At 61.8% G+C, this 112,808-nt stretch carries 110 protein-coding genes, 4 tRNA genes and 1 pseudogene (2 of these 115 running past the window's edge); 44 read left to right on the top strand and 71 right to left on the bottom strand.

What is annotated here, in order from left to right:
- On the top strand, positions 1–594 hold the 3' portion of the coding sequence (locus tag O4H31_RS08980) for a DsbA family protein (protein WP_269344961.1). Its footprint begins 156 nt before the window's first position; the window shows 594 of its 750 coding nt (coding positions 157–750); its start codon lies beyond the left edge, outside the window; its stop codon occupies positions 592–594.
- Between the two features lie 2 nt (positions 595–596).
- The gene (locus tag O4H31_RS08985) at positions 597–1,091 is read left to right on the top strand and encodes a disulfide bond formation protein DsbA (RefSeq protein ID WP_269344962.1); all 495 of its coding nucleotides are present in this window, start codon (positions 597–599) and stop codon (positions 1,089–1,091) included.
- A 154-nt stretch (positions 1,092–1,245) separates the two neighbouring features.
- On the opposite strand, the gene ispG is transcribed toward O4H31_RS08985, so the two are convergent.
- The 3 genes from ispG to hemA all read right to left on the bottom strand — a co-directional run bounded on the left by ispG (position 1,246) and on the right by hemA (position 5,091).
- Positions 1,246–2,370: a flavodoxin-dependent (E)-4-hydroxy-3-methylbut-2-enyl-diphosphate synthase gene (gene ispG, locus O4H31_RS08990; RefSeq protein WP_269344964.1), complete on the bottom strand. Its 1,125-nt coding sequence runs from the start codon at positions 2,368–2,370 to the stop codon at positions 1,246–1,248.
- Between the two features lie 87 nt (positions 2,371–2,457).
- On the bottom strand, positions 2,458–3,747 hold the full coding sequence (locus O4H31_RS08995) for a helix-turn-helix domain-containing protein (protein ID WP_269344966.1): 1,290 nt from the start codon (positions 3,745–3,747) through the stop codon (positions 2,458–2,460).
- Positions 3,748–3,867: 120 nt separating this feature from the next.
- The gene (hemA, locus tag O4H31_RS09000) at positions 3,868–5,091 is read right to left on the bottom strand and encodes a 5-aminolevulinate synthase (protein WP_269344967.1); all 1,224 of its coding nucleotides are present in this window, start codon (positions 5,089–5,091) and stop codon (positions 3,868–3,870) included.
- A gap of 223 nt (positions 5,092–5,314) precedes the next feature.
- Here hemA and O4H31_RS09005 point away from each other — a divergent pair, with 223 nt between their 5' ends.
- Positions 5,315–6,391, top strand: coding sequence for a sensor histidine kinase (locus tag O4H31_RS09005; protein ID WP_269344968.1), 1,077 nt, complete (start codon positions 5,315–5,317; stop codon positions 6,389–6,391).
- 81 nt (positions 6,392–6,472) lie between these two features.
- A complete protein-coding gene (locus O4H31_RS09010) occupies positions 6,473–7,843 on the top strand; it encodes a M20/M25/M40 family metallo-hydrolase (protein ID WP_269344969.1) in 1,371 nt (456 codons plus the stop codon).
- A 164-nt stretch (positions 7,844–8,007) separates the two neighbouring features.
- Here the strand turns inward: O4H31_RS09010 and O4H31_RS09015 are convergent.
- The 9 genes from O4H31_RS09015 to tgt form a co-directional block, all read right to left on the bottom strand.
- Positions 8,008–8,084: transfer RNA gene (locus O4H31_RS09015), tRNA-Asp, on the bottom strand.
- Between the two features lie 150 nt (positions 8,085–8,234).
- Positions 8,235–8,311, bottom strand: a tRNA-Asp gene (locus O4H31_RS09020).
- Between the two features lie 574 nt (positions 8,312–8,885).
- Positions 8,886–8,961: transfer RNA gene (locus O4H31_RS09025), tRNA-Val, on the bottom strand.
- Positions 8,962–9,002: 41 nt separating this feature from the next.
- Positions 9,003–9,572 (bottom strand): histidine phosphatase family protein, encoded by a 570-nt coding sequence (locus tag O4H31_RS09030; protein ID WP_269344971.1) that lies wholly within the window; start codon positions 9,570–9,572, stop codon positions 9,003–9,005.
- Entirely contained in the window at positions 9,569–10,150 is a 582-nt protein-coding gene (locus tag O4H31_RS09035) for a histidine phosphatase family protein (RefSeq protein WP_269344973.1), read from the bottom strand. Before O4H31_RS09035 ends, O4H31_RS09030 begins: the two co-directional genes overlap by 4 nt.
- 158 nt (positions 10,151–10,308) lie before the next feature.
- Positions 10,309–10,383, bottom strand: a tRNA-Val gene (locus O4H31_RS09040).
- A gap of 152 nt (positions 10,384–10,535) precedes the next feature.
- The gene (gene lon, locus O4H31_RS09045; RefSeq protein ID WP_269344975.1) at positions 10,536–12,947 is read right to left on the bottom strand and encodes an endopeptidase La; all 2,412 of its coding nucleotides are present in this window, start codon (positions 12,945–12,947) and stop codon (positions 10,536–10,538) included.
- 243 nt (positions 12,948–13,190) lie between these two features.
- The gene (locus O4H31_RS09050; protein WP_269344977.1) at positions 13,191–14,285 is read right to left on the bottom strand and encodes an alkene reductase; all 1,095 of its coding nucleotides are present in this window, start codon (positions 14,283–14,285) and stop codon (positions 13,191–13,193) included.
- Positions 14,286–14,394: 109 nt separating this feature from the next.
- Positions 14,395–15,522: a tRNA guanosine(34) transglycosylase Tgt gene (gene tgt, locus O4H31_RS09055; RefSeq protein ID WP_269344979.1), complete on the bottom strand. Its 1,128-nt coding sequence runs from the start codon at positions 15,520–15,522 to the stop codon at positions 14,395–14,397.
- Between the two features lie 128 nt (positions 15,523–15,650).
- On the opposite strand from tgt, the gene O4H31_RS09060 reads away from it, so the two are divergent.
- The 10 genes from O4H31_RS09060 (at position 15,651) to tpiA (ending at position 24,681) form a co-directional block, all read left to right on the top strand.
- On the top strand, positions 15,651–16,529 hold the full coding sequence (locus O4H31_RS09060) for an SPFH domain-containing protein (protein ID WP_067626224.1): 879 nt from the start codon (positions 15,651–15,653) through the stop codon (positions 16,527–16,529).
- Positions 16,529–16,804 carry an NfeD family protein gene (locus tag O4H31_RS09065; RefSeq protein ID WP_269344982.1) on the top strand — a complete coding sequence of 92 codons (276 nt, stop codon included), beginning with the start codon at positions 16,529–16,531 and terminating at the stop codon, positions 16,802–16,804. The genes O4H31_RS09060 and O4H31_RS09065 overlap by 1 nt, the downstream gene beginning before the upstream one ends.
- A gap of 72 nt (positions 16,805–16,876) precedes the next feature.
- On the top strand, positions 16,877–18,562 hold the full coding sequence (locus tag O4H31_RS09070; RefSeq protein WP_269344984.1) for a mechanosensitive ion channel family protein: 1,686 nt from the start codon (positions 16,877–16,879) through the stop codon (positions 18,560–18,562).
- 68 nt (positions 18,563–18,630) lie between these two features.
- Positions 18,631–20,013, top strand: coding sequence for a 30S ribosomal protein S6--L-glutamate ligase (gene rimK / locus O4H31_RS09075; protein ID WP_269344986.1), 1,383 nt, complete (start codon positions 18,631–18,633; stop codon positions 20,011–20,013).
- Between the two features lie 93 nt (positions 20,014–20,106).
- Complete coding sequence (locus O4H31_RS09080) at positions 20,107–20,469, top strand: SUF system Fe-S cluster assembly protein (RefSeq protein ID WP_067626181.1); 363 nt, start codon at positions 20,107–20,109, stop codon at positions 20,467–20,469.
- A gap of 188 nt (positions 20,470–20,657) precedes the next feature.
- Complete coding sequence (locus O4H31_RS09085) at positions 20,658–21,869, top strand: glycerophosphodiester phosphodiesterase family protein (protein WP_269344989.1); 1,212 nt, start codon at positions 20,658–20,660, stop codon at positions 21,867–21,869.
- Between the two features lie 116 nt (positions 21,870–21,985).
- Positions 21,986–22,603, top strand: coding sequence for a hypothetical protein (locus O4H31_RS09090; RefSeq protein ID WP_269344990.1), 618 nt, complete (start codon positions 21,986–21,988; stop codon positions 22,601–22,603).
- 114 nt (positions 22,604–22,717) lie between these two features.
- Positions 22,718–23,431, top strand: a complete 714-nt coding sequence (locus O4H31_RS09095; protein WP_269344992.1) for a DUF3307 domain-containing protein — start codon at positions 22,718–22,720, stop codon at positions 23,429–23,431.
- Between the two features lie 54 nt (positions 23,432–23,485).
- Positions 23,486–23,848, top strand: a complete 363-nt coding sequence (locus O4H31_RS09100; RefSeq protein ID WP_067265014.1) for a HesB/IscA family protein — start codon at positions 23,486–23,488, stop codon at positions 23,846–23,848.
- Positions 23,849–23,931: 83 nt separating this feature from the next.
- Positions 23,932–24,681, top strand: coding sequence for a triose-phosphate isomerase (gene tpiA, locus O4H31_RS09105; RefSeq protein ID WP_269344996.1), 750 nt, complete (start codon positions 23,932–23,934; stop codon positions 24,679–24,681).
- 40 nt (positions 24,682–24,721) lie between these two features.
- Here tpiA and O4H31_RS09110 read toward each other — a convergent pair whose 3' ends face one another.
- Positions 24,722–25,183, bottom strand: a complete 462-nt coding sequence (locus tag O4H31_RS09110) for an Lrp/AsnC family transcriptional regulator (protein WP_007120312.1) — start codon at positions 25,181–25,183, stop codon at positions 24,722–24,724.
- 144 nt (positions 25,184–25,327) lie between these two features.
- Here O4H31_RS09110 and cysG point away from each other — a divergent pair, with 144 nt between their 5' ends.
- The 11 genes from cysG (at position 25,328) to O4H31_RS09165 (ending at position 34,816) form a co-directional block, all read left to right on the top strand.
- Positions 25,328–26,722: a siroheme synthase CysG gene (cysG, locus tag O4H31_RS09115; protein ID WP_269344999.1), complete on the top strand. Its 1,395-nt coding sequence runs from the start codon at positions 25,328–25,330 to the stop codon at positions 26,720–26,722.
- A gap of 1 nt (position 26,723) precedes the next feature.
- Complete coding sequence (locus O4H31_RS09120) at positions 26,724–27,020, top strand: DUF2849 domain-containing protein (protein ID WP_269345001.1); 297 nt, start codon at positions 26,724–26,726, stop codon at positions 27,018–27,020.
- A complete protein-coding gene (locus tag O4H31_RS09125; RefSeq protein ID WP_269345003.1) occupies positions 27,020–28,696 on the top strand; it encodes a nitrite/sulfite reductase in 1,677 nt (558 codons plus the stop codon). The genes O4H31_RS09120 and O4H31_RS09125 overlap by 1 nt, the downstream gene beginning before the upstream one ends.
- The gene (locus O4H31_RS09130) at positions 28,686–29,477 is read left to right on the top strand and encodes a phosphoadenylyl-sulfate reductase (protein ID WP_269345004.1); all 792 of its coding nucleotides are present in this window, start codon (positions 28,686–28,688) and stop codon (positions 29,475–29,477) included. The genes O4H31_RS09125 and O4H31_RS09130 overlap by 11 nt, the downstream gene beginning before the upstream one ends.
- A complete protein-coding gene (locus tag O4H31_RS09135) occupies positions 29,474–29,902 on the top strand; it encodes a DUF934 domain-containing protein (protein ID WP_269345006.1) in 429 nt (142 codons plus the stop codon). The genes O4H31_RS09130 and O4H31_RS09135 overlap by 4 nt, the downstream gene beginning before the upstream one ends.
- A 68-nt stretch (positions 29,903–29,970) precedes the next feature.
- Positions 29,971–30,819 carry a ferredoxin--NADP reductase gene (locus tag O4H31_RS09140; RefSeq protein ID WP_269345008.1) on the top strand — a complete coding sequence of 283 codons (849 nt, stop codon included), beginning with the start codon at positions 29,971–29,973 and terminating at the stop codon, positions 30,817–30,819.
- A 189-nt stretch (positions 30,820–31,008) separates the two neighbouring features.
- Complete coding sequence (locus O4H31_RS09145; RefSeq protein ID WP_269345010.1) at positions 31,009–31,269, top strand: pilus assembly protein PilZ; 261 nt, start codon at positions 31,009–31,011, stop codon at positions 31,267–31,269.
- A 65-nt stretch (positions 31,270–31,334) separates the two neighbouring features.
- Complete coding sequence (locus O4H31_RS09150) at positions 31,335–31,988, top strand: SDR family NAD(P)-dependent oxidoreductase (RefSeq protein WP_269345012.1); 654 nt, start codon at positions 31,335–31,337, stop codon at positions 31,986–31,988.
- 72 nt (positions 31,989–32,060) lie between these two features.
- Entirely contained in the window at positions 32,061–32,846 is a 786-nt protein-coding gene (gene surE / locus O4H31_RS09155) for a 5'/3'-nucleotidase SurE (RefSeq protein ID WP_269345014.1), read from the top strand.
- A complete protein-coding gene (locus O4H31_RS09160; protein WP_259984970.1) occupies positions 32,843–33,499 on the top strand; it encodes a protein-L-isoaspartate(D-aspartate) O-methyltransferase in 657 nt (218 codons plus the stop codon). The genes surE and O4H31_RS09160 overlap by 4 nt, the downstream gene beginning before the upstream one ends.
- A gap of 60 nt (positions 33,500–33,559) precedes the next feature.
- On the top strand, positions 33,560–34,816 hold the full coding sequence (locus O4H31_RS09165) for a M23 family metallopeptidase (protein WP_269345019.1): 1,257 nt from the start codon (positions 33,560–33,562) through the stop codon (positions 34,814–34,816).
- Between the two features lie 57 nt (positions 34,817–34,873).
- Here O4H31_RS09165 and O4H31_RS09170 read toward each other — a convergent pair whose 3' ends face one another.
- Genes O4H31_RS09170 through O4H31_RS09185 form a run of 4 tightly spaced genes read right to left on the bottom strand, consistent with a single transcriptional unit; the run spans position 34,874 to position 37,500 of the window.
- Entirely contained in the window at positions 34,874–35,722 is an 849-nt protein-coding gene (locus O4H31_RS09170; RefSeq protein ID WP_269345021.1) for an ATP-binding protein, read from the bottom strand.
- Positions 35,719–36,576 (bottom strand): twin-arginine translocase subunit TatC, encoded by an 858-nt coding sequence (gene tatC / locus O4H31_RS09175; RefSeq protein ID WP_067626153.1) that lies wholly within the window; start codon positions 36,574–36,576, stop codon positions 35,719–35,721. Before tatC ends, O4H31_RS09170 begins: the two co-directional genes overlap by 4 nt.
- 5 nt (positions 36,577–36,581) lie before the next feature.
- The gene (gene tatB / locus O4H31_RS09180) at positions 36,582–37,226 is read right to left on the bottom strand and encodes a Sec-independent protein translocase protein TatB (RefSeq protein WP_269345025.1); all 645 of its coding nucleotides are present in this window, start codon (positions 37,224–37,226) and stop codon (positions 36,582–36,584) included.
- A gap of 4 nt (positions 37,227–37,230) precedes the next feature.
- Positions 37,231–37,500, bottom strand: coding sequence for a twin-arginine translocase TatA/TatE family subunit (locus O4H31_RS09185; RefSeq protein ID WP_067940504.1), 270 nt, complete (start codon positions 37,498–37,500; stop codon positions 37,231–37,233).
- A gap of 183 nt (positions 37,501–37,683) precedes the next feature.
- Between O4H31_RS09185 and O4H31_RS09190 the strand changes: the two genes are divergently transcribed.
- Positions 37,684–38,346: a helix-turn-helix transcriptional regulator gene (locus O4H31_RS09190; RefSeq protein ID WP_269345028.1), complete on the top strand. Its 663-nt coding sequence runs from the start codon at positions 37,684–37,686 to the stop codon at positions 38,344–38,346.
- A 65-nt stretch (positions 38,347–38,411) separates the two neighbouring features.
- Here the strand turns inward: O4H31_RS09190 and O4H31_RS09195 are convergent, their stop codons facing one another.
- The 6 genes from O4H31_RS09195 to O4H31_RS09220 all read right to left on the bottom strand — a co-directional run bounded on the left by O4H31_RS09195 (position 38,412) and on the right by O4H31_RS09220 (position 42,926).
- Entirely contained in the window at positions 38,412–38,768 is a 357-nt protein-coding gene (locus O4H31_RS09195) for a Lin0512 family protein (protein ID WP_269345030.1), read from the bottom strand.
- The gene (locus tag O4H31_RS09200; protein ID WP_269345033.1) at positions 38,761–39,111 is read right to left on the bottom strand and encodes a Lin0512 family protein; all 351 of its coding nucleotides are present in this window, start codon (positions 39,109–39,111) and stop codon (positions 38,761–38,763) included. Before O4H31_RS09200 ends, O4H31_RS09195 begins: the two co-directional genes overlap by 8 nt.
- Positions 39,108–40,196: an ABC transporter ATP-binding protein gene (locus tag O4H31_RS09205; protein WP_269345035.1), complete on the bottom strand. Its 1,089-nt coding sequence runs from the start codon at positions 40,194–40,196 to the stop codon at positions 39,108–39,110. The genes O4H31_RS09200 and O4H31_RS09205 overlap by 4 nt, the downstream gene beginning before the upstream one ends.
- A gap of 42 nt (positions 40,197–40,238) precedes the next feature.
- Positions 40,239–41,597 carry a sodium:proline symporter gene (locus O4H31_RS09210; protein ID WP_269345037.1) on the bottom strand — a complete coding sequence of 453 codons (1,359 nt, stop codon included), beginning with the start codon at positions 41,595–41,597 and terminating at the stop codon, positions 40,239–40,241.
- 147 nt (positions 41,598–41,744) lie between these two features.
- Complete coding sequence (locus O4H31_RS09215; protein ID WP_269345038.1) at positions 41,745–42,128, bottom strand: hypothetical protein; 384 nt, start codon at positions 42,126–42,128, stop codon at positions 41,745–41,747.
- 18 nt (positions 42,129–42,146) lie between these two features.
- The gene (locus tag O4H31_RS09220; protein ID WP_269345041.1) at positions 42,147–42,926 is read right to left on the bottom strand and encodes an SDR family oxidoreductase; all 780 of its coding nucleotides are present in this window, start codon (positions 42,924–42,926) and stop codon (positions 42,147–42,149) included.
- Positions 42,927–43,064: 138 nt separating this feature from the next.
- Here O4H31_RS09220 and O4H31_RS09225 point away from each other — a divergent pair, with 138 nt between their 5' ends.
- A complete protein-coding gene (locus O4H31_RS09225; RefSeq protein WP_269345043.1) occupies positions 43,065–44,078 on the top strand; it encodes a Hint domain-containing protein in 1,014 nt (337 codons plus the stop codon).
- Here the strand turns inward: O4H31_RS09225 and O4H31_RS09230 are convergent.
- Entirely contained in the window at positions 44,075–44,458 is a 384-nt protein-coding gene (locus O4H31_RS09230) for a nuclear transport factor 2 family protein (protein ID WP_259984939.1), read from the bottom strand. The genes O4H31_RS09225 and O4H31_RS09230 overlap by 4 nt on opposite strands.
- Before the next feature lie 104 nt (positions 44,459–44,562).
- On the opposite strand from O4H31_RS09230, the gene O4H31_RS09235 reads away from it, so the two are divergent.
- The 4 genes from O4H31_RS09235 to O4H31_RS09250 all read left to right on the top strand — a co-directional run bounded on the left by O4H31_RS09235 (position 44,563) and on the right by O4H31_RS09250 (position 49,693).
- Positions 44,563–46,182, top strand: a complete 1,620-nt coding sequence (locus O4H31_RS09235) for a peptide chain release factor 3 (RefSeq protein ID WP_269345361.1) — start codon at positions 44,563–44,565, stop codon at positions 46,180–46,182.
- Positions 46,183–46,260: 78 nt separating this feature from the next.
- On the top strand, positions 46,261–47,196 hold the full coding sequence (locus tag O4H31_RS09240; RefSeq protein WP_269345046.1) for a glycosyltransferase family 2 protein: 936 nt from the start codon (positions 46,261–46,263) through the stop codon (positions 47,194–47,196).
- A 149-nt stretch (positions 47,197–47,345) separates the two neighbouring features.
- Complete coding sequence (locus O4H31_RS09245) at positions 47,346–48,929, top strand: DEAD/DEAH box helicase (RefSeq protein ID WP_269345048.1); 1,584 nt, start codon at positions 47,346–47,348, stop codon at positions 48,927–48,929.
- 101 nt (positions 48,930–49,030) lie between these two features.
- Complete coding sequence (locus O4H31_RS09250) at positions 49,031–49,693, top strand: hypothetical protein (protein WP_269345050.1); 663 nt, start codon at positions 49,031–49,033, stop codon at positions 49,691–49,693.
- Here O4H31_RS09250 and O4H31_RS09255 read toward each other — a convergent pair.
- The 34 genes and pseudogenes from O4H31_RS09255 to O4H31_RS09420 all read right to left on the bottom strand — a co-directional run bounded on the left by O4H31_RS09255 (position 49,677) and on the right by O4H31_RS09420 (position 81,941).
- Positions 49,677–51,344: a ribonuclease J gene (locus tag O4H31_RS09255; RefSeq protein WP_269345052.1), complete on the bottom strand. Its 1,668-nt coding sequence runs from the start codon at positions 51,342–51,344 to the stop codon at positions 49,677–49,679. The genes O4H31_RS09250 and O4H31_RS09255 overlap by 17 nt on opposite strands.
- Position 51,345: 1 nt before the next feature.
- Positions 51,346–52,122 (bottom strand): type III pantothenate kinase, encoded by a 777-nt coding sequence (locus tag O4H31_RS09260; protein WP_269345054.1) that lies wholly within the window; start codon positions 52,120–52,122, stop codon positions 51,346–51,348.
- A 22-nt stretch (positions 52,123–52,144) separates the two neighbouring features.
- The gene (locus O4H31_RS09265) at positions 52,145–52,876 is read right to left on the bottom strand and encodes a biotin--[acetyl-CoA-carboxylase] ligase (protein ID WP_269345056.1); all 732 of its coding nucleotides are present in this window, start codon (positions 52,874–52,876) and stop codon (positions 52,145–52,147) included.
- A gap of 32 nt (positions 52,877–52,908) precedes the next feature.
- Complete coding sequence (gene nuoN / locus O4H31_RS09270) at positions 52,909–54,354, bottom strand: NADH-quinone oxidoreductase subunit NuoN (protein WP_269345058.1); 1,446 nt, start codon at positions 54,352–54,354, stop codon at positions 52,909–52,911.
- 14 nt (positions 54,355–54,368) lie between these two features.
- Entirely contained in the window at positions 54,369–55,931 is a 1,563-nt protein-coding gene (locus O4H31_RS09275) for an NADH-quinone oxidoreductase subunit M (protein WP_269345060.1), read from the bottom strand.
- On the bottom strand, positions 55,931–58,063 hold the full coding sequence (gene nuoL / locus O4H31_RS09280) for an NADH-quinone oxidoreductase subunit L (protein WP_269345062.1): 2,133 nt from the start codon (positions 58,061–58,063) through the stop codon (positions 55,931–55,933). The genes O4H31_RS09275 and nuoL overlap by 1 nt, the downstream gene beginning before the upstream one ends.
- A gap of 4 nt (positions 58,064–58,067) precedes the next feature.
- Positions 58,068–58,373, bottom strand: a complete 306-nt coding sequence (nuoK, locus tag O4H31_RS09285) for an NADH-quinone oxidoreductase subunit NuoK (RefSeq protein ID WP_007119508.1) — start codon at positions 58,371–58,373, stop codon at positions 58,068–58,070.
- Positions 58,374–58,634: 261 nt separating this feature from the next.
- Positions 58,635–59,237 carry an NADH-quinone oxidoreductase subunit J gene (locus O4H31_RS09290; RefSeq protein ID WP_093926558.1) on the bottom strand — a complete coding sequence of 201 codons (603 nt, stop codon included), beginning with the start codon at positions 59,235–59,237 and terminating at the stop codon, positions 58,635–58,637.
- The gene (locus tag O4H31_RS09295; protein ID WP_093926559.1) at positions 59,234–59,650 is read right to left on the bottom strand and encodes a carboxymuconolactone decarboxylase family protein; all 417 of its coding nucleotides are present in this window, start codon (positions 59,648–59,650) and stop codon (positions 59,234–59,236) included. Before O4H31_RS09295 ends, O4H31_RS09290 begins: the two co-directional genes overlap by 4 nt.
- Complete coding sequence (gene nuoI / locus O4H31_RS09300) at positions 59,647–60,141, bottom strand: NADH-quinone oxidoreductase subunit NuoI (protein WP_269345070.1); 495 nt, start codon at positions 60,139–60,141, stop codon at positions 59,647–59,649. The genes O4H31_RS09295 and nuoI overlap by 4 nt, the downstream gene beginning before the upstream one ends.
- 1 nt (position 60,142) lies before the next feature.
- Positions 60,143–61,183, bottom strand: coding sequence for an NADH-quinone oxidoreductase subunit NuoH (gene nuoH / locus O4H31_RS09305; RefSeq protein ID WP_269345073.1), 1,041 nt, complete (start codon positions 61,181–61,183; stop codon positions 60,143–60,145).
- 6 nt (positions 61,184–61,189) lie between these two features.
- On the bottom strand, positions 61,190–61,561 hold the full coding sequence (locus tag O4H31_RS09310; protein ID WP_269345363.1) for a hypothetical protein: 372 nt from the start codon (positions 61,559–61,561) through the stop codon (positions 61,190–61,192).
- Positions 61,562–61,569: 8 nt separating this feature from the next.
- Positions 61,570–63,585, bottom strand: a complete 2,016-nt coding sequence (gene nuoG, locus O4H31_RS09315) for an NADH-quinone oxidoreductase subunit NuoG (protein ID WP_269345075.1) — start codon at positions 63,583–63,585, stop codon at positions 61,570–61,572.
- A 4-nt stretch (positions 63,586–63,589) separates the two neighbouring features.
- Complete coding sequence (locus O4H31_RS09320) at positions 63,590–64,000, bottom strand: DUF5333 domain-containing protein (protein WP_269345077.1); 411 nt, start codon at positions 63,998–64,000, stop codon at positions 63,590–63,592.
- Between the two features lie 120 nt (positions 64,001–64,120).
- Complete coding sequence (locus O4H31_RS09325; protein WP_269345079.1) at positions 64,121–64,447, bottom strand: hypothetical protein; 327 nt, start codon at positions 64,445–64,447, stop codon at positions 64,121–64,123.
- A gap of 139 nt (positions 64,448–64,586) precedes the next feature.
- Positions 64,587–65,882 carry an NADH-quinone oxidoreductase subunit NuoF gene (nuoF, locus tag O4H31_RS09330; RefSeq protein ID WP_269345081.1) on the bottom strand — a complete coding sequence of 432 codons (1,296 nt, stop codon included), beginning with the start codon at positions 65,880–65,882 and terminating at the stop codon, positions 64,587–64,589.
- A 5-nt stretch (positions 65,883–65,887) separates the two neighbouring features.
- On the bottom strand, positions 65,888–66,121 hold the full coding sequence (locus O4H31_RS09335) for a DUF5337 domain-containing protein (RefSeq protein ID WP_067263425.1): 234 nt from the start codon (positions 66,119–66,121) through the stop codon (positions 65,888–65,890).
- Positions 66,122–66,139: 18 nt separating this feature from the next.
- Positions 66,140–67,078, bottom strand: a complete 939-nt coding sequence (locus O4H31_RS09340) for a hypothetical protein (RefSeq protein WP_269345085.1) — start codon at positions 67,076–67,078, stop codon at positions 66,140–66,142.
- A 17-nt stretch (positions 67,079–67,095) separates the two neighbouring features.
- A pseudogene (locus O4H31_RS09345) lies at positions 67,096–68,324 on the bottom strand (NADH-quinone oxidoreductase subunit E).
- A 79-nt stretch (positions 68,325–68,403) separates the two neighbouring features.
- Positions 68,404–69,648, bottom strand: coding sequence for an NADH-quinone oxidoreductase subunit D (locus O4H31_RS09350; RefSeq protein ID WP_067939883.1), 1,245 nt, complete (start codon positions 69,646–69,648; stop codon positions 68,404–68,406).
- Positions 69,648–69,821, bottom strand: coding sequence for a hypothetical protein (locus O4H31_RS09355; RefSeq protein ID WP_162931847.1), 174 nt, complete (start codon positions 69,819–69,821; stop codon positions 69,648–69,650). Before O4H31_RS09355 ends, O4H31_RS09350 begins: the two co-directional genes overlap by 1 nt.
- The gene (locus O4H31_RS09360) at positions 69,821–70,450 is read right to left on the bottom strand and encodes an NADH-quinone oxidoreductase subunit C (RefSeq protein WP_269345091.1); all 630 of its coding nucleotides are present in this window, start codon (positions 70,448–70,450) and stop codon (positions 69,821–69,823) included. The genes O4H31_RS09355 and O4H31_RS09360 overlap by 1 nt, the downstream gene beginning before the upstream one ends.
- Before the next feature lie 101 nt (positions 70,451–70,551).
- Positions 70,552–71,166 (bottom strand): NuoB/complex I 20 kDa subunit family protein, encoded by a 615-nt coding sequence (locus tag O4H31_RS09365; RefSeq protein WP_236627345.1) that lies wholly within the window; start codon positions 71,164–71,166, stop codon positions 70,552–70,554.
- Positions 71,157–71,522, bottom strand: coding sequence for an NADH-quinone oxidoreductase subunit A (locus tag O4H31_RS09370; protein WP_067263411.1), 366 nt, complete (start codon positions 71,520–71,522; stop codon positions 71,157–71,159). The genes O4H31_RS09365 and O4H31_RS09370 overlap by 10 nt, the downstream gene beginning before the upstream one ends.
- 162 nt (positions 71,523–71,684) lie before the next feature.
- Complete coding sequence (locus O4H31_RS09375) at positions 71,685–72,467, bottom strand: crotonase/enoyl-CoA hydratase family protein (protein WP_269345095.1); 783 nt, start codon at positions 72,465–72,467, stop codon at positions 71,685–71,687.
- 1 nt (position 72,468) lies between these two features.
- Entirely contained in the window at positions 72,469–73,323 is an 855-nt protein-coding gene (locus O4H31_RS09380; RefSeq protein WP_269345098.1) for a hydroxymethylglutaryl-CoA lyase, read from the bottom strand.
- Positions 73,324–73,354: 31 nt separating this feature from the next.
- Positions 73,355–74,023 carry a glutathione S-transferase family protein gene (locus tag O4H31_RS09385; protein WP_269345100.1) on the bottom strand — a complete coding sequence of 223 codons (669 nt, stop codon included), beginning with the start codon at positions 74,021–74,023 and terminating at the stop codon, positions 73,355–73,357.
- On the bottom strand, positions 74,020–75,960 hold the full coding sequence (locus tag O4H31_RS09390) for an acetyl/propionyl/methylcrotonyl-CoA carboxylase subunit alpha (RefSeq protein WP_269345102.1): 1,941 nt from the start codon (positions 75,958–75,960) through the stop codon (positions 74,020–74,022). Before O4H31_RS09390 ends, O4H31_RS09385 begins: the two co-directional genes overlap by 4 nt.
- Positions 75,961–76,037: 77 nt before the next feature.
- Positions 76,038–77,642, bottom strand: a complete 1,605-nt coding sequence (locus O4H31_RS09395) for a carboxyl transferase domain-containing protein (protein ID WP_067625712.1) — start codon at positions 77,640–77,642, stop codon at positions 76,038–76,040.
- The gene (locus tag O4H31_RS09400; protein ID WP_269345106.1) at positions 77,639–79,141 is read right to left on the bottom strand and encodes an AMP-binding protein; all 1,503 of its coding nucleotides are present in this window, start codon (positions 79,139–79,141) and stop codon (positions 77,639–77,641) included. Before O4H31_RS09400 ends, O4H31_RS09395 begins: the two co-directional genes overlap by 4 nt.
- Position 79,142: 1 nt before the next feature.
- Positions 79,143–79,859: a flavodoxin family protein gene (locus O4H31_RS09405; protein WP_269345108.1), complete on the bottom strand. Its 717-nt coding sequence runs from the start codon at positions 79,857–79,859 to the stop codon at positions 79,143–79,145.
- Positions 79,852–80,253, bottom strand: a complete 402-nt coding sequence (locus tag O4H31_RS09410) for a DUF1622 domain-containing protein (RefSeq protein ID WP_259984879.1) — start codon at positions 80,251–80,253, stop codon at positions 79,852–79,854. The genes O4H31_RS09405 and O4H31_RS09410 overlap by 8 nt, the downstream gene beginning before the upstream one ends.
- Before the next feature lie 42 nt (positions 80,254–80,295).
- Positions 80,296–80,781 carry a lysozyme inhibitor LprI family protein gene (locus tag O4H31_RS09415; protein WP_269345111.1) on the bottom strand — a complete coding sequence of 162 codons (486 nt, stop codon included), beginning with the start codon at positions 80,779–80,781 and terminating at the stop codon, positions 80,296–80,298.
- Complete coding sequence (locus O4H31_RS09420) at positions 80,781–81,941, bottom strand: isovaleryl-CoA dehydrogenase (protein ID WP_269345113.1); 1,161 nt, start codon at positions 81,939–81,941, stop codon at positions 80,781–80,783. The genes O4H31_RS09415 and O4H31_RS09420 overlap by 1 nt, the downstream gene beginning before the upstream one ends.
- A 144-nt stretch (positions 81,942–82,085) precedes the next feature.
- Between O4H31_RS09420 and O4H31_RS09425 the strand changes: the two genes are divergently transcribed.
- Positions 82,086–82,562, top strand: coding sequence for a pyridoxamine 5'-phosphate oxidase family protein (locus O4H31_RS09425; protein WP_269345115.1), 477 nt, complete (start codon positions 82,086–82,088; stop codon positions 82,560–82,562).
- 198 nt (positions 82,563–82,760) lie between these two features.
- Here O4H31_RS09425 and O4H31_RS09435 read toward each other — a convergent pair whose 3' ends face one another.
- On the bottom strand, positions 82,761–83,435 hold the full coding sequence (locus O4H31_RS09435) for an HAD-IIIA family hydrolase (protein WP_269345117.1): 675 nt from the start codon (positions 83,433–83,435) through the stop codon (positions 82,761–82,763).
- Between the two features lie 138 nt (positions 83,436–83,573).
- On the opposite strand from O4H31_RS09435, the gene glmU reads away from it, so the two are divergent.
- Genes glmU through O4H31_RS09450 form a run of 3 tightly spaced genes read left to right on the top strand, consistent with a single transcriptional unit; the run spans position 83,574 to position 87,444 of the window.
- On the top strand, positions 83,574–84,926 hold the full coding sequence (gene glmU / locus O4H31_RS09440) for a bifunctional UDP-N-acetylglucosamine diphosphorylase/glucosamine-1-phosphate N-acetyltransferase GlmU (protein ID WP_269345119.1): 1,353 nt from the start codon (positions 83,574–83,576) through the stop codon (positions 84,924–84,926).
- Between the two features lie 2 nt (positions 84,927–84,928).
- Positions 84,929–86,749, top strand: a complete 1,821-nt coding sequence (gene glmS / locus O4H31_RS09445) for a glutamine--fructose-6-phosphate transaminase (isomerizing) (RefSeq protein ID WP_269345121.1) — start codon at positions 84,929–84,931, stop codon at positions 86,747–86,749.
- Positions 86,746–87,444 (top strand): DNA alkylation repair protein, encoded by a 699-nt coding sequence (locus tag O4H31_RS09450; protein WP_269345123.1) that lies wholly within the window; start codon positions 86,746–86,748, stop codon positions 87,442–87,444. Before glmS ends, O4H31_RS09450 begins: the two co-directional genes overlap by 4 nt.
- Before the next feature lie 9 nt (positions 87,445–87,453).
- Here the strand turns inward: O4H31_RS09450 and O4H31_RS09455 are convergent, their stop codons facing one another.
- Positions 87,454–87,981: a hypothetical protein gene (locus tag O4H31_RS09455; protein ID WP_269345124.1), complete on the bottom strand. Its 528-nt coding sequence runs from the start codon at positions 87,979–87,981 to the stop codon at positions 87,454–87,456.
- Positions 87,982–88,066: 85 nt separating this feature from the next.
- Here O4H31_RS09455 and moaA point away from each other — a divergent pair, with 85 nt between their 5' ends.
- The 3 genes from moaA to O4H31_RS09470 are packed head-to-tail and all read left to right on the top strand — an operon-like array spanning position 88,067 to position 91,411.
- The gene (gene moaA / locus O4H31_RS09460) at positions 88,067–89,074 is read left to right on the top strand and encodes a GTP 3',8-cyclase MoaA (protein WP_269345125.1); all 1,008 of its coding nucleotides are present in this window, start codon (positions 88,067–88,069) and stop codon (positions 89,072–89,074) included.
- Positions 89,075–89,079: 5 nt separating this feature from the next.
- The gene (locus O4H31_RS09465) at positions 89,080–90,375 is read left to right on the top strand and encodes a 3-deoxy-D-manno-octulosonic acid transferase (protein WP_269345126.1); all 1,296 of its coding nucleotides are present in this window, start codon (positions 89,080–89,082) and stop codon (positions 90,373–90,375) included.
- Entirely contained in the window at positions 90,368–91,411 is a 1,044-nt protein-coding gene (locus O4H31_RS09470; protein WP_269345127.1) for a glycosyltransferase family 4 protein, read from the top strand. The genes O4H31_RS09465 and O4H31_RS09470 overlap by 8 nt, the downstream gene beginning before the upstream one ends.
- Positions 91,412–91,472: 61 nt before the next feature.
- Here O4H31_RS09470 and O4H31_RS09475 read toward each other — a convergent pair whose 3' ends face one another.
- From O4H31_RS09475 to O4H31_RS09495, 5 genes are all read right to left on the bottom strand, one after another.
- Positions 91,473–92,636 (bottom strand): M20 aminoacylase family protein, encoded by a 1,164-nt coding sequence (locus O4H31_RS09475; RefSeq protein WP_269345130.1) that lies wholly within the window; start codon positions 92,634–92,636, stop codon positions 91,473–91,475.
- A gap of 67 nt (positions 92,637–92,703) precedes the next feature.
- Positions 92,704–93,870 (bottom strand): M20 aminoacylase family protein, encoded by a 1,167-nt coding sequence (locus O4H31_RS09480; protein WP_269345132.1) that lies wholly within the window; start codon positions 93,868–93,870, stop codon positions 92,704–92,706.
- 26 nt (positions 93,871–93,896) lie between these two features.
- Complete coding sequence (locus O4H31_RS09485) at positions 93,897–95,243, bottom strand: NAD(P)/FAD-dependent oxidoreductase (protein ID WP_269345134.1); 1,347 nt, start codon at positions 95,241–95,243, stop codon at positions 93,897–93,899.
- Positions 95,244–95,341: 98 nt separating this feature from the next.
- Positions 95,342–96,505, bottom strand: a complete 1,164-nt coding sequence (gene argE / locus O4H31_RS09490) for an acetylornithine deacetylase (protein ID WP_269345136.1) — start codon at positions 96,503–96,505, stop codon at positions 95,342–95,344.
- Between the two features lie 10 nt (positions 96,506–96,515).
- Positions 96,516–98,348: an ABC transporter ATP-binding protein gene (locus tag O4H31_RS09495; RefSeq protein WP_269345138.1), complete on the bottom strand. Its 1,833-nt coding sequence runs from the start codon at positions 98,346–98,348 to the stop codon at positions 96,516–96,518.
- Between the two features lie 313 nt (positions 98,349–98,661).
- On the opposite strand from O4H31_RS09495, the gene O4H31_RS09500 reads away from it, so the two are divergent.
- From O4H31_RS09500 to O4H31_RS09515, 4 genes are all read left to right on the top strand, one after another.
- Complete coding sequence (locus tag O4H31_RS09500) at positions 98,662–100,383, top strand: peptide ABC transporter substrate-binding protein (protein ID WP_269345139.1); 1,722 nt, start codon at positions 98,662–98,664, stop codon at positions 100,381–100,383.
- A gap of 120 nt (positions 100,384–100,503) precedes the next feature.
- Positions 100,504–101,541 carry an ABC transporter permease gene (locus O4H31_RS09505; protein WP_067630270.1) on the top strand — a complete coding sequence of 346 codons (1,038 nt, stop codon included), beginning with the start codon at positions 100,504–100,506 and terminating at the stop codon, positions 101,539–101,541.
- The gene (locus O4H31_RS09510) at positions 101,534–102,532 is read left to right on the top strand and encodes an ABC transporter permease (RefSeq protein WP_269345143.1); all 999 of its coding nucleotides are present in this window, start codon (positions 101,534–101,536) and stop codon (positions 102,530–102,532) included. The genes O4H31_RS09505 and O4H31_RS09510 overlap by 8 nt, the downstream gene beginning before the upstream one ends.
- A gap of 207 nt (positions 102,533–102,739) precedes the next feature.
- Entirely contained in the window at positions 102,740–103,813 is a 1,074-nt protein-coding gene (locus tag O4H31_RS09515) for a YeeE/YedE family protein (protein WP_269345145.1), read from the top strand.
- Here the strand turns inward: O4H31_RS09515 and O4H31_RS09520 are convergent.
- From O4H31_RS09520 to O4H31_RS09535, 4 genes are all read right to left on the bottom strand, one after another.
- Positions 103,749–105,017, bottom strand: coding sequence for a DUF3422 family protein (locus O4H31_RS09520; protein ID WP_269345147.1), 1,269 nt, complete (start codon positions 105,015–105,017; stop codon positions 103,749–103,751). The two genes, O4H31_RS09515 and O4H31_RS09520, sit on opposite strands and share 65 nt — an antisense overlap.
- 218 nt (positions 105,018–105,235) lie before the next feature.
- Positions 105,236–106,669 (bottom strand): NAD(P)(+) transhydrogenase (Re/Si-specific) subunit beta, encoded by a 1,434-nt coding sequence (locus tag O4H31_RS09525; RefSeq protein ID WP_269345150.1) that lies wholly within the window; start codon positions 106,667–106,669, stop codon positions 105,236–105,238.
- 13 nt (positions 106,670–106,682) lie between these two features.
- Positions 106,683–108,257 (bottom strand): Re/Si-specific NAD(P)(+) transhydrogenase subunit alpha, encoded by a 1,575-nt coding sequence (locus tag O4H31_RS09530; RefSeq protein WP_269345151.1) that lies wholly within the window; start codon positions 108,255–108,257, stop codon positions 106,683–106,685.
- A 241-nt stretch (positions 108,258–108,498) separates the two neighbouring features.
- Positions 108,499–109,215: a porin gene (locus O4H31_RS09535; RefSeq protein WP_269345152.1), complete on the bottom strand. Its 717-nt coding sequence runs from the start codon at positions 109,213–109,215 to the stop codon at positions 108,499–108,501.
- 233 nt (positions 109,216–109,448) lie between these two features.
- On the opposite strand from O4H31_RS09535, the gene O4H31_RS09540 reads away from it, so the two are divergent.
- Positions 109,449–110,201, top strand: a complete 753-nt coding sequence (locus tag O4H31_RS09540; RefSeq protein ID WP_269345154.1) for an SDR family NAD(P)-dependent oxidoreductase — start codon at positions 109,449–109,451, stop codon at positions 110,199–110,201.
- Positions 110,202–110,245: 44 nt separating this feature from the next.
- A complete protein-coding gene (locus O4H31_RS09545) occupies positions 110,246–110,830 on the top strand; it encodes an REP-associated tyrosine transposase (protein ID WP_269345156.1) in 585 nt (194 codons plus the stop codon).
- Positions 110,831–111,045: 215 nt separating this feature from the next.
- Here the strand turns inward: O4H31_RS09545 and O4H31_RS09550 are convergent, their stop codons facing one another.
- Positions 111,046–111,828, bottom strand: coding sequence for a gamma-glutamyl-gamma-aminobutyrate hydrolase family protein (locus O4H31_RS09550; RefSeq protein WP_269345158.1), 783 nt, complete (start codon positions 111,826–111,828; stop codon positions 111,046–111,048).
- 52 nt (positions 111,829–111,880) lie between these two features.
- A protein-coding gene (locus O4H31_RS09555) for a malate synthase G (RefSeq protein WP_269345160.1) crosses the window boundary here: on the bottom strand, positions 111,881–112,808 show its 3' end. The gene runs 1,238 nt beyond the window's last position; the window shows 928 of its 2,166 coding nt (coding positions 1,239–2,166); the start codon falls outside the window, past its right edge — the gene reads right to left on this strand; the stop codon is at positions 111,881–111,883.

The raw sequence follows: 112,808 nt of genomic DNA on the forward strand, positions 1-112,808 counted from the left end.
CAGGCGGTTGAGCAGATGCAAAACCGTCAGGCCGAAGCGCAGATGCAGGCCGATTTTGATCTGGTCACCGCCAACGCAGATGAAATTTTCGACGACGGTTATTCCTGGGTCGGTGGTAACCCGGATGGCGACATCACGCTGGTCGAATTCCTCGACTACCGCTGCGGCTATTGCAAACGCGCCCATGGCGAAGTGGCCAAGCTGCTGGAAACTGACGGTAATATCAAATTGATCGTCAAAGAATTCCCAATCCTTGGCGATCAATCCATGCTGGCCTCACGCTTTGCCGTGGCGACCAAACAGGTCGCGGGCGGCGATGCCTACAAGCAATTGAACGACGCCCTGATGGCCTTTAACGGTGAGGTCTCCCTGCCCGCGCTGCGCCGCTTGGGCGAAAGCTTTGATCTCGATGTCCCGGCGATTGAAGCCAAGATGGACAGCGATGAAGTCATACAGGAAATCACCCAGACCCGCGCGCTGGCGCAAAAGCTGCAGATCACCGGCACCCCCACCTTTGTCATGCAAGATGAAATGCTGCGCGGCTACCTGCCCTACGATCAGATGATGGCGCTGGTGGACGAAAAACGCGGCTAAAGATGCGCGCCCCGGCAGCCATGGCAGCTCTCGCGCTGGCCCTGCCTGCCGGGGCGGGTGATCTTCAAACGCTTGACCGCACCGCGCGTGCCGCCTTTGACAGTGAATTGCGCGCGGCGATTTTAGCGAATGGCGATGTCATCGCCAAAGCCTTGGCAGCGCCACAGTCCGCGCAATCCGAAATGCGGCAATATATTCAAGACGACCTAACCCTGCTCGAACGCCTCGCCCCCGAGCTTCTGGCAGACCACGCCGTGGCGCTCTTCACCGCGCAAGACTGCGATACCTGCAATACCGCCGTCAAAGAATTAACCGAAATTACAAAGCGCTACGGACTGACATTCATCCAACACGAACTGCACATGCCCCAGGCTGCCCGCTGGGCCGCCGCCCTAGGGCTCGACGCCGCCCCCTTCTACGTACTGCCTGAGATGGTCCTCAATGGCCACATGCCGCCCGTGGTCCTAGAGAAACACCTCACCCCCAAGCCACATTAACCTTCACAACCAACCCGCTGATTAAAAACAGATTCCAAACAGCCAGAAAGCACGCGCCCCTCCCGGTTCACGCGCGCCCCATTGTCTTCATCCTTTTAAAAATACCGAAGCGCTCCCTGTCCGCCGCCACCCGGCCAGCGGCCCAGCCACCGCCCTATTCCGCCGCTTTCACCGCTTCAGCCTCAATCTGCGCCGCGCGTTCCTCGACCTGCTCGACGATATGCTCGATCATGCCCTCATTCCCAAGCTTATGGCTCTGCTTCCCCGCGAGATAGACCATGCCAGACCCGGCCCCACCGCCGGTGAAACCCACATCGGTCATCAGCGCCTCACCGGGGCCATTCACCACACAGCCAATGATGCTAAGGCTCATGGGCGTCTTGATATGCTCCAGCCGTTTTTCCAAAGCCTCGACAGTTTTGATCACGTCAAACCCTTGCCGCGCGCAGGAGGGGCAAGAGATGATGTTCACACCGCGATGCCGCAGGCCAAGGGACTTGAGAATTTCGTAGCCGACTTTCACCTCTTCGACAGGATCGGCAGATAGCGAAACGCGGATGGTGTCGCCGATGCCGCTCCACAGCAGATTGCCCAGACCAATGGCCGATTTAATCGTGCCCGACATCAGCCCGCCCGCCTCGGTAATGCCAAGGTGGATGGGCGCGTCAGTGGCATCGGCAAGCTGTTGGTAGGCGGCGGCGGCCATGAAGACGTCGGACGCCTTGCAGGAAATCTTGAACTCATGGAAATCGTTATCTTGCAGGATCTTAATGTGATCCAGACCGCTTTCGACCATCGCATCGGGGCAAGGCTCGCCGTATTTCTCCAGCAAATGCCGCTCCAGCGAGCCTGCATTCACGCCGATCCGAATGGAGCAATTATGGTCCCGCGCGGCCTTGATGACCTCGCGCACGCGCTTTTCGTCACCGATGTTGCCGGGGTTGATGCGCAGGCAGGCGGCACCGGCCTCGGCGGCCTCGATCCCGCGCTTGTAATGGAAATGAATGTCCGCCACGATGGGCACAGACACCTCGCGCACGATCTCACGCAGGGCTTTTGAAGACGCCTCATCCGGGACCGAGACACGCACGATATCCGCGCCCGCATCGGCGGCGGCCTGCACCTGCTTAATGGTGGCGGCCACATCAGTGGTCAGCGTATTTGTCATGGTCTGCACGGTGATCGGCGCATCACCGCCCACCGGCACATTCCCCACCATGATCTGCCGGGATTTGCGACGCGGAATATCGCGCCAAGGGCGAATGGAATGAAGCGACATGAAGACACCTTTCGCGGGATCAGGGGCTATGGCCCCTACCTATTCAGCCGGGGCCTCATGTGCAATGGGAAGCGAAGGCCCGCGCGCTTAGCTGCCCTGACAGGGCATCGCCGCCAGCGCGGAGGGGTCAAGCGAACCTTCAAGATCGGCGAACATCCGGCTCAGCGATTGCTCTGCCTTTGGGTCAACTGGCTGATAAAGTTCGGCCAGCGCCTGCGCGTGGAGCGGCACATTCGAGGTGACAGCACCACGCGGCCCGACAGGGCCGAAACATCCGTCTGCCATGGCGAAATAAAGCGCACCGGATTCTCCCGTCCGCAGGGAGGGCGGCTCTTCGGTGACAGGGACATCCCATGTGTCGCCCTTATTCATTACGCCTTCGAAAATCACCGTGCCATCGGCGGCGCGCACCCGCACCCATGAGGGATAGGCCGCGACCATACGCACCTTGTCACCCAAAGGCTCCACCACCTGCGGTTTGGGCAGATCGGTCTCGGCATTGGCAAGCATCAGGGCTTCGTCGATAGCAGCGTCGATCGTGCCATTCTCGGCCACGGCGGTGCTTGGCTCTGCCGTGGCGGGGCGGTCGGGGGTCGGGAAATTGCTGACGGAACGCGGATCAATGGAGGCAATGGGCGCATCACGCGCCACCAACACCGGCACATCCAAAGCCTGCGGACGATAAAGCCGGTCGAGCGCATCAGCGCGCGGGCTTTCCACGCTTTGGGGCGCGGCGGAATCGTCTTCCGCGTCAGGGGCGCGGGCCAGCGCCCCGTCCAGCGGGTCAAGGTCGGACAGCACAGTCGGGGTCTGATCCACCGGTGCCACCTGCACGCGCTGCACCTCTTTCAGCACAGTCCAGCCGCCAAAGCCGATGGCAGAAATCAGCGCGATCAGCACCAGCGAAGAGCCTACAGCACCGGGCTCAATCCGGCTGAGCAGCCCATCACCCGTAGGCACGAAAGGCGTATTAGGGCGGGCGAAAAGATCGTCTTCTTTCGGGGTCTTGCGGCGCTCTTCGAAACTGGGCTTTTTAACCACCGAGGCTTCGGCGGACATGCCATGCGCCACGGCGAAACCGGATTCCTTGCAGAAAGCGGCAAAGGCCTGATCGGGGTCCATGTTGAGGTAGCGTGCATAAGAGCGCACGTAGCCTGCGATGAAACCGGGCGTGTCGAATGCACCCGGATCGCAATTCTCAATCGCCGCGATATAGGAGGCTTTGATGCGCAGTTCGCGCTGCACGTCGAGCAGGGATTTACCGAGCGTGGCGCGTTCACCGCGCATGACATCCCCCAACCGCAATTCGAATGCATCGAACCCTTTGGGTTCGACTGTTTCGTCCTCAGCGGTTCTGGAGGCCCATCGCCCGATCATCAATATGCCCTGTCCCTATTAGCCTGTAGCTTTGATCCAAACACGCCCCAACGATTCGGATGTAGCCTTTTCTTGACAAAAGGCTACCACAAGACAACGCAAAACACGAATAGCGCTGCGTTAGCCTGCAGCTTCGGCACGATTCAGCGCACAATGAGACCAGAGCGTGTCCATCCCGCGAACAAGCGCGTCCATTTCCTTGGGCCCGTGCACCGGCGACGGCGTGAAGCGCAGCCGCTCTGTGCCGCGTGGCACGGTGGGGAAGTTGATGGGCTGGACATAGATGCCATGATCTTCGAGCAGCATGTCCGACAGCAGCTTGGTATGGACCGGGTTGCCTACCATGACAGGCACGATATGGCTGCCGTGGTCGATGATCGGCAATCCCAGCCCCTTAAGCCGCAGTTTCAGCGCTTTGGCCTGCTGCTGGTGCTTTTCGCGCAGTTCGGGCGCGCGTTTGAGATAGGCAACCGAAGCGGCCGCCCCCGCCGCCACGGCGGGCGGCAGCGAAGTGGTAAAGATGAAGCCCGGCGCATAGGAACGGATCGCGTCGCACATCTTGGCCGAGGCCGCGATATAGCCGCCCATCACGCCGTAGGCCTTGGCCAGCGTGCCGTTGATGATGTCGAGCCGGTGCATCAGGCGGTCACGCTCTGCCACCCCTGCCCCGCGCGGGCCATACATGCCCACGGCGTGCACTTCGTCGATATAGGTCAGCGCGCCGAATTCATCGGCCAGATCGCAAATTTCTTCGATGGGGCCGAAATCACCGTCCATGGAATAGATCGATTCAAATGCAATAAGCTTGGGCGCGGCGGGGTCGTCGGCCTCCATCAGCTCGCGCAGATGGGCGACGTCGTTGTGGCGGAAGATGCGCTTGGCCCCGCCATTGCGGCGCACCCCTTCGATCATGGAGGCATGGTTCAGCGCGTCGGAATAAATGATCAGCCCCGGAAACAGCTTGGGCAGCGTGGAAAGCGTGGCGTCATTGGCGATATAGGCCGAGGTGAACAGCAACGCCGCTTCCTTGCCATGCAGATCGGCCAGTTCGGCCTCTAGCTGTTTGTGGTAAACCGTCGTGCCCGAGATATTGCGCGTGCCGCCAGAGCCTGCGCCAGTTGCGCGCAACGCCTCTTCCATCGCCTCGATCACCACCGGGTTCTGCCCCATGCCGAGGTAGTCATTCCCGCACCAAACCGTGATGTCCTGCTGGCTGCCGTCGGGCTTGGTCCAGACCGCATGGGGGAATTGTCCATTGCGACGCTCAATGTCGATAAAGGTCCGGTAGCGTCCTTCGTCATGCAGGCGCGCAATCGCCGCGTCGAGCTTCTCGTTATAGTCCATGCGCGTCTCCATCTTCTTGGCGCGAACAGGAGGCGGCCCCTCCATATTCAGCTTTTAGAATGGTTACAGATTTGAGACCAAAGCTTCAATCTTTTATCGAGCGGCCCCTGCGGGGCGAACTGTCGCAGGCAAGGGCGCGGTTCCGGTGGCTATTTGCGATTGTTTGCTTGTCTTTTCGGGCGCTTTCATGTCTTCAAGAGCAAACCCAGAAAGGGGTATTGTTTTGCGCGCCAATCCCCACCCCCAGCAGGACCAGCGCCTTCGGACGCTCTATGGTTATGACATTCTCGACACCCCGCGCGAGAGGGAGTTTGACGAGATCGTTGAGCTTGCAGCAGAGATCTGCGACGCGCCGATTTCGGTCATTAACCTGATCGACAAGGACCGTCAGTGGTTCAAGGCCGAGGTCGGGCTGGGCGCGCGGGAAACGCCGCTTGATACGTCACTTTGCTCTCATGCGATATTGGAAGACCCCTTTGTCGAGATTCCGGACACGTTGAATGACCCGCGCACGGCGGACAATCCGCTTTGCATCGCGGGCGACGGGATACGTTTTTACGCGGGCGCCCTGCTGCTGGCGCCCGATGGGCTGCCCCTTGGCACGCTGTGCATCCTCGACAACAAGCCGCGCAAGCTGACAGCATTGCAACGCAAGACTGTCGCCGTTCTGGCCCGGCAGGTGATGAAACAGCTTGATCTTCGCCTTGCCCTGCGCCGGCAGGAAGTACTGATGAGCGAAGCCGATCACCGCGTCAAAAATTCGCTTCAGACGCTGTCGGCAATGGTTCGGCTGCACGCCCGGCAGCTGGATGACAAGGCCACGGTCGATGTCCTTGATGGCATCCAACGCCGCGTCAATGCTATGGCAACGCTGCACGGAGAGCTGCAATCCGGCGGCGGGCAGGATGAGGTCGCTGCAGACAAATACCTCGACAAGGTCGTGGGGCTTTTACAGCAAACCGCACCGAACCATATCAAGATCAGCCATGTTACGGATCACGCCACATTGCGCTCCAACACCGCTTCCTCTTTGGGCCTCATCATCAGTGAGTTCGCCGCCAATTCGATAAAACATGGCTTTCCCGACGCCGCCCCCGGCCATATTGAAATTGCCCTGACCCTGCGCGAGGGGCGGTTCAATCTGGACTGCAAAGACAACGGCATAGGCTCAAAAAACGGGGGCAAGCGGCGGCCTGACAGCATTGGCCAGACCTTGATGGCGGCGGCAGCGTCGCAGTTAGATGCGCAGGTCGATCACCGCCTTACGCCCGAGGGCAGCCGCCTCTCGCTCACGTTCTAAACACTGGCCCCGCGGACACTGGACACGCCCTGCCCGCCTGATACCTTCGCGCCAAACTGACAAGCGCAAGGAATTTAAGCCATGTCCCTCGACGATGTTCTCGCCCGGATCGACGACGATCTGCCCGCTGCCACCGACCGTCTGCTAGACCTGCTGCGCATCCCGTCGATCTCAACCGATCCGGCCTATAAGGCCGATTGCGACCGCGCCGCCGATTGGCTGGTGGCTGACCTTAAATCCATGGGGGTAGAGGCCGAAAAACGCACCACGCCAGGGCATCCGATGGTCGTGGGACATGTGGGCGAAGGCAAGCCGCACCTGCTGTTCTACGGCCACTATGATGTGCAGCCGGTCGACCCGCTGAACCTTTGGCACCGCGACCCCTTCGATCCGGCGGTTGAGGACACCGACAAGGGCCGCGTGATCCGGGGCCGTGGGGCTGCCGACGATAAGGGGCAGTTGATGACGATCCTTGAAGCCCTGCGCGCGTGGAAAGAGGTGAAGGGCGACTGGCCCTGCCGCATCACCTTCTTCCTCGAAGGCGAAGAGGAATCCGGCTCGCCGTCGCTTGTCCCCTTCATGGAGGAAAACGCCGAGGAATTGAAAGCCGATGTGGCGATGATCTGCGACACCGGGCTTTTTGAGAGCAAGACCCCCGCCATCGTCACCATGCTGCGCGGGCTTTTGGGCGAAGAACTCACCGTCACTGCCCCCTCCAAAGACCTTCATTCGGGCATGTACGGCGGCATTTCGATGAACCCGATCCGCGCGCTCAGCAAAGTGATCGCGTCGCTGCATGACGATGAAGGCCGCATCACCATCCCCGGCTTCTATGACGGCGTGCCGGACCTGCCCGAGGATCTGGAAGCGCAGTGGCAGGGGCTGGCCTTTGACCATGCCGCCTTCCTCGGCGACGTAGGTCTCAGCAAACCCGCAGGCGAACAGGACCGCACCCCGCTTGAGATGATCTGGTCGCGCCCGACTTGTGAGGTCAACGGCATCTGGGGCGGCTATACCGGTGACGGTTTCAAAACGGTACTGCCGTCTGAGGCGCATGCCAAGATCAGCTTCCGACTTGTTGGCACCCAAGACCCGCTCGCCATTCGCGAGAACTTCCGCAAGATGGTGGCCGAGATGCTGCCAGAGGATTGCACGGTGGCATTCTCAGGCCATGGCGCGAGCCAGGCCTCGGGCGTGGAAATCGGCCATCCGATGTTCGAACCCGCCCGGCAAGCGCTCAGCAACGAGTGGCAGGTGCCTGCGGCTTATATAGGCTGTGGCGGCTCAATCCCGATTGCGGGGCATTTTCAGAAGATTCTGGGCATTGAGCCGATGTTGATCGGCTTCGGCAAGGACGATGACCAGATCCACTCCCCGAACGAGAAATACGACATGGAGAGCTTTCACAAGGGCATCCGGTCTTGGGCCCGCATCCTTGATGCGCTGACCTGATCCCATCGGCGATCGGGCCTGCCCGGTCGCCAATTGCTCCCCACTTGCGATCGGGCCTGCCCGGTCGCCAATATGCCGCGTTGGGCGATGCAAACCTGCGGCGCGCGCCACCCGTGCGACCGCTTTGGTCGCAGTGTATGTCTACTATAACGAAGGGGAGAAAGTGGCGCGGTTGACGGGGCTCGAACCCGCGACCCCCGGCGTGACAGGCCGGTACTCTAACCAACTGAGCTACAACCGCGCGATGTGGGCGGAATAGGCCAAGGGGCGCGGGCCGTCAAGCGCATTCGCCCGAGAAAATGCGCTTTGGGAAAAGAAGTTTCGCGCAGTATTCTGTGGGGGCTGGAAACGAAAAAAGGGACCTCGAAGAGGTCCCCTTTTCAGGCAGCGGTGGCGCGGTTGACGGGGCTCGAACCCGCGACCCCCGGCGTGACAGGCCGGTACTCTAACCAACTGAGCTACAACCGCCCGCTGCACTCTCCAGGTCGCCCCGGAGCGTTTGGGTGTTCTATGGTGAGGGCGCTCTGCCGTCAAGCGCGGTTTGTGCGAAAATATGAAAATTTCGCAAGTTGTTCTAGGGGCGTTTGGGGGGCCGGTTTCGGGGCTTCAGAACCCGCGATGTTCGCCGAGGGTTCGGGGCGCTTTTCTCGGATTGGTCGCTGGTGTTCAGAGGGTCGGGCAGCGGAATTGCATAGCTTTCTTGGCCAGCCATCCGAGGCTCACAAGGACTGGGCATGCGGCCGGACCAAGACGCTGCGCAAGCTGCACAGGCACTCTTCTTAATGGCCGATCGGACATCGCTTAACGGGAGGGGAGTGTTGGGCCGTAGAAGCCTCGAACTCCCGCCCCAAACTGGCCGCGCAGCGGACGGGCGTCGGTCGGGCCTACCGTTGCGGCAGTCAATCAAAACAAACGAATAGGTGGGGAGGTGGTGGGTCCTGAGAGGCTCGAACTCCCGACCCAGACTGACCGCGCAGCGAACGGGCGTCGGTCGGGCCCTCCGCTGCGGCAGTCGATCACAACAAACGAATAGGTGGGGAGGTGGTGGGTCGTGAGAGGCTCGAACTCCCGACATCTTCGGTGTAAACGAAGCGCTCTACCAACTGAGCTAACGACCCGACTTGGACCTCATAGCGCAAGGTGGGGGCGGGCTTCAAGCCTATAATGTCAGCCTTTTTTGATCACCGTTCTCAAGCCGAAACACCACCCCCTGCCCGCCTTGCATGTCTCGCAGCACGCTTGGCGCGTGGTCCAGTAAAATAAGGCGCAGCATGCGCGATGTGATGCCATGTGTCACCAGAACATGAGGCCCGGTCAGACTGTCGAGAAAGCTGCGGCAGCGCTCATAAAGCGCCGCGAATCCTTCGCCATCAGGGGCATGTTCGTAAAGATCATAGGAATCACGCGCGTCTGGGGTTTGGCGCAGCAATGTATCGCGAGACTTGCCTGCCCATGCGCCGATGCCGATCTCACCCAGTCGGGCGTCCGTCGCGACCGTCATTCCCAGCCCCGCCAGCGCAAGTTCCGCCGTTGCCACCGCCCGCCCCTGCGGGCTGCTGAGCGCAGAAAATCCCGCCAGATCGCAGCGTTTGAGAATCGCATTCTGTGCGGCGGCCTGCGCACGGCCCGTGTCGGTCAATGGAGAATCGAAATGCCCTTGCAGCCGGTTGGCGAGGTTCCATTCCGTCTCGCCATGGCGCAGGATATAGAGCGTCGGGTAGCGGCTCATGCAGGGCATTCCAGAACGCTTTCCGTCCCGTTCTCCAGCAGATAGACGCAGCCCTGCTTGTTGCTTAACCCTCCCGCTGCGGCCAGATCAAGGCCGCGTGCCTCCGCCCGGAGCACCTGCCCCCAGAGCCCATGGGCAACCAGCACCGTGGGCGCGGTCAGGCTATCGAGCAGCGCGCGAATCCGCCCGCGAAACGCCGGCAGCCCCTCCCCGCCCGGCGCGGCGGCGTAGATGTCCAGCGGCGCTGGACGACGCGCGGCGAGATCGGGGTTGGCGGCAAGTATCTCATCACGGGTGAGCCCCTGCCACGCGCCTGCATGGATCTCCATCAGACGCGCATCTGTTTGAAAAGACGACCCATCTAGTGCAATCCGCGCAGTCTGCTGCGCACGGCCAAGCGGCGAGACGAGTATATCGGGCTTTTGCGCAAGCACCTCCGGCATCACCTGCGCCTGCTGCGCGGCCTCGGCGATGCCCTGATCGGTCAGCGGTGAATCGAGATGCCCCTGCAAACGGAAAGCGCAATTCCACTCGGACTGCCCGTGCCGCAGGAACCAAATTTTGGGATGTACCGACATGCTCTCTCCGCCGTGTTGTCCGTGGTATGGCCGTTGAGTGGATAAGGACCACCGCAGGGCGGGGAAGGCAAGCCTACCCGGTGGCTGGGATCATGCGCAGATGAGCCAGAGTGCCGTCCCGCGGGCAGCCGATTGAATTTATACAAAACGTAGGAAAATGGTGGGTGATAAGAGATTTGAACTCCTGACATCTTCGATGTGAACGAAGCGCTCTACCACTGAGCTAATCACCCTTGCGGGGCGAAGTAGCCAATTGCGGCGATGCTTGCAAGAGGGTTTGGCGCAAAAACTGTAGCGGAATGCGGGGCGGCCTACCCCCTGCCAAAACGAAAAACGCGCGCCTCGAAAGGCGCGCGTTTAGGGGCGTTTCGATAGGCCAACCGGCTTAATGCGTGGTGGTCGCGTCCACGCCAGCGGCACGGGCTTTGATCGCGGCAGCCTCGGCAGCCTCTTGGGCGGCTTCGTCCCAGTCGATCGCCTTTGGCTTGTTCACCAGCGCATGTTCCAGCACCTCAGAGACATGGTTTACCGGGATGATGGTCAGCCCTTCTTTGACGTTATCCGGGATGTCCGGCAGGTCTTTCTCATTCTCCTGCGGGATCAGCACCGTGGTGATACCGCCGCGCAGGGCCGCGAGAAGTTTCTCCTTCAAACCACCGATCGGCATAGCGTTACCGCGCAGCGAAACCTCGCCCGTCATGGCGATGTCGCGCCGCACGGGGATCTGCGTCAGCACCGACACGATCGAAGTCACCATCGCCAGACCGGCCGAGGGGCCGTCTTTGGGCGTGGCACCGTCGGGGACGTGCACGTGAATATCCAGCGTGTCGAACTTCGGCGGCTTGATCCCAATCTGCGGAGAGATCGAACGGACGTAAGAGCTTGCCGCGTCGATGCTTTCCTTCATCACATCGCCAAGCTTGCCGGTGGTCTTCATCCGACCCTTGCCCGGCAGACGCAGAGCTTCGATCTGCAACAACTCTCCGCCCACGGAAGTATAGGCCAGCCCGGTGACGACACCGATCTGGTCTTTCTCTTCAGCCAAACCGAAGCGATGCTTGCGCACGCCAAGGAAATCTTCGAGGTTGTCGCCGGTCACGGTGACGCTTTCAGCTTCCTTTTTCACGATCTTGGTCAACGACTTACGGGCCACCTTGGCGATCTCGCGCTCAAGGTTCCGTACGCCAGCCTCGCGGGTGTAGTAGCGGATCATGCCAGTCAGAGCGGAGTCCTCAATCTCGAACTCCTTCTTCTTCAGACCGTGGTTCTTAACCTGTTTGGCCACCAGATGCTGCTTGGCGATCTCGCGCTTCTCGTCCTCGGTGTAGCCCGAGAGCGGGATGATCTCCATCCGGTCCAGAAGCGGACCGGGCATGTTGTAGCTGTTCGAGGTGGTCAGGAACATCACGTTCGACAGGTCATATTCCACCTCCAAGTAGTGGTCGACGAAAGTGCCGTTCTGTTCCGGATCAAGCACTTCGAGCATGGCCGACGCCGGATCGCCACGGAAGTCCTGCCCCATCTTGTCGATCTCATCGAGCAAGATAAGCGGGTTCGTGGTTTTCGCCTTTTTCAGCGCCTGAATGATCTTGCCGGGCATGGAGCCGATGTAAGTCCGACGGTGGCCGCGGATCTCGGACTCGTCACGGACACCACCCAGCGAGATGCGAATGAATTCGCGCCCCGTGGCCTTGGCGACCGACTTGCCCAAAGATGTCTTGCCGACGCCCGGAGGGCCGACGAGGCACATGATCGGGCCTTTCATCTTGGACGAACGCTGCTGCACGGCAAGGTATTCGACGATGCGTTCCTTGACCTTATCCAGGCCATAGTGATCGTCATCCAGCACCTTTTGCGCACGGCTGAGGTCTTTCTTGACGCGCGATTTCACGCCCCATGGGATCGACAGCATCCAATCAAGATAGTTACGCACCACGGTGGCTTCGGCAGACATCGGGCTCATGTTCTTGAGCTTTTTGATCTCGGCATCGGCCTTCTCGCGGGCTTCCTTGCTCAGCTTGGTCTCGGCCACGCGGGCTTCGAGTTCAGCGACTTCATTCTTGCCGTCTTCGCCGTCACCGAGCTCCTGCTGGATCGCCTTCATCTGTTCGTTCAGATAGTACTCGCGCTGCGTGCGCTCCATCTGGGACTTCACGCGGGTCTTGATCTTTTTCTCGACCTGCAGCACGGACATTTCGCCCTGCATCAGCCCGTAAACTTTCTCAAGCCGCTCAGAAATGCTCAGCGTTTCCAGCAGGTCCTGCTTTTGCTCGACTTCGATACCGAGGTGACCCGCCACGAGATCGGCCAGACGCGCAGGTTCGGCGCTTTCACCAACGGCGGCGAGCGCTTCTTCGGGGACGTTCTTCTTGACCTTGGCGTAGCGCTCGAACTCATCCGCCACAGTACGCAGCAGCGCCTGTGTGGTGGCCGCATCGCCCGGCATCTCTGTCAGATACTCGGCGCGGGCCTCGAAGAAGTTGTCGTTTTCAAGGTATTCGGTGATGCGCACGCGCGCCTGACCTTCGACCAGCACTTTGACGGTGCCATCGGGCAGTTTCAGCAGTTGCAGCACATTGGCCAACACACCGGCCTTGTAGATGCCAGCGGTGTCGGGATCATCCTCGGCGGGGTCGATCTGGCTCGACAGCAGGATTTGTTTGTCGTCTGCCATTACCTCTTCAAGGGCGCGGACGGACTTTTCGCGGCCAACGAAAAGCGGCACGATCATGTGGGGAAACACGACGATGTCGCGCAGCGGAAGCACCGGGTAGGATGCGTTCAGTGGCTCTAACATGCTCAATTCCTTATCTTAGCAAGACATCCGGGCCCCTGTCATAGGCGGCCTCTGACATCCCCTTTTCTGGACAGGACATGTGTGCATCCCATCCGCCTGTTTCAATCCCTTGCGGGGTATTAGGCCGCCATCATCGCGCTTCGGCGGGGTGGAGGCAAGCGCGCGTTGGGGTGATTTCGCCCCAATTCCGCGCGTCGTGGTACGGGGCACCGCATGGGCGCCCCGTAATTGATCCCGTAAAGATCAGGCGTTGGCCTGTTCCAGTGTCGGATAATCGGTAAAGCCTTCGCGCCCGCCCCCGTAATAGGTATCGGTATCGCCCTCGTTCAGCGGCCCGTTCATCTGCCAACGGCGCGGCAGATCGGGATTGGCGATGAAGGGGCGGCCCACGGCGATCAGATCGGCCTTGTCATTGTCAACGGCCTCAATCGCCATCTCACGGTCATAGCCGTTGTTGGCCATATAGGGCCCCTCAAAGAGCGCGCGCAGGGCGGCGATGCTTTCGCCTTCGTCCAGCTCACGCGAGCCGCCCGTCGCGCCTTCGACGAGGTGCAGATAAGAGAGGTTGTAGCGGTTCAGCCCTTTGACGACATATTCGAACGTTTCTTGCGGGTTGGCGTCTTCGATCCCATTGGCGGGCGAGAAAGGCGAGAGCCGCAGGCCGACACGTTCACCGCCCCAAACCTTTGTCACGGCATCCAGCACTTCGAACAGCAACCGCGCGCGGTTTTCCACACTGCCGCCATAGGCGTCATCACGTTTGTTGCTGCCGGTTTTCAGGAATTGATCCAGCAGATAGCCATTGGCCCCATGCACCTCGACCCCGTCAAAACCGGCCTTTTTGGCCATGTCGGCGGCATGGGCGTAGTCCGCGACCAGACGCGGCATCTCATCCAAATCCAGCGCGCGCGGCTCTGAGGTATCCTCGAACCCGTTGGCAGTAAAGGTTTTCACCCCCGCCGCGATGGCCGAGGGTGCGACAGGTTTGCCGCCCTCAGGCTGCAGGGAGGTGTGGCTGATCCGGCCCACGTGCCACAGTTGGATCACGATGCGTCCGCCTTCGGAATGCACAGCATCGGTCACTTTGCGCCATGCGGCGACTTGGCCTTCGGTATGGATGCCGGGGGTTTGGAAGTACCCTTTGCCCTCGGGGCTGATCTGGGTGGCTTCGGTGATGATGATGCCTGCTCCCGCGCGCTGGCGGTAATACTCGACATGCATGTCCGAGACTTCGCCAGTCTCGTTATCCGCACGGTTGCGGGTCAGCGGGGCCATCACCACACGGTTGTCGGCCACAATCTCACCGGCGGTGAAGGGGGTAAATAGCTTCTCGGTCATATTCGGGCCTTTCCTTGCAATAGACTGTGCAAGGGCACCTAAGACCCGGCCGCAATGCAGCAAGGACCGTCAGCACAATTTCGCGTGAGAATACGCCACCGCCCTGCCCTTAAAGCGGGTCGATATCGCCCTGCGCGCGCCCTGCGTGGAAGTCTGCCTGCCACTGGGTAAACCGCCCCGCCGCGATGGCCTCGCGCATGCCGGCCATGATGTCTTGGTAATATTGCAGGTTGTGCCATGTCAGCAGCATCGACGAGATGATCTCTTGGCTGCGGAACACATGGTGCAGATAGGCGCGAGAGTAGTTCTGACAGGCCGGGCAACTGCAATTCTCATCCAAGGGGCGCGGGTCATCCATGTGCCGCGCGTTCTTGATGTTGAGCACCCCCATCCGGGTAAACACCTGCCCCGTGCGGCCAGAGCGTGAGGGCAACACGCAGTCCATCATATCAATGCCCCGCGCCACGGCGCCCACGATATCGTCAGGCTTGCCCACGCCCATCAGGTAGCGCGGCTTGTCCTCTGGCAGCATGTCGGTCGAGAAATCGAGGGTGGAAAACATCGCCTCCTGTCCCTCCCCCACGGCCAGCCCGCCGACCGCGTAACCATCAAAACCGATCTCGCGCAGAGCCTCGGCGCTCTCTTGACGAAAGTCTTGCTCAAGCCCGCCCTGCTGGATGCCGAAAAGCATGTGACCGGGCCGGTCGCCAAACGCCTCCCGGCTGCGCTTGGCCCAACGCATCGACAAGCGCATGCTTTCGGCGATGCGGTCGCGGTCGGCGGGCAACGCGGGGCATTCGTCGAAACACATGACGATGTCGGAGCCAAGCAGTTCCTGAATCTCCATTGAGCGTTCCGGCGTGATTTCATGTTTTGAGCCGTCGATATGGCTTTTGAAGGTCACGCCACGCTCGGTCAGCTTGCGCAGCCCGGCAAGGCTCATCACTTGAAAGCCGCCACTGTCCGTCAGGATCGGCTTGTCCCAGTTCATGAACTTATGCAGCCCGCCCAAGGCGGCCACCCGTTCCGCTGTGGGGCGCAGCATCAGATGGTAGGTATTGCCCAGCAGGATATCAGCGCCAGTCGAGGCCACGCTTTCGGGCATCATTGCCTTGACCGTCGCCGCCGTGCCCACGGGCATGAAGGCGGGCGTGCGGATCTCGCCGCGCGGGGTCTGGATCACGCCGCTGCGTGCCTTGCCGTCCTGCGCGTGTTTGGTGAATCCGGTGTTGGTCATACTCTGGCCCTCTCTGGCTGCGACTGGCGCGATAAACCAGTGGCGAGAAACATGCAATAAAGCTAAAATAGCGAGGATTGCGTAAAAATGATATCATTCAAAGGATTACAGCCTTGCCCCTAGAAGACATGCTGATCGGCCTTTTGGAAAATAACCTCGCTTGGCTTTTGCTGGCCCTGCTGGTCGTGATCCTTATCCTGAAGTCGGTCAAGATCGTCCCGCAGTCCGAACAGCATGTGATTGAACGCTTTGGCCGTCTGCGCGCGGTCTTGGGACCGGGGATCAATATGATCGTGCCTTTCATCGACAGCGTGGCGCATAAAATCTCAATCCTAGAACGGCAGTTGCCCACCGCCAGCCAAGACGCCATCACCCGCGACAACGTGCTGGTGCAGGTCGATACCTCGGTCTTTTACCGCATCACCGAGCCGGAAAAGACCGTTTACCGCATCCGCAACGTGGACAGTGCAATCTCAACCACCGTGGCGGGGATCGTCCGGGCCGAGATCGGCAAGATGGACCTCGACGAGGTGCAAGCCAACCGCAGCCAGTTGATCACCACGATTAAGGCCAGCGTCGAAGATGCCGTGGACAGTTGGGGTATCGAAGTGACCCGAGCCGAAATTCTGGACGTGAACCTAGATGCCGCCACCCGCGCCGCCATGATGCAACAGCTCAACGCCGAACGCGCCCGCCGCGCACAGGTGACCGAAGCCGAGGGCAAGAAACGCGCCGTGGAACTGGCCGCCGAGGCCGAGCTTTACGCATCAGAGCAGACCGCCAAGGCGCGGCGCATTCTGGCCGATGCCGAAGCCTATGCCACCCAAGTCGTCGCCACGGCGATCAACGAAAACGGGCTCGACGCCGCGCATTACCAAATTGCGCTGAAACAGGTCGATGCGCTGAATGCCATGGGCAAAGGCGCGGGCAGTCAGACCATCCTTGTCCCCGCGCAGGCGTTAGAGGCCTTTGGCGATGCATTCAAGCTGCTCAGGGGGAAAGGCTGATGGCGGCTTGGCTGGCACTCTGGTGGGTCTGGGTCTGCGCGGCCTTGGCCCTTGGCGTGGTTGAGCTTTTGCTGCCCGGTTCGATCTTCCTTGGCTTTGCGCTCGGCGCGCTTGGCATGGCAGTGGTGGTTGCGTTTTGGGCACCGGCCAATGTGGCCTTGATGTTGGCAATCTTTGCGGTTTTGTCGCTCATCGCTTGGCTGGTCCTGCGGGTGCTTTTCAAACGGCAGTCCAGCGGCGCGCGGATCGTCACCCGTGACATCAACGAAAACTAAACGCCCGCAAATGGCATGAACAAGCGTGGCGCAGCCTTGAATTGCCCGAACCCCCGCTACATTGCCCTATCCATGCAGCGGCTTGCCCTACTCCCACGCGCTTTCGCGTCTGTGATTCCTCGTTTTCTGGGGGCCTTTGTGCTGGCGATGCTCGCTGCCGCCGCCTCCGGACAGGCGCAAGAGGCATGGTTTGAAACGACCGAGCTGAACCCCGGCCTGCCGCCCCCGCCCGAGACACTGGACCGGGGCACGCCGATGGCCGCGCTGGAAAGTTTCATTTACCTGACGGACAATGGCCACTACTCCGACGCGGCGCATATCCTTGACCTGTCGGACCTGCCCCAAGCCGATCAGGCCGTTCTCGGAGCTGAACGCGCCTTTCAACTGTCGGTCCTGATGGAGCGCAAGGTCGTCGTGCCATGGCGCAAACTGGCGGACCGGCCCGACGGTTGGCTCTCTGGCTCGGCCGAGGATAACGACACCGGGCGCGTGCGCCGCTCGCTGCTGATCGACCGGTTGGAGCTGGGCGGCCATGATGTGCCTTTGCGGCTCAACCGGATCAAACCCGGAGAGGACGCCGAGCCCGTCTGGGTCTTCTCGCGCCAGAGCATTGACAACATCCCCCACCTTCACGCGCAATACGGGCCGACGGAGCTTGAGACGATGCTGCCCGACTGGCTGCGCATCCGCGCGTTTTGGGGCATGTATCTCTGGGAAGTGCTGTTTTTGCCCCTGCTGGTGGTGGGGGCGCTGATGGCTGGCTGGTTCGCCTTTGGCATCATGCGCCGTCTGGGCGAAGTGGCCAAACGCCGCTGGATGCGTTTCGTACTGCGGTCCTTCCGCTGGCCTGCCGCCATCGTGCTTTGCGCCGCGATCATCGGCACGGCCACCAGCCGCGTGCTGGTGGTATCCGGCTTCATCGACGCGGTTCTCAGTCCGATCTTGCTGATCGCCTATGTGACCGCAGGCACCCTCGCCATCGTCTTTACCTTTGACGAGATTTTCGACCGGATCAGCCCCAACAACGCCTATGAGCTGGCCGATCCGATGAACGCGCACATGCGGTCCATCGCCACCACGATCGCCGCCGCCCGCAAAGGGGTGATCGTGATCGCCGTGCTGGTGGCCTCTGGCGTGATCTTGGTTTCGAGCAATGCGGACAACACCCTTGGCCTGTCGCTACTGGCCTCTGCCGGTGCGGTGACCATCGTACTGGGTTTCGCTGCGCGTGAGGTTTTGGGCAATATCCTTGCCTCTATCCAAATCGCGCTGAACCGTTCTGCCCGGATTGGCGACCAGCTGATCTTTGAGGGGCATTTTTGCACGGTAGAACGGATCCACTTCACCTATGTGCAACTCTTGAACTGGAACGGCACCCGCCTGATCGTTCCGGTCAGCTATTTCGTCTCTGATGCGTTTGAGAATTGGTCGATTGAGGACCACGCCATGGTACGCCCCATCATCCTGACCCTGTCGCAGAATGCCGATGTGGCGGCGCTGCGCCGGGTGTTCTTTAACCTTTTGGCGCAAGAAGACCCCAATGACGTCAAACCGATGGACAAGGCCAAGGTCCATGTGCTTGAGCAAGACGCATTCGGCATCAAAGTTCGCTTTGAACTGCCCACCGATAATGCGGCGACCTTTTGGGACATCGAATGCCGGGTGCGCGAAGAACTCCTCGCCGCTGCGGCGCGGATGGAGAAAGAAGACGACATCCGCATGTTGCCCCCCGCCCCCGCGGATATGGGCAAACCGTAACACAGCACCGCTTGAAGCGATCCCTGCCACAGGTTAGGCAGGCAGACCAATGACCCAAGGAGCAGGTAATGGAAAAACTCACATTCGGCTGGGAAGAATGGGTCGCCCTGCCCGATCTTGGCCTGCCCGCGATCAAGGCCAAGGTGGACACTGGCGCGCGCACTTCGGCGCTGCATGCTCATGACATCGAGGTTTTCGGCCCTGCGTCAAAACCCAAAGTGCGTTTTAATGTGCACCCGATCTCGGGGCGCGATGATATTTCCATCACCTGCTCTGCGCCGCTCATTGACCGGCGCGAGGTGACCTCCTCCAACGGCGAATCCGAGCATCGTTTCGTGATCGCCACAACCTTGGAAGTGAATGGCCAAAGCTGGCCCATCGATGTGACCCTGACCAACCGGGCAAGCATGACCAGCCGCATGTTGCTGGGCCGTCAGGCGCTGACCGAGCATATCAACATCTCGGCGACCGAGCGGCGCTTGCAGCCGGACCTGAACTATGATGTCTACCACACCGCCAGCCTGCGCCACACCGCACCACAGCGTGCCCTGCGCATCGCGGTGCTCAGCCGCGAAGACAACTACTCGACCCGCCGTCTGGTCGAGGTCGGCGAAGCCCGCGGCCATGTGGTTGAGGTCATTGACACCACACGCTGCTATATGGCGATCAACCAACTGGCCCCCGAGGTACATTACGACGGCAAGCGCCTGCCCCGCTATGACGCCGTAATCCCGCGCATCGGCGCGTCGATCACCCCCTATGGCACCGCCGTGATCCGCCAGTTCGAGACGATTGGCACCTATTGCGTCAACGGCTCTGCCGGGATCACCGCCAGCCGCGACAAACTGCACGCGCATCAGGTCTTGGCGGCGAAAAAAATCGGCATGCCGACCACGGCTTTCGCCGCCTCGCCCAAGGATACCTCAAACCTGATGGCCTTGGTGGGCACCGCGCCGCTGATCGTGAAACTGCTGGAATCGACCCAAGGCAAGGGCGTCGTGCTGGCCGAAACCAAGAAAGCTGCCGAGAGCGTCATCGACGCCTTCCGCGGCCTGCGCGCCAACTTTCTCGTGCAGGATTTCGTCAAGGAAGCCGCCGGCGAGGATATCCGCTGCCTCGTGGTGGCGGGCAAGGTTGTCGCCTCCATGAAGCGCACCGGGGCGGAGGGCGACTTCCGCTCGAACCTGCACCGGGGCGGTTCGGCCAAAGTGGTACGGATCTCGAAAGAGGAACGCGACACCGCCGTGCGCGCCGCGCGGGCCTTTGGCCTTGGCATCGCCGGGGTCGATCTGCTGCGTTCGGAAAGCGGCCCCAAGGTGCTTGAGGTCAACTCCTCCCCCGGGTTCGAAGGGATCGAGAACGCCACCAAGAAAGACATCGTCGGCAAGGTCTATGATGAGATCGAAGCCCGCGTGAAGCCTCAGCCCGCGCGGCGTCGCAAGGGGGGCTGACCGGGGCGGCCCCTCGCCCTCAGGGCGTCGGGCCACTTTACGCCCCGCTCCGCAATCCCTATATAAAACGTCGAGAATGATGCGAGGCAAGAGATGACCGAACAGACCCAACCGCTCGAAGGGACACCGCTGATTGCGCCCTCTTCCACCGACCACCCGCTTTACGAGCAGGTCGTCGAGGCGTGTCGCACGGTCTATGACCCTGAAATCCCTGTGAATATCTATGAACTGGGGTTAATCTACACGATCGACATCAACGCCGAGAACGAAGTGGACATCAAGATGTCGCTGACCGCGCCCGGTTGCCCCGTCGCGGGAGAAATGCCCGGATGGGTTGCCGATGCGGTCGAACCGATTGCGGGGGTCAAGCAGGTCGATGTGGCGCTGGTTTGGGAACCGCCTTGGGGTATGGACATGATGTCTGATGAGGCCCGGCTTGAACTGGGCTTCATGTAAGTCACAGTTTCGCAGAGCGAACAATAAACGCCGTCGATGCAGGTCATCGGCGGCGTTTTTCTTTGGTCGCGTTCCACCGAATGGGGGCGCGCCGGATTGTTCATTCGACTGACATGATCCGGTCGTGAAACCGTTACACAGGCCCCCCATAGAAGCGCCCAGAACTTCATTCACGAACGGATAACATTATGCGAACCCTTGTTTCTCTCGCCGCTCTGGCCCTCGCGCCCGGCCTGGCGTTGGCCGATGCTCATTCTGCAACGGCACCGGTCGAATACGGCCCCCGCCCCGCCTATCTGGTGGATAAGCTGCCCGAGGGCGACCTGAAGGACAAGCTGGCCTCTTGCATGGGTCAAAACGCCGCCAAGTCCGATTTCTCAATCGGGCACCGGGGCGCGCCACTGATGTTTCCCGAACACACTGTGCAATCCAATGTCGCCGCCGCGCGCATGGGTGCGGGCATCTTGGAATGCGACGTAACCTTTACCGCCGATCATGAATTGGTCTGCCGCCACGCGCAAAACGATCTGCACACCACTACGAACATCCTCGTCTCCGATCTGGCCGAGAAATGCACCACCGGCTTTACCGCTGCTTCGGGCGACACGCCCGCCAACGCCGAATGTCGCACCTCTGACATCACTTTAGCAGAGTTCCGCACCCTGACGCCCAAGATGGACAGTGCCGACACGACCGCCACCACCGCCGAGGACTATCAGGGCGGTGTCGCGAATTGGCGCACTGAACTTTACAGCGACAAAGCCGATCTGATGACCCATGCGGAATCGATCGAACTGTTCAAATCCTTGGGCGCCAAGTTCACGCCCGAGCTGAAATCCCCCTCTGTCGAGATGCCCCATGACGGTTTCTCTCAGGAAGACTACGCGCAGAAGCTGGTGGATGAATATGTCGCCGCAGGCATCCCGGCCTCTGACGTTTGGCCGCAGTCCTTCAACCTTGACGATGTACTCTACTGGATTGAGAACACACCCGAATTCGGAAAACAGGCCGTTTATCTGGTACAATGGTCCGACGGTTTCGATGAGCAGAACCCCGAGACATGGGCCGAAGATTTCGCCGATCTGAAAGCCAAGGGCGTGAACTACCTCGCCCCCTCGCTCAACATGATGCTGACCAACAAAGAGGGCGAAATTGCTGGCTCCGAATACGCCATGGCCGCGAAAGAAGCAGGGCTGACCCTGATCGCATGGACGCTGGAGCGTTCCGGCCCGCTCGCCTCCGGTGGCGGTTGGTACTTCCAGTCAGTCAATGATGTTGTGAAAGATGACAGCGACTATCTGGTGGCGCTGGATGTGCTGGCCCAAGACGTGGGCGTGGCCGGTGTCTTCTCCGATTGGCCCGCGACCGTGACCTATTATGCGAACTGCATGGGCCTCTGATCGGTCCTAGCCTTTAGATCCCATGAGGGCCGCCCCATCTCAGGCGGCCCTTTTCGTTGGCCGGGCTTGCATGGATTTCGCCTTCCTGCGACATTGCGGGAAACAAGGGGCAAGCCATGGAAACTTGGGCAATTTTTACCGGGGACATCGTGAAATCCTCCGCGATGAGCCGGGCGGAGTTGGATGCTGTTTTCGCACGTCTCGAAAACGCCGCCGAGGCTCTGACGACATGGCAAGGCCAGTCCAGTCGCATGACCCGGTTTCGCGGTGACGGCTGGCAAATGGCCGTGGCGCCAAAGTTCATCCTCCGCGCGGCCCTCGTCTTGCGCGCCGCCGTGCGCCGCTGCGGCAAGACCGCAGACACCCGCTTTGGCATCGGAATAGGCGAGGCGCATTTCGCAGGTGACGACCTCTCTCGTGCCGATGGGGCGGCGCTGGTTCGTTCCGGTCACGCCCTCGACGCCATGCCCCGCGCGCGGCGCATGAATGCCCCGGATGCCCCGCTCGCGTTGCGTGCAGCACTCCCCCTCGCCGACCGGATCGCCACCGGTTGGACCAAGCGCCAAGCCGATGTCGCCTACTACATGCTGGCCCCTGAGCCGCCCGTGCAAGCGGATCTAGCGCAGCGGTTTGAGCTGACGCAGCAGAGTGTCCAGGGCCATGTAGACGCGGCGGGGATAGACGAGCTGCGAGAGGTTTGCGACGTGCTAGAGGATCAGAAAACAACCCAATAAAGCTGTTATCGACCATTACAGCCAGATATGCCTGTATTGCCTCTTGAGAAAGACCCTTGCCACAGCCCTCTGCGGCTTTTCAAATAACAACCAACACCAACAGCCGGACCCCTTATGACCGAACAGGCTATCGCCACCGCCCTCGCTTGCCTGCTCGCCCATCTGATGGCGGATTTCGTGTTTCAGACCAATGCGATGGTCGCTGCCAAACGCAAACCCCACATACTTCTGCTGCACGGTGCCATCGTCTTTGCCGCGACTGCTCTGGCCCTCGGCGGCAGTCTCCTCCCATCTGGCCTTCTCGCCCTCGCCCATGTCGGGATTGACGCGGTCAAAACTTACGCCGTTCCCGAGCAGCATCACGAGCGGCTCTGGCCCTACCTCACCGATCAAGCCGCCCATCTTGCGACCATCGCGGTCTTCACCCTTTATACTCCAGATGCTTTTGCCACTGGCCTCTGGGTCGCTCACAGCACAACGCTTATTCCGCCTGCCCTCTTCCTTGCGGGGTTGATCACCGCCACCCTTGCAGGTGGCCCAGCGGTGGGAGGCCTGATGCTCCCTCACAAAGCGCAGGCCCAGCCCGATGGGCTTGATAATGCAGGCCGTATCATCGGTTTGCTGGAACGCGCGTTGATTTTCCTCATGGTTATGATTGGAGAGCCTGCGGGCATCGGTTTTCTCATCGCCGCAAAATCGATTCTGCGGTTCGACACGGTGAAAAAGAACCAGAAAATCAGCGAATACGTCATTATCGGCACGCTGGCGTCCTTTGGCTGGGCGCTTATCGCGGCCTTCGCCACCAAGGCTGCAATGAATTCCTTCTGACGGCTTGAGATCGCCGCCCCGCACCCTTATCTTGGCGGCATAGGAGAATTTCTGATGTTTGGCATACCCGGCAAGCAAGCCGTCACCATGACCCCCAAAGCTGCTGGCCAGATTGCAAAGTTGATGCAATCGGCGGGCCATGCGGGGCTGCGCATTGGCGTCAAAAAAGGCGGCTGTGCGGGCATGGAATACACCATGGAATATGTCGAAGCGACCGATCCCAACGATGAAGTCGTTGAGCAGGATGGCGCGCGCGTGATGATCGCACCGATGGCGCAGATGTTCCTTTTCGGCACTGAAATCGACTATGAGACAACGCTGCTCGAGTCTGGCTTCAAGTTCCGCAATCCCAATGTGACCGAAGCCTGCGGTTGCGGGGAATCGATTAAATTCGACGAGAGCCTCGGCGCGAAGTAAGCGCGCCGATCTGCCCCGGCCTTGACGAAAGGCCACGGGCCTGCGAACTGATCTGGCAACAGTAACAGATCAGGACGGAACCGATGCGCCCCAAAATCGCCGCCGGCAACTGGAAGATGAACGGCACCGCCGCCTCTTTGGCAGAGCTTCACAGCCTTGCCACGGGCCTGCCCGAAAACCCGCCACAGGTCGTGATCTGCCCGCCCAGCACCCTGCTGTTCCGCGCCACCGACGCGACCCACGGCAGCCCGATCCAGATCGGTGCGCAGGATTGCCATGCCGAAGATGCGGGCGCTTATACGGGCGATATTTCCGCCTCCATGGTGGCCGACAGCGGCGCGACCCATGTGATCCTTGGCCATTCCGAACGCCGCGATGCGCACCGTGAGACCGACGCCGATGTGCAAGCCAAGACCCGCGCCGCTTGGGCTGCCGGGCTCACCGCCATTGTCTGTATCGGCGAGAGTGAGGCACAGCGTGACGCGGACCAAACGCTCGACATCATCGGGGGCCAGCTTGACGGCTCCCTCTCCGATGCTGTTGATGCGGAAAATACCGTGATCGCCTATGAGCCGATCTGGGCGATCGGCACTGGCAAAGTGCCCAGCATTGCCCAAATCGAAGAGGTGCATCATTTCATGCGTGCCCGCCTGACCGACCGTTTCGGCGCTGAGATCGGCAACGCCCTGCCCCTGCTCTACGGCGGTTCGGTCAAGGCCGCGAATGCTGTTGAGATTTTCGCCGTGGAAAACGTCGACGGCGCGCTGGTGGGTGGGGCCAGCCTCAAGGCCGAAGATTTCGCGCCTATCGTGGCAGCCCTCGCGCAGTCCTGAAGACAACCGGGGGCGGGCAGTGATGCCCCGCCCCGCGTGCTTACAACGGCAGCATCGTCGTCGATTTGATCTCTTCCATCGACAAAAGCGCCGTGACGTTGTGCACCTTCACCTCAGAAATGAGCGCCTGATAGAACACATCATAGGCCCGCGCATTCTTGACCCGCACCTTTAGGATATAGTCGATATCCCCCGCCAGCCGATGTGCCTCCTGCACCTCTGGCCTGTCCTGCAACGCCTTCAGAAACGCCGCCTGCCATGCCGCCTCATGCTCCGACGTGCGGATCAGCACGAAAAAGCAGGCTTCGAACCCAAGCGCCTCTGAATCAAGCACAACCGTCTGCTGGCCAATCACCCCGGCCTCACGCAGCTTGCGGATCCGATTCCACACCGGGGTCTTGGAAGAGCCCACTTCGCGGGCGATATCGTCCAGAGATTGGCTCGCATCCCGTTGCAGCTGCGCCAAAATCTTCCGGTCGGTCTCATCAATTCGGACAGTCATTCTCTTCTCTCTCGTCCCGGCAGGACGTTCATACTCAACCTACGGCCATAGCGAACACATGTTCTTATCTGCGCCAGCAACTAGCCAATTATCGGGAATATTTCCTATATAAGAGGTCACGTCAAACAGAATACAGGGCGCATCATGGATCACTTTCCCATCTTCCTCGCCACGAGCGAGCAAAAGATCCTCCTTTCCGGCGGCGGCGAAGCGGCGCTGGCCAAGTTGCGCCTGTTGATGAAGACCAAAGCCGCGCTGCATATCTTTGCGCCCGACCCCGCACCAGAGCTTGTCGAATGGCAGGCGGCGGGCAAGCTGACCCTGCACCGCCGCGCCCTCACTGCCGCCGACCTGCCCGGTGCCCTGCTGTTCTATGCGGCAGATGAGGATGACGTGCTTGATGCCGAAAACGCGGCCCTTGCCCGTGCGGCTGGCGTGCTGGTCAACATCGTCGACAATCTGCATGACAGCCAGTTCATCACCCCCGCCATCGTCGACCGTGACCCTGTAACCGTGGCCATCGGCACCGAAGGCGCCGCCCCGGTGCTGGCCCGCGCCATCAAAGCCGATTTGGAAGAGCGTCTGCCCGTCACCCTCGGCCCGCTTGCGCGGATCGGCAAAGGTTTCCGCAAGCTCGCCGACGCCCTGCCCATGGGCCGCGCGCGCCGCGATTTCTGGCGCGACTACTATTTTGCCGCTGGCCCCCGCGCCATGGCCGAGGGCAAGGATAGCGTGCGCCCGGCGTTGAAAGACCTGCTGCAGACCCACCTCGCCCGCGAAGCCCGCGCAGGGCATGTGGCCTTTGTCGGCGGCGGCCCCGGTGATCCCGAACTGCTGACACTCAAAGCCCGCCGTGCGCTGGATGAGGCCGACGTGGTGATTTACGACCGCTTGATCAGCCCCGAGATTCTCGAACTCGCCCGCCGCGAGGCGCTGATGATCGACGTGGGCAAAGAGGGTTTCGGACCCTCCACGGCCCAAGAGCACATCAACGCGCTGCTGGTCGAGCACGCCCAAAGCGGCGCGCAGGTGGTGCGGCTGAAATCCGGCGATGCCACCGTCTTTGGCCGCCTCGACGAAGAGATCGACGCGGTCGACGCCCATGACATCGGCTGGCACATCGTGCCCGGCATCACCGCCGCCTCTGCCGCTGTGGCGGGCATCGGTCAAAGCCTGACCAAACGGGGCCGCAATGCCTCGGTCCGCTTCCTGACCGGGCATGACATGAAAGGTTTCGCCGATCACGATTGGGCCGCCCTCGCGCGTCCCAACGAGGTCGCCGCGATCTATATGGGCAAGAAATCCGCCCGCTTTGTCCAAGGCCGCCTGCTGATGCACGGGGCCGACCGCGCCACACCCGTCACCGTGATCGAAAACGCCTCGCGCGCCGATCAACGGGTGCTGTCGACCACGCTGAACGATCTGCCCCGCGATCTGGCCGATGCCGAAATGACCGGTCCCGCGCTCACCTTCTACGGCCTCGCCCCGCGCGCCGCCGTCCAAGCTGCCACCCAAACCCCGCTAGAGGAGCTCGCCTGATATGCCCAAGCCTTTCACCCCCAAGGTCATCACCGCCAATGCGCTGCTCGAAGGCGACGTTGTCTACCAAACCGCCACCGGCTGGACCCGCAGCCTTTCCGAGGCCGAAGTGCTGACCGATGAGGCCGACGCCGATCTGCGCCTGATCGACGCGCTGAGCCAACAAGATTTGGTCGTCGGCGTCTACCTCGCCGATGTGGCCCCCGAAGCGGGCGGCCCCAAGCCCACACACTTTCGCGAAGAGTTCCGCGCCAAAGGCCCGTCGAACTACGCCCACGGCAAACAGGAGACCGTCTGATGTACAGCTATACCGAATTCGACGACAAATTCCTCGCCGAGCGCAATGCCCAGTTCCGCGCCCAAGTCGAGCGCCGCATCGACGGCTCGCTCACCGAGGATGAGTTCAAACCCCTGCGCCTGATGAACGGCCTCTACCTGCAACTGCACGCCTATATGCTGCGGGTGGCGATCCCCTATGGCACGCTGAACAGCGCCCAGATGGACAAGCTCGCCTATATCGCCGAGAAGTGGGACAAGGGCTACGGCCACTTCACCACGCGCCAGAACATCCAGTACAACTGGCCCGAGCTGCGCGACGTGCCCGACATGCTCGACGCGCTGGCCGAGGTGAAGCTGCATGCGATCCAGACCTCCGGCAACACGATCCGCAACGTGACGGCGGACCATTTCGCCGGAGCCGCCGCTGATGAGGTCGCAGACCCCCGCCCCGTGGCCGAGTTGATCCGCCAATGGTCCACCGACCACCCGGAATTCCAGTTCCTGCCGCGCAAGTTCAAGGTCGCCGTCACCGGCGCCGCCGCCGACCGTGCGGTGATCAAGGCCCATGACATCGGCCTGCGCATCGTCGAACGCGACGGCGAGCAAGGTTTCGAAGTCATCGTCGGCGGCGGCCTCGGCCGCACCCCGATGATCGGCAAGGTGCTCTATGAATTTGTCAGCGCCGACGATCTGCTGCCCACGCTCGAAGCCATCGTCAGCGTCTACAACGTGCTCGGTCGCCGCGACAACAAGTACAAGGCGCGCATCAAGATCACCGTCCACGAGAACGGCATCGAAGACATCCGCGCCCGCGTTGACGCGCAATATGCGCTGATCCGCAGCCAGTTCACCGGCGTCGATCAACAAGTGCTGTCGCGCATCGAATCTGATTTCGCCGCCCCCCAGTTCAAAACCGCCTCCCTCGCGGCCTACGAGTCTGCCTATACCAACGACCCCGTCTTCCGCGCGTGGGCCGACACCAACCTCGCCGAGCACCGCGCGCCGGGCTATGCCATCGTGTCGATCAGCCTCAAGGCCCATGGTGCCACGCCGGGCGATGCAACGGCCGACCAGATGCGCGTGATGGCCGACCTCGCCCGCCGCTTTGGCCATGACGAGCTGCGCATCAGCCATGAGCAAAACGTGATCCTGCCCCACGTGCACCGCAGCGACCTGCCCGAACTGCACGCCGCACTGAAAGAGGCCAAGCTGGCCACCGCCAACATCGGCTTGATCTCGGACATCATCGCCTGCCCCGGCATGGATTACTGCGCGCTGGCCACTGCCCGCTCGATTCCCATCGCCCAAGAGATCGCCACCCGCTTCGACGAGTTGAAGCTGGAGCATGACGTGGGCCCGCTGAAGATCAAAATCTCGGGCTGCATCAACGCCTGCGGCCACCACCATGTGGGTCACATCGGGATCCTCGGCCTCGACCGCGCGGGGGTGGAGAACTACCAGATCACGCTCGGCGGCGACGGCACAGAAGACGCAAGCCTTGGCACCCGCACCGGCCCCGGCTTCTCAGCCGAGGAAATCATCCCCGCCATCGAACGCCTCGTTCTGGGCTACCTCGACCTGCGCAACGACCCCGGCGAGACCTTCTTGCAAGCCTACCGCCGCCTCGGCCTCGCGCCTTTCAAAGCGGTGCTCTACCCCGAGACGGCCAATAAGGACCGGGCCAATGCCGCTTGACACCCCTGAACTTCATCCTTTCTCAAATACCGATGCGCCGCCCCCCGAGGGGCTGCGCGCGGTCGAGGAAAAAGTAGCACGGCTCAACGCGGACCTGCGCCACCACGGGGCGACGGATGTGATCCGCCGCGCCGATGCAGAGATCGAGAACCTTACCCTCGTCTCCAGCTTCGGCGCGGAATCGGTGGCGCTCTTGCACCTCGCCTCCATGGTCTCGCGGGACATCCCGGTGCTCTTTATCGACACCGAAATGCTCTTTGCCGAAACGCTGGTTTACCAGCAGGAGCTGAGCGAACGCCTCGGCCTGCGCAATGTCACCACCCTACGCAGCGAAGAGATCGCGGCACAGGATCCCGATGGCACGCTGCATCAGTATGACACCGACGCCTGTTGTGCCTTGCGCAAGACCCGGCCTCTGCAAAGCGCGCTGGCGGGCTATGACGGCTGGATCACCGGGCGCAAACGCTTTCAATCGGGCAGCCGCGCGACCTTGGAGTTCTTTGAAGTCGAGATCCCCGACGATGGTGCTGCCCCGCGCATCAAGGTGAACCCGCTGGCCTATTGGGCAACCTCGGATGTGGCGGATTACATCACCGAGAACCGCTTGCCCCGGCATCCGCTGGTGGCCAAGGGCTACCCTTCGATCGGCTGCGCGCCCTGCACCTCGCCCGTGGCACCCGGCGAAGACCCGCGTGCCGGACGCTGGCGCGATCAGAACAAAGAAGAATGCGGCATCCACTTTGTGAACGGCAAAGTGGTCCGAACAGGAGACAAATCATGAGCGTACTCGTAACCGACACAGGTTTCACCGCCGACGACTGGACCCATGGCTATTGCGAGGAGGGTGCGGCGAATGATTGCCGCGCCGTCGATCTGGCCTCTGACGCCGACGCCCATGCCCTCACGCTGACCCCGGCGCTTGAGATGATCCGCGTCGACTTCCCCTCTTTCGCGGATGGGCGCGGCTTTACCATTGCCCGTGTTCTGCGCCTGCGCGGCTACACGGGTCGTCTGCGCGCCCGCGGGCATGTGTTGGCCGACCAATACGCCATGGCCCGCCGCGCGGGTTTTGATGAGGTCGAGATCGACGATGATCTGGCCGCACGTCAACCTGAGGACCAGTGGCTGGCCCGCGCCTATTGGCAGGCCCATGACTATCAGTCCCGCCTTCGCGGAGCCTCCCCACAGGCAGCGGCGGCCAAATAGGCCGCTTCATTGCCCTCCCCCCTTCCTTGCCATAAGTAGAGGCCGCAAACCGATTTGCGGAAACCATGATGACCGAGCAGAGCACAGTGAACCAAACCGCCGCCAAGCCCGTCCCGACGTTGCCCGACGCCCAGACCGTGACCTCTGTCACCCACTGGACGGATCAGCTTTTCTCGTTTCGGGTATCGCGGCCCGCGTCCTTGCGCTTCCGCTCGGGCGAGTTTGTCATGATCGGCCTGATGGGCGATCCGCATCCCGAGACTGGCAAGCAAAAACCCCTGCTGCGCGCCTATTCCATCGCCTCGCCTGCGTGGGACGATGAGTTGGAGTTCTATTCGATCAAAGTGCAGGACGGCCCGCTGACCTCGAAACTGCAGCACATCCAGCCCGGCGACCAGATCATCCTGCGGCCCAAGCCCGTGGGCACGCTGGTGCATGACGCGCTGCTGCCGGGCGACCGGTTGTGGATGTTCGCCACCGGTACGGGCTTTGCCCCCTTTGCCAGCCTGCTGCGCGAGCCTGAGACCTATGAGAAATTCGATGAGGTCATCGTCACCCACACCTGCCGCGATGTGGCGGAACTGGAGTATGGCCGCCAGCTGATCGAAGGGCTGAAGGCCGACGAGTTGATGCAAGAGCTGATCGGCCCCGAAAACCTCGCCAAGATCCGCTATTATCCGACCACCACCCGCGAAGAGAGCCCCAAGATGGGCCGGATCACGCACCTTTTGCAGGATGGCACGGTGTTCAAAGATCTCGGCGTGCCTCAGATCAACGCCGCCCACGACCGCGCCATGGTCTGCGGCAGCTTGGGCTTCAACAAGGACATCATGGAGATTCTCGAAGGCTTTGGTTTGACCGAGGGTGCCAATTCCGACCCCCAGCATTTCGTCGTTGAAAAGGCCTTCGTGGGCTAACTCAGGTTAAGCCTTACGAAAGGTCGCAGCGTTACAAGTGAGTCGTCGGCGCTGCTTTGCCGACGCTCTGGCAGAACCCTGCGCATCCCCAAAACGCCCCCTTCCGCTGCACCGCGGCAGGGGTTAGCTGACGGTTTGCGAGCGCGGGGGACTGCCGCGCAAAACGCAACCACAGGCGAAAGGCACATCATGGCGAGCACTGGGACCCCGACCCCAAAGAAAGTCTCCGATCTGGCAACTGAAAAGGCCGATCTGTCCAGCACAGCGCTGATTGGTATTTTTGGCAGCGACGCCACGCCCGGCGCGCTGATCCGCGAAGGCGGCGGCAAAATCTCCCGCGTTGAAGTGGGCGACCAAGTCGCTGGCGGCGTTGTTGCGGCCATTGGGCAAGGCACATTGGTGCTCTCCAGCCGCCGCGGCAACAAAGTTCTGCGCCTGCCGCAGGGCTGAGCGGCTCAAGGAGGCGCGACACCGCGCCTCTTGACCTGCCGCCCGGGGCAGTGCACATCGCGGTCATGAGCAAGACAGCATTGATCACCGGCGCGTCGCGCGGCCTTGGGGCCGCTTTGGCAGAGGCTTTGGCCCCCACCCATCACATCATCGCCGTCGGTCGCACGACCGGCGCGTTGGAAGAGTTGGATGACCGTATCCAAGCCAAGGGTGGCAGCGCCACACTGGCCCCGATGGACATCACCAACGCCGATGCGATGGCGGTGCTTTGCCGAGGCATCCATGACCGCTGGGGCGGGCTTGACCTCTGGCTCCACTGCGCCGTGCATGCCGCACCGCTGACGCCCACCGATCACATCGACGCTAAGGATATGGAGAAATCCATCGCGGGCAATGTCACCGCCACGGCGCGGCTGATCACCTTTGTCTCCCCGCTTTTGGGGGCAGAGGGCACGGCGGTTTTCTTTGACGATCCGCGTGCTGGCACGAAATTCTTCGGCAGCTACGGGTCGACCAAGGCCGCGCAGATCGCGCTGGCGACCTCTTGGCAGGTTGAAACCGCGCAGATCGGCCCGCGCGTCCATATCCTCACGCCCGACCCGATGCCCACCGCCACCCGCGCGCGCTTCTTCCCCGGTGAGGACCGCGCGGCGCTCAGCGACACAGCCACGCAGGCCGCTGCGGTATTGGCGCAACTGTCGGAAAACTCCGCCTTGTGAACCGCGCGGCACCGGCGCGCTGCGCTTGCCGCCGGTCCGCCCCTCGCCTATCAAGGCAAAAAGGGGCCTTTCATGCGTATTTTGATTACAAACGATGACGGCATCAACGCGCCCGGTCTGGCCGTGCTGCGCGCCATTGCCGAGGAATTGGCCGGGCCCAAGGGTGAGGTCTGGACCGTTGCACCCGCGTTCGAGCAATCCGGCGTGGGCCATTGCATCAGCTACACCAAGCCGATGATGATCTCGCAACTGGACGACCGTGTTTTCGCCACCGAAGGCTCTCCCGCCGACTGCGTCCTTGCCGCGATCCACGATACGATGACCGCCGCGCCCCCCGATCTGGTGCTTTCGGGCGTGAACCGGGGCAACAACGCGGCTGAGAACGCGCTTTATTCCGGCACGCTCGGCGGCGCGATCGAGGCGGCTTTGCAGGGTCTGCCCGCCATCGCCCTGTCGCAATACTACGGCCCCGCCAACCGCGATCTGGCCGATCCGTTTGAGGCCGCAGCCCAGCATGGCGTCGAGACCTGTCGCCGGATTCTGGACCATAGCCCCAACGAAGAAGCGGCCTACGGCCTGTTCTACAATGTGAACTTCCCCCCCGTTGCGGGCGCCGATGTGCGCGGCATCCGGCTCGCCGCTCAGGGCCGCCGCCCCGGCACCGGGTTTTCGACCGAAGCGCATCTGTCGCCCTCGGGCCGGCGCTTTTTGTGGATCAAGGGTGGGGATCAGCGTGTGCAGACCGCAGCGGGCAGCGACGCCTGCGTGAACCTTGACGGCTACGTTTCGGTCACCCCAATGCGGTGCGACCTGACGGACCACGCAGCACTTGAAACGCTCACAGGCATTAACGGATGAACGAAGAGCCGATCTCTGAGGCCGAACGCAAGATGCAGTTCCTCTACGCGCTGCGCTCCAAGGGCGTGACGGACGCGCGTGTCCTGACAGCGATGGAAGCGATCGACCGCGGCCCCTTCATTCGCGGCATCTTCGCAAGCCGCGCCTATGAGGATATGCCCCTGCCCATCGCCTGCGGCCAGACGATCAGCCAACCCTCCGTCGTGGGGTTGATGAGCCAAGCCTTGCAGGTGTCATCCCGCGATAAGGTGCTCGAAATCGGCACCGGCTCGGGCTATCAGGCCGCGATCCTCAGCAAGCTCGCGCGGCGGGTCTATACGATCGACCGGCACCGGCGTCTGGTACAAGAGGCGCGGGGCGTGTTTGAGGCGATGGATCTTAACAACATCACCGCGATCACCGCCGATGGCAGCTTTGGCCTTGCCGAACAGGCGCCCTTTGACCGGATCATCGTGACCGCCGCCGCCGAAGACCCGCCCGGCCCCCTGCTGGCCCAGCTTAAGGAAGGCGGCATCATGGTGCTGCCCGTCGGCCAATCCGACACGGTCCAACACCTCATCCGCGTGCGAAAGACCGCTGATGGGCTGGAATACGACGAATTGCGCGCCGTGCGTTTTGTCCCCCTGCTGGAAGGCTTGGGCAAGGACGGGTAATAGGTTACAGAGACACGGACAACGCCCCTTACCGTCTGGGGCGAAGATGAGGACTTGCAGATGCGCCAAACACGCTTGCGCCGCCCCATGCGGCTGACCCTAATGGCCGGGACCAGTGCGATACTGCTGGCAGGTTGCGAAAATCAGCCACTGGATTACGACATGCGCAGCACCTTTGGCGATGGCTTTTCCACCGCCGAAGCCGCGCGCGGCCCCTTGGCGGACCGCCCCAAGCCCGACGCCCGGGGCGTGATCGCTTACCCCAATTATCAAGTCGCCGTCGCCCGCCGTGGCGATACGCTGAAAGACGTGGCCGCGCGTGTCGGGGCCGACAGCGGCGAACTGGCACGCTACAACGGCATTGATCAGGGCGTCCCGCTTCGCCAAGGAGAGATCATCGCCCTGCCCCGACGGGTCGCCGAACCTGCCCCCGGCACCAATGGCGCCGTCGATATCACCACCCTTGCGGGCAGCGCCATCGACCGCGCCCCGGCGACGCCGAGCGTGCAAACCCAAAGCCTGCCCCCTGCAAGCACCGGCACCACCGCGCCGCAGCCCACAGCGCCTCAGCCTACCGCGCCGCAATCGGCGAAAGAGCCGGTGCGCCACCGGGTCGAGCGTGGAGAGACCGCCTATACCGTTGCGCGCCTCTATAACGTGCCGGTCAAAGCGCTGGCAGAGTGGAACGGCCTTGGCCCCGATTTCGCGATCCGCGAGGGGCAATTCCTGCTGATCCCGGTAGAGAAACAAGCGCCCCCGCGTCAGGCGACCAACACCGCATCCAGTGCCGCCGCCTCGCGCCCCGTGCAACCTGTCACCAGCGCACCCGGCGCGGGCAGCCCCACGCCGACGCCCCCCTCGGCTGCAAAACCGCTGCCGCAGGATGAGACGGCGAAACCATTGCCACCCAAAGTCGAGCCGAAAGAGCCTGTGGCCGATGTCGGCAAGCCCACCGCCCCGGCAAAGGCCACCAAGATGACACCGCCGGTCCAAGGCTCCATCATCCGCGCCTATTCCAAGGGCAAGAACGAGGGCATCAACATCAAGGGCAACCCCGGCGGGCCGGTGAAGGCCGCCGAAGGAGGCACCGTGGCTGCGATCACCAAAAGTGCCGAGGGCATCCCGATTGTCGTGGTGCGCCACCCGGACAACCTGCTCACGGTCTATGCCAATGTGGACGGCGTGAATGTCGCGAAGGGCGATACCGTCAGCCGGGGCCAGCAGATCGCCAAACTGCGCGGCGGATCGGAATCGCATGTGCATTTCGAGGTCCGCAAGGGCTTCGAAAGCGTCGACCCGACGCCCTACATCCAGTAATCAAACGAAAAAGGGCCCGCAAAACTTGCGGGCCCTTCCGCTAATACCGTTCGGCGCTCAACCGCCTGAAACGGGAACACCTTTCCGGCCCGCCAAATCCACGAAATATTGCCACGCCACACGGCCCGACCGCGCCCCGCGTGTGGCCTGCCATTCGACGGCCTCGGCGCGCAGGGTATCGTCGTCGATCTCCACGCCGAAGGCATCGCAATAGCCGCGGATCATCGCCAAATATTGGTCTTGATCGCAGGGATGGAACCCAAGCCAAAGCCCGAAACGGTCGGAGAGAGAGACCTTTTCTTCGACCGCCTCCGAAGGGTTGATCGCACTGCCACGCTCATTTTCGATCATGTCGCGCGGCATCAGATGACGGCGGTTCGAGGTGGCGTAGAGCACCACATTCTCGGGCCGCCCTTCGATGCCGCCATCCAGCACCGCCTTCAGCGACTTGTAATGCGCGTCGTCATGGCCGAAACTGAGGTCATCGCAAAACAGGATAAACCGCTGCGACGCCCCGCGCAGCAGGGTCAGAAGCCGCCCGACCGAGGGCAGGTCTTCGCGTTGCAATTCAACAATGCGCAGCCCTTCATGCGATGCATGAACATCAGCATGTATTGCTTTGACAAGGCTTGATTTTCCCATGCCGCGCGCACCCCAAAGAAGGGCATTGTTCGCAGGCAATCCAGCTGCAAACTGCCGGGTATTAGCCAGCAAAGTATCCCTTGCCCGGTCAACGCCAATCAACAGCGGTAGGTCTATCCGTGCGACCTGCGGCACCGGCACCAGACGGTCGGGGTCGGGGTGCCAGACGAACGCCGTCGCCGCGTCAAAGTCGGGGGCGGAAAGCGGCGCCGGAGACATGCGCTCCAGCGCCGCTGCGATACGGTCCATCGGGTCGTCGATCACAGCAGGTCTTCCTCGTCTTCGTCGTCAAAGTAGCCCTCTTCGCGCAGCTTCTCGTCGCGCTTTTTCTCGACCCGGCGCACGAGGAAGATCGAGATTTCGTAAAGGCCGTAGACCACAACAAACAAGATCACCTGCGTGATCACATCTGGCGGCGTGACAAGGGCTGCCAGCACAAGGATCGCCACCACGGCATATTTGCGCACATTGCCCAGACCTTCGGAACTGACCAGCCCGGCCTTGCCCATCAGGGTCAGCAGCACGGGCAGCTGGAAGCACAGGCCAAAGGCTACGATGAACTTGATCGTAAGCGAGAGGTATTCCTGCGCCGAGCCTTGGAATGCGATGGCCGCGATGCCGTTCTCACCCTCTGGCCCCTCACCGACGAGCGTGCCCGCCTGTTGGAACCCAAGGAAGAAATCGAAAGCAAGTGGCGTGACGACGTAAAAGGCAAAGGCCGCACCGAGGAAAAACATCACCGGCGAGGAGATCAAGAAGGGCAGAAAAGCGCCCTTTTCGTTCTTGTAGAGCCCCGGTGCCACGAAGCGCCAAAGCTGGTAGCTGATGAAGGGAAAGCCCAGAACCAGACCGCCCAAGAGCGAGATCGAGATCGCAACAAAGAAACCTTCTTGCAGTTTGATCAAGATCAGCCCGCAGTCTTCCTGCCCCCGTTCGGCCATGGCCGAGCACAGCGGTTCGGTCAGGAAGTTGAAGATCGGGTTCCAGACGGTAAAGCAGATTACCATACCGATGATGAAGGCGATGACAGAGTGGATGAGCCTCGTGCGCAGCTCGGCCAGATGTTCGATCAACGGGGCCGAGCTGTCGTCGATCTCATAGTCGTCGGAGGCGCTCATTTAACTTACTCTTTTTTCGCAGCGGGTTTGGCTGTCGCTGGCTTCTTGGCGGCAGGCTTTTTCGCAGCGGGTTTCTTGGCCGCGGGCTTTTTAGCCGCTGCTTTGGCAGGGGCCGGTTTGGCCACCTCTTTCTCGATCACGGGACGCGCCGGTGCCGTCTTTTTCGCGGGCGTCTTGGCGGTGGCGGGTTTGGCAGCCTCTACCGGGGTCGCGTCAGACAGCTTCGCCTCCGCCGCATCGGCCTGCGCCATGGCCTCTGCCGCCTCGCGTTGCTTGCGCTCGGCTGCAGCGCGGGCAGTGCTGGCTTGGATCTTTTTCACATCCTCTGCCTTTTGCGCCGCCAGTTTGCCGGTCTCGCTGTCGGGGTCAAAGTTGGTCAGCGAACGGGTCGCGTCCTTCACCTCGTCCATCGCGCTGCCCAACGGGTTGGTCGCCGTTTTCAGCGACTTGTTCAGCGACGACGACATCTCGCGCATGCCGCTTTCGTCGGCGGCGTCGTTCATGGCCTGACTGAATTCACGCGCCATGCCCTTGGCCTTGCCCACGAATTGCCCGACGCGCCGAAACAGCACGGGCAGATCCTTGGGGCCGACCACGATCAGGGCCACCACACCGATGACTAAAAGTTCCGTCCAACCCAGATCGAACATCGGGTTAAACCCGGTCCTTGTCGGCCTTCAGGTCGGTCTTAGGATGCGTGCCCTGATCGGCATGCTCGGGCAGGTCGGCATGGTGCACTTCGTCGACATGTTTAATGTCGTCGCTGCGCTTGGTCTCTTCTTCGCCTTCGCTGATGCCCTTTTTGAAGCTGGTGATGCCTTTGCCGACTTCACCCATAAGCGAGGAAATCTTGCCGCGGCCGAAAAGCACCAGCACGACAACCGCGATCAGCAGCAGGCCCGGCAGTCCGATATTGTTCAACATGTCTGTTCTCCCATCATGTTTGGCGCATGTCATGCCGCGCCGTCCTGCCTGTGATAGCGGGCGGCGGCAGGACCATGAAGGGGCAAAGCGGCGGAAGGGCGGTGCTGCGGGCGACGGACTGCCGATTTTCGGGCGTGCAATTCCCCTTATGACATGTTTTTGTCAGGAGCGTCAGGAGGCGTCATGGTGTCAGCGAAAACCGAAGATCGGCTCGTGCGGTTGATCGACAGGCTGCGGGATGGGCGGCTGCACCGGGCCGAGGATTTGGCCCGGCTGTTTGGCGTCTCCCCCCGTACGATCTATCGCGATATGGGCAAGCTCGGCGCGGCGGGCCTGTCCATCGCCGGGACGCGGGGTGAAGGCTATCGGATCACCCCGGCGATCACCCTGCCCCCGCTGACCCTAACCCCGTCTGAATTGGAGGCGCTGAACCTCGGCCTTGCTGTCGCGGCAGAGGTTGGAGACCCCGCCTTGCAGAACGCAGCAGAGACATTGACCGCCAAGTTCGACGCGGTTTTGCCGACCGAGACCATCGCCGAGGGGGCCGCTTGGTCACAGGCGCTGACCTCGCAGGGCAAAGCCACACGGGTTTTTGCCCATCTTCCGGTGCTGCGCGCCGCGGTGCTGGCGCGTCAGAAGCTGCGGATCGGCGTCGCGGGGAAAAAGACCCGAATACTACGGCCACTGAAGGTAGAGAATTGGGGGCGGTTTTGGATGCTGACCGCCTGGTGCGAAGATGAAAAGGGATTTGCTACCTACGCGATCGATCAGATCGAGAGCGCCGAGGCCTTGCCGGAGCTGTTCGTCGACGAGCCGGGTAAAACGCTGGCTGACTACCACCCCTAGCCCTGAATCAAGGGCGCAGGTCCGCCTGGCTGACCCAGACCGCCCGGACGGTCTGGCACCCCGGCTCAGCTCTTCAGTCGCCAACCGATCTGCGGCGGCAAGAACGCCTCGACACTTGCCTGCGCGATCACGATGGTATCCTGCCCTGTCGGCACGTTCAGCCCACCCTTCACGGCACGTACCTCGGCCCGGCCACGCGGCAGATTGGCCACAAGCGCGTCGACATCCACCTTTTCTGGCTCTTGCACCGCCACGGTGACCTGCACACGCATCTGGTCAGGTGTCACGTCAAGCGCGCCGAAAAGCGGCAGAGAGGAATGGCGCAGGGCATTCTCGATCGCGCGGGCGGCGGCTTTGGTATAGTCCATCCCGTGCAGATCGTTGCCCATGCCCATTTCGATGATGATCCGTTGCTCAGGCATCGGCAGGCTCCATGTCGAAACCGACGGAAAGGGCCACATTCGCCATGACGGTTGGGTTCCCCTTCCCTTCGGGGCGCGGCACATCCAACCCGCCGTGATGCAGGTTCACCGTCACCTCGCCATAGGGAAAGACCGCGCGCAGCGCTTCGGGGTCGACCAGATCGGGCCGTTGCACGCCCACGTCGAGGGTGATCCGCATAGCGGACCTATCGAAACCGAAAAGCTCTGCCAGATTGATCGAGTTATGCCACAGCGCATCCTGCACCGCGCGTGTCGCGGCCTGCGTATAGTCGGCGCGGCGCAGGGACGACCCCATGCCGAATTCTACCATCAGGGGCTTCATGCCGTCACCGGAAAGACAAAGCAGCGGTCGCGGCGCACGGTCAGCCACATGACAGCGCCGGGTTGCGGCAAAAAGACATTCGGCACCGTAGCCTTGAGCCGCGATCCGTCCTCTTCCAACACAAATTCAACAAGGCTTTCGTTCCCCATAAAGCGCGCGCGTTCCACCACGGCGCGGGCCGGCGTGCCATCGGTCGCCGTGGGGCGTGGGCCTTTGCCCGCCCGGTCAAAGTCGATGCGCAGGTGTTGCGGGCGAAAGACGATATTTACCTGCGTGCCATCCGGCACCCCGGGGGCAAGGAATTGGCCAAAGACGGTATCGGCCAGCGCGCCGGTTACCCTGGCCTCGAGCACATTGGCATCGCTGAAAAATGCGACAGAGGCGCGATCGACGGGCCGCGTATAGACGTTATAGGGCGCGCCCTGCTGGACGATCTTGCCGTCGCGCATCAGCGCAATCTCATCGGCCATGCGCATCGCCTCATCCGGCTCATGGGTGACCAGCAGAACGGCAGTGTCCTCTTCTTTCAGGATGCTCAGGGTCTCATCGCGGATGCCGTCGCGCAGACGGTTGTCGAGGCCGGAAAAGGGCTCGTCCATCAGCATGATGCGCGGCTGCGGCGCCAGCGCACGGGCCAGCGCCACGCGCTGCTGCTCCCCGCCCGAAAGCTGGTGTGGATAGCCGTCGATATAGCGCAGCAGGTCCACCCGTTCGAGCAATTCCTCAATCCGCTTGCGCTTCTCGGCCTTGGTGCCTTTCTTGAGGCCAAAGCCCACGTTGTCGGCCACGCTCAGATGCGGAAACAGGGCGAAGTCCTGAAACATCAGCCCAATCTCGCGCCTCTCTGGCGGGACGCGAAACATGGTGTCGCAGATCAGCTTGCCATCGACATGGATCGTGCCGCTGTCTTGCATCTCAACGCCCGCGATCATGCGCAGCGTGGTGGATTTGCCGCAGCCCGAGGGGCCAAGCAGGCAGGTCACCTGCCCCGGCATGATCTGCAAAGACACGTCATCGACAACCTGCCGCCCGCCATAGGCGCGGCGCAGATTGCGGATTTCCAGTCGGGGGGTGGGGTCACTCATGGAAACTGCGGTATCCGATCAAATCACTCGGAAACCCAGCTATCAGCCCCGCCGCGCCCCCGCAAGCACCGCTGCGAACCCGGCCAGTAGCACGATCACGCAAATCACCAACAATTGCTCGTATTTATGCCCCTCGGGCAGGAGGGCCGCCACCGGCGCCCAGCCCCGCGCGAAATAGGCCGCAGCCCCGAGCATCGCGGCGGCAAAGGCGGCGAGGTAGCTCCAGACCGCGATGCGGCGCCCCGCCACCAGCTCCACCAGCAGCACCGGGGTAAGGAACATCGACGCGGTCCCGCTGACCGCCACGGCATCGAAAAGCGTGGCATTGCCCCAGAGCGTCAACAGCGCACCAAGCGCCATGAACCCCGCCATCACCAGCCGCCCGCCCATCAGGCTGCGCGGCGCGATGCGCCATTCTTCGACCATCAGCCGCGCGGCCGAGGCCAATGCGGAATCGAGCGTCGACAGTGCCGAGACCAGCAGCGACAGCATCAGCGCCACGAAAATCCAGCCCGGAAACATCTGCCCCCATGTGCCGATCAATTCGCCTTCATAGGCCGCACCGGTCAGGCTGGCTTGGATGCCGAAAAAGCCAAAGCCGATGATGCAGAGCGTCGAAATCCAAAAGGCGTGCAGGAAAGAGGCCCGCGTGGTTGCCTCATCCGCCAGAAAGCCACGATCCATCATTACCGGGTCATGGGCGGGGTAGGAGAAGACCTGCAATAAGGCCACCGCCAAAAGCACCCAGCCGTTATAGGGCCCCGAGACGCCCGGCGCACTCAGCACCGCGCCAAGCTCGAACCCCGGGCTCAGCAGCAGCGCACCAAGCGCGAGGCCGAAAACGACAAGAAAGACCAGCATCTGCACCACATCCGTGCGCAGCGCGGCGGAAAGCCCGCCCCATGCCGAATAGCCAAAGCCCAAAGCCGCGACGATCAGCACCGCCAGCGTGCCAGACCCCGGCCAGACGGCCTCGAAAATCAGCGCGACGACCAGCAGATTGGCAAAGACCTCGGACAGCAGCCGCAGCCCGATCACGAGGTTATAGGCCGTCGTGCCCGCGCTCCCGAACTGCCCGCCCAGCCAGTCCTGCACCGAGCGTGCCCCGCCGCGGCGCAGGTGGCCGACGATATAGCCGCCCGTCAGGAACGATCCGTAGTAGGCCGCATAGGCCAGCGTGCCCGCGATACCGTAGAAATAGCCCAAGATCGCGGCGTTCATCAGGCTGCGGGCGAAAATCCATGTGGTGACTTGGCTTAGCACCAGCACCCAAAGCCCCGGCGCGCGGCCCGCCGCATTGGCACCGCCAAAGAACCCTTCGACTGTGGCACGGCGCGGCGCGACAAGCAGGCTGGCAAGGATGACAGCCCCAAAGAGGACAATTAAAACGGTGCTTTGCATGGGGCAGGCCCTTTCGGTGAGACAACCCCTTTAGCGTTAGCCGCGCGGCTTAAAGCGGGCTAGCCCCGAAACACCCGCTGTCAGAAATGTGATGGCACGGCGGCGCGGCAAGGGCCTGCCTCCGCCGTGCCGCCGGATCAATCCTCGCTAAAGCCCGATCCCGCATTTGCGGGTGATTGGCACCAGATCACGCTGAAAGCGAATCCCCGCATTGCGATGGATCCGCGCCGCCAATCCGCCAAAGTCCGCCGCGTGGGTCAGTCTGTGTGCTTCACCGATGGCATATTCAACCTCGCGCACATAGGCCTCGGCCACGGGGCGGCCGCGCAGACGTTCAAGTTCGGCCAGCGCACAGGCAGACTTACCGCGCCGCTCGGGGCTCCAACGGGCCTTGGCAGGATCACTTCCCATCACGCTCAGCATCCGCCCATCCAGCGCGACCTGCGCCGCCTCATAGCGCGGCAGCAGGTCTTGAGCGCTGGCCGAAGTGGCGAAGAGGCCGACCAGCAGCGCTGCGGCTTTCATTATCATTTCGGCCCCCTCCTCCGCTTACATTGTGATGTTGGTGCCGCCGCCGTCCAGCAGCAGGTTCTGGCCCACGATAAAGCCTGCGTGCTGCGAACAGAGGAACGCACAAGCCGCGCCGAACTCTTCGCGCGTGCCATAGCGACCTGCGGGAATGCCAGCCTGCCGCTCGGCGCGGGCCTCATCCAGCGTAATGCCCTTGGCCTTGACCACACCCGCATCCAGCGAATCCGCGCGGTCGGTCGCGTGAATGCCCGGCAAAAGGTTGTTGATCGTGACCCCCTTGCCTGCCACCTGACGCGAGGTGCCCGCGACATAGCCGGTAAGCCCGGTCCGGGCGGAATTGCTGAGACCCAGCACGCCAATCGGCGCACGCACGGATTGGCTGGTGATATTGACCACCCGGCCCCAGCCACGGTCCATCATGCCCGGCACCAGCGCTTTGATCAGCGCGATGGGGGCCAGCATATTGGCATCAAGCGCCTTGATGAAATCTTCGCGGTCCCAGTCATGCCACATCCCCGGAGGCGGGCCACCCGCGTTGTTGACGAGGATGTCACAGCCCTCAGCGGCCTTGATGACCAGCGCCTGCCCCTCCTCGGTGGCCACATCCGCCGCCACGGTAACGACCTCAACACCGTAATCCTGACGGATACGTTCCGCCGATGCCTCAAGCGCCTCTGCGCCGCGCGCGTTCATCACAAGGTTGACCCCTGCCGCCGCCAGCGCTTCGGCGCAGCCAAGGCCAAGCCCTTTGGACGAGGCACAGACCAGCGCCTTCTTCCCCTTGATTCCCAAATCCATTTCGCGATTCCTCCTATGCATTTGCATATGCCTACCACGCCCTGCGGCCAATGCCAGCAAATCACCCGAGCCTTGACCCATGCGGGCCACAATTCTACCTTATCCCGCTGGCGAAAGCCCCTGAACCAAAGGCCTGTCATGTCCCGCACCCGCACCGCCCCCGCCCAGAGCATTGCCGTCTACCGCGCCGAACAACTCCGCGCGAGCGACGGGGCGAATATGGGCGATACGCTGTCTTTTGCCGCTGAATTGGTGTTGGATGATGTCTATGAGCTGGACCGCGCAGCGGAGCCTTTGCGCGTGTCTCTGCTGACCCTGCCGGGCGATCAATTGCAGCTTGCCGAGGATACCGGCGTGGGCAGCCCCGGTGCGGACCTGCATCTCGACAGCCTGCTCACACTGATGTCGCCCGACGGCCAGACCCAAGAGGCGCTGCTGCTGGTCGAGGTCGATGGCCAAGGGCGCGCCGCTGAGGTTTACCTCTTGCCACTGGGGCCGCTGACCCCGCAAACGGGCTACCGCATTGTTGGGATTGATACCCAAACTGCGCAGCAGAAATTCGGCCAACTCGCCTGCGTGTCCTTCACACGCGGCACCCATATCTCGCTCAGCACCGGCGAGCTACGCCGCATCGAAGACCTCCGTATCGGTGACCGTATCCTAACCCGCGACGACGGCGTTCAGACCCTACGCTGGATTGGCCAGAGCACCCTGCGCGCGGTGGGCGATTTCGCTCCGATCTGCATTCGCGCAGGCACGCTGAACAACGAACATGACCTGATCGTCAGCCCCGATCACCGGCTGTTCATCTATCAACGTAGTGACGAGATGGGCGCGGGCCGGTCGGAACTGCTCGTGAAAGCGCGGCATCTGGTGAATGGCGACAGCGTGACGGTGCAGGACGGCGGCTTTGTCGACTACTTCCAACTGCTGTTTGACAGCCATCAGATCATCTATGCCGAGGGGATTGCTGCCGAATCCATGCTGGTCGACAGCCGCACCCGCTCGGTCCTACCGCCGGAAATGGCCGCAGCCTTGGGCGAGGTGATCCCCGGCCATTCCGATCTGCCCCATGCCGGGCTTGATCTGGCCGAGGCGCTGCTCAACCGCCCCGATGCGGCGGCGCTGCTGAGAAAAGCCTCAACCCGTTAGGGGGCCTCAACGGCGTAGTGAAACTCTTCCCGGACGATCTTGCCGTTCTTCACGTGGTAAACGCCGATCTCTTCCATCTGAAAGCGGTCGCCGCTCTGCTTGTCGGTGGCGTCGACCTTGAAGACCGCGCTGAACTGCTCATCGCCGAAATAGAACGGGCCTGAGACTTCGGTTGCGTGTTCCTCCATCGCGTTTTCCCACCAGTCGTGTTTGCCGTGGATCGCCTTAATCCCATGCGTCTCGCGCCCCTGCCCGCCCATATCCGCGGCCTCTACCGAAACGGCATCTTCGGCATATAATTTATCTAGATTCTCGCGCACCTTGGCGGCACCGGCACGGCAGCCGTCAACCAACTCTTGAGCAATCTCTTTCAGTTCCATCGCAAATCCCTCCATGTACCACTTATGTTCTCATGCTAGGCCTACGGTCGATTCGCAGCAATGCCCAGATTGCGCCCGGTCGCGGCGCAGCCTATATGGGGCGGATGTTGGATACGCCGCAAAACCGCCCCGCCCTGCCCGCCGAGATCGCGCGCCGTCGCACCTTTGCGATCATCAGCCACCCTGACGCGGGCAAGACCACGCTGACTGAAAAGTTCCTGCTGTTCGGCGGGGCCATTCAGATGGCTGGCCAAGTGCGCGCCAAGGGCGAAGCGCGGCGCACGCGCTCGGACTTCATGGCGATGGAGAAAGACCGGGGGATCTCGGTCTCGGCCTCGGCCATGTCATTCGATTTTCACAGTGGCGACACTAACTACCGCTTTAACCTCGTCGACACACCCGGCCACTCGGACTTTTCCGAAGACACCTACCGGACGCTGACAGCGGTGGATGCCGCCGTGATGGTAATCGACGGGGCCAAGGGTGTGGAAAGCCAGACGCAGAAACTCTTTGAAGTCTGCCGGATGCGCGATCTGCCGATCCTGACCTTCTGTAACAAGATGGACCGCGAGAGCCGCGACACTTTTGAAATCATTGACGAAATTCAAGAGAACCTCGCGATCGACGTGACACCGGCAAGCTGGCCCATCGGCGTGGGCCGCGATTTCGTCGGTTGTTATGACATGCTGCGCGACCGTCTGGAACTGATGGACCGCGCCGACCGGAACCGTGTGGCCGACAGCATCAAGATCGAAGGGCTGGACGATCCCAAACTTGAACAGCACGTCCCCGCCGCCCTGCTGGAAAAGCTGCGCGAAGATCTGGAGATGGCGCGTGAGTTGCTGCCACCTCTGGACCTCAAAGCGATGCACGAAGGGACGCTGACGCCGATCTGGTTCGGCTCTGCCATCAACTCCTTCGGCGTGCGCGAGTTAATGGAGGGAATCGCCAAATATGGGCCGGAACCACAGATCCAAGCCGCTACCCCGCGTCAGATTCTGCCAGAAGAAACAAAGGTTTCTGGCTTTGTTTTCAAGGTGCAAGCGAACATGGACCCAAAGCACCGCGACCGTGTGGCCTTTGTCCGCCTCGCCTCGGGGCATTTCGAGCGGGGCATGAAAATGACCCATGTGCGCACCAAAAAACCGATGACAATTTCCAACCCTGTCATGTTCCTTGCCTCCGACCGCGAATTGGCTGAAGAGGCCTGGGCGGGTGACATCATCGGCATCCCCAACCACGGGCAACTGCGCATCGGCGACACACTGACCCAAGGCGAAGCCCTGCGCGTCAGCGGTATCCCCTCCTTCGCGCCCGAATTGCTGCAATCGGTCCGCGCGGGCGATCCGCTGAAAGCGAAACACCTTGAGAAAGCGCTGATGCAATTTTCCGAAGAGGGTGCCGCGAAAGTGTTCAAACCCTCCATCGGCTCGGGTTTTGTCGTGGGCGTTGTGGGACAATTGCAATTCGAAGTGCTCGCCAGCCGGATCGAACTGGAATACGGGCTGCCGGTGCGGTTTGAGCCCTCGCAATTCACCTCGGCTCGCTGGGTGAATGGCACGAAACAAGCCGTTGATAAGTTTACCGAAAGCAACAAACAGCACATCGCTCATGACCACGACGGCGACATCGTTTACCTGACCCGCCTGCAATGGGACATCGACCGGGTTGAGCGCGATTACCCGGATGTGAAACTGACCGCGACCAAGGAAATGATGGTCTGAATTAGCCTCTCCGATATGGGTCGTAAGCCTTGATTTCGCGCGCAATCATGGCATTCTGACCCCAACCGGGGAGACGCGATGACGACGACGACGAAATGGGGGCTGGTTGCCACAATTTTGGCCCCCGCTGACGAGATTAGACGCTTTGCCGCCTACCATCTTGAGGCAGGCGCGCATCGGCTCTATCTATTTCTCGACGCTGAAAACCCAGAGGCTTTCGACAGTTTGAAAGCCCATCCCAAGATCCGCGTCGTCACCTGCGATGATGCCTATTGGCAAAAGCTTTGCGGCAAACGCCCGCAAAAGCATCAGGTCCGCCAAAGCCAGAACGCCACCCGCGCCTATAACCGCGCGGATGATGTAGATTGGCTGATCCATATGGATGTGGACGAGTTCCTTGTTGCCGAGCACCCTGTGGGAGAGGTGCTCGCCGCCCTGCCCGCAGCGCAAAAGATCGCCCGCATCCGCCCGATGGAGGCTTTGGCAGGCGATGCGACAGCTTTCAAAGCCTTCATTCCAAACGGCCCGCAGCGGGCGCAGATCGTGTCGGAGCTTTACCCAACCTATGGCGAATACGTCAAAGGGGGATTCTTGAGCCATTTGGCCGGAAAGATCTTTGTCCGCACCGGGATGGCCGACGTTCGCCTACAAATACACAACGTTTTTCAGAATGACGCGATGATTGAGGGGCCAGAGCAGCAGCCCGGCATTGATCTGGCACATCTGCACGCAAAAAGCTGGCCCGACTGGCTGGCCGCCTATCGCTACCGGCTGGAAAAAGGCTCTTACCGTTCCGATCTCGCCCCCAACCGACCCCGTGATCGCGGCGGGTTGTCGATGCATGAGCTTTTTTCCATGATCGAAGCCGAAGGGGGCGAGGCGGGATTACGCGCCTTTTTCAATGAGGTCTGCGCCGACGCCCCCGAGTTGCGCGCGACCCTAAAGGCGAAGGGTTTGCTGCGCCTTGCCGATCTCGACCTTGATGCAAAGGTGTCGCGCCATTTCGCAAGTTAAGCGCCTGAGAGGCCAAGTGTTTGACGGCTGGGCCGCAACTTGCTATGCGCTTTCGCAACATGCCGCGGCATATGCCGCCCCTTGGGCCATTCGGGCCGGCTTGTATTGCTGCCGCGGGCCAAGTCAGTGTCCGCTCAACCCGGACGCACATGACAAAATTTACCGATCTAAACCTGAATGCCAAGGTCCTCAAAGCTGTTGTAGAGGCTGGCTACGAATCGCCCACACCTATTCAAGCGGGCGCTATTCCCCCCGCTCTCGAAGGCCGCGACGTGTTGGGCATCGCCCAGACCGGCACCGGCAAGACCGCCAGCTTCACGCTCCCGATGCTGTCGCTGCTCGCCCGGGGCCGCGCTCGTGCGCGGATGCCGCGCAGCCTCGTGCTCTGCCCCACGCGGGAATTGGCAGCGCAGGTTGCTGAAAACTTCGATACCTATTCCAAGCACCTTAAGCTCACCAAAGCGCTGCTGATCGGCGGCGTGAGCTTTAAAGAGCAAGACAGGCTGATCGACAAAGGCGTCGACGTGCTGATCGCCACACCGGGCCGCCTTTTGGACCATTTCGAACGCGGCAAGCTGATCCTCTCGGACGTGAAAGTCATGGTTGTGGACGAAGCCGACCGGATGCTCGACATGGGGTTCATCCCGGACATCGAACGCATCTTCGGCCTCACGCCCTTCACCCGTCAGACGCTGTTCTTCTCGGCCACCATGGCGCCCGAGATCGAGCGGATCACCAACACTTTCCTCAGCAATCCTAAGCGGATCGAAGTGGCACGTCAGGCCACCACGAGCGAGACCATCGAACAGGGCGTTGTCATGTTCAAAGCCTCGCGCAAGGACCGTGAAGCCACCGAGAAGCGCAAGTTGCTGCGTCTGCTGATCGACGCCGAAGGCGAGAAATGCACCAACGCGATCATCTTCTGCAACCGCAAGATGGACGTGGATACCGTTGCTAAGTCTTTGAAGAAATACGGCTATGACGCCGCCCCGATCCACGGCGATCTGGACCAAAGCCAGCGGACCAAGACGCTCGAAGGCTTCCGTAATGGCGAGCTGCGTTTCCTCGTGGCCTCAGACGTTGCCGCGCGTGGGCTTGATGTGCCAAGCGTGAGCCATGTCTTCAACTTCGACGTGCCCAGCCACGCCGAGGATTACGTTCACCGCATTGGCCGCACCGGCCGTGCGGGCCGCGACGGCAAGGCGATCATGATCTGCCAGCCCCGCGACGACAAGAACTTTGAAGACGTCGAGCGTCTGGTGCAAAAAGAAATTCCGCGCATCGAGAACCCGCTTGGCAATGCCAAACCGGCAGAAGAGGCGTCTGACGCCCCGGCCAAGACCGATGACAAGCCCAAGCGCACCCGGTCACGCAGCCGCAAGTCGGACAGGCCACAGGCCGATAAGCCGCAGACTGAGCAACCGCAGGTCGACGCGCGCCAAACGGATAAGCCCCAGACGGATAAGCCTCAGTCGGATAAGCCCGCTGAGACCTCCAATGAGGCCAAGCAGCCGCAGGCCGAGGCACCGAAAGAGGCCAAAACCGATGTGGCTCCAGAGCGCGAAGCCGAAGGCACGCAGGGCGGGCGCAAGTCACAGCGCGGCGGCAACAATGACAAGCCTTCGCGTGGTCGGGGCCGGAATGACAAACGCGGTGGCAACGACAACCGCGTCGTCGGGCTGGGAGATCATACGCCTGACTTCATCGGCCTAAGCTTCCGCGAGCGCATCTGAAACCAGCCCCACGCGGGCATGAATTCGCCGCTGATCCCTGCCGGGATTGGCGGCTTTTTCGTCTGTGCTATGTGAGGGGAAACCTCTCAGATAGGACCATTATGCTGCGCCCTGCTCTCTTTGCCTTCACCCTTGCCCTGACCGCCCTCATCTCTGCCCCCGCCAGCGCCGAACGCTGCCGTGCCGAGGTCAACGGTGCCGAAGTTGTCGTAGAGGCCGAGAATTTCGCCAATTTCGCCGAGGAAGTCGGCGCACGCGAACGGCTGATGAATTGGCCCGCACGGAAATGGAGCAGCCTTTGGGGCGCCCCACCCGCCTGTGACAGCGGGGTGCTGTTCGACTACCTTGCCACCACCGTGCCGCTCGACCAGATCGACGGCTATTGCCTGACCGCCACACCCGAGGATGGGCATTTCCTGATCCCCGGCGCGCGAAACTATCGCGGCTATTGCAAAAAGACCTTTTGCGAACGGGTGAACACCACCAAGGAAGAGACCGTCGAGATCAGCACGAACATCGCACGATCCGCGGTCGACACCATCAGCCAGCCAGACAACCTACGCGCCGTAGCGCATAAATCCGGGGCCTTCATTTTGACGGGAGGGGCATCTGCACTGAGCGCCAATCTGGCGACTACAGGCACGACGCTGGCCACCGCGCTATCGACCCCCGCCGCCCTTGCGGCCACGGGGGTGAGCGTGGTCGCAGTGGGCGGCGCGGTCTATATGTGCAGCGGTGGGGAGGAGGTCAGCTCAGACGGCTGACCACCACGGTGACTTCGGGCTTCTTGCCGATTTCGTCATAAGACGACTGACGTGCGACCTTTTTCAGACCGTCGTTCAGCTTGTCATCATCGCGCAGGGTGGCGGCTTTCTGACGGTTCAGCCACTGGCTGAGGTCTTGCTCCAGCACATCCACAAGCGGTGCATTGGAGCGGCCCGTTTCAGGCAGACCCATCAGATCAACCCAAGGCTCGCCCAAGGGCTCATCATCCGCATCCAAAATCATGGTCACGGTGGCATGGCCGTTCAGCGCCATGCGGATACGGTCGCGGATCACACCATCCAGCGCGCCAACCTGAACCGACCCGTCCAGATACATGCGGCCCGTGTCGACATGTTCAACCACTTTGGGCTTGTTGCCCGACAGGTCGATCATCATTCCGTTCACGGCCAGCACGCCGGTGATGCCCTTGGCATTGGCAATCTTCACATGCTCGCGCAGGTGACGGTGCTCGCCGTGCATGGGGATCAGAACCTGCGGTTTGACGATGGCATGCAGCGTCTCAAGGTCCGGGCGGTTCGCGTGGCCCGACACGTGATAGAGCCCCGAGGAATCATCCACCACATCCACACCCTTTTCAGAGAACTGGTTGATGATGCCGATCACGCCGCGCTCATTGCCCGGGATGGTCTTCGAGGAAAAGAGGAACAGATCGCCCTCTTTCAACTCGATGCCCTGATACTTCCCCCGTGCCAACTGCGCAGAGGCCGCGCGGCGTTCACCTTGGCTGCCGGTGACCAGCAGCATCAGGTTCTCGCGCGGGATGGCGCGGGCATTTTCGGGAGAGATAACAGGCGGGAAGTCTGCCATCACACCGGTCTGGATCGAGGCTTCGACCATGCGGTTCATTGCACGGCCCAGCAGAACGATCGACCGCCCTGCCCGTGCGCCCGCTTCTGCCAGCGTTTTAACCCGCGCCACGTTGGAGGCAAAGGTCGTGGCGACGACCATGCCCTCGGCACTGCTGACCAACTTTTCGATCTCCGGCCCAACGGTCGCTTCCGAGCGGCCGGGATGAGCGGAGAAGACATTGGTGCTGTCGCAGATCAGCGCATTGACGCCATCCTTGCAGACCTCGGCCCAAAGCGCGTCGTCAAAGGCTTCGCCGACGCCCGGCGTACGGTCGATCTTGAAGTCGCCGGAGTGGATCGTGCGCCCCTCTGGCGTGTCGATGACCATGGCCGAGGATTCAGGGATCGAATGCGAGATCGGCAGGAAGCCCACTTTGAAGGGGCCTGCGGTGATCTGCTCTGGCCATGCGCTTACCGTGGTGACCGCGTCTTCGGGGTGACCATGTTCAGACATCTTCCGGCGGGCGATATTGGCGGTAAAGGCACGCGCATAGATCGGCGCTTTCAGCACTTCATAGGAATGCGCGATGGCGCCAATGTGGTCTTCGTGGGCGTGGGTGATAAAGATCGCTTCGATCTGATCGCGACGCTTCTTCAGCCAAGAGATGTCGGGCAGGATCAGGTCCACGCCCGGCGTGCTGTCCATGTCCGGAAAAGCGACACCGATGTCGACGACGATCAGCCGTTCTTTACCGGGTTTGCCGTAGCCGTAGACATAGGCGTTCATGCCAATTTCACCCGCCCCACCGAGGGGCAGATAGATAAATCGTTCGCTGCTCATATTATTCAGCTTTGTCCTTATTATAATCGTGGATCACGGTCAGGCCGTGCATCGTGAGTTCATCTTGATAATCATCGAACAGGTCGACTGCCTGCTGAAACAGCGGTGCCAGACCCCCCGTGGCGATAACGCGCATGGATCTTGCACGTTCCGCCCTTATGCGCTCACATATCTCACGAACCAGCCCGACATAACCCCAAAAGACACCGGACTGCATACAGGCGACGGTATTGGTGCCAATGACGTTTTGAGGTTTGGAAATATCGACATGCGGTAGGGCAGCCGCGGCGTTGTGCAGCGCCTCTAGGCTGAGGTTCACCCCCGGCGCGATCACCCCCCCGATATAGGCCCCATCATCGGCCACTACGTCAAAGGTCGTGGCGGTGCCAAAATCCACCACGATCAAGTCGCCGCCGTAAAGATCAAAGCCCGCTACGGTGTTCACCAGCCGGTCCGGCCCGACCTGCGTGCCTGCATCCACGCGCACGTCAATGGGCAGCGCACACCCGGGTTTGCCCACCACGAAAGGGCGCGTGTGAAAGTAGCGATCCGCCAAAACGCGCAGGTTAAACACCACCCGGGGCACGGTTGAGCTAATGATCATATCGGTGATGTCAGCATCGATATTCTGAAGCCGCATCAGCGTGTTAAGCCAGACGTAATATTGATCAGCCGTACGCTTCCATTCGGTCGAGGTGCGCCACGTGGCGATAAACTCTTCCCCGTCCCAGATAGAGAACACGGTATTGGTATTGCCGCAGTCGATTGCCAGAAGCATGGTGCCTCTCCTCCCCCAGATTTTAGAAAAACACATCCGCTGCGGTGATAGGCACCGCGCCGTCGCGGGTGCGCAGGATCAGATTGCCTGCGCCGTCTACATCTTCAAAAACGCCGGTGATCTCATCGCGCATCGTGCGGGCTGTGATGACCTCTCCGAGCCGCGCGGCATGGGCGAGCCATGCGCTGCGGATTGTGGCGAAACCATAGGTGGTGAATTGATCTTCCAGACCGGCATATTCTTGCGCAAGGATGTTAAGGAAGTCTTCGGCGGCCACATTGGCCCCCGCCTCGCGCAGTGTCACGGCAGGCAGAGCGCGTGCCTCAAGCGTACTCGCCTCCGGTGCATGGGCAAGGTTCACGCCAATCCCAATCGCCAGATGATCGCCGACACTTTCCAGAAGGATCCCTGCCGCCTTGCCACCGCGCAGCAGCACATCATTCGGCCATTTCAACGCAAAGGCATCCTCACGCCCGGTCACCGCAACAAAGGCGCGGAAAAGCGCCAGCGACGTCACGAAGGACCGCAGCGCGGCGACGCCGGGCGGCTCTGTGCGCGGCATCATCAGCGTGGCCGCGAAATTTCCGCGCGGCGTGGTCCAGCTTCGACCCCGCCGGCCCCGGGCGGCGGTCTGCTCCAGTGCGAGGATCCAAGTTGGCGCGGTCAGCTCTTGCTGTAACCGCGCCGCCTCTGAGAGGGTGGAATCAAGCGTGTCATAGACGCGCCGGCCATAGCCTTCCGGCCAAGGAGTCATCTGGTGGTCCGGCCCGTCTTGCGCCGCACCGCTCAGTTCACCAGCGAGGCCGCAGCCGAGGCGGCTATGCCTTCGACACCGAACATATTCGCGATCCCCACGATCATGATGACGGCAGAGGCCATCAACACCACAGTCAGCACGCCACCGTTCTGGTGATCCAATGTGTCAGAACGCTCTTCGCCAAAATACATGTAGAAGACGATCCGCAGGTAGTAATAAGCGCCGATCACACTGGCGATCACGCCCGCGACCGCGAGCCATGCCATATTGGCGTCATAGGCCGCGCGCAGCACATAGAACTTGCCAAAGAAACCCAGCATCGGCGGCACACCGGCAAGGCTGAACAGCAGCACCAGCATCGCCAGCGCCCGGCCCGGATTGGTCTTGGCATACATATTGAGCAGGGTGATATCCGTCACCGGTGCGCCGTCTTTCTGCATCAGCAGAATAAAGGCGAAGGTCCCGAGGTTCATCGTCACATAGATCGCCATATAGACCAGCATCGCCTGCACGCCGAAGGCAGTGCCTGCAGCCAAGCCCATCAGGGCATAGCCCATGTGGGCAATCGACGAAAAGGCCATCAGACGTTTGATATTGGTCTGACCAATCGCGGCGACAGAACCAAAGAACATCGACAGCACCGACAGCAGCGCCACGATCTGGCTCCAGTCGCTGACGATCTGACCGAAGGCGTCATGCATCACCCGTGCGAACAGACCCATAGCGGCGACCTTGGGCGCGGTGGCAAAGAAGGCCGCAATCGGGGTCGGCGCGCCCTCATAGACGTCCGGTGTCCACATGTGGAACGGCACGGCAGAAACCTTGAAGGCGAGGCCCGAAATCAAGAAGACCAGACCAAAGAGCAGCCCCAGCGAGGTTTCCCCGGTTTGCGCGGTGGTAATGATTCCAGCGAAAGCCGTGGTCCCAGCGTAGCCATAGACAAGCGATGCACCGTAAAGCAGCAGACCCGAGCTGAGTGCGCCAAGCACAAAATACTTCAGGCCCGCTTCGGTCGATTTGACTGAGTCGCGGCGGAGCGAGGCGACAACGTAAAGCGCAAGGGATTGCAATTCCAACCCCATGTACAGCGCCATCAAGTCGCCAGCGCTGACCATCATCATCATGCCGACAACAGCCAAGGCCACCAGCATCGGATACTCAAACCGCAGCAAACCGCGCAGCTGCATATAGCTTTCCGACATGACCAAAACAGCCGCCGCCGACAGCAGGATCGCCACTTTGGCAAAGCGTGCGAAACTGTCGTCGATGAACATGCCGTGGAAGGCGATGTTGGTGGAGCCGTCACCCGACATAGCCACCCAACCGGCCAGCAGTACCATTACCACCGCGGTCACCCAGACGAGCACCCCGGCGGCCTTGTCTTTCGACGTATAGACCGCGCCAAGAAGGCCAAGCAGGGCAAACCCCGCAAGGACGATCTCGGGCAGAATGATGTTCAGATCAGCGGATATCATGCGCCAAGTCCTTCTTAATGCGAGGCATCGGCGGTCTGCACAGCGGTGTCAGCCGCCTCCAGCGCCATGTCGTAATTGTCAACGAGAGCAGCCACCGACGGCCCGATCATATCCAGCACCAGCGCCGGATAGACGCCCAAGATCAGGGTCATCGCCACCAGCGGCGCAATGATCCATTTCTCACGCGCGGTCATATCGGTGATCGCCTTGAGGCTTTCTTTGATCAGGTCGCCCATCACCACGCGGCGATAGAGCCACAGCGCATAGGCCGCCGAGAAGATCACCCCGGTCGTGGCCACAGCCGCCACCCAAGTGTTCACTTGGAAGGTCGCCATCAACGTCAGGAATTCCCCCACGAAACCGGATGTGCCCGGCAGGCCCACGTTGGCCATGGTGAAAAACATAAAGACCAGCGCATAGGCGGGCATGCGGTTCACCAGACCGCCGTAAGCGTCGATCTCTCGGGTGTGCATCCGGTCATAGATCACGCCGACGCTGAGGAATAGCGCGCCGGAGATGAAGCCGTGGCTGATCATCTGGAAAATCGCCCCGTCAATCCCCTGCTGGTTCGCCGCAAAGATGCCCATGGTCACGAAACCCATGTGTGCGACCGAGGAATAGGCGATCAGCTTTTTCATGTCCTGCTGCACCAGCGCCACCAGCGAAGTGTAGACGATGGCAATGGCCGACATCCAAAGGATCAGCGGCGTCATCACCTCGGCCCCCACGGGGAACATCGGCAACGAAAACCGCAGGAAGCCGTAGCCGCCCATCTTGAGCAGGATCGCCGCCAGAACCACAGAACCCGCCGTCGGGGCCTGAACGTGTGCATCGGGCAGCCATGTGTGCACTGGCCACATCGGCATCTTGACCGCGAAGCTGGCAAAGAAGGCAAGGAACATCAGTGTCTGCATGCCACCGACGATCTGAATCCCCAGCAGCTCAAAGCTCTCGGAGCCGAAGTTGTGGGTCAGCAGGCTGATCTCGCAGCCGCCGATGCAGGTTGTGCCCGCTTCGGTAAACATCGCCACCATCGCAACCAGCATCAGTACCGAGCCGAGGAAGGTGTAGAGGAAGAACTTGAAGCTCGCGTAGATACGCTCTTTCCCGCCCCAGATGCCGATGATCAGGAACATCGGGATCAGACCCGCCTCAAAGAAGAGGTAGAAGAGCACCAGATCCAGCGCCATGAACACGCCGAGCATCAGCGTCTCCAGCAGCAGGAAGGCGATCATGTATTCCTTGACGCGATGCTCGACGTTCCAGCTCGCCGCGATGACCAGCGGCATCATGAAGGTGGTCAGCATCACGAAGAGGATCGAAATCCCGTCAACGCCAAGGCGATACTTCAGCCCCAGCAGCCAATCGGCCTCATCCACGAATTGGAAGTCGGTGTTGGACGGGTCAAAATCAAAGAGGACAAAAAGCGAGATCAGAAAGGTGACCGTCGTGGTGATGAAGGCCAGCCATTTCGCGTTGCGCCCGGCAGCGGCATCGTCGCCCCGCAGGAAGACCGCGAGGATCAGTGCAGCGAAGGCCGGAATGAATGTGATGATTGAAAGCAGATGCGTATCCATCAGTTCGCTCCTCCGCTCATCGTCATCCATGTCACCAGAACGGCGATGCCGATCACCATGGCGAAGGCATAGGTGAAGATATAGCCCGTCTGTGCCTTACCCGCGAGGCGGGTGAAGAAGGGGATGATCCCCATGGCGACGCCATTGAGCGTGCCGTCGATCACAGTGCCATCGCCGCGTTTCCACAGGAACCGGCCGATCGTTTTGGCGGGACGCACGAAAATCACGTCGTAAACCTCATCAAAGTACCATTTGTTTTTCAGGAACAGGTAAAGCGGGCGTTGGTTTGCCGCCAAACGTCCCGGGACGGTTGGGCTCCAGATATAGAACCACAGGGCCATGACCAGACCGGCCAGCATCGCGATGAAGGGCGAGACCTTGACCCATTTCGGGGCGGCATGGGCGTCGTCCAACACATGGTTATCGGGTGCAAAGTAAAGCGCCCCCTCGCCCGGCGCACCGCCAAAGGCTTCGTGGTGCGCGCCCGCGTCCTGATGACCTTCGACCAGCGCCTCGGCTCCGTGATCACCGTCGACCGGGCCAGTGGCACCGTGGTCATCCTCAGCCCCTTCGACATGAGCGTCGCCGCCTTCGGCCATTTCAGCCATCGGGATGCCGTAGAATTTGCCAACCTGATCAGCGTGGCCAAAGAAGCTGCCGTACCAAACCATCCCAGCAAAGACCGACCCGAGCGCCAGAACACCAAGCGGGATCAGCATGACCATCGGGCTTTCATGCGCGTGTTCATGCGTGTGCTTGTCGCCCCGCGGCGCGCCGAAGAAGGTGAGGAAAATCAAACGCCAGCTGTAGAAGCTCGTCATCGCCGCGGCGATCACCAGCATCCAGAAGCCATACATGGACCCACCGCCCCAAGCGCTTTCGATGATCGCGTCTTTCGACAAGAAGCCCGCGAAACCGATATGCGTGAGCGGAATGCCAACACCGGTAATGGCCAACGTGCCGATCATCATCGCCCAGAAAGTATAGGGAATTTTCTTACGCAGACCGCCGTAGTTGGTCATGTCTTGCTCATGGTGCATCGCATGGATGACCGAGCCCGCGCCCAAGAAGAGCATCGCCTTGAAGAAAGCGTGCGTGAACAGGTGGAACATCGCCGCCGAATACATGCCCACACCCGCCGCCACGAACATATAGCCAAGCTGCGACATGGTCGAATAGGCGATCACACGTTTGATGTCGGTTTGCACAAGGCCGATGGTCGCCGCGACAAAGGCTGTCGTCGCACCGATTACTGTGACAAAGGCCATCGCTTCGGGCGCAAATTCCATCACCGGCGACATGCGGCAGACGAGGAAGACACCCGCGGTCACCATGGTCGCCGCGTGGATCAGAGCCGACACAGGTGTCGGACCTTCCATCGCGTCGGGCAGCCAAGTGTGCAGGAACAATTGCGCCGACTTACCCATCGCGCCGAGGAAGAGCAGGAAGGCGATCAGGTTCGCCGCATTCCAATCGTTCCACAGGAAAGTCACCGTCTGCTCAGCCAAATCGGGTGCCGCGGCAAAGATATCGTCAAAGCGGATCGAGTCTGTCAGCATATAGAGGCCGAAGATGCCCAGCAGGAAAGCAAAATCCCCCACCCGGTTGACGACAAAGGCTTTCATCGCCGCGGCATTGGCCGACGGCTTGCGGAAGTAGAAACCGATCAGCAGGTAGGAAGCGACACCGACGCCCTCCCAACCGAAGAACATCTGAACGAGGTTGTCCGCTGTGACCAGCATCAACATCGCGAAGGTAAAGAAGGACAGATAGGCGAAGAACCGGGGGCGATAGCTTTCGTTATCGCGGAAGTTCTCGTCATGGGCCATGTAGCCGAAGGAATAGAGGTGCACGAGACTCGACACCGTGGTGATCACGATCAGCATGATCGCGGTCAAACGGTCCATGCGGATCGCCCAATCGGTGCTCAGCGTCCCGCTTTCAATAAAGCGCAGGATCTGAATTTGCTCGGTCGGGCCGTCCAGCGCTAGGAAAACCACCCAAGACAGGAAAGCGGCGAGGAACAATAGCCCGGTGGCGACCCACTGGGCGGCCTTCTCACCAATGATCTTCCAGCCGAAACCGCAGAGGATGGCACCCACCAGCGGGGCGAATAGGATCGTGGTTTCCATTGCCTCAGCCCTTCATCACGTTGACATCTTCCACCGCGATCGAGCCACGGTTGCGGAAGAAACAGACCAGAATGGCGAGGCCAATGGCGGCCTCGGCGGCGGCGACGGTGAGTACGAAAAGCGTAAACACCTGCCCCGTCAGATCACCAAGGAAGCTGGAGAAAGCAACGAGGTTGATGTTCACCGCGAGCAGCATCAATTCGATGCTCATCAGCAGAATGATCACGTTCTTGCGGTTCAGGAATAGCCCGAAGATGCCGATGACAAACAGCGTCGCCGCCACTGTCAGGTAATGCTCAAGTCCGATCATGTCGTCCCTTACGTTCCCGCCCCTTGATGGGCTTTGGTCGCGCCCCATTTGATGGGGCTTTTAGTATCACTTTGCCCCGGCTGCCACCGGGATTGATCGGGTTTTAGCCGATAAAGCTGTAGCCGCCGAAAAACACGACGATCAACACCACGACCAGTACCACGATTGTTGTTCTCGACATTTCGACGTCCCTTTTCTCTCTTAGTTCAGCCGTTCTTTTTCAAAGAGAACGGCCCCGGAATTTTTAAAAAATTTCGCTTGTTACAGGCCCTGCCCCGACTTCACGTCGCGCAGCTCCATCGCTTTGGCCGGGTCGCGCATCATCTGGGCCACCACGTCTTGGCGCTTCACGTCCTTGCGGTGACGCAATGTCAGCACGATCGCCCCGATCATCGCCACCAACAGGATCAGACCCGCCAGTTGGAAGAGCAGGAAGTAGCGATCATAGAGCAACAAGCCGAGCGCTTCGGTGTTGAAACGGGTGGGATCAATGGCATTGGCGCGCAGGCTCTCAGCCGCTTCGCTCTGCTCCCATGCGCCAAAGGCCATGACGAATTGCATCAAGATCACCAGAGCGATCAACAGCGCCAGCGGCATATACCGCGCCATCTCGGCCTTAAGCTCGGCGAAATCTACGTCGAGCATCATGACCACGAAGAGGAAAAGCACCGCCACCGCGCCGACATAGACGATGACCAGCAGCATCGCCACGAACTCCGCGCCGAGCAGAACGAAGAGCCCCGCCGCCGAGAGGAAGGACAGGATCAGCCAAAGCACCGAATGCACCGGGTTGCGGCTGATCACCGTGAACAGTCCGCCGGTGATGACGCTGATCGCGAAGAGGTAAAATGAAAAGACCGTCATGCGCCGTCTTCCTTCTTGGTATCTTTTTCTTCGTCTAAGACCGATTGCGCCAGTTCCAGCGCCCGGGTCATCGCCGGCAGCCCGGCAAAAACCGACATCTGGCTAATCGTCTCGACGATATGTTGTTTGGTGGCCCCGGCCTCGCGCGCGTGGCGCACGGTTTGGCGGAGGGCCATATCATTCTGCGCGCCCTGCATGGTCAGCCCCGCGAGGGTCAGAAGCAGCCGCGTCCGCGCGTCCAGCCCGCCCTTGTTCACCGTGTCGCCGAACCAGAAATCCATCATTTCCTTCGGCATGGTGCCCATCATCGCCTCGAACCCTTTTGGCGAAAAAGCATCCATCGCTGGAAAGGCTTTCGCCATTTCCTGCGCCTGCTTCATCATCGCATCAAAAGGGTTCTTGGGATCACTCATCTGTAGGGTGCGTCCATTTCGAGGTTGCGGGCAATCTCGGCTTCCCAGCGTTCGCCGTTGTCCAAAAGCTTGGCCTTGTCGTAGTACAGCTCTTCGCGGGTCTCGGTCGAAAATTCGAAGTTCGGCCCTTCGACAATCGCATCCACCGGACAGGCTTCCTGACAGAAACCGCAGTAGATGCATTTGGTCATGTCGATGTCATAGCGCGTGGTGCGGCGGCTGCCGTCTTCGCGGGCTTCGGCGTCGATGGTGATCGCCTGCGCGGGGCAGATCGCTTCGCACAGCTTACAGGCGATGCAACGCTCTTCACCATTGGGATATCGGCGCAACGCATGCTCCCCACGGAAACGGGGCGACAGTGGCCCCTTTTCATGCGGGTAGTTCAGCGTCGTTTTTGGCGCAAAGAAATAGCGCATCCCCAACATGAACGCCTTGGCGTAGTCTGCCAGCAGGAAGTATTTCGCGGCGCGGGTGTAATCCATCTGTGCCATATCAGCCCCCTACGGTCCAACGGGCATAGATACCCCAGAACCAATCGAATTTTGCAGCGAATGCCACGAAGACCACCCAGAACAGCGAGAACGGCAGGAAGACTTTCCAACCCAGCCGCATCAGCTGGTCATAGCGGTAGCGCGGCGTGATCGCCTTCACCATGGAGAACATGAAGAAGACCATCAGCATCTTGATGAACATCCAGAAGAAGCCATCGGGCAGGAACGGCACGGGCGACAGCCAGCCGCCGAAGAACATCAGCGACACCAGTGCGCACATCAGCACCACGGCCACCAATTCGCCGATCATGAAGAGCAGGAACGGCGTCGAGGAATATTCTACCTGATAGCCCGCCACCAGTTCCGATTCTGCTTCCGGCAGATCGAACGGCGGGCGGTTGGTTTCCGCCAGCGCCGAGATGAAGAACAGGATCAACATCGGGAAGTGCGGCAGGAAGTACCAGTTGAACAGACCCCAGTCACCATCCTGCGCCGCCACGATGGACGAGAAGTTCATCGAACCGGTCGAGAGGATCACGCCGATGATGATCAGGCCGATCGACACTTCGTAGGAAATCATCTGCGCGGCAGAGCGCAGCGAACCAAGGAAGGGGTATTTCGAGTTCGACGCCCAACCGCCCATGATCACGCCGTAAACCTCAAGCGAGGAGACGGCGAAGACATAGAGGATCGCCACGTTAATGTCCGACAGGATCCAGCCTTCGTTGAAAGGGATCACCGCCCAAGCGATCATCGCCATGACAAAGGAAATCATCGGCGCAAGGAAAAAGACCCCCTTGTCTGCGCCCGCCGGAACCACCACTTCCTTAACGATATATTTGAGGAAGTCGGCAAAACTCTGAAGCAGGCCGAAGACGCCCACAACGTTGGGGCCACGGCGCATCATCACGGCGGCCCAGATCTTGCGGTCGGCATACATGAGGAAGGCAAGCGCCAGCAGCAACGGCACCACCAGCAGCAACACCTGCCCAACCGTCAGCAGGCCGATGCCCAGATAGGTGTTGTAAAAGAAATCAGCCATAAGTCCTCACACCGTCGGAATGCCGCGTTCCGCGCATTGAAACGCGGTCACTTCGGCATCAATTGTCTTCAAGCCTTTCGGCAGGCTCGGCGAGATTGTGTAAACAGCATCTGCCCGCCATATGCCACCCTCTTCGGTGACATTTGTCCGCACATGACGTGCAAAACCGTAGCCCCGGATCAACGTATATTGCGCTGCAGCACATTCGGCGTAGTCCGACACGTCTTGGTTCGACAACGCCTTGGTCATGGCCACGTTAAACTGCACCAAATCACCGTCCAAAAGCTGGGTTTCCACCCCCTTGTACTCGGGGATAAAATCCTCGGCTACCGGCACCTGCGGTTCGCAGGCGGCCAGCAGCATCAAGGGGGCCAGCATCATGGCTCTCACTCCGCCGCCATCGGCTCGGCCCGGCGCGCGGCGGCCAGAGCCGACAGTTCCGCCATCAACTGGCTGGCCCGCGCGATCGGATTGGAGAGATAGAAGTCGCGTACCGTCGGCGCGAAAGAGGCATCGCCCAGCTTACCGGCAGGCAGCGCGGCCCATTCGTTTTCCGGCACCTCATCGACATTCGCCAGATGCGGCACGGCCTCGGTCAGCTTGCGGCGCAGCTGCGCGATGGAATCATAGCCCAACTGTGCGCCCAGTTCAGCCGAGAGCGCCCGGAGAATCGCCCAATTTTCTTTGGCCTGACCGGGCGCAAACCCGGCACGCTGTGCCAGTTGCGGACGGCCTTCGGTGTTGACGAACAGACCCGGCTCTTCGGTATAGGCGGCACCCGGCAGGATGATGTCGGCGCGGTGCGCGCCGCGGTCGCCATGGCTGCCTTGATAGATCACGAAGGGCCCAGCACCGATTTCAACTTCGTCCGCGCCGAGGTTATAGATCACCTCTGCCGCGTTCACGGCGTCCATGCCGTTTTCGGCTGTGGCACCAATATCCATCGCCCCCACACGCGCGGCGGCGGTGTGCAGGATCATCAGCTTGCTCTTGGTCTTTTCGGCCAGTTCCATCGCCTTCGCCAGCACGGCATCGCCATCGGCTTCGCGCAGTGCGCCTTGGCCGACAACGATCACCGAAGGCTGCTCTAGCACTTCGTCGAAGTCGCTGCCCATTAGTTTATCGAGCGTCGCGCGGTCATTGCCCAGATGGTGATGCGGGTACGTCAGATCAGCGGCTTCGCCGATCAAGCCAACCTCTGCGCCATTGCTCCACGCTTTGCGGATGCGCGCGTTAAGCACTGGCGCTTCAACCGCGGGGTTGGTGCCGATCAGTTGGATCATCTTGGCGTTATCAAGGTCTTCGATCCGCGCGTTGCCGACATAACCGAAACGGTTTCCTGCAGGCAGCTTCGCGCCATCGGTGCGACATTCGACGACTCCGCCCTGCCCTTCGATCAACTGCTTCAGCGCAAACGCGGCTTCGACCGACGCCAGATCACCGACGAGACCGGCAAGCTTCTTGCCCTTCATCGCGGCAGCGGCGGCATTCAGCGCCTCGGGCCAGCTGGCTTTGCGCAGTTTACCATTCTCACGGATATATGGTGTATCCAGACGCTGGCGGCGCAGACCGTCCCAAACAAAGCGCGTCTTGTCGGAAATCCACTCTTCGTTCACGCCGTCATGGTTGCGCGGCAGGAAGCGCATGACTTCACGGCCCTTGGTATCGACCCGAATGTTGGAGCCAAGCGCATCCATCACATCGATGCTCTCGGTCTTGCTGAGTTCCCACGGACGGGCAGTAAAAGCGTAGGGCTTGGAAACCAGCGCCCCCACCGGGCACAGGTCAATGATATTGCCCGACAGGTTGCTGTCGATCAGCGAGCCCAGATAGGTCGTGATCTCCGCATCCTCGCCCCGGCCGGTCTGGCCCATGACATGCTGCCCCGCGACCTCGGTCGTGAAGCGCACGCAGCGGGTGCAGGAAATGCAGCGAGTCATATGGGTTTCGACCAGCGGGCCCAGATCGAGGTCTTCGGTCGCCCGCTTCGGCTCGCGGTAGCGCGAGAAGTCGACGCCGTAGGCCATGGCCTGATCCTGAAGATCACACTCACCGCCCTGATCGCAGATCGGGCAATCCAGCGGGTGGTTGATGAGCAGGAATTCCATCACGCCCTCGCGGGCCTTCTTGACCATGGGCGAATTGGTTTTCACGACCGGCGGCTGGCCTTCCGGGCCGGGGCGCAGGTCACGCACCTGCATGGCGCAGGAGGCGGCGGGCTTGGGCGGCCCGCCGACGACTTCAACAAGACACATCCGGCAGTTGCCAGCGATCGACAGACGCTCGTGGTAACAGAAACGCGGTACTTCGATGCCGACCTGCTCGCAGGCCTGAATGAGCGTCATCGCCCCTTCGACTTCGACTTCTTTACCGTCGATGATGATTTTGCGGATATCGCTCATAAGCTCACTTTGCCTTCAGTAACGAACCGATCCGGCTCGATTTTTGAATCTCTTCGCGTCCAAGCGCACAATAGCTTTGCGGGTCCGAAGTATCGACCCCCTTGGCCTTGAAAAACGCGGCGCCCCGCGCTCTCATGCGCGCTTTTTCAGCGTCACTATCAATATAGGCGTCGATCTCGGCGTCGGAGTAGCCCAGATCGCCTGCCTTGCCCTTCAAGTCCCATGCCATCTTGACCGCGCGCAGCATCCGCGCGCTGATGTCGGGGCAGTTTTTCCGGATGATGTCGGCAACGCCCATGTCCAAGAGCGCGTCGTCGATCGCGGCCACTTCGCGCAGCGGCGGTTTGGCGACTGCCGGTGTCACGGTGGCGGCGGTCAGACTCAGGCCCATCACGGCGATCATCAGGGTGCGCATATCAATTCTCCTTCATGCAGCGGGCCGGAACGGCCCGTCTGACAGATGGAGATTTGGAGCTATGATATTCAATATCACCGCCCCCAAGGCCCGCAGGCCCGCGATATGTCGCCGATGCGATCACTGGGGGCAGCGCCCCTGAAAGGTCAGCGCCCCGCCATCGAACCGCAGCGCGCTTGCCGGGGCATCGGGGCCAAAGGTCCAGTCTATGACTGAGCTGCCGTAGTTGCCGACACAGTATTTCACCGCCTCATAACGCGCCGCTGCGCGGGCGCCGTCAATGGATTTCCCAGCATCCTTGACCGTCACCTGAAATACGTCGCGCTGGCCATCCACCTTACGCAGCTTGGTGCTGAAATACTGCCCGTCAAAGGCAACACGCTCACCATTATTGGCACAGCCTGCCAGCAGAGCGCTGACCGTCAAAACCGTCAAAGCATATTTCATAGACCTACTCCGCTGCGCCTTGGGCCCGGCTTTGCCGACCGCCCCCGCGCCTGTTGTGGACGGACGCGCCTGACACGCGCCCGCTATCGCCGCTCCTGTGCCAAGCGTCAAGCCATCGGGCCTGCCGCCGCACAGGGTTTCACTCTGCCGCGACCGCGCTGACACGGCCCGTGCGTTTGTGTTTGATCCGGTCTTCGATCTCATCCCGGAAGTGCCGGATCAGACCCTGGATCGGCCAAGCCGCCGCATCGCCAAGCGCGCAGATCGTGTGGCCTTCGACCTGTTTGGTCACGTCGAGCAGCATGTCGATCTCTTCGGGTTCCGCATCGCCGGAAACCAGACGGTCCATCACGCGCATCATCCAGCCGGTGCCTTCGCGGCAGGGCGTGCATTGTCCGCAGCTTTCGTGTTTGTAGAACTTCGACAGACGCCAGATCGCTTTGATCACGTCAGTCGAGTTGTCCATCACGATCACCGCCGCTGTGCCGAGGCCGGAGCGCTGTTCGCGCAGATAATCAAAATCCATGATCGCGTCGCGCATGTCTTTGCCGGGGATCAGCGGCACCGAAGAGCCGCCGGGGATAACGGCCTTTAGGTTATCCCAACCGCCGCGAATGCCGCCGCAATGTTTTTCGATCAACTCTTCAAAACCGATGCTCATCGCCTCTTCAACAACGCAAGGGTTATTGACGTGGCCCGAGATTGCAAAGAGCTTGGTGCCAGCGTTATTCGCGCGGCCAAAGCCCGCGAACCACTCCGGCCCACGGCGCAGGATGGTCGGCACCACGGCGATGGATTCGACGTTGTTCACCGTGGTCGGGCAGCCATAGAGGCCCGCGCCCGCCGGGAACGGCGGCTTCATGCGCGGCATGCCCTTCTTGCCCTCAAGGCTTTCCAGCAGCGCGGTTTCTTCGCCACAGATATAGGCACCTGCGCCATGGTGCAGGTAGATGTCGAAGTCCCAGCCGGATTTGGAGGCGTTCTTGCCCACCAGCCCGGCCTCATAGGCCTCGTCAATCGCGGTCTGAAGCGCTTCACGCTCGCGGATGTATTCGCCCCGCAGGTAGATATAGCAGGTATGCGCGTTCATCGCGAAAGAGGCGATCAGGCAGCCTTCGATCAGCGTATGCGGATCGTGGCGCATGATCTCGCGGTCCTTGCAGGTGCCCGGCTCGGATTCGTCGGCGTTGACCACGAGATAGGCCGGGCGGCCATCGCTTTCCTTCGGCATAAAGGACCACTTGAGCCCGGTGGGGAAGCCCGCCCCGCCCCGGCCCCGCAACCCAGAGGCTTTCATCTGGTCGACGATCCAATCGCGGCCCTTTTGGATGATCCCGGCGGTGCCATCCCAATGACCGCGCGACTGCGCGCCTTTCAGGGTGCGGTCATGCATGCCGTAGATATTGGTAAAAATGCGGTCTTTGTCCTGAAGCATGATGCCTACCTTTGGTTCTCACGGCTGGCCCGGCGGGCCTGCCACATTTGATATATCACGACCATCGCCCAGAAAAGCGCGGCCAGTGCAGCAAAGTCGAAGAGCAGCGCATAGCGCCCCGGCAGGCCAAGCGCCGGGCCAGCCCATTGCATGGCCAGCCACAAGCACATGGTCACGGCAATGACCAGCCCTGCGGTGCGGCCCTTGCGGGCAAGCGCTCTGTCTTCGGCTTCGCTCATGTCTCTCTCTTACCCCGATCAGCTCTCGGTCTCGCCGTCATTGGCAAAGGCTTTGGCTTGACCGATCCAATCGTCGCGCCGGATACGGCCCTTAAAACGCAGTCGGGAATCGACCCAGTCGATCTCATCCCCCTGAAGGGCTGCGATCTGATCGAAATGGTAAATGCCCAGTTCATTTAGGGTCTGTTCCAGTTTCGGCCCGATGCCGCCAATCCGCTTAAGGTCATCTGCCCCGCCCGCACGAGGCGCGTTGAGCAGCGCGGGTTTGCCATCGGTAGAATGGCTATCGGTCGCGGGTACTGGTGCGGCCTCTGTGGGCGCGGGCGCTTCGACGACCTCTTGCGGGGTCTCCACGACAGCAGGCGCTTCTTCGGCCTCGATGACCTGTTCGGGCGCGGCTTCAACGGCAGCGGTATCGGCCACGGGCGCTGTCGGCTCCTGAGGCGGCGTTTCCTTGGAAGGCGCGGAAGGGGTTTCGACGGCCTCCTTCGGGGGCGTCACTACAGCAACAACTTCTTCCGCTTTGGCGGCGACCTGTTCCGGTGCCGCCTCAACGGCAGCAGTATCGGCGACGGGCGCAGTCGGCTCCTGTGGCGGTGTTTCCTCAGCGGGTTCAACCGGCGCGCTTGCCTTGCGCGCCGCACCGATGCCGGCGTCTCCTGCGGGGACGGTGCCCACAGCCGAGGAAACGCTTCCCGATGCCGTCGGCGCCGCTGCGACCGATGCAGCCGCCGCGCTGCGCGTGCTGTCTTGGGGGGCAGCGGCGGGTACATCTTTGCACAGCAGAGTCATCGCCAGATAGCCTACGATCACCGCCACCAGCAAACCGGCCACGATAGACATCAACAGCCCCCAAATGCCAAAGGCCAGCAACAGGAATGCCACCAGCAAACCGGCGCCGGCACCCAGCCACCAGCAGCGCTTGGTGCAGGCCTCTCGTTCCGAAATATCCGTCATGACTGTCCTTCTCTCCCTTAATGCGGGCGATGCGGCTTATGGCTTTGCGGGGTGGTAATGGTGCCGTCCTTGGCCCGTTGTGAAATCTCCGTCTTTAGTCTTTGGCGAGGCGCGCGGCCTGCTCTACCCAGTTGTCGCGGCTGACGCGGCCTTTGAACCCTTCGAGGTTCTGGTCGACCCAAGCGACCTCCTCTGGGCCCCATTGGGCGATCTGGTCAAAGTGGTAAAACCCCATGCCGTTCAGCATCTGCTCCAGCTTCGGGCCGACGCCTTTGATCTTTTTCAGGTCGTCCGCACCGCCCTCGCGGGGGGCGTCCAACTGGGCGGGCTTTTGGCCGGGCGTGGCGGGGGCGCTGGTTTCGGCCTTTGCCGCATCGGCACTCTCGCCCTTGGGGTCACGTTTGGAGCGCGGTTTGCTCTTTGACGTGGCTTCGGCTTCTTGCTCGGTCACGCCGGTCTTATCAGCGCTTTCGCCCTCGGCGGGACGCGGCTCTTCAGCTTCGACCTCTTCAACCGTCTCAGCCTGTGGCGCGTCGGGTTGATTGCGCCAGGGTGTCAGCAGCGGCACTTCGGTGCCGTCGATCCGCTTGACGGTATCACCGATGTCCACCGCCGCCTGCGCGCTGGCGTTATACTGCGTGCGCCCGCTTTCGTGGTCCGTGAGGCTGGTCAACCCGCCCAGAGGCTCCGACGCATAGCGCCCGTTTTGCGGGCCGGGCACTGGCACGCGCCCATCGCTCAACTCATCAAGGATTTCATTGAGCCGCGCGGTGGTCAGGTCTTCGTAATAGTCCTTGCCGATCTGTGCCATGGGCGCATTGGAACAGGCCCCAAGGCATTCGACCTCTTCCCAAGAAAAACGCCCATCCGCTGACAGCTCATGGGGCTTGTTGGCGATGCGCTCTTTGCAGACAGCGACCAAATCTTCAGCCCCGCAGATCATGCAGGATGTGGTGCCGCAAACTTGGATATGTGCCACGGAACCAACTGGTTGCAGTTGGAACATGAAGTAGAATGTAGCGACTTCCAGACCGCGGATATAGGCCATGCCCAGCATTTCCGAGACATGCTCGATCGCCGGACGGGTCAGCCAGCCCTCTTGCTCCTGCGCGCGCCACAGCAGTGGAATGATCGCGCTGGCCTGACGGCCTTCGGGGTATTTGGTGATCTGCGCTTCGGCCCATTCTTGGTTGGCGGGTGTGAAGGCAAAACTGTCGGGCTGGTCAGGGTGTAGACGGCGGAGCATTAGTTCGAACCTATGGTCAGGCGGAGGCCAATGATGCCCCCGGCGTAAATTTCTTCAAAACGGAGCGATGCGGCCTGCATCACCGGTCGATCTCTCCAAAGACGACGTCCATGGTGCCGATGATCGCGGCCACATCGGCAAGCTGGTGGCCGCTGGCCACATGGTCCATCGCCTGCAAGTGCAAGAAGCCCGGCGCGCGGATTTTAGAGCGGTAGGGCTTGTTGGAGCCATCGGCCACGAGGTAAACGCCGAACTCGCCCTTCGGCGCTTCGACCGCGCAGTACACTTCGCCCTCGGGCACGTGGAAGCCTTCGGTGTAGAGCTTGAAGTGGTGAATCAGGCTTTCCATATCGGTCTTCATCGCGGTCCGCGATGGCGGAGTGATCTTGCCACGGGCGAGGATGTCGCCCTGCCCTTCGGGCGCGCGCAGTTTTTCGATCGCTTGCTGTATGATGTAGGTCGACTGGCGCATCTCTTCCATGCGGCAGAGGTAGCGGTCAAAGCAGTCGCCGTTCTTGCCCACGGGGATTTGGAAGTCGAATTCATCGTAGCATTCATAGGGTTGCGAGCGCCGCAGATCCCAGGCCAGCCCCGAGCCGCGCACCATAACGCCGCTGAAGCCGTAATCGAGAATTTCTTGCTCGGACACGATGCCGATGTCGACGTTCCGCTGTTTAAAGATCCGGTTCTCGGTCAGCAGCTCGTCAATATCGACCATGAATTTGGTCAGGAATTGCGCGCACCATGTTTCGATATCGTCCAGCAGCGCTGGCGGCAGGTCTTGGTGTACACCGCCGGGGCGGAAATAGGCCGCGTGCAAACGCGCGCCACAGGCCCGCTCGTAAAAGATCATCAGGCTTTCACGCTCTTCAAAACCCCAAAGCGGCGGCGTCAGCGCGCCCACGTCGAGAGCCTGCGTGGTGATGTTCAATAGGTGGTTCAGGATGCGGCCAATTTCGCAGAACAGCACCCGGATCAGCGAGGCGCGGCGCGGCACCACAGTGCCGGTCAGCTTTTCGATGGCCAGACACCAAGCGTGCTCTTGGTTCATCGGGGCCACGTAATCCAACCGGTCGAAATACGGCAGGTTTTGCAGATAGGTGCGGCTTTCCATCAGCTTTTCGGTGCCACGGTGCAGCAGGCCGATATGCGGATCGCACCGCTCTACAACCTCACCGTCAAGCTCAAGCACCAGACGCAAAACACCGTGCGCGGCAGGGTGTTGCGGGCCGAAGTTGATGTTGAAGTTGCGGATCTTCTGCTCGCCGGACTCAAAGTCGGTCGACCCGTCGTCAAAGGCTTTTGTGCGAATGTCGCCGTCCATTACCGTTTCTCCAGTTCTTGCAGCTTCATGCCCATCCACCACAGCAGGGCGATTGTGCCCAACGGGATCAGACAAGCCGCCGCCCAGTATTTATTGATGCCAAAGAACGGCAGCAGTTTGACCATTGGAATGGCCGTCAGCGCCGAGAGGATCAGCCAGCCCAGCCCGCCCATTACTTCGCGCCCTTGCTCACATGGCCATCAGGCGCGGACTTGTCATCGCCTGGCAGGATGTAATCGGCCCCTTCCCAAGGCGACATGAAATCGAACTGGCGGTATTCCTGAACGAGGCTGACGGGCTCATAGACCACGCGCTTGGCGGCTTCGTCATAGCGCACTTCGGTATAGCCCGTCGTCGGGAAATCCTTGCGCAGCGGGTGGCCGCGGAAACCATAGTCGGTCAGGATGCGGCGCAGGTCCGGGTGGCCGGAAAACAGGATGCCGAACATGTCGAAGACTTCACGCTCGAACCAATCGGCACTGGGGTGCACCCCGGTGATCGACGGCACCATGTCCTTTTCCCGCGCGGTGGCGCGCAGGCGGATGCGGTGGTTTTGGTACATCGACAGGAAGTGGTAAACCACGTCGAACCGTTTCGCACGGCCCGGATAATCCACCGCCGTGATGTCGACCAAGGTCGAGAAACGGCAGGTCGGGTCGCCCTTGAGGAACTCAACAAGGCCCGCGATATTCGCCAGTGCCACGGACATGTTCAACTCACCCTTGGTGACATCCCATCCCAGCACACAATCGGGCCGCTTGGCTTCGATATAGGCCCCAAGTTCCTGCAGTTGTTCGCTCATCGCAAATCTTCCTTCCACGCGCCGATCAACGCCATCTCACTGTCCCGCGCCTTTGGCGCATCGTCCTTCTGCCTGCCCCTCACCCGGCGCAGGCCCTTGTCTTAGCGCACAATCGTCCCGGTGCGGCGGATTTTACGCTGTAACTGGAGGATACCATAGAGCAGCGCCTCTGCCGTGGGCGGGCAGCCGGGCACATAGACGTCAACCGGTACAATGCGGTCACAGCCGCGTACGACCGAATAGCTGTAGTGATAGTAACCGCCGCCATTCGCGCAGGAGCCCATCGAGATCACATAGCGCGGCTCTGGCATCTGGTCGTAGACCTTGCGCAGCGCCGGGGCCATCTTGTTGGTCAGCGTCCCCGCGACGATCATCAGGTCCGACTGGCGCGGAGAGGCGCGCGGTGCGGTGCCGAAACGCTCAAGGTCATAGCGCGGCATTGAGCTGTGCATCATCTCGACCGCGCAGCAGGCCAGACCAAAGGTCATCCAGTGCAGTGAACCGGTGCGCGCCCAATTGATGATGTCTTCGGTAGAGGTCAGCAGGAAACCCTTGTCCTGCAACTCGGCATTCAGGCTCTGGGTCGCGAATTCCGGGTCAGGCCCCGCACCGTATTGACCGTAGGCCGCTGGCGCAGAAGCGCCGGATTTCACCCGCGGGCTTTGGTGGCCATCGCCCATCACGGGGGTGACCAGCGCGTCATCATTTACTGCCATTCCAGCGCTCCCTTCTTCCATTCATAGGCGAAGCCCGCCGTCAGCACGCCCAAGAACACCATCATCGACCAAAAACCCACCATGCTCACCTCTTTGAACGCCACGGCCCAAGGGAAGAGGAAGGCGATTTCGAGATCGAAGATGATGAAGAGGATCGACACCAGATAGAAACGCACGTCAAACTTCATCCGCGCGTCGTCAAAAGCGTTGAACCCACATTCATAGGCCGAGACCTTTTCCGGGTCAGGATTGCGCACGGCCACGACCACGGCGGCGAGGATCAGCACGAGGCCAAGGCCAATCGCCACGGCCAGAAAAACGAGGATGGGCAGGTATTCCCGCAGCATGTCGTCCAAGGGGATGCTCCTTTCGCGGTGCGCGGCATGAGGCAAAGGCCAAAAGCCCGCGCAGACAAACTTGGAACGGGTTTAACTCTGCCCGTGGGTAGGGTCAACGGGCCAAGCCCGGTTAATGCCGCCCACGGGCCCGCAATAGAGCCATTTCGCCAAAGCCTTGAGCTAGACCACCCAAGCGGCTTTGCGCTTGTCGAAGAAGGCACTGATTCCTTCAGCGGCTTCTTCTGTTTCCCAACGCGCCGCCAGCGCGTCGATGGACAGTTTTACCGCCTCCGGTGTAGCGATTCCGCCCAAGTCCTGCGCCAGCTTCTTGGCCGCCGCAACGGCACCCGGCGCGCAGGAGAGATAGGGCACGACTTCGGCCTCAACCGCTGCGTCGAGTTCGTCCGCTGGAACGGCACGGGCCAGCAGCCCCAGATTGACCGCTTCCGCCGCGCCAAAAAGGCGCGCTGACATGAAGACCCGCCGCGCCCGCCCCTCGCCCATCCGCGCCAGAACGTATGGCCCGATGGTCGCCGGGATGATGCCGAGCCGGGTCTCGGTGAACCCCATCTTGAGCGTATCGACCCCCACGGCCACGTCACAAACCGAAGCCATGCCGACCCCTCCGCCAAAGGCATTGCCCTGCAACTTGCCAATAACCGGCTTTGGCAACGCATTGAGCGCGCCCAGCATCGTCGCAAGTTTGCCCGCCTCAGCCGAGCGTGTCTCAGCATCCATATCCGCCTGATCGCGCATCCAGCCCAGATCGCCGCCCGCGCAAAAGGATTTGCCCGCCCCGGTCAGCACCACCACACGCACCGCATCGTCGGCGGCCAGTTTACCCGCCGCATCCGTCAGGTCCGCCAGCATCTGCGCGGACATCGCGTTGTGCTTTTCAGGACGGTTCAGGGTGAGCGTCGCCACCCCGCGCGCGTCGGTCTCGATCGTCAAAGTCTCGTACATGTCAGCCTCGCATTGCCCGCGCCATTTCAGCGGCTTCCTGCACCACCGCCTGATCGACGCCGGTGTCATAGCCAAGCGCCGTCAGATGTTCGTTCACCGCCTCGGTGGCGACATTGCCCGCCGCGCCGGGCGCATAGGGGCAACCGCCCAAGCCGCCCACCGCCGCATCAAAGACCCGCAGCCCCATCGACAGCGAGGCGTCGATATTGGCCATCGCCCGCCCGTGCGTGTCATGGTAGTGCCCCGCCAGCCGCCCTGCCGGCACCACGTCCCGCACCGAAAGCAACATCCGCGCGATGCTGTCAGGCGTGCCCGCGCCGATGGTGTCGCCCAAGGAAATCTCGTAACAGCCCATCGCAAAGAGCCTGTCGGCCACCCGCGCCACCGCGCCGGGATCGACCTTGCCGTCATAGGGGCATTCCACTACGCAGGAGACATAGCCTCGCACCGGCATATCCACATGTCGCGCCTCTTCAAGGATCGGGGCAAACCGCTCGAACGCCTCGTCGATGCTGGCGTTGATGTTTTTCTGGCTGAAACCTTCCGAGGCCGAGGCGAAGATGGCGATCTCATCCGCCTTTGCGGCCAGCGCATCCTCATAGCCGCGCATGTTCGGCGTCAGTGCGGCATAGCGCACGCCCTCAGCCCGTGTGATCCCCGCCAGCACCTCGCCCGACCCGGCCATCTGCGGCACCCATTTTGGGCTGACGAAACTGGCGCATTCGATGCGGGCGAAGCCTGCGGCGCTCAGCTTGTCCACCAGCGCGACCTTTTCGGCAACGGGAATCTCGCGTTTTTCGTTCTGCAGACCGTCCCGCGGGCCGACCTCGAAAATCTCACATGGTCCAAGGCTCATTGGCCGCTCTCCTTCCCTGAATGGGCCACGGTCACTCAACCGGCCATGGCGCGTAGAAATCCTCCTCGTATAGCTTTGCCCCATCGGGCAAGGCCTGTGCGAAGCTGTCACGTTCCGTGATCCGTTCATACCACGCCGCGACCGAGGGGTGGTCATCCAATTTCACGAAATGTCGCGCCATATAGACCGCTTGGCCCACCGAGATATCGGCAGCCGAAAAGCCAGAGGTCAACAAGTAGTCGCGGTTCTCCAGCGGTGTCGAGAGCCGCGCCTCCAGCGCGTCGTAGCATTTGCCGATCCGCGCGGCTTCGAGGTTCATCACGATGGGGCTGCGCATGGAATCGTCGCGCAGGGCGATGTGCTGCTGGGTCAGCGCCGCGGTGTGCTGGCTGACGGTTTCTGCAAAATGCACCCAGACCAGCCAAGCCATTCGGTCAGGGCTGCCGACAGAACGGCCCATGCGGTCAGGGCTGTAGCGTTCGCAAAGGTACTGCGTGATCGCGCCAGTCTCAAACATACGCTCGCCGTCGATTTCCAGCGCCGGAACCCGCCCTGCGGGCGAGAGGATTAGATATTCCGGATCGCGCAGGCTGCGGTCGAAGGCGTGGACCTTGACCTGAAACTCGACGTCGTCGAGTTCGTGCAGCAGCCAGAGTGTGCGCATCGAGCGGGTCTGGGGGCAGTGGTGCAGCGTAATCATGCGTCTTCCTTGGCTTCCAGCCGCACCAGCGCGGCACCGGCTTCGACCTGATCACCGGGCTGGGCCAGCACCTCGGCCACCACGCCGTCGCGCGCGGCGAACAACGAATGCTCCATCTTCATCGCCTCCAGCACCGCCAGACGGTCGCCTTTGGCAACGCTTTGGCCGACCTCGGCGTCGATGGCGCGGACCAGACCGGGCATCGGGGCCTCAACGATGTTGCCATCGCCGTGGGCTGCGGCGGCCCGCGCCAGCGGATCGATCACATCAAAGGCGATACCATAGGCGTCAAAGACCGTGACCACGTCGCCAGCGACCGAGACCGCCGGCGCGACGTGGCCGTCGATCTTCCAGCGTCCGCCAATGCGCTCGGCGCGCAGCTCGTGATCGGCCACGGTCCAAAGCTGCATGTCCTCGGACAGCACCCGCACCTTCAGCAAATGCTCTTCGCCATCATGGCCCAGCATCACCTGCCGTCGCAAGGGCCGCCAGAGGTTGAACCCGGCCTCTGCCTGCGGCTGATCCAACCCGAGCGCCGCCATCCCCGCCAGCGCGAAATGCCGCCCCGGCACCTCTGGCTGCGCGGTCAGCGCGTCGATATCCCGCGCAATCAGCCCGGTGTCGACATCGCCTTTCGCAAAACCTTCATGCCCCGCCAGTGCGCCGAGGAAGGCGAGGTTGGTGACCGTGCCGCCCACCTCGCAGCCCTTGAGCGCCGCGCGCAGGCGCGACAGTGCCACGTCGCGTGTAGGCCCGTGCACGATGACCTTGGCGATCATCGGGTCATAAAAGGGGCTGATCGTGTCGCCCGCCCGCACGCCGCTGTCAGCGCGGGTCTGGGGCGTGAAAGACAGATGCGTCAGCGTGCCGGTGGCGGGCAGAAAGCCCTTCGGCACATCCTCGGCATAGAGCCGCGCCTCGAAGGCATGGCCGTTGATCGTGAGTTCATCTTGAGCCTTTGGCAGGGCCTCGCCCGCTGCCACGCGCAGCTGCCATTCCACCAGATCGACCCCGGTGACCAGCTCAGTAACCGGATGCTCCACCTGCAGGCGCGTGTTCATCTCCATGAAGAAGAACCCTTCGGTCGAGAGCCCACCTGAGCCGTCGACGATGAATTCCACCGTTCCTGCCCCGGCATAGCCGATCGCTTCGGCCGCGCGCACCGCAGCTTGGCCCATGGCCGCGCGCATATCGTCTGTCATGCCCGGCGCAGGGGCTTCCTCGATCACCTTTTGGTGGCGGCGCTGCAGCGAACAGTCTCGTTCGAACAGATGCACCGCTCGGGTGCCGTCGCCAAAGACCTGCACCTCGATATGGCGCGGTTTGGTGACGAATTTCTCGACCAATACATCCGGGTTGCCAAAGGCGGTCTTGGCTTCCGAGCGTGCCGAGTCGAGCGCCGCCTGAAAGTCCTTCGCCTCCTCGACCAGTCGCATGCCCTTGCCACCGCCGCCCGCGACGGCCTTGATCAACACCGGGTAGCCGATCTTCTCGGCTTCCTCGGCCAGCAGCGCATCGTCCTGATCCGCCCCGTGGTAGCCCGGCACGACGGGCACGCCCGCCTCGACCATCAGTGCCTTGGCGGCGTCCTTAAGGCCCATGGCCCGGATCGCCTTGGCCGAGGGGCCGATGAAGGTCAGCCCCGCGGCCTCAACCGCCTCCACGAAATCGGGGTTCTCGCTCAGGAACCCGTAGCCCGGATGGATCGCCTGCGCGCCGGTATCCAGCGCGGCTTGGATGATCACGTCGCCCTTAAGGTAACTCTCCGCCGGGGCCGAGCCGCCGATATGCACGGCGGCATCCGCCATCGCCACGTGTTTCGCGCCCGCATCGGCGTCCGAGTACACCGCCACGCAGCGCACCCCCATGGCTTGTGCGGTTTCCATTACCCGGCAAGCAATCTCACCCCGGTTCGCAATCAGGATCGTGTCAAACATGCCCTACCCTTTTCATCTCTTTCTGGCTCCGAATATGTTGTGGGATCGCGGAGGTTGCCCCCCGCTTCGCGCCACAATCACATCCGGAACAAACCAAATTTCGTCGGTTCAATCGGCGCGTTTAGGCTGGCCGAAAGGCTCAGATAAAGCACATCGCGGCTTTTGCGCGGATCGATGATCCCGTCATCCCACAGCCTTGCGGAGGCATAGAGCGGATGGCTCTGCTTCTCGAACATATCAATCGTCGGCTGCTTGAAGGCGGTCTCTTCCTCCTCGGTCCAGGTGTCGCCCGCCCGCTCAATCGCGTCGCGTTTGACGGTGGCCAACACGCCCGCCGCCTGAGCGCCCCCCATGACCGAGATGCGGCTGTTGGGCCAAGACCACAGGAACCGCGGACGGTAGGCCCGGCCCGACATGCCATAGTTGCCCGCGCCGAAGGAGCCGCCGACCAGCATCGTGATTTTAGGCACATTGGTCGTGGCCACCGCCGTCACCATCTTGGCTCCATGCCGCGCGATGCCCTCGTTCTCGTATTTGCGGCCGACCATGAAGCCGGTGATGTTCTGCAGGAAGACCAGCGGGATGTTACGCTGGCTGCAAAGCTCCACGAAATGCGCGCCTTTCTGGGCGGCTTCTGAAAATAGCACGCCGTTGTTGGCGATGATGCCGATCGGGCAGCCCTTTACGTGAGCAAAGCCGCAGACCAGCGTCTCGCCAAAGCGGGACTTGAACTCGTCAAAGCGGCTGCCGTCGACCAGCCGCATGATCACCTCGCGGATGTCATAGGGCGTGCGCAGATCGGCTGGCACCACGCCCAGCATCTCGGCGGGGTCATAGGCGGGCTCTTCGGGGCTGGCCCAATCGACGGTTGTCGGTTTGGTCTTGTTCAGCTGCCCCACCGCGCGGCGCGCTAGTGCCAGCGCATGGGCATCGTCTTCGGCGAGGTAATCGGCCACGCCCGACAGACGGGTGTGCACGTCGCCACCGCCGAGGTCTTCGGCGCTCACCACTTCCCCCGTCGCGGCCTTCACCAGCGGCGGACCAGCGAGGAAGATCGTGCCCTGCTCCTTCACGATGATCGTCACATCCGACATCGCCGGAACGTAGGCCCCGCCAGCGGTGCAAGAGCCCATCACCACAGCGATCTGGGCGATCCCCTTGGCGCTCATCCGCGCTTGGTTGTAGAAAATCGCACCAAAATGGTCGCGGTCGGGAAAGACTTCATCTTGGTTCGGCAGATTGGCCCCGCCAGAGTCCACCAGGTAGATGCAGGGCAGATGGTTCGCCTCGGCAATCTCCTGCGCGCGGAGGTGTTTCTTCACCGTCATCGGGTAATAGGTGCCCCCCTTCACGGTGGCGTCGTTGCAGACCACCATGACCTCATGGCCCTGCACCCGACCGATGCCCGCGATCACACCGGCGGCAGGGGCCGCACCGTCGTAAAGCCCATGTGCCGCCGTGGCCCCGATTTCCAGAAACGGGCTGCCGGGGTCGAGCAGGTTCGCCACCCGCTCTCTGGGGAGCATCTTGCCCCGGCTCTCATGCCGTGCACGGGACTTCTCGCCACCGCCGAGGGCCGCAGCCTCTGCCGCGTCGCGCACTTCGCTCAGCGCCTTGAGATGCGCCATCTCATTGGCCTTATAGGCATCCGAGGATGGCAGGGCTTGGGATGTCAGTTTCATGTTACGTCCTCATTCTCTCGCGCCGCCAGACGCTTTAGTTCTTTGCGGATTACCTTGCCGGTGACGGTCATCGGCAGGTCCTCCACGAATGCAATCTCGCGCGGGTAGGAATAGCTTGCGAGCCGGTCCTTCACCCAGTCCTGCAGTTCCTTTGCCTCGACCTCGGCACCGGGTTTCAGCACCACATAGGCCTTCACGATCTCGGTCCTGAGCGCGTCGGGTTTGCCGACCACGCCGCAGGTCGCAACCGCGCTATGGGTCAGCAAGCAATCTTCAATCTCCGCCGGGCCGATGCGGTAGCCAGCGGAGGTGATCACGTCATCCTCGCGGCCCACGAAGCGCAGGTAGTCGCCCTCCCAGATGCCGCGGTCGCCGGTCAGCAGCCAGTCGCCGTGGAATTTGGCCGCCGTCTCCTCGGGCCGGTTCCAGTAGCGCAGCATCATCGAGGGGGCACCTTTGCGCACAGCCACGTCGCCCTCGGCATCCGTGGGCTTGCCGTCCGCGTCCAGCACCGCCAAGTCGAACCCCGGCACGGGCTTGCCGATGCAGCCGGGCTGCGCGGGGAAATCACCCCCGCAGCTTGAGGCCACCATGTTGCATTCGGTCTGGCCGTAGAATTCGTTGATCTCGAGCCCAAACGCCTTGCGGCCCCATGCCAGCATCTCGGCGCCCAAAGGCTCGCCACCGCTGGCGACTGAACGCAGACCGGGCAAGGATACATCCGCGGCTTTCAGCATGCGAAGCGCCGTGGGCGGGAAAAAGACATTCTTCACCTCACCGCGGGCAATCACATCGGCGCAGCCTTCGACGGTGAACTTGGGCATCCGTGCGGCCACCACCGGCACGCCAAGTGCCAGCGCAGGCATCGCCACATCGAATAGCCCGCCGATCCATGCCCAATCCGCGGGCGTCCAAAGGCAATCGCCGTCCTTCCCCAGATGATCATGGCTGACCGAAACGCCCGGCAAATGGCCCGAGAGCACCCGATGGCCGTGCAGCGCGCCTTTGGGCGTGCCGGTGGTGCCCGAGGTGTAGATCAGCACGGCGGGGTCTTCGGGGCCGACATCGGCAAAGTCGACCGGGCCGCCTGCCGCGCCCACATCAGCCGCCATCCACGGGGTTGCCAGATCGCCCAACAGGTCCGCGCCTTCGGCATCGGTCAGCACAATCGCACAGCCCGCATCGCCAATCCGGCTGGCCAGCGCGTCACGTTTGAAAAGCTTGAACAGCGGCACAGAGATCGCGCCGATCTTCCAGATCGCCAGATGCGCCGCCGCGCACCATGGCGATTGACTGAGCAAGACACCCACGCGGTCACCGGGGGCCACTTCGGCCTTCAGCGCACGGGCCAGCCCATCGACCATCTCATGCAGCGCGCCATAGCTCACGTCGTGGCGGGCGGCGCCGGTCAGATCAATGATCGCTGTGGCGTCATCGGGTTGCGCCAAACACTGCGCGGCCATGTTGCCCTGCCAGATGGGCCAATCGTCCTGTGTCATATCAGCTTCGATACTCCGGGTTTTCAAAATCAAACCGCGCGCCCGCATCCCAGGCGTTGCGGTCGTTGCCCTCTTGGCTGTAGCCCCCCGCCGCTTTCAGCATTCGTGCCAGATGCATGGCGTTCCATGTCATGATCGTGGTGTTGCGCTGCGTGAATTCGTTGTTGAACCCTGCGCGCTTGCCGTCCACATCATCGCCATAAGACGGCCCCGGCCCCGCTTCGCCAATCCAGCCGCAATCGGCCTGTGGCGGGATGGTGTAGCCAAGGTGGTTCATCGCAAACCCGGTGGTCATGGCGACGTGCTTGATGCCGTCCTCGTTGCCGGTGACGACGGTCCCGCCGACCTTGCCGTAAAAGACCGACTGGCCCTTGTCGTTCAACTTGCCGCTCATGGCGTAGAGCCGCTCAATCAACACCCGACAGACACTGCTTTCCTCACCCAGCCAGAGCGGCGTGCCGATGATCAGGATGTCGGCGGCCAGCACCTTCTCCCAGAGCGCGGGCCAATCGTCACGGTCCCAGCCGTGCTCTGTCATGTCCGGGTAGACGCCCGGCGGCACTTGGTGGTCGAGCAAGTAGAGGTGTTCGACGCTCACCCCCTGCGCCTCCATGATGCCCGCGCTCGCGTTCATCAGAAGCTGCGTATGGCTGTCGCCCGGAGTCTTCTTGAGCGAGCAGTTCACATAGAGCGCCTTGAGGTCGGAAAAGTCAGTCATCGCCAAGTTCCTTCTTAAGTTGCTCCAACTCCCGGTCGAGGAAGAAAGAGGTGATGGACCTGATGATGACCAGCATCAGCAGGAAGAGCAGGTCGGCAAACCGCAGGCTGATCGCGGTATGGATCACGTCCGACACGATGAAGAGTTCCAGCCCCGCAAGGATGTAGCGCCCGAGTTCGATGCGCTCGCGGTTGGTGCGGCGCACCCGCTCCGCGCCCTTCTTGGCGATTTCGGCGATCGTCACCCCGGTCAGGAAACGCGCCGCGCCGATCAGCAGCAGGAGGATCGCGGCAATGTCGATGACGGCCGCCATGATCTCAAAACCCTCAATCAGCCAAGGCAGAAAATGGTGCAACACACCGCCTTCCGTCTTCAGTTCAATTAGGTTCTCCATCCCGATCCTTCCGTCCCGTTTGGCCAACACATCGTGACGCGGTTAATAGGCCGCCCCCAAACGCAGAGCCTGTTCGCCGGTCATCTGCATCAGGCAGGCCAAAGTCGCAGGCCCGCCGCCCGTGCCACCGCCCCATTGGCTGCGTTCGTAGTCACAGGCGGCATCGCGGAAGGTAATCCACGCGCGCTGCATGTCACGCAGAGCTTCGGCCTGAGAAGGCAATTCCGGCTGATAGAGCGCGGCATCCTCATCGGCGGATTTGGACTGCACCATCCGCGCGCGATAGTTCTCGTTCAGCAACCCGTCCCAGAAAGACAGTTCCGCATCCAGACATCCTCCCATGCCATAGGTCGTATAGCCGCCCGGCGCTTCCATACAGAGGTTGGACGACAGGCCGATGCAATTGCGCTGGTCGGTGAACTCCTCGGCCCCGGCCAGACATTCTGCTGTCGCAGCGTCGGAATAGGTGATCTCCTGCGCGGCCACTGGCCCCGCAAGAAACGCACAGGCCAGCAGCACGGCGCGCATCACATGGCCCCCATCATCTCGCGGCCCACCAACATGCGGCGAATTTCCGAGGTGCCCGCGCCAATCTCCATCAGCTTGGCATCGCGGAAGATGCGGCCCACGGGGTTGTCCGACAGATAGCCTGCGCCGCCCATCGCCTGCACAGCCTGATGCGCCTGCACCATGGCTTGTTCCGAGGCATAAAGACAGCAGGCTGCCGCGTCTTGACGGGTCACGTCGCCCCGGTCACAGGCCTGCGCCACGCTGTAGACGTAAGCCCGCGCCGAGTTCATCGCGGTGTACATATCCGCCATCTTGCCCTGCATCAGCTGGAAATCCCCGATGCGCTGGCCGAACTGCTTGCGCTCGGCCATATAGGGCATGATCTCATCCAGACAGGCGGCCATGATGCCAAGGCCAATGCCTGCCAGCACGACGCGCTCGTAGTCGAGGCCCGACATCAGCACGCGCACGCCCTTGCCCTCTTCGCCGAGGATGTTCTCGAAGGGCACTTCGCAGTCTTCAAAGATCAACTCGGCGGTGTTCGAGCCGCGCATGCCAAGCTTGTCGAAATGCTTGGAAGTCGAAAAACCCTTCATCGACTTCTCGATAAGGAAGGCGGTGATGCCCTTCGAGCCCGCCTCGGGGTCGGTTTTGGCATAGACGACCAAGGTCTCCGCGTCCGGGCCATTGGTGATCCAGTATTTGTTGCCGTTCAGGCGGAAATGATCGTTCCGCTTTTCGGCATTCAGCTTCATGCTCACCACGTCACTGCCCGCGCCCACTTCGGACATGGCCAACGCGCCGACATGCTCGCCCGAGCAGAGTTTCGGCAAGAACTGCGCCTTTTGCTCTGGCGTGCCGTTCAGCTTAATCTGGTTCACGCAGAGGTTGGAATGCGCGCCGTAGGAAAGCGAGACCGAAGCGGAGGCGCGGGCGATCTCTTCGACCGCGACCGTGTGGGCAACGTAGCCAAGACCGGAGCCGCCGAACTCTTCTTCGACGGTCATACCCAAGAGGCCCAACTCGCCCATCTCGGTCCAAAGCTCGGGCGGGAATTCGTTCTTCGTGTCGATCTCGGCGGCGATTGGTTTGACGCGTTCCTGCGCCCAGCGGTGTACCATCTCACGCATGGCCGCGACGTCTTCTCCCAGATCAAACTGCATACTTGCGTTGAACACGGCTTCTCCCCCCGATTTATTGAACGCTTGTTCATTACCTACCGCCCCGCCCGCTTTGCGTCAAGCGGCGCGATGTGGAACCGCGCTGCGCCGCGGCGGGTTGGCCCTGCGACCAAGCGAACACTACAACAAAGCGAGATGCAAATGAGCGATGATCTGAAAAAAGAGTTCTGGGACCGTCTGGATGACACCCGCGCCGGGATGCTGGCAACCAAGACCGCCCGTGCGGTGCCGATGACCCATTACATCGACGAAGACGACCGTTCCGCCGTGCTCTGGTTTATCACTGCAAAGGGCACCGATCTGGCGAAATCCGCCGAAGGCCGTGCCGCGGCTGAGTATCTGATCGCCAGCAAGGACGAATCTCTTTGGGCACGGATCGACGGCCATGTCTCTGCCGTGACCAACCCGACTGAGTTGGACAAGATCTGGAACGCAATTGCGGGCGCGTGGTTCGAGGACGGCAAGCAAGACCCCGATGTGCAACTGATCCGCTTCGACCTGACCGAGGCCGAGGTTTGGGCCACCGATGGCGGGTTCAAATTTCTCTATGAGATCGGCAAAGCCCAACTGACCGGCGAGAAACCCGATATGGGCAAACACGGCACGATCCGCTTCTGAGCCTAGCCGCCCGAGGCCACGGTGAGGCAGGAATTCGCTCCCATTAACGTGGCGAATTCCTGTTCCAGTAAGGCGACCTCGGCGGGGGTCGTCCTGTACCGGTGCAACGCCCGTGTCGGATCACTGCCACCGCCGCCTCCATCGCGCCGTCAGGGACCGGCTTCGGCTGCGTGAAGCTGCCGGGGAAACGCTCTGCCGTCAGGCGGCTTTGCCGATCAAACGTTCAATGACCTCCGGCAGGTCGGCAAAATCGTCCAACAGGGCTTCGGGCTCCAGCGCTGCCATGTCCTCGCCCGAGGGGCCAAAAGTTACCAGCACACAGGGCACCCCGGCGGCTTTGGCGGTTTTACGGTCGGTGTCGCTGTCACCGATCAATACGCATTGTGCCGGATCGCCCCCGGCCCGGCGGGCGGTTTCGAACAGATGCTCAGGGTCGGGTTTGCGCACGTCCAGACTATCAGCCCCCAGCATCGCGCCGAATGCATCCCGCACGCCAAGACGGGTCAGCAGCAACTCTGCCAAAGCCTCGGGTTTGTTGGTGCAGATCGCCACGCGGTAGCCTGCGGCCTTGAGCGCGGCCACTGCCTCCATCGCGCCAGGGTACATGATGGTATGGGTGTCGATGTCGCGGCCATAGGCTTCGAGCAGCATGGGGTAATAGCGGTCGATCGTCGCCGCGTCATCGGCACGGCCCAGCTTTTGCATTCCCAGCGTCAGCATAGCTCGCCCGCCACGCAGCGCGGTGCCCGCATCCTCGGCATGGACCAGCACATCGCCCTCGCCCATGTCACGGAAACAGGCATTGGCGGCGGCGATCAAATCGCCCGAGGTATCGGCCAAGGTGCCGTCGAGATCGAAAACGACTGTCTTCACTGGGTACTCCTTGGGCGGAACCCCGCCTTGCAAAATGGCATCGTGTTGCAGACCGCAATCTAGTTTGATGGGCCGCAACCTTGCGCCTTTGTGCGAAGCGCGTAAAGAGAATGCAAGCTGAAGGACAAAGAGATTTACATGGAAACTGCATTGATCATCCTTGCCGCGGGCAAGGGGACACGGATGAACTCGGACCTGCCAAAGGTGCTGCACCGCGTCGCCTCCGCCCCCATGCTCGAACATGCCATGGCCGCAGGCGCCATGCTTGGCCCCCGTCATACGGTTGTGGTGGCGGGCCATGGGGCGGATCAGGTACGCGCGGCGGCGACCCTCTTTGACGAGGATGCGCAGGTGGTCGAACAGACCGAACAGCTGGGCACGGCCCATGCGGTGGCACAGGCCCGCCCGGCATTGGAAGGTTTCGACGGTATGGCGCTGGTGCTCTACGGCGACACGCCCTTCGTACAGCCCGAGACATTGGAAAAGATGCAGGAGGCGCTGGCGACACATGATGTGGTGGTGCTGGGGTTCGAAGCCGCCGACCCCGCCCGTTATGGCCGTTTGGTGATGCAGGACGACACGTTGGAGCGCATTGTTGAGTTCAAAGACGCCTCGCCCGAGGAACGCGCCATTACCCTGTGCAATTCCGGCGTGGTGGCTTGCAAATCTGAGCTCCTGTTCGATCTGATCGACAAAGTGGGCAACGACAACGCCTCGGAAGAATACTACCTTACCGACATCATCGGCCTTGCCCGCGCCGAAGGGCGCAGCGCCACTGTGGTCACCTGCACCGAGGCCGAGACGATGGGCGTGAACTCCCGCGGCGACCTCGCCCGGGCCGAGGCTGCGTTCCAATCCCGCGCCCGCGTGCTGCTGATGGAAGACGGCGTGACCCTGATCGCGCCCGAAACAGTCTTCCTTGCCCGCGACACCTATATTGGCCGCGACACGGTGGTGGAACCCAACGTAGTCTTCGGCCCGAATGTGACCGTGGAATCCGGCAGCACCATCCGCGCCTTCTCGCATCTAGAAGGGTGCCATGTCTCACGCGGCGGCGTGGTCGGCCCCTACGCCCGTCTGCGCCCCGGCGCGGAATTGGCCGAAGATGTGCGCATTGGCAATTTTGTTGAGGTGAAGAATGCGCAGATCGCCGAAGGGGCCAAGGTCAACCACCTGAGCTATATCGGCGATGCCACCGTGGGCGCGCGGAGCAACATCGGGGCGGGCACGATCACCTGCAATTATGACGGCGTGATGAAACATCACACAACCATCGGCGCGGGCGCTTTCATCGGGTCGAACACCATGCTGGTGGCCCCGGTGACAATCGGCGAGGGCGCGATGACCGGCTCAGGCTCGGTCATCACTTCGGACGTGGAGCCAGAGGCGCTGGCCCTGTCCCGCGCGCCGCAGATCGAAAAACCGGGCATGGCCCGCAAAATGTCCGAAATTCTAAAGGCCAAGAAGGCAAAAATGCAGAGGGGCAGCTAAACATGTGTGGAATTGTAGGGGTGCTTGGCACCCATGAAGTCGCTCCCATTCTGGTAGAGTCGTTGAAACGGCTGGAATATCGCGGCTATGACAGTGCTGGCATTGCCACGCTGAACAACGGCAAACTCGACCGCCGTCGCGCCTTGGGCAAACTGGTCAACCTCTCGGACGCGCTGGTGCATGAACCGCTGGCGGGCAAGTCCGGCATCGGCCACACCCGCTGGGCCACCCATGGCGCGCCGAGCGTGACCAACGCCCACCCGCATCAGGCCGGGCCTGTGGCCGTGGTGCACAACGGGATCATCGAAAACTTCCGCGAACTGCGGGCAGAGCTGGCCGAACATGGCGCGCATTTCGTGACCGAGACCGATACCGAAACCGTCGCTCTGCTGACCCAGCATCATATGGCGCAGGGCGCAGGCCCGGTGGAGGCCGCCAAACAGACCCTCGCCCGCCTCGAAGGCGCCTTTGCGCTGGCATTCCTTTTTGACGGGCACGAAGATTTGATGATCGCGGCGCGCAAGGGTTCGCCCTTGGCCATCGGCTATGGTGAGGGTGAGATGTATGTGGGCAGCGATGCCATCGCGCTGGCCCCGCTGACCAACCGAATTGCCTATCTCGAAGAGGGGGATTGCGCCGTAATCACCCGCACGTCGGTAGAGATCACCGACCGCAACGGGTCGCTGGCCAACCGCGCAATCAAATCCGTGCAGATTGACAGCACCCGCATCGACAAGGCCGGGCACAAGCACTTCATGGCCAAAGAGATCGCCGAGCAACCCGGCGTGATCGGTGCGGCCATCGGCCACTACTTGACCCCCGAAGGCGAGATCAACATCAGCGCGCAGGATATTGATTTCACGCAGTTTGACCGGATCATCATGGTGGCCTGCGGCACTGCGTCCTATGCCTGTTTCACCGCGAAATACTGGTTTGAACAGATCGCCCGTCTGCCGGTCGAAGTAGATGTCGCCTCGGAATTCCGCTACCGTGAGCCGCCGATCCCGCCGCGTACGCTGGCGGTTTTCGTCAGCCAATCAGGGGAAACCGCAGATACGCTGGCCGCCCTGCGCTATTGCGAGGGCAAGGCCGCGCGTATCCTTTCGGTCGTCAACGTGCCCGAAAGCTCCATCGCCCGCGAAAGCGATCTGGCCTTGCCGATCCATGCCGGTGTCGAGGTTGGCGTCGCCTCAACCAAAGCCTTCACCTGCCAATTGGTCGTACTCTTTGCGCTGGTTCTCAAGGCCGCCCGAGACCGCGACGCGATCAGCGCCGAGACATTCGCCGATCACATCTCAAGCCTGCGGGGGCTGCCCGCGATCATCAGCACGGCGCTTGAACAAAACGACACCATGCAGGAGGCAGCGCTCAAGCTCTCACATGCCCGCGACGTGCTGTTCCTTGGCCGAGGTCAGATGTACCCCCTCGCCCTTGAAGGCGCATTGAAACTTAAAGAAATCAGCTACATCCACGCCGAGGCTTATGCATCGGGTGAACTGAAGCACGGCCCGATCGCATTGGTGGATGAGCATGTCCCGGTAGTCGTCATGGCACCACGAGACGCGCTGTTCGACAAGACCGTCAGCAACATGCAAGAGGTCATGGCGCGCAAGGGCAAGGTGATCCTGATCTCCGACTCCAAAGGTCAGGCCGAAGCCAATGAGGGCGTTTGGTTCAGTATAGAAATGCCCCCCGTCCCGGATGCACTGGCGCCGATCCTCTATGCGGTTCCGGCGCAGTTGCTGGCCTATCACACCGCCGTGGCGAAAGGCACGGATGTGGACCAACCGCGCAATCTGGCGAAATCGGTGACGGTGGAATGAATTTGGAAACCGCCCTTGAGGAACTCGAAGCGCAGGCCAACCCGGCCCGCGCCGAAGAGATGCGCGCCTATCACAAAGCCGACCGGCGCTACCTTGGCCTCACCAATCCGCAGATTGCAGAGCTTGCCCAGACTTGGCGCGATGCGCTCGACGTTGAGGGCCGTGTCGCCCTTGCCGACGGCCTGTGGCAATCGGGTATTTTCGAGGCGCGCGTCGCGGCGGCAAAGCTGCTGACCCAAGCGCGACTGCGACCCGACGATCAAGCCGCATGGGCGTTGATCGCAAGCTGGACCGCGGATTTCGACAGTTGGGCGATCGCCGACCATGCAAGCATGGCCGCGCAGAAACGTCTGGTGGCCGATCCAACACGTCTGGACGAAGTGGAAGACTGGGTCGCCTCCGATCATCTCTGGACGCGGCGGGCGGCTTTGGTCTCGACCCTGCCGTGGACCAAGCAGAACAACCCCAAACCAGAAGAGCTTGCCGCGCGGGACCGCATTCTTAGCTGGGCCGCGACGATGGTGACGGATCACCGTTGGTTCATCCAAAAGGCGATCGGTTGGTGGCTGCGCGACCTGTCGAAACACGACCCCGAGCGCACCCGCGCCTTTGTTGCCACCCATGGGGAGGCGATGAAACCTTTCGCGGTGAAAGAAGCGCTGCGCCTGCTGAAAAAGTCAGACGGCGCAGGCTGACCCCGCGCTTTACCCTTCGGTCGAGACTTCGACCGTGGTGAGATCTGTCAGGGAAGCGCCGATCAAACGCAAAGCGGGCAGCGACATGCGGCTGCCTGCGGTTGAAGGCCCCTCCAGCGGGATCAGGGTCACGGCGGCCGATTTGCCCGTTGCGGGGTTGGTCACCCGGCCCGGCTGTTCGGCGTCGACCAGAGGTGTTTTCAACCACAGGCCCGGCTCTGTCGCGCTGCCCAGACTGACCACTGTCGTCCCCAAGGCAGCACCGGTGCTGGCGGGCGCACGGCTAGCTGCTTCGCGCTCGGCGGCGGTGGTTGTATCAAGCGCCTCGGCACTGCTGCCCCCGGTCGTGATCGGAGATGCGGCGGGCGGTGTCGCAGCGGCGGGGGCGGTCGCGGTTGCGGCCTCTGCCGGAGCTTCTGTCGGGGCGGATGCGGCCGCAGGCTCGGACTGGGAGGCATCCATGCCGAAACGGTCCGACAGGGTGCTGCAGCCTGCCGTTGCGGCGACGATGAAAAGCGGTAAGATAATACGTGTCATCCGCGCAGCCTATCCGCGCCCTGCCCCCTTATCAATCGTCCAAATGCCGCTTGCCCCGCAGTGGGCGGGGCATTACCTATGAGGCATGACAGCACCCCTTATCGACCCCTTCATGCGCGCAATCACCTACCTGCGTGTCTCCGTCACTGACCGCTGCGATTTTCGCTGCGTCTATTGCATGTCGGAAAACATGACCTTCCTGCCCAAGAAGGAATTGCTGACGCTGGAGGAGTTGGACCGCTTGTGTAGCAACTTCGTCAACCTCGGCGTCGAAAAGCTGCGCATTACCGGTGGCGAGCCACTGGTCCGGCGCGGCATCATGACCTTCTTCGACGGCATGAAACGGCACCTCGACAGTGGCGCGCTGAAAGAACTGACGTTGACTACCAACGGCAGCCAGCTCGAACGCTTCGCCGATGACCTTTACGCCGCCGGGGTCCGCCGGGTGAATGTCTCGCTCGACACACTAGACGAGCAGAAATTCGCGGACATCACCCGCTGGGGCCGCCTGCCGCAGGTGCTGCGCGGGATCGACGCGGCGCAGCGCGCGGGCCTGAAGATCAAGATCAACGCCGTGGCGCTCAAGGGCTTCAACGAGCCCGAATTGCCGCGCATCACCGAATGGTGCGCTGAGCGTGGGATTGATCTGACATGGATCGAAGTCATGCCGATGGGGGATCTGGGCAACGAAGACCGCTTTGGTCAGTTCTGGTCCCTCAAGGACGTGCGCGCGCGCTATGCCGAACATTACACCGTCACCGATCTGGCCGAGCGGACCGGCGGCCCGGCCCGCTATGTGCGGCTCGAAGAGACAGGTCAGAAGATCGGCTTCATCACCCCGCTGAGCCATAATTTCTGCGAAAGCTGCAACCGCGTGCGGGTCACCTGCACCGGTGAGATTTTCATGTGTCTGGGCCAAGAAGACGTGGCCGATCTGCGCGCCCCACTGCGCGATCACCCCGATACGGATCTGCCGCTGCAAGAGGCGATCCGCGCGGCGATCGACCGCAAGCCCAAGGGTCATGATTTCGACTATTCCCGCCAGCGTGTCGACGGGCAGATGCCGCGCCACATGAGCCACACGGGCGGCTGAGCCCGATGGCCACGCCGTTCCTCTACCGGGCATGGGTCGCGGCAAGCACTGTGATGCTGCCCATCGCCGGACGGCAATCCATGGCCAAGCTGCGCCGGGCCGAGGTTGAGCCGAAACGCGCGCGCGAAAAGCTCGGCCACGCCAGCCAGCCGCGCCCCGAGGGGCCCCTGATCTGGTTTCACGCCGCCTCTGTCGGGGAAAGCCTGTCGGTTCTGGCGCTGATTGACCGGATGGGCCGCGCGCTGCCGCAGGCGCATTTCCTCATCACCTCCGGCACCGCGACCTCGGCCCGGCTGGTGGACCGACGCCTGCCGCCGCGCAGCCGGCATCAATTCGCCCCGCTCGACGCCTCCGGCCCGCTAAAGCGGTTCCTCAACCATTGGCGGCCCGACGCGGCGCTTTTCGTCGAGAGCGAGCTTTGGCCGCAGATGCTGCGGCGGACCCATGCGCGTGGCACGCCAATGGCGTTGATCAACGCGCGCCTCTCGCAACGCTCTATCGAACGCTGGCAGAAACAGCCGGCGCTGGCGGGGTTTCTCTTTGGTGTGTTTGACTTGATCCTGACGCAGAATGACGCAATGGCGCGGGCCATGACCACCATCAACGCCCCCGCCGATCGGGTCGCTCCGGGGATCAACCTCAAGTCTATGGCAGGCCCCCTGCCGCAGGACGATGACACCATCGCGCAGGCCCGTGCGGCCTTGGGCGAGCGCCCGGTCTGGATCGCCTCCTCCACCCATCCGGGCGAGGAGAAAGCGGTATTAGAGGCGCATCGGCAACTGCTTGAACAGGTCCCCGACCTGTGTTTGATCCTTGTCCCCCGCCACCCGGAACGCGGTGACGAAGTGGCCGGCCTCATCGCCAGCGTCGGACTGACCCATGGCCGCCGGACGCGGGGCGACATGCCGCGCGAGCAGGTCTATCTGGCCGACACATTGGGCGAGCTGGGCACCTGGTACGCGCTGTCCGACATCGTCTTTCTGGGCGGATCGCTACACCCCATCGGGGGGCATAACCCCTATGAGGTTGCGCAGGCCGGAGCGATGGTGCTTTCGGGCACCCATGTCGCTAATTTCGCCGAGACCTTTGCCGAGATGGAGGCTGCGGGCGCTGCGCGTCTGGTGGCGGGCACGCAGGATTTGGCAGACCGTGTGGCTGATCTTTTGCGCAACGATATTGCCCGCGCCAGCGGTGTGGCCGCGTCGAAAACCTATGCCGCAGCGCAGACCGACAAGCTCGACAGTATCGCCGAGCGGCTGATCACGGCCCTGCGCCTGCGAGAGGACAGCGCCGATGCCTGAGCTTTTCGTCACCAACTTCAACCGCAATTTTACCGGCGTCTCGGCCACCGCCGCAAACGTGGTCCGCCAACAGGTCAATCGGCACGAGTTGGTGCTGGTGGGTCACCCCCTGCCCGGTTGCCCGGTGCCGCTGACCCGTGCCGCCGCAGGGCGGATCACCCGAAAACATCCCCCCCAAGACCGCTCCTTCGCCATCTGGCACGTCCGCCGCAACCCCGAGATGCGCAGCGCGCTTTGGCTGCGCGATGTGCGCGGGGCGAATATCCGGATCGTCTTCACCTCTGCCGCGCAGCGCCTGCATTCAGCCTATCCACGCTGGCTGATCCGGCAAATGGACGCGGTCATCGCCACGACCGAACGCGCGGCGGAGTTCGTGCCCCATGTCCGCGCCGTGGTGCCGCATGGGGTGGATACCGATGTCTTCTCTCCCGCCACCAACCGGGGCGCCGCTTGGGAGCAATTGGGCTTTGGCGGCACCCATGGCATCGCCACTGTGGGGCGCATTCGGCCCGAGAAAGGCACCGACCTTTTCGTGGAGGCGATGCTGCGCCTGCTGCCTGAACGCCCCGGCGCGGTGGCGCTGGTGATTGGCCGCGCGGGCGGCAAGCATGAGGCGTTTCTGACCAAGCTCAAGGCGCAGGTCGAGGCGGCGGGCCTAGCAGGGCGGCTGCTTTTCGTGGGCGAATACCCGGCCGCCGACCTGCCCAAACTGATGCGCGCGCTGTCGCTGGTGGTGCAACTGCCGCGCTACGAGGGCTATGGCATGGTCCCGCTCGAAGCGCTGGCCTCGGGCGTGCCCTTCGTGGGCAGCGATGCGGGATATTACGGCGCTTTTTCGAATGGTGGCCGTGTGGGCAAGGTCGTGCCGCTTGGCGCGGCGGAGGCTGCGGCCCAAGCCGCGCTGTCCCTGCTTGAGCGAGAGGACCAAGCCGCTCTGTCAGAGGCCGCGCGCCACTGGGCCGAACACCGCTTTAGCGCGCGGGCCGAGGCTGATGGGATCGAAGCCGTCTACAACGCGCTTTGGGAGCGCGGCTAACCGCGCCAAAGAAAAACGCGCCCCCGAGGGAGGCGCGCTAGGATCGTTTCTGATTGCGGGATCAGGCCGCGGGCATACGCTGCTCAACGATACCTGCCCACCAGCTACAGCCTGCCGGGATCGCCTCATCGTTGAAGTTATACTCCGGATGGTGCACCGCCGCCGTGTCGCCGTTGCCGACCAAAATATAGGCACCGGGGCGTTCTTCGAGCATGAAGGCGAAGTCTTCCCCCCCCATGACCAGCGGCGCCTCGACGCAATTGCCCGAGATTGAGCGTGCCACATCGGCGGCAAACTCGGTCTGCTCTTCGTGATTCACCATGACCGGGTAGCCGCGGTGGTAGGTTACATCCGCTGTGCCGCCAAAGGTGCCCGCGATGCCGTTGCAGATCTCGTTGATGCGCTTTTCGGCAAGGCTGCGCATATCCGCCGACATCGTGCGCACAGTGCCTTTCATCTGCACCCGTTGCGGGATCACATTGAAGGCTTTGGAAGATGTCTCAAATGCGGTGACCGAGACGACGATCTGCTCCACCGGGTCGGCATTGCGCGATGTGATGGTTTGCAGCGCGAGCACGGCCTGCGCGGCCATCACGGTTGTGTCGACGGTCTCATGCGGTTTGGCGGCATGGCCCCCGCGCCCCTCAAAGGTGATGTCGAACTGGTCCGTCGCAGCAAAGAAGGACCCCGGGCGGATGCCGAAAGAGCCCGTGGGCATGCCCGGCCAGTTGTGCATCCCATAGACTTCTTGGATGCCAAAACGGTCCATCATACCGTCTTCGCACATCTCGCGACCGCCACCGCCGCCCTCTTCGGCGGGCTGGAAGATCACCACGACAGTACCGTCGAAATTGCGGGTCTCGGCCAGATATTGCGCCGCCCCCAACAGCATCGCGGTGTGGCCGTCATGGCCGCAGGCATGCATCGCGCCGTCGGTCTTGGAGGCATAGTCAAGCCCGGTCTGTTCGTGGATCGGCAGCGCGTCCATGTCGGCGCGCAGACCGATGACCTTGCCCGATCCGGTTTCCTTGCCCTTGATCACACCGACAACGCCGGTGCGGCCTATGCCTTCGACGACCTCGTCGCAGCCGAAGCTGCGCAGTTTCTCGGCCACGGTGGCCGAAGTGCGGTGCGTCTCGAATAGGATTTCGGGGTTTTCATGCAGATCACGGCGCCATGCGGTGATGTCGTCATGCAGCTCGGCAAATCTGTTCTTAACGGGCATTTAGGAAGTATCCTCCGGAGTTGGGTTGGCGCTGATTTTCATGCAGTCGCATTTATCTGCCACATGCTTACGCCCTTGCTAGCCGGTCCTCAACCACCTGCGCGAACCATGAGCAGCCCGCCGGGATCGCGGCATCGTCAAAGTCATATTCCGGGTGATGGACCGTCGCCCCCTCGCCATTGCCGATCATAATATAGGCACCCGGTCGCGCATTGAGCATATAGGAAAAATCCTCACCCGCCATGATGGGCGGGGTGTCCCGGTCGGTGCCGGGGGTGACCTTGTCGGCAGCCTCGGCGGCATAGCGGGTGTGGTCGCTGTGGTTGCGGGTGACGGGATAGCCGCGCTGATAGTCGATCTCTGCCTTGCATTGATGCGCCTCTGCCGTGAGGCGGGTGAGGTCGTGTAGGCGCTGCTCGGCCAAATCCTGAACCGCGGGGTCAAGTGTGCGCACCGTGCCGCGCAGAAGCACTTGATGCGGCAGGACATTGTGGCTGTCGGTATCGCTGCGCAGGGTGCAGACCGACACGACGACCTGTTTCAGCGGGTCGGTGTTGCGGCTGGCGATGGATTGCAGCGCGATCAAGACATGGGCGGCAGCGAGGTTGGTGTCGATAGCCTCATGCGGGGCCGCGGCATGGCCGCCCTGCCCGGTCAGCGTGATGTTGAACTCATCCGCCGCAGCCAGCAGCGCGCCCTCGCGGATTGCGAAATGCCCTGTGGAGTGGCCGGGCATATTATGCATGCCGTAGACCTCATCGATATCCCAACGGTCCATCAGCCCCTCTTGCACCATGACATTGCCACCGCCGCCGCCCTCCTCGGCGGGTTGGAAGATCAGCACCACACGGCCATCGAAATTGCGCGTCTCCGCAAGGTATTGCGCGGCACCCAAAAGCATCGCCGTATGACCGTCATGGCCGCAGGCATGCATTTTGCCGGGGGTCTTGGAGGCATGGGGCAGCCCCGTCGCTTCCATGATCGGCAGCGCATCCATATCGGCGCGCAGTCCGATGGTGCGGCCTGATGTGTTGCTCTGCCCCTCGATCACCGCGACCACGCCGGTCTGCGCGATGCCGGTAGTGATGTCGGTGATGCCAAAGCTGCGCAGCTTGTCTTCGACGAATTTTGAGGTTTCGGGCAGGTCGAACATCAGTTCGGGGTGCTGATGTAGGTGGCGGCGCCATGCGGTGATCTCGGCGTGGGTCTCGGCGAAACGGTTCTTAATCGGCATGGGCCATGTCCTTTGAAACAATGAGGTTAAAGCGCCGGACCGGGGCGGATGGGCGTGCCATCACTGAACCGGTCGACGCGAAATCTGCTCAGATCATGCCCCGGCGCATCGCCCAAGACCAGTGCGGCCAGCACCCGCCCCATGCCCGGCCCGATGCCAAAGCCGTGGCCCGACATGCCGGTGCCAATGACGAGGCCCGGAATTTGGGCGCAACTGTCCACCACCGGCACGATATCGGGCATTGTGTCGATCATGCCCGCCCATGAATTGCGCGCCGTGATCGGTGGCAGTTCGGGATAAAGTGCTGCGAACTGCTTGACCGTACGGCGCAACCGGCGGTGATCGGGGGCGGGATCAAGGATGCGCATCGCCTCGAAAGGGCTGAAACTGTCCGCGGCCCATTGGCGCGGGGTGCGCCATGCGTCAGGAAAGCCCTTAGGCGCGGACATCCGCAGCCGCTGGCCAAAGGGGGTGGCGCGCAACTGTGGCAGGTAGTGACGCAGGGCGCGGAAGGCATCTGGCCCGACGTAGAGATCGGGCGCCGCCCCCGGAGCCAGCGTATAGCCCCCATCGGCGCGGCGGCGAAAGGCCAGCCCCGCCTCGGCCACGGCACCGGCGTGCACCTCGGGCAACACGTTGGTCGCCACCACGCTTTCACGTACGGATAGCTGCGGCAAGGTGACGCCATGCGCGCGCAGGAAAAGCGCCGACCATGCCCCGCCCGCCAGCACCACCGATGTCGTGCGGATCGCCCCCGCTTCGGTGCTCACCCCCGCCACGCGGCCCGCGGCGAGGTCAAGCTTGCGCACCGCGCAGTTCTCGATGATGCGCACGCCCTCTTTGACGGCCAAGGCGGCCAGCGCTGGCACCGCGACCCAAGGTTCCGCCCGCATGTCGGAGGGGGTGATCAACGCCCCGGCGTAGCCTTTGCTCAGCCCTGGAAAAGCCGCAGCCACCTCGCCTGCGTCCATCAACCGGCTGTCGATCCCATTGGCTTTGGCGTGGGGCAGCCAGTCTGCGTAGCTTTGCATCTTGGCGTCCGAGCTTGCCAGATAGGTCACGCCGGTCTGTTTCAGCCCGATGTCGCGGTCGAGCTCTGGGGCCAGTTCGCGCCAAAGCCGCGCGGCTTCAACCATGATCGGCAACTCATCCGGGTCGCGCCCTTGTTGGCGGATCCAGCCCCAGTTGCGGCTGGATTGTTCGGCGGCAATGCGGCCCTTTTCCAGCAGCGTCACCTGTTTGCCCGCCCGCGCCAGAAACAGGGCGGTGCAGACGCCGATCACGCCACCGCCGATGACCACCACCTCGCTGTCACGCGGCGGGGTGCGGGGGTAACTGGCAGGGGTGGCAAGGGTGATAGGAAAAACGGACATGCGAACCCCGGAGGCTGGGACCGCGCGGCTGCACCGGGCGGCCGTGGAAAGGACAGGCCCCTGCGGAGGGGGCCTGCCTTAGGTCTGTCAGGGATGGCTCAGCCCTGCAAGCGGGTCAGCAGCCGGCGTATGAAGTCGTGACCGGCCTCGAACTGCGCCACATCGATGAATTCATTGGGCTGGTGCGCCTGCGCGATGTCGCCCGGCCCACAGATCACGGCAGAATAGCCCGCCTCTTGGAACTGCCCGGCTTCGGTGCCGTAGCTCACTTTGTGGCTGGCATTGTCGCCGGTGATCTGGCGCACGATCTGCTCCGCCTCGCCGTCCTTTTCGGGCTGCAGCGCGGGCACGTCGAAACGGGTCGAGGTCTCAATATAGGTTTCGGGCACCACGTCCTGCATCTGCTTTTCGACCTCACGGACCTTCTTGAGGTAGGCGGTGCCCCATTTGTCTTTGTCTTCACCCGGCACCACGCGGAAATCCATGGCGAATTTGCAGTCCTTGGCGGTGATGTTGTGGGCCGTGCCGCCTTCGATCACGCCGACATGGGCGGTGGTGAAGGGCGGGTCGAACATCGCCGCCGTCTCGGTCGGTTTGGCGGCCATGTTGTCGCTGTTCACGTCGTTGGCCCATTCAATAAGCTTGGCACCCGCCATGATCGCATTGACCCCGGTGTGCAGCAGCGAGGAATGCACCTCAAAGCCCACGAGGTGCGTGTTAAAGCCAATGCCGCCCTTGTGGCCGGTCACCGCCTGCATGGTCGAAGGCTCGCCCACGATCACCGCCGAGCCCTTGGGCACCACGCCCTGCATCGCCTGAATCATCGGCGGGGCGCCGGTGCATCCGATCTCTTCGTCAAAGCTGAGCGCGATCTGCAGCGGGCGTTTGACGTCTGCATAATGCGCCTCGACCAAAGCCCAGATCGCCAGCGCGTCGAAGCCCTTCATGTCGCAGGTGCCGCGCCCGTAGTAGCGGCCGTCTTTCTCGGTCACGGTGAAAGGGTCGGTGTCCCAGGCCTGCCCGTCGACCGGCACCACATCGGTATGGCCCGACAGGACGACGGCCCCCTCCTCCCACGGGCCCGCATGGGCGAAAAGCGCATGTTTGGGCTGATCAGGATCGACGTAGCGGTGGCTCTCGATCCCGTGGAAGGCGAGGTACTCGGCCACCCAGTCGATCAGCGGGATGTTGGTGTCCCGCGACACGGTGGGAAAGCTAATGAGCTTGGTCATCAACTCAAGCGGGGTCAGGCGTTCGGTCATTGGTGTTCTTTCAATAGCCACTGTCGGTGGTCAGCACATGGTGGCCCGGCTCCACTTCGCGGTAGACCGAAGGCTCGGCCCGATAGCTGACAGGGTGGATCGGCGAGGGAATCGGTTTGAAGTTCAAGTCCTTCTCGGACTTGCGGCGCCGCGGATCGGCGATCGGCACGGCCTTCATCAGCGCTTGGGTATAGGGGTGCTGCGGGTTCTCAAACACCCGCTGGCGCGAGCCCATCTCGACGATGCGCCCCAGATACATGACGCCGACGTAGTGGCTCACCCGCTCCACAACCGCCATGTCGTGGCTAATAAAGAGGAACGACAGTTCCATCTCGGCCTGAAGCTCCATCATCAGGTTGAGCACCTGCGCCTGCACAGACACATCAAGGGCCGAGACCGCTTCATCCGCGATGATCAGCTTGGGGTTCAGCGCAAGCGCGCGGGCGATAGCGACCCGTTGGCGCTGACCGCCCGACAGCTCATGCGGGAAGCGGCGCATGAAGCTGCGCGGCAATTCCACCCGGTCGAAGAGCATCTCAATCCGCTTAGTAATTTCGGCCCCTTTGAGGGTCGCGAAATTGTGGATCGGCTCGGCCACCTGATCGGCCAGCTGCATCTGCGGGTTGAGCGAGGCGAAGGGATCCTGAAAGATCATCTGCATGTCGAGCCGCGCGGTGCGCAAGGCTGATTGGTCCAGAGACATGATGTCGACACCGTCAAGGTTCACCTCCCCCGACATCGGCTCCACCAGCCGCAGGATCGATCGTCCGGCGGTGGATTTGCCACAGCCCGATTCGCCCACGAGGCTCAGCGTCTGACCTTTGTTGAGGGTAAAAGACAGGTCTTCGACCGCATGCACATTGGCCACGGTGCGCCGCAGGAAACCGCCCTGCACCGGGAAGCGCGTGGTCAGGTTCTTGACTGACAAGAGCACCTCTTCGCGGCCCTTGATCGGAACGATTTCCTTGTCCTCACTGCCCAAAAGCTTCATCGGCTCAGGGTATGGCTTGCCCGTCATCTCGCCCAATTTCGGCACGGCGGCCAAGAGCGCTTTGGTATAGGGATGCTGCGGGTTCTCAAAGATCTCCTCGACGGTGCCTTCCTCGACCTTCTTGCCGCGGAACATGACGACGACCCGGTCAGCCATCTGCGCCACCACGGCCATGTCATGGGTGATGAACATCACCGCCGTGCCGGTTTCGCGCTTTAGCCGGTCCATCAGGGCGAGGATTTCGGCCTGAATCGTCACGTCGAGCGCGGTGGTAGGCTCATCCGCGATCAACAGGCGCGGCTCGCAGGCCAGCGCCATGGCGATCACCACGCGCTGGCGCATACCGCCCGAAAGCTCATGCGGATACTGCTTCAACCGGCGCTCAGGCTCGGGGATGCGGACCTGCCGCATCAATTCCAGCGCGCGGTCCTCGGCCTGTTGCCGGGACATGTTCAAATGCAGGCGCAGGCCCTCGGTCATCTGCTTTCCGATGGTAAAAACGGGGTTCAGCGCGGTCATCGGCTCTTGGAAGATCATGCCGATTTCATTGCCGCGAATCTTGCGCATGAGGCTACCGCTGCTGGCCGCCAGATCGACCTGCCCCTTTTCACCACGCTCAAAAAGGAGGCGCCCGCCTGCAATTTCACCGCCGCCGTATTCGACCAGCCGCATCAGCGACAGCGAAGACACCGATTTGCCCGATCCCGATTCCCCGACGACGCAAACCGTCTCACCGGGGTTGATGTCGAAACTGACATCTTCGACGCCGACAACGGGGCCATCTTTGGTTTGAAATTCGACGCGCAGGCCCTGAATTTGGGCGATTGGCGCTCCGTTTGCGTGATCCAGCATCTGTTTCCCTGTTGTTTTTATTGGCGCAGATTTTGCCTGACGCTACGGCGAATGTCATGAGACTGTCAAACCTGACGCTGGCAGTTTGCGCTTTGTCATATTTGCGCCATGTCCGGCCTTGCAATTCTCGGGAAACCTGTTTCGATATGACACATGCGGTTTGGAAAGAACGCTTCGATCACAGGTTGAATATTACTTGTTTTGTTATGTTTAGCTGGTGAAGCTCATGTTCTTTCTGGGGCGACTACAACAAGGCGGGGGCAATCTCGTCGACAATAAGTGGCACGTCCACGTGTCCAACATGGAGTAAGATATGAAATTGAAGACCCTATTGATGGGGGCTGTCGCATCGACTGCGTTTGCCCCTATGGCCTTTGCAGAAGCCCATGAGGGCGAGCGTGGCCGCGACGGCGAAGTCAAAATCATCTATTGGCAGGCGCCTTCGATCCTGAACCCCTATCTGTCGAGCGGTACGAAGGACGTCGAAGCGTCCTCGCTGATCCTCGAACCCCTTGGCCGCTATGACGAAACCGGCGCGCTGGTCCCCTATCTGGCGAACGAAATTCCGACACTTGAAAACGGCGGCGTGAGCGAAGACCTCAAGACCATCACATGGAAGCTGAAAGATGGGCTGATGTGGTCCGACGGCACCCCCGTCACCGCCAATGATGTCAAATTCACCGCTGATTACTGCATGAACCCCGAAGGCGGCTGCGCGCAGTTAGCCAAATTCGAAGGTGTTTCCTCGGTTGATGTGGTCGACGACCAAACGGTCAAGGTTACCTTCTCCGAGCCGATGCCGAACCCCTACGGCCCCTTCATGGGCGGCCAGTCCCCGATCATTCAGGCGGCGCAGTTTGCCGATTGTACCGGCGCCAAGGCGCCCGAGTGTACCGAAGCGAACTTTAACCCCATCGGCACCGGCCCCTTCACCGTCACTGAGTTCCGCCCGAACGACGTGATCACCATGGCCGCGAACGAAAATTACCGCGACCCGAGCAAGCCTGCATTCGCCACGCTGACCTTCAAAGGTGGCGGTGACGCGACAGCTGCGGGCCGTGCCGTGATGGAAACCGGTGAGTTCGACTACGCCTGGAACCTGCAATTGGCCCCCGATGTCATCGCCAAGATGGCCGAAGGCGGCAAGGGCAAGCCGATGTCGGCTTTCGGCACGCTGGTTGAGCGTCTGGAACTGAACATGACAGACCCCTCCCCGGACCTGCCGGAAGGTGAGCGCGCCACAGCCAAGCACCCGCATCCATTCCTCACTGATGAGAGCGTCCGCCGGGCACTGTCGATGGCGATTGACCGCGAACTGCTGGTCGAAGTCGGCTACGGCCAAGCGGGCCGCGCCACCTGTAACATGGTGCCCGCGCCAGAGCTTTACGCCTCCGACAACACCGACTGCCTGACCCAAGACATCGAAGGCGCCAAGGCGCTCTTGGACGAAGCGGGCTGGGTTGACAGCGATGGCGACGGCATCCGCGAAAAAGACGGCGTGAAACTGGAAATTCTTTACCAGACTTCGACCAACGCCGTGCGTCAGGACTTCCAAGCGCTGATCAAAGATTGGTGGAGCCAGATCGGCGTTGAAACCGAATTGCGCAACATCGATTCTTCGGTCTTCTTCGGTGGCGACCCCGGTTCGACCGACACGTTCCAGCGTTTCTATGCAGACGTTGAAATGTACGCCAACAACTTCGATGGCACCGACCCGCAAAGCTACCTTGCCCAACGGACCTGCGCCAAATTCCCAAGCCCGGAAACACAGTGGCAGGGTGAGAACATCAACCGCTTCTGCGAAGAAGAGTATGATGCGATGGTGGCCGAACTGGGCCGTACCGGCGAAATGGAAAAACGTGGCGAACTGGCCAAAAAGCTGAACGACATGCTGACCAAGGACAGCTACTCGATCCTGCCGCTGGTTGACCGTGGTCGCGTCTCGGCTGCCTCCAACACCCTTGGTGGCGTTGTGCTGAACACATGGGACTCCGAGCTGTGGAATGCCGCCGATTGGTACCGCATGGAAGAGTGATCTAGGACGGAGGCGCGGCATGCTGCGCCTCCCTTCACCGACCTTTGGGGGGTGTGCGCCATCCGCACGCCCCCCTCTCGCCCCCACCCCCTCACAGACTGACTTACAAAGGCGACGCCAATGTTGACCTTCACCATCCGACGACTTCTTTTGTCGATCCCGACGCTTTTGTTTATCAGCCTGGTGATTTTCCTGCTGCTGCAACTCGCCCCCGGCGACCCGATGGCCCAAGTGCCGCTGACGGTCCCGCCCGAGGTGAAAGAGAAGATGCGCGAGGCGCTCGGCCTCGGCCAGCCGATCTATATCCAATATTGGAAATGGCTCGTGCAGGTCTTCTGGATCGAGCCGCAGGTTTTCATCGACTATCTCACCAACCGCTCTGCCCTGTTTAGCTGGCTGCCCGACACCAACCTGTCGGACGGCAAGCTGCGCGTGATCTCTTGGCAGACCCGTTCGCCTGTAATGGACATCGTGATCCAGCGCATGCCGCAGACCCTTTGGGTCGTGGGGCTGGCCTATATCGTGGGCATCGTTATCGCCATTCCGATCGGCATCTATTCGGCCTACCGTCACTACTCGGTCTTCGATCAGGCCGGGACGTTCATCACCATGATCGGCTTCTCGATCCCGCCCTTCTTCACCGGGCCTCTGTTGATCGTGATCTTCTCGGTCTCGCTGGGGTGGCTGCCGTCGATCTATGACACGACACATGTCGTGAACGACTGGGAAAGCTTCAAGGTGCAGTTCTTTCAGATGATCATGCCGGTGATGGTGCTGGCGCTGCAAACCACGGCGCAGATCAGCCGCTACATGCGCGGTGCCATGCTCGACAACCTCAACCAAGACTACGTGCGCACTGCCCGCGCCAAGGGGCTGAAGGAAAGCGTCGTCGTCATGGTCCATGTGCTGCGCAACTCGATGATCCCGGTGGTCACCATCATCGCGCTTGGCATGCCCGCCATCTTTGGCGGCGCCATCATCACCGAGAACGTCTTCAAGGTGAATGGCATCGGCCAGCTTCTGTTGACCGCGCTGCGTGCCAACGATCTGCCCATGGTGATGACCCTGACCTTTATCTTTGCGGTGTTGATCGTTCTGTTCAACCTGATCGCAGATATCCTCTACGGCCTGCTTGACCCAAGGATCCGTTATGACTGAGCAACCCATTCCCGCCAGCCCGGTCGAAGCCGACCTCGAATTCATGAAAGCCCTGCAAGACAAGGGCCCGCAGAAGCCCCCGCGCAGCCAGTGGCGCGATGTTTGGGACCAGTTCCGCAAGCACAAGGGTGCGCTCTTTGGCGGCTCCTTCCTGATCTTCATCACACTCGCGGTGATCTTTGGCCCCTATATCTGGGACATTGACGCCAAGAAACTGGACATTCGCAACAAGGATTGGCGGCCGATCTATACCCTCCTTTGGGACGGGGACGCCAAGGCGGGCTGGAGCCATCCCTTCGGCACCGACCAACTGGGCCGCGACATCCTTGCGCAGATGCTCTTTGGCGGGCGCGTGTCGATGGCGGTGGGCTGGATGGCCATGGCGCTGGCGCTGGTTATCGGTACTGCAATCGGCGTGCTTTCGGGCTTTTTCAAGCGGATGGACTTCTGGCTCATGCGCTTCACCGACCTGATCCTGAGCCTGCCGATCCTGCCGCTGGTGCTTTTGGCGGTAACACTCTTCGGGCAACCGCTGCGCTCGCAGTTTGGGCCTGAGGGCGGCATGTTCATTCTCATCGTTTCGGTGATCAGCCTGACCTCTTGGATGCAGACGGCGCGGATCGTGCGCGGCGATATTCTGGCGCTGAAGGAACGTGAGTTCATCCTTGCCGCCCGCTCTATCGGCACCACGCCGGGCAAGATTATCCGCCGGCACCTGCTGCCCAACGTGATCTCGCCGATCATGGTCTCGGCCACCCTTGGCCTTGCCACGGCGATCATCACTGAAAGCGCACTGTCCTTCCTCGGTGTCGGCTTTCCGTCGGACTTCCCCACATGGGGCAAGCAACTGGCCGACGCAGTGGACCGCATGCAGGAGTTTCCCGAGCGCGTGATGCTGCCCGGCATCGCCATCTCGCTGACCGTGCTGGCGGTGAACTACCTTGGCGATGGTCTGCGCGACGCGCTTGATCCGCGCATTCGCGGACGCTGAGCCAAATAAGGACCGACCGGCGCCCGCCCATCGCGACGGGGGCCGGTTGTTTCGCGGCCCCTGACGCAGGGTGAACAGCGTCGCCCATTTCTCCATCAAAACAGAAATAATTTCGCTGACGCCGGAGGCCCCCACGTCAGCTTTCACTTGATTGTGACCCCCAGCCCCTCCAAATGGGAAATAATTCCGTTTTCGAGGGTTTTCGCGATGTTTGAGTCTTTCGGCTTTGAAGAGACGACAGCAAAAGAGGCGTCCGTTCTGCTGGCGGCGCTCATCGGGCTGGCGTTTGGCGTCTTGGCACAGCGCACGCGCTTTTGCTTTCGCCGCAGCCTCGTGGGCGAAGACCGGCGTCAAGCGCTCGGGGTCTGGCTCACCGCGTTGGCGCTGGCGGTGATCGGCACGCAGGCCGCCGTGGCCGCGGGTTGGATCAGTTTCGACGCGCATCGCTTTATGACCAGTGACGTGCCGTTTCTGGCGATTGGCATCGGCGGGCTGCTGTTCGGCGCGGGCATGGTGCTTACGCGCGGCTGCATCTCGCGCCTCACGGTGCTGACAGGCGGCGGCAACCTGCGCGGGGCGCTGGTGGTGCTGGTCTTTGCCGTGGTGGCCCATGCCACACTCAAAGGGGTTCTGGCCCCGCTGCGCGTGGCGCTTGGGTCCGTGACCGTCGACATGGGCGACAGCGTGAGCCTTGCTGCCCTGCCCGGCGGTGCGCTGGTTTGGGGCGGTCTGATCGCCGTGGCGGCGCTGGCCTATGCGCTGCGCTCGGGCAACCGTCCGGGGCAGTTGGTGATGGCCGCTTTGATCGGGCTTTTGGTCCCTGCCGCTTGGGTCGGCACCGGGTATATCCTGCTGGATGAATTCGATCCGATCGCGATGGAAAGCCTCAGCTTCACCTCGCCCTCTGCCGATACTCTATTCTGGACCATCGCCAGCAGTTCGATCCCCGCGGGCTTTGGCACCGGGCTTTTGGGCGGCGTGTTTGTCGGCGCGCTGGTCGCCAGCCTTATCGCACGAGAGTTTCAGTGGCAGAGCTTTGAAGCCCCGCGCCAAACCGGGCGCTACCTGACCGGGGCGGCCATGATGGGCGTGGGCGGTGTGCTGGCCGGCGGCTGCACCTTGGGCGCGGGCCTTTCGGGTGTCCCCACGCTTTCCGTTGCGGCCATCGAAGCCATCGTGATGATCGCATTGGGCGGGCTGGCCATGCAGGCGTTGCTCAGCCGATCTTCCGCCGCAGGTGGCGCAGCGTCCACCACACGCCAAGCACAACCGGCACGGTGACCACGGCGGTCAGCAACCCTTTGCTGACCTCCAGCGGCTCTGCCAGCGGGTAGAGCAGATAACTGACCAGTGACACCGCGTAGTAGCTGATCGCCACAACCGACAGCCCCTCGACCGTATGCTGTAGCCGCAATTGCAAGTCGGCGCGGCGGTCCATGCTGCCAAGGATCGCTTGGTTCTGGGCCGAGCGTTCCACATCCACCCGCGTGCGCAAAAGGTCTGCAGCCCTCAGCGCGCGGGCTGCGATGGTTTGCAGCCGCGTTTCGGTCGATTTCACCGTGCGCATGGCAGGGGCATAGCGGCGCATCATGAATTCCCCGAACCCCTGCCGCCCCATGAAACGCGCTTCGCGCAGGGCTGAGATACGCTCATAGACGATGGCCTCATAAGCGCCCGTGGCGGCGAAGCGATAGGCGGTTTCCGCCGTCAGCGCCTCTAGCGCGACCGAGACATCAAGCAGCGCATGCAGCGTCTCTTCCGCCGCCGTGCCCGCCCCGCTGCGCATGGCCTCCATGAGGGTGGAGAGCTGCCCATCCAGATCATTCAGCGCCGTTGCCATTTCTCGCGCCTGCATGAAGCCCAGCATCGACATGGCCTTATAGGTCTCGATCTCGCACAGCCGTTGCACGATCCGCCCGATCCGCCGTTGCCCGGTCGCGGCATCGGTAAAGAGCGCCAGCCGCAGATGCCCCGCGGGATCAATGCGGAAATCGCTGGCCACCACCGCCGCGCCGTCCAGCACCTCAGCCACGGCGAGGCTTTCCGGTACGAACCAGTCTTGCAGGTGGTCTGCAATCTCCTCATCCACCGTGGATTTCGGCAAAACTGCCAGCAGCGCCGATGTGATCCGTTCCCCCTGTATCTCTGACAACCAATCATCGGGAAAGGCATCGAAATCCGACGCGGCAAAAGGCGCAGAGCGGCCAGCAGGGGCAATCACCGTATAGGTGACGAATTCCGTATGCTGCTCCCATTTCAGGGTGAAACGTCCCATCTCGCCATAGTAATGCGTCGCTTCTGCATCCGCCCGCGGCGCGCCGTAGTGGGCCAAGAGAGCGTTCAACTCCCCCTGTGCAACTGCGCCCGGGGCCAGCTTCACAGCCAGAAACGCAACCCGCGAAGGGGCCGAAAGCTGCGGGAAGGGGCGCGCGTGCATTTCACCGGTGAGGGCAAGCCGCTGGGGATGGTCTTTGATCGGGGCCATGGCGGAGTCCGCTGCTTAAGATGTCATGTTCCGGAGAGGATAGCGCCAATGGCGCCAATGAACAGATAAAAAATGACATGTTTTCATATACTTAATGTGTACCGACGTATACCGCCCATAGAAACGGCAAACGCCCCACCGTTTCTGGCGGGGCGTTTAAGATGTATAGGTCGGGAATTTTTTAAAAATTCCCGGTCGTTTTCTTTTAAAGAAAACGATTAGTCGATCAGTGGCAGCAGTTTATCAAGGCTGGCTTTCGCATCACCGTAGAACATCCGCGTGTTTTCCTTGAAGAACAGCGGGTTCTCGATCCCCGAATAGCCCGTGCCCTGCCCGCGCTTGGAGACGAAGACCGTCTTGGCCTTCCAGCATTCCAGCACCGGCATACCAGCGATGGGGCTGTTGGGGTCTTCCTGAGCGGCAGGGTTCACGATGTCGTTGGAGCCAATGACAATCGCCACGTCGGTGTTGGGGAAATCATCGTTGATCTCATCCATCTCCATCACGATGTCATAGGGCACCTTGGCCTCGGCCAGCAGCACGTTCATGTGCCCGGGCAGACGGCCCGCCACCGGGTGGATGGCGAAACGGACGTTCTTGCCCTTGGCACGCAGCTTCTTGACCAATTCGCTGACCGCGCCTTGGGCCTGAGCCACCGCCATGCCGTAGCCGGGGATGATGATGACACTGTCGGCCTCGTTGAGCGCCTGTGCGACACCGTCGGCCTCGATCGCCACCTGCTCGCCCTCGACTTCCATTGCCGGGCCAGAGGTCCCGCCAAAGCCGCCGAGGATAACGCTGATGAACGAACGGTTCATCGCCTTACACATGATGTAGCTCAGGATCGCCCCCGAAGAGCCGACCAACGCGCCGACCACGATCAGCAGATCGTTGCCAAGCGAGAAGCCAATCGCCGCTGCGGCCCAGCCGGAGTAGCTGTTGAGCATCGACACGACGACTGGCATGTCGGCACCGCCGATGCCCATGATCAGGTGATAGCCGATGAAGAGTGCGGCCAGCGTCAGCACGAACAGCGGCAAAAAGCCCCCGGTGTTGAAGTACCAGATCAGGCAGAGCAGCGAGAGTGCTGCCGCAGCGGCGTTGAGCATGTGACCGCCCGGCAGTTTCGTCGCCGCCGAGCTGACGCGGCCCGCCAGTTTGCCATAGGCGATGACAGAGCCGGTGAAGGTCACGGCACCGATGAAGATGCCGAGCACGAGTTCGACCCGCAGGATTGCGATCTCGACACTGTCCTTCTTGGCCAAGAGCGCGGCGAAGCCTTCGGTCGACGCGCGCGCCACCTCGTCCATCGCCAGCACGTTGCCCAGTTCGATATGGGCGTTATAGCCAACGAAAACCGCCGCGAGGCCCACAAGGCTGTGCATCGCCGCGACCAGTTCGGGCATCTGCGTCATCTGCACGCGGGTGGCCAATTGGTAGCCGATCGCCCCGCCTGCCGCGATCAGGATCAGCGAGAGGAGCCAGAACCCCGCCCCCGGCCCGATCAACGTGGCAACAACCGCCAGCGCCATGCCTGCGATGCCATACCAGACGGCGCGTTTGGCGCTTTCCTGACCCGACAGACCGCCCAAGCTAAGGATGAAGAGAACCGCTGCAACCACATAGGCTGCTGTCGTAAATCCGTATTCCATGATGCGTGCTCCTTCAGGATTTCTGGAACATGGCGAGCATGCGCCGTGTCACGAGGAAGCCGCCAAAGATGTTGATCCCACACATGAAGACCGACAGAGCAGCAAGAATAATGACCAATGCCGAGTTCGAGCCGATCTGCATCAGCGCGCCCAGAATGATGATCGAAGAGATCGCGTTGGTCACCGCCATCAGCGGCGTATGCAGGCTGTGCGCCACGCCCCAGATCACTTGGAAACCGACAAAGACCGCCAGTACAAAAACGATGAAGTGCTGCATGAAGCTGGCCGGGGCGACGAGGCCGACACCGAGCAGCAGCGCCGCGCCTACGGCCAAGAGCGTGACTTGGTTCTTGGTCTGCGCTTTGAAAGCAGCCAATTCGTCAGCACGCTTCTCTTCCGGGGTCTTTTCTTTAACCTTTTCCTTCTTCGGTGCCGCCGCGATGGCCGCGACCTTGGGCGGTGGAGGCGGGAAGGTCACTTCTTTTTCGTGGGTGATGGTCGCGCCCCGGATCACGTCATCTTCCATGTCGTGATTGATGACACCGTCTTTTTCGGGCGTCAGGTCCGTCATCAGATGGCGGATGTTGGTGGCGTAGAGTGTCGAGGCCTGCGTCGCCATGCGCGAGGGGAAATCGGTGTAGCCGATAATCGTGACACCGTTGTCGGTGACCACCTTCTCGTCCATCTTGGTGAGCTTGCAGTTGCCGCCCTTTTCTGCCGCCAGATCAACGATCACGGAGCCGGGCTTCATCGCCTGCACCATGTCTTCGGTCCAAAGCTCTGGCGCTTCGCGGTTGGGGATCAGCGCCGTGGTGATGACGATGTCCACATCAGGCGCCAATTCGCGGAACTTGGCCAATTGCGCTTCGCGGAATTCGGGGCTGGAAACAGAGGCATAACCGCCCGAAGCCGACCCATCGGCCTGTTCTTCTTCGAAGTCGAGATAGACAAACTCGGCGCCCATCGATTCGACCTGTTCGGCCACTTCGGGGCGCACGTCGAACGCGAGCGTGATGGCCCCCAGCGAGGTCGATGTGCCGATGGCGGCAAGACCTGCAACACCCGCGCCGACGACCAGCACCTTGGCTGGGGGTACCTTGCCCGCCGCCGTGATCTGACCGGTGAAGAAACGGCCAAAGTTGTTGCCCGCCTCAATGACCGCACGGTAGCCCGCGATATTCGCCATGGAGGACAGCGCGTCCATCTTCTGGGCGCGGCTGATGCGCGGCACCATGTCCATCGCCATGACGGTCGCGCCTTTGGCGGCGGCGGCCTCCATCAGATCTTTGTTGCCCGCAGGGTTGAACATGGAAATGAGCGTCTGGCCCGCGCGCAGGCGCTTGACCTCGGCGTCAGACGGCGGGCGCACCTTGGCAACCACATCGGCGGCCTTGTAGAGAGCGGCGGCGGTGTTCACCACCTCGACGCCTGCGCCCTCATATGCGGCATCGTCAAAGCCCGCAGCCGCACCGGCGCCGGTTTCAATAACGCATGTATGCCCAAGCTTTTGCAGTTGCAGCGCGCTGTCCGGCGTCATTGCGACCCGGTTCTCGCCCTCAAATATTTCCTTTGGTGTCCCGATCTTCAAACCAAGAGTCCCCCTTTGCTGGCCCGTCACGCCGCTTTGGCGCAACTTTGTTAGTCAGAGCGATAGCGCGCGCGCAGCAATAGTACAAGCAAGCCGCTACGTGAAACGGAGCAAAATTGCTGCGCTGCGACACTGAGAGAACGGTTTGCTGTTTTCGGAGCGGAGATAGAACGGCCGTTCTAGACCGCGCCAATGGCATGGCCCGAGGGCCATACCAAATCGCCGACCCAATGCGTGGGTATCAGAGACCGGGGATCAGCCGGGCCAACCCGCGCTGGTCAAAGGTGGTCCCACGATCTGCACCAAAGGCGATCTCGCCGCCCAAGCCGACGAAGGGTTCCGAGACGTTGACGCCACCCGCTTCGGCCTTGGCCGAGCCGACCTCAAGGAACAGATTGGTGTTAACCGATACGTCGCGGTCAAGACGGATTGCGAACCGGGACAGATCGCCGGTGTCATCGTCGGCCATGTCATAAGAGCCTGTCAGGCCAAAGCCCTCCTGCATCTCATAGCGAGCTTTGATGCCGCCAAGCGTGGCATCGCCCAGATCCGTGTCGACATTGGCGATATAGCCCTCGAACTCCCATTCGCGGACTTCATAGCCAGCCTCGATCCCAAAGATATCGGCCTCATCGCCTTCGACGTCTTCAAAGGTGTAGAAAGCGCCGAGAGAGGTCGCGTCGTTCAGGTGATAGATGCCGTGCAGACCCAGCAGCGTGCTGTCGATATCGGTAAAGCCGAAATCATGATAGGCGGCATCGATTTGCAGGCTGAAATCGCGGCTGAACCCCAGTTCCATCGCGCCTTCGAGACCCCAGTGATTGAAATCGGTGTCTTCGGCAAAGGCCGAATAAGACAGCCCGACCGACCCGCCGGTGACTTCGACGGCGCCTGCCGTTGTCGCGCCCAATGCGAAGGACGCGGCCAGCGTCAGTGAGGAAATTTGCGAAAAATTCATGATACTGCTCCAATACAAAACAAGGCCCTGTGATCAGGTTACCTGCTGCAACCTGTGAGGGAATGTTTGTGCGGCTGCAAGGGCGGCTGTGCCCGCCCCAGACATTTGTGTCTGCGCCGCCACTACCCTGCGCCACTCGCCTGTGCTGCCCTTCAAATAACGCCCCGTTATCCGAAGCTGCCTCTTGTCCTGCCGCCGCCAGCGCGCCACCCTGCCCGTAAAGGGGAGGCATTATGACATTGCAAGACAAGCACGCATTCATCACCGGCGGTGGCACCGGCATCGGGCTCGCCATCGCGCAGGATCTGGCGGCCAAGGGCGCGCGGGTCACCATTACCGGGCGGCGGCAGGAAGTGCTTGACGCGGTGTCGGGCAATGGCATCACCGGCAGGGCGATGGACGTCCGCGACGAGGCGCAGGTCATCGACACGATCGCCCGCGCGGTAGAGGCCAATGGGCCGGTGCAAATCTGCGTGGCAAACGCTGGCGTGGCCGAGGGCCGGTCGCTGCATAAAACCGACCTCGATTTCTGGCGCGACATGATGGCGACCAATCTCGATGGCGCCTTTCTCACCATCCGCGAGAGCCTGAAATCCATGCGCCAGACCGATTGGGGCCGGGTGATCGCAGTGTCTTCCATGGCGGGGCTACGCGGGCTGCCTGGGGCGGCCTGCTACTCGGCCTCGAAACACGGGATGATCGGGCTGATCCGTTCGCTCAGTGAGGATTACATGGGCCAGCCCTTTACCTTCAACGCCCTCTGCCCCGGCTATGTCGATACCGAGATCATCGCGCGCAACACCCAAGCGATCTCCAAACGCGCAGGGCTGTCCGAGGAAAAGGCTCGTGATGTGATGGTCAACGCCAACCGCCACAAACGCCTGATCACCCCGTCTGAAGTGGCGGCGGCAGCGGCATGGCTGGTTGGCGAAGGCTCGGAAAGCATCAATGGTCAGTCGATCGAGATTGCAGGCGGGCAGATGTAGCAGCGTTAAGGGGAGTTTAACCAAGCTGCGCCAAACAGGGGGCCATGAGTGACCGTTTTTCATCCCATGGCCCGAACAGCTATTTCTTTACCCTGCGCCTTGCAAAGCGGGACGATGATGCGCTGTTGCGGCATATCACGGCCCTGCGCCAAGCGATGCGTGAGACCTTGGCGCGCAGACCGTTTCGGATTGAAGCCATCGCGGTCCTGCCGGATGTGATCCACACGGTTTGGACCCTGCCCCTGAATGATAATGACTACGGCAACCGCATCGGTATGTGGAAAGGGCGCTTTTCCAGACACCTCCCCCCAGCCCCACATCGCAGCCTGCAGCAGATCAAACGGGGCGAAAAAGGGATATGGCAGCGGCGTTTTTGGGAGCATCGGATACGCGATCACGCGGATTTCGAGCGCCAGTGCGATCTGGTGCACCTCAGTCCGGTGCATGCAGGATACTGTCAGCGGCCAGAGGCTTGGCCCTACAGTTCCTATTCCCGCGCCTGTTCTCGTCAGATCCCGCCGCAGGATCGGAAGGCGGACCATCTGGCGGAGGAGGCGGTCTTGGACGATGATGTAACGCCGCTCAGCCACGCGATGTCGCCCGCGCCCCTGAACCGCCTGCACAGTTGACTTGCTTGGCGGCAGATCACGGTGGCAGCCGATATCGTGGCCCCATCTTTCATGGCCCGTTTTCGACAGGGGATTAGGGTTTTATCGATGCGTAGCCCTGCGTCGCACCCTCGCATGAGAGACATCAGCCCCGCAGCGCCCATAGCATGCGCGGCCCGCGCTTATTCGGTCAGGGCCGCGCACCCCGTGAAAACCCCGCGGCCCGCCGCCCCGCTCTACTGCGCGGCAGTCATCACCGGCAGCGCCGAGCCATCCGCGGCCCAAGCCCGCACCGCGGCACCGAAATGTTCGAACAGCGGGCGCGAAACCGGGTCACTGGCCGCGTTCCACTCAGGATGCCATTGCACCGCGAGGGTAAAGCCCGGCGCGTCCTTGATGTAGATCGCCTCGGGCGTGCCATCATCCGCGTGGCCGTCGATCACCACGCGCGGGCCGGGTTCTTTGATCCCCTGCCCGTGCAGCGTGTTGGTCAGAACCTTTGATGCTCCCATCACATGATGAAAAACGCCGCCTTCGGTAAAGCTCACGTCGTGGCGCAGCTCAAATTTCTCTTCGATCGTACCGTCGGGGGGCATCCGGTGATTCATCCGCCCCGGCAGATCGCGTATCTCAGGGTAGAGCGAGCCCCCCATGGCCACGTTGACCTCCTGAAAACCACGGCACAGGCCAAGAAACGGTTGGCCGCGCGCCACACAGGCGCGCACCAGTGCCAGCGCCACGGCATCGCGGGCGCGGTCAAAAGCACCATGGGCCTCTGTTTCGGGCTCACCATATTCTTCGGGATGCACATTGGGGCGCCCGCCGGTCAACAGAAAGCCATCGCAGACCTCCAGCAATTCCTCGACCGAGACAAAGCGCGGATCGCTCGGCACGATCAGAGGCAGGCAGCCCGACACCTCGGCAATCGCTTCGGTGTTCATCTGCCCGCCCGCGTGGACGGGGTATTGATCGTTCAGCAGGTAGGAATTGCCAATGATACCAACGACGGGTCGGGCCATGAGTTACCTCTTTTTCACCATGGCCCGAACATAAGCGCTTCGCGCCGCGGCCTCAACCTCGGCTCTGCGCCTTCAACTCCAAACGCCGCGCATGGAGCACCGGTTCGGTATAGCCCGAGGGCTGTTCGCGCCCCTTCAGCACCAGATCGCAAGCGGCCTGAAAGGCCACCCCGTCAAAGCCGGGCGCCATCGGACGATAGCTAGGATCGCCCTCGTTTTGACGGTCCACCACGGCTGCCATTTTTTTAAGCGCAGCCTCGGCTTCTTCGCGGCTGATGACGCCGTGGTGCAGCCAGTTTGCCAAGGCTTGGGCCGAGATGCGGCAGGTGGCACGGTCTTCCATCAGGCCCACGTCGTTGATGTCGGGCACTTTGGAGCAGCCGACCCCCTGATCGATCCAGCGGACGACATAGCCCAGAATACCCTGCGCATTGTTCTCGATCTCGCGGGTGATTTCTTCGGTGCTAAGGTTGCGGCCTTCCATCACCGGGATGGTCAACAGTGCGCCGAGCGTGCCGCGCGCGCCACCCTCTTTGATTTCTTCTTGCCGCGCCAACACGTCAACCTTGTGGTAATGTGTAGCATGCAGCGTGGCCGCCGTGGGTGATGGCACCCATGCGCAATTGGCACCGGATTGGGGGTGGCCGATCTTCGCCTCCAGCATCTCGGCCATACGGTCTGGCATGGCCCACATGCCCTTGCCGATCTGCGCCCGCCCCTGCAATCCGCAGGCAAGGCCGATGTCGACGTTGCGGTCTTCATAGGCCGCGATCCAAGCGCTGTTCTTCATCTCGCCCTTGGGCACCATCGGCCCGGCTTCCATACTGGTGTGGATTTCGTCCCCTGTCCGGTCAAGAAAACCGGTGTTGATAAAGGCCACACGATGTTTCGCGGCCCGGATACATTCGGCGAGGTTGGCGCTGGTGCGGCGCTCTTCGTCCATGATACCCAGCTTTACAGTATATTGCGGCAGGCCGAGC

This window comes from Sulfitobacter dubius, from assembly GCF_027214245.1.
Classification (GTDB): domain Bacteria; phylum Pseudomonadota; class Alphaproteobacteria; order Rhodobacterales; family Rhodobacteraceae; genus Sulfitobacter; species Sulfitobacter dubius_A.

Excerpts from the sequence above, each read along its gene's own strand:
- O4H31_RS08985 (WP_269344962.1), top strand. The coding sequence starts at position 597 with ATGCGCGCCCCGGCAGCCATGGCAGCTCTCGCGCTGGCCCTGCCTGCC.
- ispG (WP_269344964.1), bottom strand. The coding sequence starts at position 2,370 with ATGTCGCTTCATTCCATTCGCCCTTGGCGCGATATTCCGCGTCGCAAA.
- O4H31_RS08995 (WP_269344966.1), bottom strand. The coding sequence starts at position 3,747 with ATGATCGGGCGATGGGCCTCCAGAACCGCTGAGGACGAAACAGTCGAA.
- hemA (WP_269344967.1), bottom strand. The coding sequence starts at position 5,091 with ATGGACTATAACGAGAAGCTCGACGCGGCGATTGCGCGCCTGCATGAC.
- O4H31_RS09010 (WP_269344969.1), top strand. The coding sequence starts at position 6,473 with ATGTCCCTCGACGATGTTCTCGCCCGGATCGACGACGATCTGCCCGCT.
- O4H31_RS09030 (WP_269344971.1), bottom strand. The coding sequence starts at position 9,572 with ATGAGCCGCTACCCGACGCTCTATATCCTGCGCCATGGCGAGACGGAA.
- O4H31_RS09035 (WP_269344973.1), bottom strand. The coding sequence starts at position 10,150 with ATGTCGGTACATCCCAAAATTTGGTTCCTGCGGCACGGGCAGTCCGAG.
- lon (WP_269344975.1), bottom strand. The coding sequence starts at position 12,947 with ATGTTAGAGCCACTGAACGCATCCTACCCGGTGCTTCCGCTGCGCGAC.
- O4H31_RS09050 (WP_269344977.1), bottom strand. The coding sequence starts at position 14,285 with ATGACCGAGAAGCTATTTACCCCCTTCACCGCCGGTGAGATTGTGGCC.
- tgt (WP_269344979.1), bottom strand. The coding sequence starts at position 15,522 with ATGACCAACACCGGATTCACCAAACACGCGCAGGACGGCAAGGCACGC.
- O4H31_RS09060 (WP_067626224.1), top strand. The coding sequence starts at position 15,651 with ATGCTGATCGGCCTTTTGGAAAATAACCTCGCTTGGCTTTTGCTGGCC.
- O4H31_RS09065 (WP_269344982.1), top strand. The coding sequence starts at position 16,529 with ATGGCGGCTTGGCTGGCACTCTGGTGGGTCTGGGTCTGCGCGGCCTTG.
- O4H31_RS09070 (WP_269344984.1), top strand. The coding sequence starts at position 16,877 with ATGCAGCGGCTTGCCCTACTCCCACGCGCTTTCGCGTCTGTGATTCCT.
- rimK (WP_269344986.1), top strand. The coding sequence starts at position 18,631 with ATGGAAAAACTCACATTCGGCTGGGAAGAATGGGTCGCCCTGCCCGAT.
- O4H31_RS09080 (WP_067626181.1), top strand. The coding sequence starts at position 20,107 with ATGACCGAACAGACCCAACCGCTCGAAGGGACACCGCTGATTGCGCCC.
- O4H31_RS09085 (WP_269344989.1), top strand. The coding sequence starts at position 20,658 with ATGCGAACCCTTGTTTCTCTCGCCGCTCTGGCCCTCGCGCCCGGCCTG.
- O4H31_RS09090 (WP_269344990.1), top strand. The coding sequence starts at position 21,986 with ATGGAAACTTGGGCAATTTTTACCGGGGACATCGTGAAATCCTCCGCG.
- O4H31_RS09095 (WP_269344992.1), top strand. The coding sequence starts at position 22,718 with ATGACCGAACAGGCTATCGCCACCGCCCTCGCTTGCCTGCTCGCCCAT.
- O4H31_RS09100 (WP_067265014.1), top strand. The coding sequence starts at position 23,486 with ATGTTTGGCATACCCGGCAAGCAAGCCGTCACCATGACCCCCAAAGCT.
- tpiA (WP_269344996.1), top strand. The coding sequence starts at position 23,932 with ATGCGCCCCAAAATCGCCGCCGGCAACTGGAAGATGAACGGCACCGCC.
- O4H31_RS09110 (WP_007120312.1), bottom strand. The coding sequence starts at position 25,183 with ATGACTGTCCGAATTGATGAGACCGACCGGAAGATTTTGGCGCAGCTG.
- cysG (WP_269344999.1), top strand. The coding sequence starts at position 25,328 with ATGGATCACTTTCCCATCTTCCTCGCCACGAGCGAGCAAAAGATCCTC.
- O4H31_RS09120 (WP_269345001.1), top strand. The coding sequence starts at position 26,724 with ATGCCCAAGCCTTTCACCCCCAAGGTCATCACCGCCAATGCGCTGCTC.
- O4H31_RS09125 (WP_269345003.1), top strand. The coding sequence starts at position 27,020 with ATGTACAGCTATACCGAATTCGACGACAAATTCCTCGCCGAGCGCAAT.
- O4H31_RS09130 (WP_269345004.1), top strand. The coding sequence starts at position 28,686 with ATGCCGCTTGACACCCCTGAACTTCATCCTTTCTCAAATACCGATGCG.
- O4H31_RS09135 (WP_269345006.1), top strand. The coding sequence starts at position 29,474 with ATGAGCGTACTCGTAACCGACACAGGTTTCACCGCCGACGACTGGACC.
- O4H31_RS09140 (WP_269345008.1), top strand. The coding sequence starts at position 29,971 with ATGACCGAGCAGAGCACAGTGAACCAAACCGCCGCCAAGCCCGTCCCG.
- O4H31_RS09145 (WP_269345010.1), top strand. The coding sequence starts at position 31,009 with ATGGCGAGCACTGGGACCCCGACCCCAAAGAAAGTCTCCGATCTGGCA.
- O4H31_RS09150 (WP_269345012.1), top strand. The coding sequence starts at position 31,335 with ATGAGCAAGACAGCATTGATCACCGGCGCGTCGCGCGGCCTTGGGGCC.
- surE (WP_269345014.1), top strand. The coding sequence starts at position 32,061 with ATGCGTATTTTGATTACAAACGATGACGGCATCAACGCGCCCGGTCTG.
- O4H31_RS09160 (WP_259984970.1), top strand. The coding sequence starts at position 32,843 with ATGAACGAAGAGCCGATCTCTGAGGCCGAACGCAAGATGCAGTTCCTC.
- O4H31_RS09165 (WP_269345019.1), top strand. The coding sequence starts at position 33,560 with ATGCGCCAAACACGCTTGCGCCGCCCCATGCGGCTGACCCTAATGGCC.
- tatC (WP_067626153.1), bottom strand. The coding sequence starts at position 36,576 with ATGAGCGCCTCCGACGACTATGAGATCGACGACAGCTCGGCCCCGTTG.
- tatB (WP_269345025.1), bottom strand. The coding sequence starts at position 37,226 with ATGTTCGATCTGGGTTGGACGGAACTTTTAGTCATCGGTGTGGTGGCC.
- O4H31_RS09185 (WP_067940504.1), bottom strand. The coding sequence starts at position 37,500 with ATGTTGAACAATATCGGACTGCCGGGCCTGCTGCTGATCGCGGTTGTC.
- O4H31_RS09190 (WP_269345028.1), top strand. The coding sequence starts at position 37,684 with ATGGTGTCAGCGAAAACCGAAGATCGGCTCGTGCGGTTGATCGACAGG.
- O4H31_RS09195 (WP_269345030.1), bottom strand. The coding sequence starts at position 38,768 with ATGCCTGAGCAACGGATCATCATCGAAATGGGCATGGGCAACGATCTG.
- O4H31_RS09200 (WP_269345033.1), bottom strand. The coding sequence starts at position 39,111 with ATGAAGCCCCTGATGGTAGAATTCGGCATGGGGTCGTCCCTGCGCCGC.
- O4H31_RS09205 (WP_269345035.1), bottom strand. The coding sequence starts at position 40,196 with ATGAGTGACCCCACCCCCCGACTGGAAATCCGCAATCTGCGCCGCGCC.
- O4H31_RS09210 (WP_269345037.1), bottom strand. The coding sequence starts at position 41,597 with ATGCAAAGCACCGTTTTAATTGTCCTCTTTGGGGCTGTCATCCTTGCC.
- O4H31_RS09215 (WP_269345038.1), bottom strand. The coding sequence starts at position 42,128 with ATGATAATGAAAGCCGCAGCGCTGCTGGTCGGCCTCTTCGCCACTTCG.
- O4H31_RS09220 (WP_269345041.1), bottom strand. The coding sequence starts at position 42,926 with ATGGATTTGGGAATCAAGGGGAAGAAGGCGCTGGTCTGTGCCTCGTCC.
- O4H31_RS09225 (WP_269345043.1), top strand. The coding sequence starts at position 43,065 with ATGTCCCGCACCCGCACCGCCCCCGCCCAGAGCATTGCCGTCTACCGC.
- O4H31_RS09230 (WP_259984939.1), bottom strand. The coding sequence starts at position 44,458 with ATGGAACTGAAAGAGATTGCTCAAGAGTTGGTTGACGGCTGCCGTGCC.
- O4H31_RS09235 (WP_269345361.1), top strand. The coding sequence starts at position 44,563 with ATGTTGGATACGCCGCAAAACCGCCCCGCCCTGCCCGCCGAGATCGCG.
- O4H31_RS09240 (WP_269345046.1), top strand. The coding sequence starts at position 46,261 with ATGACGACGACGACGAAATGGGGGCTGGTTGCCACAATTTTGGCCCCC.
- O4H31_RS09245 (WP_269345048.1), top strand. The coding sequence starts at position 47,346 with ATGACAAAATTTACCGATCTAAACCTGAATGCCAAGGTCCTCAAAGCT.
- O4H31_RS09250 (WP_269345050.1), top strand. The coding sequence starts at position 49,031 with ATGCTGCGCCCTGCTCTCTTTGCCTTCACCCTTGCCCTGACCGCCCTC.
- O4H31_RS09255 (WP_269345052.1), bottom strand. The coding sequence starts at position 51,344 with ATGAGCAGCGAACGATTTATCTATCTGCCCCTCGGTGGGGCGGGTGAA.
- O4H31_RS09260 (WP_269345054.1), bottom strand. The coding sequence starts at position 52,122 with ATGCTTCTGGCAATCGACTGCGGCAATACCAATACCGTGTTCTCTATC.
- O4H31_RS09265 (WP_269345056.1), bottom strand. The coding sequence starts at position 52,876 with ATGACTCCTTGGCCGGAAGGCTATGGCCGGCGCGTCTATGACACGCTT.
- nuoN (WP_269345058.1), bottom strand. The coding sequence starts at position 54,354 with ATGATATCCGCTGATCTGAACATCATTCTGCCCGAGATCGTCCTTGCG.
- O4H31_RS09275 (WP_269345060.1), bottom strand. The coding sequence starts at position 55,931 with ATGGATACGCATCTGCTTTCAATCATCACATTCATTCCGGCCTTCGCT.
- nuoL (WP_269345062.1), bottom strand. The coding sequence starts at position 58,063 with ATGGAAACCACGATCCTATTCGCCCCGCTGGTGGGTGCCATCCTCTGC.
- nuoK (WP_007119508.1), bottom strand. The coding sequence starts at position 58,373 with ATGATCGGACTTGAGCATTACCTGACAGTGGCGGCGACGCTGTTTGTC.
- O4H31_RS09290 (WP_093926558.1), bottom strand. The coding sequence starts at position 59,237 with ATGACGGTCTTTTCATTTTACCTCTTCGCGATCAGCGTCATCACCGGC.
- O4H31_RS09295 (WP_093926559.1), bottom strand. The coding sequence starts at position 59,650 with ATGAGTGATCCCAAGAACCCTTTTGATGCGATGATGAAGCAGGCGCAG.
- nuoI (WP_269345070.1), bottom strand. The coding sequence starts at position 60,141 with ATGGCACAGATGGATTACACCCGCGCCGCGAAATACTTCCTGCTGGCA.
- nuoH (WP_269345073.1), bottom strand. The coding sequence starts at position 61,183 with ATGGCTGATTTCTTTTACAACACCTATCTGGGCATCGGCCTGCTGACG.
- O4H31_RS09310 (WP_269345363.1), bottom strand. The coding sequence starts at position 61,561 with ATGCTGGCCCCCTTGATGCTGCTGGCCGCCTGCGAACCGCAGGTGCCG.
- nuoG (WP_269345075.1), bottom strand. The coding sequence starts at position 63,585 with ATGAGCGATATCCGCAAAATCATCATCGACGGTAAAGAAGTCGAAGTC.
- O4H31_RS09320 (WP_269345077.1), bottom strand. The coding sequence starts at position 64,000 with ATGCGCACCCTGATGATCGCCGTGATGGGCCTGAGTCTGACCGCCGCC.
- O4H31_RS09325 (WP_269345079.1), bottom strand. The coding sequence starts at position 64,447 with ATGAAATATGCTTTGACGGTTTTGACGGTCAGCGCTCTGCTGGCAGGC.
- nuoF (WP_269345081.1), bottom strand. The coding sequence starts at position 65,882 with ATGCTTCAGGACAAAGACCGCATTTTTACCAATATCTACGGCATGCAT.
- O4H31_RS09335 (WP_067263425.1), bottom strand. The coding sequence starts at position 66,121 with ATGAGCGAAGCCGAAGACAGAGCGCTTGCCCGCAAGGGCCGCACCGCA.
- O4H31_RS09340 (WP_269345085.1), bottom strand. The coding sequence starts at position 67,078 with ATGACGGATATTTCGGAACGAGAGGCCTGCACCAAGCGCTGCTGGTGG.
- O4H31_RS09350 (WP_067939883.1), bottom strand. The coding sequence starts at position 69,648 with ATGGACGGCGACATTCGCACAAAAGCCTTTGACGACGGGTCGACCGAC.
- O4H31_RS09355 (WP_162931847.1), bottom strand. The coding sequence starts at position 69,821 with ATGGGCGGGCTGGGCTGGCTGATCCTCTCGGCGCTGACGGCCATTCCA.
- O4H31_RS09360 (WP_269345091.1), bottom strand. The coding sequence starts at position 70,450 with ATGAGCGAACAACTGCAGGAACTTGGGGCCTATATCGAAGCCAAGCGG.
- O4H31_RS09365 (WP_236627345.1), bottom strand. The coding sequence starts at position 71,166 with ATGGCAGTAAATGATGACGCGCTGGTCACCCCCGTGATGGGCGATGGC.
- O4H31_RS09375 (WP_269345095.1), bottom strand. The coding sequence starts at position 72,467 with ATGTACGAGACTTTGACGATCGAGACCGACGCGCGCGGGGTGGCGACG.
- O4H31_RS09380 (WP_269345098.1), bottom strand. The coding sequence starts at position 73,323 with ATGAGCCTTGGACCATGTGAGATTTTCGAGGTCGGCCCGCGGGACGGT.
- O4H31_RS09385 (WP_269345100.1), bottom strand. The coding sequence starts at position 74,023 with ATGATTACGCTGCACCACTGCCCCCAGACCCGCTCGATGCGCACACTC.
- O4H31_RS09390 (WP_269345102.1), bottom strand. The coding sequence starts at position 75,960 with ATGTTTGACACGATCCTGATTGCGAACCGGGGTGAGATTGCTTGCCGG.
- O4H31_RS09395 (WP_067625712.1), bottom strand. The coding sequence starts at position 77,642 with ATGAAACTGACATCCCAAGCCCTGCCATCCTCGGATGCCTATAAGGCC.
- O4H31_RS09400 (WP_269345106.1), bottom strand. The coding sequence starts at position 79,141 with ATGACACAGGACGATTGGCCCATCTGGCAGGGCAACATGGCCGCGCAG.
- O4H31_RS09405 (WP_269345108.1), bottom strand. The coding sequence starts at position 79,859 with ATGACTGACTTTTCCGACCTCAAGGCGCTCTATGTGAACTGCTCGCTC.
- O4H31_RS09410 (WP_259984879.1), bottom strand. The coding sequence starts at position 80,253 with ATGGAGAACCTAATTGAACTGAAGACGGAAGGCGGTGTGTTGCACCAT.
- O4H31_RS09415 (WP_269345111.1), bottom strand. The coding sequence starts at position 80,781 with ATGCGCGCCGTGCTGCTGGCCTGTGCGTTTCTTGCGGGGCCAGTGGCC.
- O4H31_RS09425 (WP_269345115.1), top strand. The coding sequence starts at position 82,086 with ATGAGCGATGATCTGAAAAAAGAGTTCTGGGACCGTCTGGATGACACC.
- glmU (WP_269345119.1), top strand. The coding sequence starts at position 83,574 with ATGGAAACTGCATTGATCATCCTTGCCGCGGGCAAGGGGACACGGATG.
- glmS (WP_269345121.1), top strand. The coding sequence starts at position 84,929 with ATGTGTGGAATTGTAGGGGTGCTTGGCACCCATGAAGTCGCTCCCATT.
- O4H31_RS09450 (WP_269345123.1), top strand. The coding sequence starts at position 86,746 with ATGAATTTGGAAACCGCCCTTGAGGAACTCGAAGCGCAGGCCAACCCG.
- O4H31_RS09455 (WP_269345124.1), bottom strand. The coding sequence starts at position 87,981 with ATGACACGTATTATCTTACCGCTTTTCATCGTCGCCGCAACGGCAGGC.
- moaA (WP_269345125.1), top strand. The coding sequence starts at position 88,067 with ATGACAGCACCCCTTATCGACCCCTTCATGCGCGCAATCACCTACCTG.
- O4H31_RS09465 (WP_269345126.1), top strand. The coding sequence starts at position 89,080 with ATGGCCACGCCGTTCCTCTACCGGGCATGGGTCGCGGCAAGCACTGTG.
- O4H31_RS09470 (WP_269345127.1), top strand. The coding sequence starts at position 90,368 with ATGCCTGAGCTTTTCGTCACCAACTTCAACCGCAATTTTACCGGCGTC.
- O4H31_RS09475 (WP_269345130.1), bottom strand. The coding sequence starts at position 92,636 with ATGCCCGTTAAGAACAGATTTGCCGAGCTGCATGACGACATCACCGCA.
- O4H31_RS09480 (WP_269345132.1), bottom strand. The coding sequence starts at position 93,870 with ATGCCGATTAAGAACCGTTTCGCCGAGACCCACGCCGAGATCACCGCA.
- O4H31_RS09485 (WP_269345134.1), bottom strand. The coding sequence starts at position 95,243 with ATGTCCGTTTTTCCTATCACCCTTGCCACCCCTGCCAGTTACCCCCGC.
- argE (WP_269345136.1), bottom strand. The coding sequence starts at position 96,505 with ATGACCGAACGCCTGACCCCGCTTGAGTTGATGACCAAGCTCATTAGC.
- O4H31_RS09495 (WP_269345138.1), bottom strand. The coding sequence starts at position 98,348 with ATGCTGGATCACGCAAACGGAGCGCCAATCGCCCAAATTCAGGGCCTG.
- O4H31_RS09500 (WP_269345139.1), top strand. The coding sequence starts at position 98,662 with ATGAAATTGAAGACCCTATTGATGGGGGCTGTCGCATCGACTGCGTTT.
- O4H31_RS09505 (WP_067630270.1), top strand. The coding sequence starts at position 100,504 with ATGTTGACCTTCACCATCCGACGACTTCTTTTGTCGATCCCGACGCTT.
- O4H31_RS09510 (WP_269345143.1), top strand. The coding sequence starts at position 101,534 with ATGACTGAGCAACCCATTCCCGCCAGCCCGGTCGAAGCCGACCTCGAA.
- O4H31_RS09515 (WP_269345145.1), top strand. The coding sequence starts at position 102,740 with ATGTTTGAGTCTTTCGGCTTTGAAGAGACGACAGCAAAAGAGGCGTCC.
- O4H31_RS09520 (WP_269345147.1), bottom strand. The coding sequence starts at position 105,017 with ATGGCCCCGATCAAAGACCATCCCCAGCGGCTTGCCCTCACCGGTGAA.
- O4H31_RS09525 (WP_269345150.1), bottom strand. The coding sequence starts at position 106,669 with ATGGAATACGGATTTACGACAGCAGCCTATGTGGTTGCAGCGGTTCTC.
- O4H31_RS09535 (WP_269345152.1), bottom strand. The coding sequence starts at position 109,215 with ATGAATTTTTCGCAAATTTCCTCACTGACGCTGGCCGCGTCCTTCGCA.
- O4H31_RS09540 (WP_269345154.1), top strand. The coding sequence starts at position 109,449 with ATGACATTGCAAGACAAGCACGCATTCATCACCGGCGGTGGCACCGGC.
- O4H31_RS09545 (WP_269345156.1), top strand. The coding sequence starts at position 110,246 with ATGAGTGACCGTTTTTCATCCCATGGCCCGAACAGCTATTTCTTTACC.
- O4H31_RS09550 (WP_269345158.1), bottom strand. The coding sequence starts at position 111,828 with ATGGCCCGACCCGTCGTTGGTATCATTGGCAATTCCTACCTGCTGAAC.